This window comes from Streptacidiphilus sp. PAMC 29251 (assembly GCF_054208735.2).
On the sequence record NZ_CM135725.2, the window covers coordinates 5265691 to 5376563 of the forward strand.

Annotated in this window: 112 protein-coding genes, 1 tRNA gene and 5 pseudogenes (2 of these 118 only partly in view); 49 read left to right on the plus strand and 69 right to left on the minus strand. The window is 70.8% G+C overall.

Features of this window, described 5'->3' with window-relative positions; translation table 11 throughout:
- The 5 genes from ACXKR8_RS24800 to ACXKR8_RS24820 form a co-directional block, all read right to left on the minus strand.
- Positions 1-1110: the 5' portion of an MmgE/PrpD family protein gene (locus ACXKR8_RS24800; protein ID WP_458266776.1), read on the minus strand. Its footprint begins 276 nt before the window's first position; only the first 1110 of its 1386 coding nucleotides appear in the window; the start codon lies at positions 1108-1110; its stop codon lies off the left edge, out of view.
- A gap of 2 nt (positions 1111-1112) precedes the next feature.
- Positions 1113-2165 (minus strand): TauD/TfdA family dioxygenase, encoded by a 1053-nt coding sequence (locus ACXKR8_RS24805; RefSeq protein WP_458266777.1) that lies wholly within the window; start codon positions 2163-2165, stop codon positions 1113-1115.
- Positions 2166-2274: 109 nt separating this feature from the next.
- Positions 2275-2607: a DUF4387 domain-containing protein gene (locus tag ACXKR8_RS24810; protein ID WP_458266778.1), complete on the minus strand. Its 333-nt coding sequence runs from the start codon at positions 2605-2607 to the stop codon at positions 2275-2277.
- Entirely contained in the window at positions 2604-4046 is a 1443-nt protein-coding gene (locus tag ACXKR8_RS24815) for an acyclic terpene utilization AtuA family protein (RefSeq protein WP_458266779.1), read from the minus strand. The genes ACXKR8_RS24810 and ACXKR8_RS24815 overlap by 4 nt, the downstream gene beginning before the upstream one ends.
- Positions 4043-4756 carry a GntR family transcriptional regulator gene (locus tag ACXKR8_RS24820; RefSeq protein WP_458266780.1) on the minus strand — a complete coding sequence of 238 codons (714 nt, stop codon included), beginning with the start codon at positions 4754-4756 and terminating at the stop codon, positions 4043-4045. The genes ACXKR8_RS24815 and ACXKR8_RS24820 overlap by 4 nt, the downstream gene beginning before the upstream one ends.
- 645 nt (positions 4757-5401) lie before the next feature.
- On the opposite strand from ACXKR8_RS24820, the gene ACXKR8_RS24825 reads away from it, so the two are divergent.
- Entirely contained in the window at positions 5402-6196 is a 795-nt protein-coding gene (locus tag ACXKR8_RS24825) for a hypothetical protein (RefSeq protein ID WP_458266781.1), read from the plus strand.
- Between the two features lie 221 nt (positions 6197-6417).
- Here ACXKR8_RS24825 and ACXKR8_RS24830 read toward each other — a convergent pair.
- Positions 6418-6488 (minus strand) — tRNA-Gly (locus ACXKR8_RS24830).
- 333 nt (positions 6489-6821) lie between these two features.
- On the opposite strand from ACXKR8_RS24830, the gene ACXKR8_RS24835 reads away from it, so the two are divergent.
- Both ACXKR8_RS24835 and dcd read left to right on the plus strand, forming a co-directional pair.
- Complete coding sequence (locus ACXKR8_RS24835; protein ID WP_458266782.1) at positions 6822-7040, plus strand: hypothetical protein; 219 nt, start codon at positions 6822-6824, stop codon at positions 7038-7040.
- Positions 7041-7195: 155 nt separating this feature from the next.
- The gene (gene dcd / locus ACXKR8_RS24840; RefSeq protein ID WP_458266783.1) at positions 7196-7777 is read left to right on the plus strand and encodes a dCTP deaminase; all 582 of its coding nucleotides are present in this window, start codon (positions 7196-7198) and stop codon (positions 7775-7777) included.
- 24 nt (positions 7778-7801) lie between these two features.
- Here dcd and ACXKR8_RS24845 read toward each other — a convergent pair whose 3' ends face one another.
- From ACXKR8_RS24845 to ACXKR8_RS24860, 4 genes are all read right to left on the minus strand, one after another.
- Positions 7802-8662 (minus strand): alanyl-tRNA editing protein, encoded by an 861-nt coding sequence (locus tag ACXKR8_RS24845; protein ID WP_458266784.1) that lies wholly within the window; start codon positions 8660-8662, stop codon positions 7802-7804.
- 95 nt (positions 8663-8757) lie between these two features.
- The gene (locus tag ACXKR8_RS24850) at positions 8758-9381 is read right to left on the minus strand and encodes a Yip1 family protein (RefSeq protein WP_462099839.1); all 624 of its coding nucleotides are present in this window, start codon (positions 9379-9381) and stop codon (positions 8758-8760) included.
- A gap of 321 nt (positions 9382-9702) precedes the next feature.
- Positions 9703-10851, minus strand: a complete 1149-nt coding sequence (locus tag ACXKR8_RS24855; RefSeq protein WP_458266786.1) for a LamG domain-containing protein — start codon at positions 10849-10851, stop codon at positions 9703-9705.
- A 296-nt stretch (positions 10852-11147) separates the two neighbouring features.
- Entirely contained in the window at positions 11148-13385 is a 2238-nt protein-coding gene (locus tag ACXKR8_RS24860) for a (Fe-S)-binding protein (protein WP_458266787.1), read from the minus strand.
- 260 nt (positions 13386-13645) lie between these two features.
- On the opposite strand from ACXKR8_RS24860, the gene dnaK reads away from it, so the two are divergent.
- The 9 genes from dnaK to ACXKR8_RS24905 all read left to right on the plus strand — a co-directional run bounded on the left by dnaK (position 13646) and on the right by ACXKR8_RS24905 (position 23951).
- Complete coding sequence (gene dnaK / locus ACXKR8_RS24865) at positions 13646-15514, plus strand: molecular chaperone DnaK (RefSeq protein WP_458266788.1); 1869 nt, start codon at positions 13646-13648, stop codon at positions 15512-15514.
- A complete protein-coding gene (grpE, locus tag ACXKR8_RS24870) occupies positions 15511-16143 on the plus strand; it encodes a nucleotide exchange factor GrpE (RefSeq protein WP_458266789.1) in 633 nt (210 codons plus the stop codon). Before dnaK ends, grpE begins: the two co-directional genes overlap by 4 nt.
- Positions 16144-16242: 99 nt before the next feature.
- Positions 16243-17409 carry a molecular chaperone DnaJ gene (gene dnaJ / locus ACXKR8_RS24875; protein ID WP_458266790.1) on the plus strand — a complete coding sequence of 389 codons (1167 nt, stop codon included), beginning with the start codon at positions 16243-16245 and terminating at the stop codon, positions 17407-17409.
- Positions 17410-17413: 4 nt separating this feature from the next.
- Positions 17414-17944, plus strand: coding sequence for a heat shock protein transcriptional repressor HspR (locus ACXKR8_RS24880; protein WP_462099840.1), 531 nt, complete (start codon positions 17414-17416; stop codon positions 17942-17944).
- A gap of 350 nt (positions 17945-18294) precedes the next feature.
- Complete coding sequence (locus ACXKR8_RS24885; RefSeq protein WP_462099841.1) at positions 18295-19410, plus strand: hypothetical protein; 1116 nt, start codon at positions 18295-18297, stop codon at positions 19408-19410.
- Positions 19411-20517, plus strand: a complete 1107-nt coding sequence (locus ACXKR8_RS24890; protein WP_458266793.1) for a hypothetical protein — start codon at positions 19411-19413, stop codon at positions 20515-20517.
- 2 nt (positions 20518-20519) lie between these two features.
- Positions 20520-21620: a hypothetical protein gene (locus ACXKR8_RS24895; protein WP_458266794.1), complete on the plus strand. Its 1101-nt coding sequence runs from the start codon at positions 20520-20522 to the stop codon at positions 21618-21620.
- 545 nt (positions 21621-22165) lie between these two features.
- Positions 22166-23182, plus strand: coding sequence for a helix-turn-helix transcriptional regulator (locus ACXKR8_RS24900; protein WP_458266795.1), 1017 nt, complete (start codon positions 22166-22168; stop codon positions 23180-23182).
- 190 nt (positions 23183-23372) lie between these two features.
- Positions 23373-23951 (plus strand): hypothetical protein, encoded by a 579-nt coding sequence (locus ACXKR8_RS24905; protein WP_458266796.1) that lies wholly within the window; start codon positions 23373-23375, stop codon positions 23949-23951.
- Between the two features lie 48 nt (positions 23952-23999).
- On the opposite strand, the gene ACXKR8_RS24910 is transcribed toward ACXKR8_RS24905, so the two are convergent.
- Positions 24000-25091: an SLAC1 family transporter gene (locus tag ACXKR8_RS24910; protein ID WP_458266797.1), complete on the minus strand. Its 1092-nt coding sequence runs from the start codon at positions 25089-25091 to the stop codon at positions 24000-24002.
- Between the two features lie 95 nt (positions 25092-25186).
- Between ACXKR8_RS24910 and ACXKR8_RS24915 the strand changes: the two genes are divergently transcribed.
- Entirely contained in the window at positions 25187-26122 is a 936-nt protein-coding gene (locus ACXKR8_RS24915) for a LysR family transcriptional regulator (protein ID WP_458266798.1), read from the plus strand.
- A gap of 18 nt (positions 26123-26140) precedes the next feature.
- Here ACXKR8_RS24915 and ACXKR8_RS24920 read toward each other — a convergent pair whose 3' ends face one another.
- Positions 26141-26941: a carbon-nitrogen family hydrolase gene (locus ACXKR8_RS24920; protein WP_458266799.1), complete on the minus strand. Its 801-nt coding sequence runs from the start codon at positions 26939-26941 to the stop codon at positions 26141-26143.
- A 178-nt stretch (positions 26942-27119) separates the two neighbouring features.
- On the opposite strand from ACXKR8_RS24920, the gene ACXKR8_RS24925 reads away from it, so the two are divergent.
- Entirely contained in the window at positions 27120-27950 is an 831-nt protein-coding gene (locus ACXKR8_RS24925; RefSeq protein ID WP_458266800.1) for a maleylpyruvate isomerase family mycothiol-dependent enzyme, read from the plus strand.
- Between the two features lie 46 nt (positions 27951-27996).
- Here ACXKR8_RS24925 and ACXKR8_RS24930 read toward each other — a convergent pair whose 3' ends face one another.
- The 6 genes from ACXKR8_RS24930 to pdhA all read right to left on the minus strand — a co-directional run bounded on the left by ACXKR8_RS24930 (position 27997) and on the right by pdhA (position 35419).
- The gene (locus tag ACXKR8_RS24930) at positions 27997-29421 is read right to left on the minus strand and encodes an MFS transporter (RefSeq protein WP_458266801.1); all 1425 of its coding nucleotides are present in this window, start codon (positions 29419-29421) and stop codon (positions 27997-27999) included.
- A gap of 65 nt (positions 29422-29486) precedes the next feature.
- Positions 29487-30527 (minus strand): trypsin-like serine peptidase, encoded by a 1041-nt coding sequence (locus ACXKR8_RS24935; RefSeq protein WP_458266802.1) that lies wholly within the window; start codon positions 30525-30527, stop codon positions 29487-29489.
- Between the two features lie 78 nt (positions 30528-30605).
- Positions 30606-31721 carry a M64 family metallopeptidase gene (locus ACXKR8_RS24940; RefSeq protein WP_458266803.1) on the minus strand — a complete coding sequence of 372 codons (1116 nt, stop codon included), beginning with the start codon at positions 31719-31721 and terminating at the stop codon, positions 30606-30608.
- Between the two features lie 140 nt (positions 31722-31861).
- Positions 31862-33295, minus strand: a complete 1434-nt coding sequence (locus ACXKR8_RS24945) for a dihydrolipoamide acetyltransferase family protein (RefSeq protein WP_458266804.1) — start codon at positions 33293-33295, stop codon at positions 31862-31864.
- Between the two features lie 16 nt (positions 33296-33311).
- Positions 33312-34295, minus strand: a complete 984-nt coding sequence (locus tag ACXKR8_RS24950; protein WP_458266805.1) for an alpha-ketoacid dehydrogenase subunit beta — start codon at positions 34293-34295, stop codon at positions 33312-33314.
- Positions 34295-35419 (minus strand): pyruvate dehydrogenase (acetyl-transferring) E1 component subunit alpha, encoded by a 1125-nt coding sequence (pdhA, locus tag ACXKR8_RS24955; protein ID WP_458266806.1) that lies wholly within the window; start codon positions 35417-35419, stop codon positions 34295-34297. Before pdhA ends, ACXKR8_RS24950 begins: the two co-directional genes overlap by 1 nt.
- 274 nt (positions 35420-35693) lie before the next feature.
- On the opposite strand from pdhA, the gene ACXKR8_RS24960 reads away from it, so the two are divergent.
- Together ACXKR8_RS24960 and ACXKR8_RS24965 are read left to right on the plus strand one after the other, a co-directional pair.
- A complete protein-coding gene (locus tag ACXKR8_RS24960) occupies positions 35694-36350 on the plus strand; it encodes a response regulator (RefSeq protein WP_458266807.1) in 657 nt (218 codons plus the stop codon).
- Positions 36351-36425: 75 nt separating this feature from the next.
- Complete coding sequence (locus ACXKR8_RS24965) at positions 36426-37475, plus strand: phosphotransferase enzyme family protein (protein ID WP_462099842.1); 1050 nt, start codon at positions 36426-36428, stop codon at positions 37473-37475.
- Positions 37476-37564: 89 nt separating this feature from the next.
- On the opposite strand, the gene ACXKR8_RS24970 is transcribed toward ACXKR8_RS24965, so the two are convergent.
- The 5 genes from ACXKR8_RS24970 to ACXKR8_RS24990 all read right to left on the minus strand — a co-directional run bounded on the left by ACXKR8_RS24970 (position 37565) and on the right by ACXKR8_RS24990 (position 43583).
- Entirely contained in the window at positions 37565-39184 is a 1620-nt protein-coding gene (locus ACXKR8_RS24970) for a protein kinase domain-containing protein (protein ID WP_458266809.1), read from the minus strand.
- Positions 39185-39376: 192 nt separating this feature from the next.
- Positions 39377-41020: a protein kinase domain-containing protein gene (locus ACXKR8_RS24975; protein ID WP_458266810.1), complete on the minus strand. Its 1644-nt coding sequence runs from the start codon at positions 41018-41020 to the stop codon at positions 39377-39379.
- 183 nt (positions 41021-41203) lie between these two features.
- Entirely contained in the window at positions 41204-41779 is a 576-nt protein-coding gene (locus tag ACXKR8_RS24980; RefSeq protein WP_458266811.1) for a bacterial proteasome activator family protein, read from the minus strand.
- A 106-nt stretch (positions 41780-41885) separates the two neighbouring features.
- Positions 41886-42773 carry a hypothetical protein gene (locus ACXKR8_RS24985; RefSeq protein ID WP_458266812.1) on the minus strand — a complete coding sequence of 296 codons (888 nt, stop codon included), beginning with the start codon at positions 42771-42773 and terminating at the stop codon, positions 41886-41888.
- Positions 42774-42944: 171 nt separating this feature from the next.
- Positions 42945-43583 carry a TetR/AcrR family transcriptional regulator C-terminal domain-containing protein gene (locus ACXKR8_RS24990; protein WP_458266813.1) on the minus strand — a complete coding sequence of 213 codons (639 nt, stop codon included), beginning with the start codon at positions 43581-43583 and terminating at the stop codon, positions 42945-42947.
- A 127-nt stretch (positions 43584-43710) separates the two neighbouring features.
- On the opposite strand from ACXKR8_RS24990, the gene ACXKR8_RS24995 reads away from it, so the two are divergent.
- Entirely contained in the window at positions 43711-44040 is a 330-nt protein-coding gene (locus ACXKR8_RS24995) for a YjbQ family protein (RefSeq protein ID WP_458266814.1), read from the plus strand.
- Here ACXKR8_RS24995 and ACXKR8_RS25000 read toward each other — a convergent pair.
- The 4 genes from ACXKR8_RS25000 to ACXKR8_RS25015 all read right to left on the minus strand — a co-directional run bounded on the left by ACXKR8_RS25000 (position 44030) and on the right by ACXKR8_RS25015 (position 47390).
- Positions 44030-45520: an MFS transporter gene (locus ACXKR8_RS25000; protein ID WP_458266815.1), complete on the minus strand. Its 1491-nt coding sequence runs from the start codon at positions 45518-45520 to the stop codon at positions 44030-44032. The genes ACXKR8_RS24995 and ACXKR8_RS25000 overlap by 11 nt on opposite strands.
- A complete protein-coding gene (locus ACXKR8_RS25005; protein ID WP_458266816.1) occupies positions 45510-46118 on the minus strand; it encodes a TetR/AcrR family transcriptional regulator in 609 nt (202 codons plus the stop codon). The genes ACXKR8_RS25000 and ACXKR8_RS25005 overlap by 11 nt, the downstream gene beginning before the upstream one ends.
- 78 nt (positions 46119-46196) lie before the next feature.
- Entirely contained in the window at positions 46197-46670 is a 474-nt protein-coding gene (locus ACXKR8_RS25010; RefSeq protein ID WP_458266817.1) for a hypothetical protein, read from the minus strand.
- Between the two features lie 189 nt (positions 46671-46859).
- Positions 46860-47390 carry a hypothetical protein gene (locus ACXKR8_RS25015; protein ID WP_458266818.1) on the minus strand — a complete coding sequence of 177 codons (531 nt, stop codon included), beginning with the start codon at positions 47388-47390 and terminating at the stop codon, positions 46860-46862.
- 195 nt (positions 47391-47585) lie between these two features.
- Between ACXKR8_RS25015 and ACXKR8_RS25020 the strand changes: the two genes are divergently transcribed.
- Positions 47586-47816, plus strand: a complete 231-nt coding sequence (locus ACXKR8_RS25020) for a hypothetical protein (RefSeq protein WP_458266819.1) — start codon at positions 47586-47588, stop codon at positions 47814-47816.
- 181 nt (positions 47817-47997) lie between these two features.
- Complete coding sequence (locus ACXKR8_RS25025) at positions 47998-48642, plus strand: uridine kinase family protein (RefSeq protein WP_458266820.1); 645 nt, start codon at positions 47998-48000, stop codon at positions 48640-48642.
- Between the two features lie 173 nt (positions 48643-48815).
- Here ACXKR8_RS25025 and ACXKR8_RS25030 read toward each other — a convergent pair whose 3' ends face one another.
- The 8 genes and pseudogenes from ACXKR8_RS25030 to ACXKR8_RS25065 all read right to left on the minus strand — a co-directional run bounded on the left by ACXKR8_RS25030 (position 48816) and on the right by ACXKR8_RS25065 (position 54031).
- Entirely contained in the window at positions 48816-49004 is a 189-nt protein-coding gene (locus ACXKR8_RS25030) for a hypothetical protein (RefSeq protein WP_458266821.1), read from the minus strand.
- Positions 49005-49030: 26 nt separating this feature from the next.
- Entirely contained in the window at positions 49031-49786 is a 756-nt protein-coding gene (locus ACXKR8_RS25035) for an ATP-binding protein (RefSeq protein ID WP_458266822.1), read from the minus strand.
- Between the two features lie 100 nt (positions 49787-49886).
- Positions 49887-50156 (minus strand): hypothetical protein, encoded by a 270-nt coding sequence (locus ACXKR8_RS25040; protein WP_462099843.1) that lies wholly within the window; start codon positions 50154-50156, stop codon positions 49887-49889.
- A 514-nt stretch (positions 50157-50670) separates the two neighbouring features.
- Positions 50671-51270, minus strand: a pseudogene (locus tag ACXKR8_RS25045) (zinc-binding dehydrogenase); the annotation flags it as partial.
- Positions 51271-51319: 49 nt separating this feature from the next.
- Positions 51320-51715, minus strand: a complete 396-nt coding sequence (locus tag ACXKR8_RS25050; protein ID WP_458266824.1) for a PIN domain-containing protein — start codon at positions 51713-51715, stop codon at positions 51320-51322.
- Positions 51715-51990, minus strand: coding sequence for a hypothetical protein (locus tag ACXKR8_RS25055; protein WP_458266825.1), 276 nt, complete (start codon positions 51988-51990; stop codon positions 51715-51717). The genes ACXKR8_RS25050 and ACXKR8_RS25055 overlap by 1 nt, the downstream gene beginning before the upstream one ends.
- Before the next feature lie 51 nt (positions 51991-52041).
- Positions 52042-52377: pseudogene (locus ACXKR8_RS25060) on the minus strand (zinc-binding dehydrogenase); the annotation flags it as partial.
- Positions 52378-52522: 145 nt separating this feature from the next.
- Complete coding sequence (locus tag ACXKR8_RS25065) at positions 52523-54031, minus strand: GMC family oxidoreductase (RefSeq protein ID WP_458266826.1); 1509 nt, start codon at positions 54029-54031, stop codon at positions 52523-52525.
- 235 nt (positions 54032-54266) lie between these two features.
- Between ACXKR8_RS25065 and ACXKR8_RS25070 the strand changes: the two genes are divergently transcribed.
- Genes ACXKR8_RS25070 through ACXKR8_RS25095 form a run of 6 tightly spaced genes read left to right on the plus strand, consistent with a single transcriptional unit; the run spans position 54267 to position 57836 of the window.
- On the plus strand, positions 54267-55412 hold the full coding sequence (locus ACXKR8_RS25070) for a sedoheptulose 7-phosphate cyclase (protein ID WP_458266827.1): 1146 nt from the start codon (positions 54267-54269) through the stop codon (positions 55410-55412).
- Complete coding sequence (locus ACXKR8_RS25075) at positions 55397-55819, plus strand: cupin domain-containing protein (RefSeq protein ID WP_458266828.1); 423 nt, start codon at positions 55397-55399, stop codon at positions 55817-55819. The genes ACXKR8_RS25070 and ACXKR8_RS25075 overlap by 16 nt, the downstream gene beginning before the upstream one ends.
- The gene (locus tag ACXKR8_RS25080) at positions 55816-56157 is read left to right on the plus strand and encodes a hypothetical protein (protein WP_458266829.1); all 342 of its coding nucleotides are present in this window, start codon (positions 55816-55818) and stop codon (positions 56155-56157) included. The genes ACXKR8_RS25075 and ACXKR8_RS25080 overlap by 4 nt, the downstream gene beginning before the upstream one ends.
- On the plus strand, positions 56154-56537 hold the full coding sequence (locus ACXKR8_RS25085; RefSeq protein WP_458266830.1) for a hypothetical protein: 384 nt from the start codon (positions 56154-56156) through the stop codon (positions 56535-56537). The genes ACXKR8_RS25080 and ACXKR8_RS25085 overlap by 4 nt, the downstream gene beginning before the upstream one ends.
- Positions 56534-57184 (plus strand): VOC family protein, encoded by a 651-nt coding sequence (locus ACXKR8_RS25090; protein ID WP_458266831.1) that lies wholly within the window; start codon positions 56534-56536, stop codon positions 57182-57184. Before ACXKR8_RS25085 ends, ACXKR8_RS25090 begins: the two co-directional genes overlap by 4 nt.
- Positions 57177-57836, plus strand: a complete 660-nt coding sequence (locus ACXKR8_RS25095) for an O-methyltransferase (RefSeq protein ID WP_458266832.1) — start codon at positions 57177-57179, stop codon at positions 57834-57836. Before ACXKR8_RS25090 ends, ACXKR8_RS25095 begins: the two co-directional genes overlap by 8 nt.
- Positions 57837-57855: 19 nt before the next feature.
- On the opposite strand, the pseudogene ACXKR8_RS25100 reads toward ACXKR8_RS25095, so the two are convergent.
- Positions 57856-58404, minus strand: a pseudogene (locus ACXKR8_RS25100) (zinc-binding dehydrogenase); the annotation flags it as partial.
- A 74-nt stretch (positions 58405-58478) separates the two neighbouring features.
- Here ACXKR8_RS25100 and ACXKR8_RS25105 point away from each other — a divergent pair.
- Both ACXKR8_RS25105 and ACXKR8_RS25110 read left to right on the plus strand, forming a co-directional pair.
- Positions 58479-58712 (plus strand): hypothetical protein, encoded by a 234-nt coding sequence (locus tag ACXKR8_RS25105; protein WP_458266833.1) that lies wholly within the window; start codon positions 58479-58481, stop codon positions 58710-58712.
- Entirely contained in the window at positions 58702-59019 is a 318-nt protein-coding gene (locus tag ACXKR8_RS25110; RefSeq protein WP_458266834.1) for a type II toxin-antitoxin system PemK/MazF family toxin, read from the plus strand. Before ACXKR8_RS25105 ends, ACXKR8_RS25110 begins: the two co-directional genes overlap by 11 nt.
- Positions 59020-59036: 17 nt before the next feature.
- Here the strand turns inward: ACXKR8_RS25110 and ACXKR8_RS25115 are convergent, their stop codons facing one another.
- Complete coding sequence (locus ACXKR8_RS25115) at positions 59037-60002, minus strand: NAD(P)H-quinone oxidoreductase (RefSeq protein ID WP_458266835.1); 966 nt, start codon at positions 60000-60002, stop codon at positions 59037-59039.
- A 139-nt stretch (positions 60003-60141) separates the two neighbouring features.
- Here ACXKR8_RS25115 and ACXKR8_RS25120 point away from each other — a divergent pair, with 139 nt between their 5' ends.
- Positions 60142-60507, plus strand: coding sequence for a hypothetical protein (locus ACXKR8_RS25120; RefSeq protein WP_458266836.1), 366 nt, complete (start codon positions 60142-60144; stop codon positions 60505-60507).
- Between the two features lie 25 nt (positions 60508-60532).
- On the opposite strand, the gene ACXKR8_RS25125 is transcribed toward ACXKR8_RS25120, so the two are convergent.
- The 4 genes and pseudogenes from ACXKR8_RS25125 to ACXKR8_RS25140 all read right to left on the minus strand — a co-directional run bounded on the left by ACXKR8_RS25125 (position 60533) and on the right by ACXKR8_RS25140 (position 65377).
- On the minus strand, positions 60533-61657 hold the full coding sequence (locus ACXKR8_RS25125; protein WP_458266837.1) for a potassium channel family protein: 1125 nt from the start codon (positions 61655-61657) through the stop codon (positions 60533-60535).
- A gap of 20 nt (positions 61658-61677) precedes the next feature.
- Positions 61678-62886 (minus strand): molybdopterin molybdotransferase MoeA, encoded by a 1209-nt coding sequence (locus tag ACXKR8_RS25130; RefSeq protein WP_458275079.1) that lies wholly within the window; start codon positions 62884-62886, stop codon positions 61678-61680.
- Between the two features lie 335 nt (positions 62887-63221).
- A pseudogene (locus ACXKR8_RS25135) lies at positions 63222-64174 on the minus strand (NTP transferase domain-containing protein); the annotation flags it as partial.
- 42 nt (positions 64175-64216) lie between these two features.
- On the minus strand, positions 64217-65377 hold the full coding sequence (locus ACXKR8_RS25140) for an acyl-CoA dehydrogenase family protein (RefSeq protein ID WP_458266838.1): 1161 nt from the start codon (positions 65375-65377) through the stop codon (positions 64217-64219).
- A 209-nt stretch (positions 65378-65586) separates the two neighbouring features.
- On the opposite strand from ACXKR8_RS25140, the gene ACXKR8_RS25145 reads away from it, so the two are divergent.
- The 3 genes from ACXKR8_RS25145 (at position 65587) to ACXKR8_RS25155 (ending at position 68567) form a co-directional block, all read left to right on the plus strand.
- Complete coding sequence (locus tag ACXKR8_RS25145; RefSeq protein ID WP_458266839.1) at positions 65587-66396, plus strand: DUF5819 family protein; 810 nt, start codon at positions 65587-65589, stop codon at positions 66394-66396.
- Positions 66393-67664 carry an HTTM domain-containing protein gene (locus ACXKR8_RS25150; RefSeq protein ID WP_458266840.1) on the plus strand — a complete coding sequence of 424 codons (1272 nt, stop codon included), beginning with the start codon at positions 66393-66395 and terminating at the stop codon, positions 67662-67664. Before ACXKR8_RS25145 ends, ACXKR8_RS25150 begins: the two co-directional genes overlap by 4 nt.
- 72 nt (positions 67665-67736) lie before the next feature.
- The gene (locus ACXKR8_RS25155) at positions 67737-68567 is read left to right on the plus strand and encodes a BRO-N domain-containing protein (protein ID WP_458266841.1); all 831 of its coding nucleotides are present in this window, start codon (positions 67737-67739) and stop codon (positions 68565-68567) included.
- Here ACXKR8_RS25155 and ACXKR8_RS25160 read toward each other — a convergent pair.
- The 9 genes from ACXKR8_RS25160 to ACXKR8_RS25200 all read right to left on the minus strand — a co-directional run bounded on the left by ACXKR8_RS25160 (position 68538) and on the right by ACXKR8_RS25200 (position 79270).
- On the minus strand, positions 68538-69371 hold the full coding sequence (locus ACXKR8_RS25160; RefSeq protein ID WP_458266842.1) for a TrmH family RNA methyltransferase: 834 nt from the start codon (positions 69369-69371) through the stop codon (positions 68538-68540). The genes ACXKR8_RS25155 and ACXKR8_RS25160 overlap by 30 nt on opposite strands.
- A gap of 64 nt (positions 69372-69435) precedes the next feature.
- On the minus strand, positions 69436-70287 hold the full coding sequence (locus ACXKR8_RS25165) for an ABC transporter permease (protein ID WP_458266843.1): 852 nt from the start codon (positions 70285-70287) through the stop codon (positions 69436-69438).
- Positions 70287-71210 (minus strand): ABC transporter permease, encoded by a 924-nt coding sequence (locus tag ACXKR8_RS25170; protein WP_458266844.1) that lies wholly within the window; start codon positions 71208-71210, stop codon positions 70287-70289. Before ACXKR8_RS25170 ends, ACXKR8_RS25165 begins: the two co-directional genes overlap by 1 nt.
- Positions 71207-72358 (minus strand): ABC transporter ATP-binding protein, encoded by a 1152-nt coding sequence (locus ACXKR8_RS25175; protein WP_458266845.1) that lies wholly within the window; start codon positions 72356-72358, stop codon positions 71207-71209. The genes ACXKR8_RS25170 and ACXKR8_RS25175 overlap by 4 nt, the downstream gene beginning before the upstream one ends.
- A 47-nt stretch (positions 72359-72405) precedes the next feature.
- Entirely contained in the window at positions 72406-73650 is a 1245-nt protein-coding gene (locus tag ACXKR8_RS25180; protein WP_458266846.1) for an ABC transporter substrate-binding protein, read from the minus strand.
- A gap of 297 nt (positions 73651-73947) precedes the next feature.
- Positions 73948-75510, minus strand: a complete 1563-nt coding sequence (locus ACXKR8_RS25185) for an APC family permease (protein ID WP_458266847.1) — start codon at positions 75508-75510, stop codon at positions 73948-73950.
- Positions 75511-75667: 157 nt separating this feature from the next.
- Positions 75668-77332, minus strand: coding sequence for a phenylacetic acid degradation protein PaaN (gene paaN, locus ACXKR8_RS25190; RefSeq protein WP_458266848.1), 1665 nt, complete (start codon positions 77330-77332; stop codon positions 75668-75670).
- Between the two features lie 85 nt (positions 77333-77417).
- Positions 77418-77879 (minus strand): MarR family winged helix-turn-helix transcriptional regulator, encoded by a 462-nt coding sequence (locus tag ACXKR8_RS25195; protein ID WP_458266849.1) that lies wholly within the window; start codon positions 77877-77879, stop codon positions 77418-77420.
- Positions 77876-79270: an MFS transporter gene (locus ACXKR8_RS25200; RefSeq protein ID WP_458275080.1), complete on the minus strand. Its 1395-nt coding sequence runs from the start codon at positions 79268-79270 to the stop codon at positions 77876-77878. The genes ACXKR8_RS25195 and ACXKR8_RS25200 overlap by 4 nt, the downstream gene beginning before the upstream one ends.
- Positions 79271-79444: 174 nt before the next feature.
- On the opposite strand from ACXKR8_RS25200, the gene ACXKR8_RS25205 reads away from it, so the two are divergent.
- On the plus strand, positions 79445-80059 hold the full coding sequence (locus tag ACXKR8_RS25205; protein WP_458266850.1) for a TetR/AcrR family transcriptional regulator: 615 nt from the start codon (positions 79445-79447) through the stop codon (positions 80057-80059).
- A gap of 35 nt (positions 80060-80094) precedes the next feature.
- Here the strand turns inward: ACXKR8_RS25205 and ACXKR8_RS25210 are convergent, their stop codons facing one another.
- Entirely contained in the window at positions 80095-80742 is a 648-nt protein-coding gene (locus ACXKR8_RS25210) for an Lrp/AsnC family transcriptional regulator (protein ID WP_458266851.1), read from the minus strand.
- Between the two features lie 181 nt (positions 80743-80923).
- Between ACXKR8_RS25210 and ACXKR8_RS25215 the strand changes: the two genes are divergently transcribed.
- The 3 genes from ACXKR8_RS25215 to ACXKR8_RS25225 are packed head-to-tail and all read left to right on the plus strand — an operon-like array spanning position 80924 to position 84404.
- A complete protein-coding gene (locus ACXKR8_RS25215; protein WP_458266852.1) occupies positions 80924-82078 on the plus strand; it encodes a thiamine pyrophosphate-dependent dehydrogenase E1 component subunit alpha in 1155 nt (384 codons plus the stop codon).
- Positions 82078-83094 carry an alpha-ketoacid dehydrogenase subunit beta gene (locus ACXKR8_RS25220; protein WP_458266853.1) on the plus strand — a complete coding sequence of 339 codons (1017 nt, stop codon included), beginning with the start codon at positions 82078-82080 and terminating at the stop codon, positions 83092-83094. Before ACXKR8_RS25215 ends, ACXKR8_RS25220 begins: the two co-directional genes overlap by 1 nt.
- A 5-nt stretch (positions 83095-83099) precedes the next feature.
- Positions 83100-84404 carry a dihydrolipoamide acetyltransferase family protein gene (locus tag ACXKR8_RS25225; RefSeq protein ID WP_458275081.1) on the plus strand — a complete coding sequence of 435 codons (1305 nt, stop codon included), beginning with the start codon at positions 83100-83102 and terminating at the stop codon, positions 84402-84404.
- 3 nt (positions 84405-84407) lie between these two features.
- On the opposite strand, the gene ACXKR8_RS25230 is transcribed toward ACXKR8_RS25225, so the two are convergent.
- From ACXKR8_RS25230 to ACXKR8_RS25240, 3 genes are all read right to left on the minus strand, one after another.
- On the minus strand, positions 84408-84860 hold the full coding sequence (locus ACXKR8_RS25230; RefSeq protein ID WP_458266854.1) for a GNAT family N-acetyltransferase: 453 nt from the start codon (positions 84858-84860) through the stop codon (positions 84408-84410).
- Positions 84861-85040: 180 nt separating this feature from the next.
- A complete protein-coding gene (locus tag ACXKR8_RS25235) occupies positions 85041-85370 on the minus strand; it encodes a rhodanese-like domain-containing protein (protein ID WP_458266855.1) in 330 nt (109 codons plus the stop codon).
- A 56-nt stretch (positions 85371-85426) separates the two neighbouring features.
- The gene (locus tag ACXKR8_RS25240) at positions 85427-85723 is read right to left on the minus strand and encodes a hypothetical protein (protein ID WP_462099844.1); all 297 of its coding nucleotides are present in this window, start codon (positions 85721-85723) and stop codon (positions 85427-85429) included.
- 922 nt (positions 85724-86645) lie between these two features.
- On the opposite strand from ACXKR8_RS25240, the gene ACXKR8_RS25245 reads away from it, so the two are divergent.
- The 5 genes from ACXKR8_RS25245 (at position 86646) to ACXKR8_RS25265 (ending at position 93220) form a co-directional block, all read left to right on the plus strand.
- Positions 86646-89381: an ATP-binding SpoIIE family protein phosphatase gene (locus ACXKR8_RS25245; protein WP_462099845.1), complete on the plus strand. Its 2736-nt coding sequence runs from the start codon at positions 86646-86648 to the stop codon at positions 89379-89381.
- 61 nt (positions 89382-89442) lie between these two features.
- Positions 89443-89874, plus strand: coding sequence for a MarR family winged helix-turn-helix transcriptional regulator (locus ACXKR8_RS25250; RefSeq protein WP_458266858.1), 432 nt, complete (start codon positions 89443-89445; stop codon positions 89872-89874).
- 91 nt (positions 89875-89965) lie between these two features.
- Entirely contained in the window at positions 89966-92098 is a 2133-nt protein-coding gene (locus ACXKR8_RS25255) for an MMPL family transporter (protein WP_458266859.1), read from the plus strand.
- An 84-nt stretch (positions 92099-92182) separates the two neighbouring features.
- Complete coding sequence (locus ACXKR8_RS25260; RefSeq protein WP_458266860.1) at positions 92183-92368, plus strand: 2-hydroxymuconate tautomerase; 186 nt, start codon at positions 92183-92185, stop codon at positions 92366-92368.
- A gap of 192 nt (positions 92369-92560) precedes the next feature.
- Positions 92561-93220 carry a zinc ribbon domain-containing protein gene (locus ACXKR8_RS25265; protein WP_458266861.1) on the plus strand — a complete coding sequence of 220 codons (660 nt, stop codon included), beginning with the start codon at positions 92561-92563 and terminating at the stop codon, positions 93218-93220.
- Between the two features lie 62 nt (positions 93221-93282).
- Here ACXKR8_RS25265 and ACXKR8_RS25270 read toward each other — a convergent pair whose 3' ends face one another.
- From ACXKR8_RS25270 to ACXKR8_RS25280, 3 genes are all read right to left on the minus strand, one after another.
- A complete protein-coding gene (locus ACXKR8_RS25270) occupies positions 93283-94122 on the minus strand; it encodes a helix-turn-helix transcriptional regulator (RefSeq protein WP_458266862.1) in 840 nt (279 codons plus the stop codon).
- 99 nt (positions 94123-94221) lie between these two features.
- The gene (locus ACXKR8_RS25275) at positions 94222-95169 is read right to left on the minus strand and encodes an SDR family oxidoreductase (protein ID WP_458266863.1); all 948 of its coding nucleotides are present in this window, start codon (positions 95167-95169) and stop codon (positions 94222-94224) included.
- A gap of 49 nt (positions 95170-95218) precedes the next feature.
- Positions 95219-95983 (minus strand): SDR family NAD(P)-dependent oxidoreductase, encoded by a 765-nt coding sequence (locus ACXKR8_RS25280; RefSeq protein WP_458266864.1) that lies wholly within the window; start codon positions 95981-95983, stop codon positions 95219-95221.
- Between the two features lie 266 nt (positions 95984-96249).
- On the opposite strand from ACXKR8_RS25280, the gene ACXKR8_RS25285 reads away from it, so the two are divergent.
- Together ACXKR8_RS25285 and ACXKR8_RS25290 are read left to right on the plus strand one after the other, a co-directional pair.
- Positions 96250-97455, plus strand: a complete 1206-nt coding sequence (locus tag ACXKR8_RS25285) for an FG-GAP-like repeat-containing protein (protein ID WP_458266865.1) — start codon at positions 96250-96252, stop codon at positions 97453-97455.
- A 166-nt stretch (positions 97456-97621) separates the two neighbouring features.
- Positions 97622-98284: a class I SAM-dependent DNA methyltransferase gene (locus tag ACXKR8_RS25290; protein ID WP_458266866.1), complete on the plus strand. Its 663-nt coding sequence runs from the start codon at positions 97622-97624 to the stop codon at positions 98282-98284.
- A gap of 168 nt (positions 98285-98452) precedes the next feature.
- Here ACXKR8_RS25290 and ACXKR8_RS25295 read toward each other — a convergent pair.
- The 3 genes and pseudogenes from ACXKR8_RS25295 to ACXKR8_RS25305 all read right to left on the minus strand — a co-directional run.
- A pseudogene (locus tag ACXKR8_RS25295) lies at positions 98453-98800 on the minus strand (DUF6000 family protein); the annotation flags it as partial.
- 42 nt (positions 98801-98842) lie between these two features.
- Positions 98843-99517: a DUF1877 domain-containing protein gene (locus tag ACXKR8_RS25300; protein WP_462099846.1), complete on the minus strand. Its 675-nt coding sequence runs from the start codon at positions 99515-99517 to the stop codon at positions 98843-98845.
- A 42-nt stretch (positions 99518-99559) separates the two neighbouring features.
- Entirely contained in the window at positions 99560-100213 is a 654-nt protein-coding gene (locus ACXKR8_RS25305) for a hypothetical protein (RefSeq protein WP_458266868.1), read from the minus strand.
- A 140-nt stretch (positions 100214-100353) separates the two neighbouring features.
- Between ACXKR8_RS25305 and ACXKR8_RS25310 the strand changes: the two genes are divergently transcribed.
- Entirely contained in the window at positions 100354-100833 is a 480-nt protein-coding gene (locus ACXKR8_RS25310; RefSeq protein ID WP_458266869.1) for a DUF4259 domain-containing protein, read from the plus strand.
- A 400-nt stretch (positions 100834-101233) separates the two neighbouring features.
- The gene (locus tag ACXKR8_RS25315; RefSeq protein ID WP_462099847.1) at positions 101234-101671 is read left to right on the plus strand and encodes a hypothetical protein; all 438 of its coding nucleotides are present in this window, start codon (positions 101234-101236) and stop codon (positions 101669-101671) included.
- 62 nt (positions 101672-101733) lie between these two features.
- On the opposite strand, the gene ACXKR8_RS25320 is transcribed toward ACXKR8_RS25315, so the two are convergent.
- Positions 101734-102138 (minus strand): SMI1/KNR4 family protein, encoded by a 405-nt coding sequence (locus tag ACXKR8_RS25320; RefSeq protein ID WP_462099848.1) that lies wholly within the window; start codon positions 102136-102138, stop codon positions 101734-101736.
- 130 nt (positions 102139-102268) lie between these two features.
- The gene (locus tag ACXKR8_RS25325; RefSeq protein WP_458266872.1) at positions 102269-102433 is read right to left on the minus strand and encodes a hypothetical protein; all 165 of its coding nucleotides are present in this window, start codon (positions 102431-102433) and stop codon (positions 102269-102271) included.
- Between the two features lie 199 nt (positions 102434-102632).
- On the opposite strand from ACXKR8_RS25325, the gene ACXKR8_RS25330 reads away from it, so the two are divergent.
- Entirely contained in the window at positions 102633-103070 is a 438-nt protein-coding gene (locus ACXKR8_RS25330; RefSeq protein ID WP_458266873.1) for a hypothetical protein, read from the plus strand.
- A 21-nt stretch (positions 103071-103091) separates the two neighbouring features.
- Positions 103092-103661, plus strand: coding sequence for an SRPBCC family protein (locus ACXKR8_RS25335; protein WP_458266874.1), 570 nt, complete (start codon positions 103092-103094; stop codon positions 103659-103661).
- Here the strand turns inward: ACXKR8_RS25335 and ACXKR8_RS25340 are convergent.
- The 4 genes from ACXKR8_RS25340 to ACXKR8_RS25355 all read right to left on the minus strand — a co-directional run bounded on the left by ACXKR8_RS25340 (position 103624) and on the right by ACXKR8_RS25355 (position 105973).
- Entirely contained in the window at positions 103624-104145 is a 522-nt protein-coding gene (locus ACXKR8_RS25340) for a LuxR C-terminal-related transcriptional regulator (RefSeq protein WP_458266875.1), read from the minus strand. The genes ACXKR8_RS25335 and ACXKR8_RS25340 overlap by 38 nt on opposite strands.
- A gap of 51 nt (positions 104146-104196) precedes the next feature.
- Positions 104197-105129, minus strand: a complete 933-nt coding sequence (locus ACXKR8_RS25345; protein WP_458266876.1) for an IS3 family transposase — start codon at positions 105127-105129, stop codon at positions 104197-104199.
- Positions 105105-105395, minus strand: a complete 291-nt coding sequence (locus tag ACXKR8_RS25350) for a transposase (protein WP_458266877.1) — start codon at positions 105393-105395, stop codon at positions 105105-105107. The genes ACXKR8_RS25345 and ACXKR8_RS25350 overlap by 25 nt, the downstream gene beginning before the upstream one ends.
- Before the next feature lie 62 nt (positions 105396-105457).
- A complete protein-coding gene (locus ACXKR8_RS25355) occupies positions 105458-105973 on the minus strand; it encodes a hypothetical protein (protein ID WP_458266878.1) in 516 nt (171 codons plus the stop codon).
- Between the two features lie 406 nt (positions 105974-106379).
- On the opposite strand from ACXKR8_RS25355, the gene ACXKR8_RS25360 reads away from it, so the two are divergent.
- The gene (locus ACXKR8_RS25360; protein ID WP_462099849.1) at positions 106380-107597 is read left to right on the plus strand and encodes an LAETG motif-containing sortase-dependent surface protein; all 1218 of its coding nucleotides are present in this window, start codon (positions 106380-106382) and stop codon (positions 107595-107597) included.
- A gap of 290 nt (positions 107598-107887) precedes the next feature.
- On the plus strand, positions 107888-108187 hold the full coding sequence (locus tag ACXKR8_RS25365) for a hypothetical protein (RefSeq protein WP_458266880.1): 300 nt from the start codon (positions 107888-107890) through the stop codon (positions 108185-108187).
- 63 nt (positions 108188-108250) lie between these two features.
- On the opposite strand, the gene ACXKR8_RS25370 is transcribed toward ACXKR8_RS25365, so the two are convergent.
- Together ACXKR8_RS25370 and ACXKR8_RS25375 are read right to left on the minus strand one after the other, a co-directional pair.
- A complete protein-coding gene (locus ACXKR8_RS25370; RefSeq protein ID WP_458266881.1) occupies positions 108251-108436 on the minus strand; it encodes a response regulator transcription factor in 186 nt (61 codons plus the stop codon).
- Positions 108433-109083, minus strand: a complete 651-nt coding sequence (locus ACXKR8_RS25375; RefSeq protein WP_458266882.1) for a hypothetical protein — start codon at positions 109081-109083, stop codon at positions 108433-108435. The genes ACXKR8_RS25370 and ACXKR8_RS25375 overlap by 4 nt, the downstream gene beginning before the upstream one ends.
- Before the next feature lie 596 nt (positions 109084-109679).
- On the opposite strand from ACXKR8_RS25375, the gene ACXKR8_RS25380 reads away from it, so the two are divergent.
- On the plus strand, positions 109680-110714 hold the full coding sequence (locus ACXKR8_RS25380; RefSeq protein ID WP_458266883.1) for a TolB-like translocation protein: 1035 nt from the start codon (positions 109680-109682) through the stop codon (positions 110712-110714).
- 64 nt (positions 110715-110778) lie between these two features.
- Here the strand turns inward: ACXKR8_RS25380 and ACXKR8_RS25385 are convergent, their stop codons facing one another.
- A protein-coding gene (locus ACXKR8_RS25385) for an ATP-grasp domain-containing protein (protein WP_458266884.1) crosses the window boundary here: on the minus strand, positions 110779-110873 show its final stretch. It continues 667 nt past the right edge of the window; 95 of the gene's 762 nt are visible here — the last part of the coding sequence; its start codon lies off the right edge, out of view; it ends in the stop codon at positions 110779-110781.

Below are 110873 nucleotides of genomic sequence, written 5' to 3' on the forward strand. Positions count from 1 at the left end.
GCTGTCCGGTGCGGGCAGCGCAGTGGTGCGCGCCAGCAGCGCCACCGCATCGGGGTCGCGGTAGGCGACGCCCTCGAAGTCGCCCAGCCGCACCGCTCCTTCCAGCAGGGCGCGCACGACGGCGTACTGGATGCTGAACTTCGCTGCCAGCGCGGATGCCGGTGCCGGGTTGTCGGTGTGTCCCAGCCGCCGGTGGTGCGTGCGGATTTCCACCCGTGCGATGTCGTCTGCGGTCAGTGGCGTGCGGGAGACGATGTCCAGGGCGGCCAGGATGGCGGGGTGGGTGCTGCCGCAGCAGGGGAACTGCTTGAGGCCGAACAGCTCGCCCTCGATCTCCCACCGGTCGGTGGGCTCTACCAGGCGCTGGGGGCGCGTGTTGTCCAGGCCGTCGTAGGCGGCCAGGAAGCCTTGGGGCTTCTCCAGGGCGAACAGGTCGGCGGTGTATCCGCGTTCGGCGAGCAGGGCGGCGAGAAGTCCGGCGCGGGCGGCGTTGCCGGCGTGCAGGGGTTTGGTCATGGTGCCGAAGTTGGCCTTGACGCCTGAGGCACTGGAGGCGCTGATGGCAAGGGCGGTGGCGGTGCGCTCTACGTCCAGGCCCAGCAGTCGGGCGGCTGCGGCTGCGGCGCCGAACACGCCCAGGGTCGAGGTGGGGTGCCAGCCGGTCTCGTAGTGGTGCGGGTGCACCACTTTGCCCAGCCGGCTCTCGGCCTCGAAGCCGACGATGTAGGCCTCCACCACGTCCGCGCCGCTGGCGTGCAGCGACTCTCCCAGAGCCAGGACGACGGGGATCACCGGGACCGAGGGGTGGCCTCCCATGGCGGCGGCCATGTCGTCGAAGTCCAGCGCGTGGCCTGCGGTCCCGTTGACCTGCGCAGCGTCCAGGACGTCGGCGCGCAGGGCGGTTCCGAGCAGGAGCGCGGGCCCGGGGCGGGTGGGCAGCGTCTGGCGCAGTAGGGCGGCGGCGGGTTCCACCGATCCGGCAAGGGCGACGCAGACGGTGTCGGTGAACGCCGCGAGGGCCATCTGCCGGCCCCGCGGGGAGATCGAGCCCAAGTCGATGCGGGCGAGCAGCGCGGCCAGCTCTTGGGCGAGTGAGAGGGTCTCGGCCATGGTCAGTCCTTGGCCGGGACGGTCTCGAAGCTGTGGCGGCCGCTGAGCGAGGGGAAGCCGCCGCGCACCGCTCCGGCGCTCTGGTCGCGGTAGATCGCGGACATTCCCGGGCTCAGGGCGCGGCTGTTGGGCACCGACAGCCACATGCGCAGCAGGTGGCGCTTGCGGTCCGGTTCGGCGAAATCCTCGAACTCGGTGCGCGAGTGTGCGGTGATGTGGTTGTTGAGGAACTGGATGTCGCCGGGTTCGAACATCATGCTGAAGTGGAAGTGCGGGTCCACCGCCAGGTGGTCGACCGCCGACATGGCCTCGATCTGCAGATCGGTCAGCGGCGGCAGCTCGGGGAAGTCCTGGTGCGCGGACAGGATGTGGGTCTTGATGTAGCGCGAGGCGAATTTCCCCTCGAACTCGGTGTACAGCGGCTGCTGGTAGTACGGCAGTTCACCCGGCGCCTGCTGGCCCTTCCAGCTCCAGTAGAACGGCTGGTACAGGGCTTGAAGGTAGTCCGGTCGGGTGGCGGCGATCTCGTTGCGGATCGCCACCGAGCTGGCGATCATGCTCAGCCCCCCGCTCTTAGCCGGGCGCAGCACCATCAGCGACACGACGTCGCTGGTGTCGGTGTGGAAGCCAAGGTGCTGGTTGGACATGTAGCCGCGTCCGCTGGAGGAATTGACGTCGCTGCCGAAGTTGGTGACATCTCCCAGCAGGTCGCCCTTGCTGCTCTGGGAGACCGCGGTGCCGAAGTACAGCCCAAGGCCCCAGTAGATCAGGCGCAGGTCGTCCTTGGGGTACTGCAGGGCGGCCAGGCCGCGCAGCACGACCACGCCGCGCCCGTTCTCCAGCCGGTCCTGGGTCTCGGCGACCAGCTGCTCGAAGCCGGGCAGCGGGAAGGACTCGCGGTCCAGGGTCTCCAAGTTCGCCCCGTTCTTGCGGGCGGTGCGCAGGGCTGCGTCGATGGTGGCGATCTGCTCGTCGGTGAACTGGATGGCCCACTCGCGGGTGTCCGCCATGTCGGCGGCCAGCCAGTTCGCTCGGCCGGAATAGGTGTCGGTCATGATCGGCTCTCTTTCACGGTGCACAGGGTGGGCGTGCCTGGCACAAAGGCAAGGGGTGCCGCGCAAGCGGCTAGTACTGGGGGCGTCTGCAGTGGCGCATGAGCGCCGGCTAGTCGCGGGCGGTTGCCTCCGGGATGGCCAGGTCTAGGAGAGGGACGTACTGCTGTCCGGCGTGCATGTCGCGGTCTTGCGGTGATCCCTGGGTGACGGGGCGGGGGAAGGAGATCTTTACGGCGTTCAGGTGCGGCAGCAGGAACACCCGCACCGAGGCGTGCGGGACCGCGTAGAGGGCCGCGATGACTTCGGGGTCGGTCACGTGGGAGGCGGCGACCCGCTGGTAGTCCTCGGCGTCGCGCAGGAAGACGTCGAACGTGATCCAGAACGGGCCGGCATTCTTGGACCGCACCTGCTCGGCCACATCGGCCAAGGTGGTCGTGGTCATGCGGTCACCTGCCCGGCGAGAGTGGGGGAACCGAGGGAGGCGGTGACGGTGCGGAAGAGCTGGTCGGGGGTGTCCACGTCGACGGCGTGCTGGAGCACGAACTCGTACGACTGGCCGCACTCGATCTCGGCCGGGGAGGTCAGGAACGCATAGCTGGGCAGTGCTTCCTCCTGCGGCAGGGGGGCGTGCAGCAGCAGGGGGTTGGCGAACTTCGCCACCTCGGTCGCGGTCTGCTGGTCGCCGGCGGTGGCCAGGAACACCACCGCCGCCTCACGCGGCGGCTGATCGCGCTCGGGCTCGGCCGCCCCCAGGACACCGTCGTGGCCGTAGCGCCGCAACTGCACCTCCCACGTTCCCGCGGGCAGGCCCAGGGTGGTGGGGATGTGCTCGCGCAGGTAGCCCAGGACCTGGTCGCACCAATCGTCCAGCCGCGCCAGCACCGCCGGGCTGCGGATACCCACCAGGATCATGGTGCGCCACCCCGCCGGGGCGGAACCCTCCAACTTCACAGTGTGCTGCTCGGCCGCCTCGAACCGCGAGCCCTCCACCCGCACCCGGCGCCCGTCCAGCGCCCGGTACCGCGCCTGGCTGGTATCCAACGTGCCCGCGGGCTCCCGCATCCGGTACGGGTCGGCGTTCTCGTACATCATGTGCGCCGCCACACTGCGCGGCGTACACGCCGCCTCCTGCGCCAGGGGTTCGATGGTGAACCCCTCGCCGTCCACAGTGATCAGCACGCCGCCACTGCGCGGAGACGTGGTGCACAGGCCCCCGCACTCGGCTGTCTTCGCCGCATGCCACGCAGGCCCGGGCGCGCATCCGCGCATCAACGGCAGCGCCGCCAGCAGCGCCGTGTCCGTGGCCCGACCGGCCAGCACCACGTCCGCACCGCCCAGCAGCGCCGCAGCGATCGGCTCATGCCCCATCAACCCCACCACATGGCTGCACCGCGCCAAAGCCTCCGCTTCCAACGGACCGGCAGGCTCAAGGGGACGCACAAGACCCTGATGCAGCAGTGCCGACAGGTCCAGCGGGCGCTGCTCGCTGTAGATACGGGCGACCGACAGGGCCAACTGCTCCTGCTCGGCGATCTCGGCCAGGATCTGGTACATCCAGTCCACGCCCGCATCAGTACCCGACGTACCGCACGAGCCCACCACAACAGGAATGCCCGCCGCCCGCGCCGCGACCACGAGGACCCGCAGGTCCCTGGCGACCGCGCGGCGGGCTGTCTTGGCGGTGGCCGTGCCCAGGTAGTGCGGCCCCGAATCGGTGGAACCGCCGTCGACGGCGATGATGTCGGCGCCCATCGCGATCCCACGGTCCACGGTCTCGGCCGGGAAGCCGCCGCCGAGCATCCCCACCGGAACCAGTACCCGCACACCGCCGGCGACGCCGGAAGCTTCTGCGCCAATGATGAGCGCGTCTGCCGTTGTCATGAGGTTTCCCCGTCTGTCGAGAGCAGCAGCTCCAGCGAGGAAAGCAGGTGCTTGCGCACGATCTGTTCAGTGCGCTCTTCGTCCTGGGCGCGCAGGGCTTCCACCGTGTCTCGGTGCGCCTGCAGGTGGCGGGCGCCTACGTCACGCGCGGACGTCTGCATCGCGGTCACCGCCCGCACCCGTCGGGCATGGCCCAGCACGCCCGCCATCTCGACCAGCCCAGCCACCGCTCGATTGGCCGCCACCTGCGCCAGCCGGGCATCGAACCGCGTGGCGATCTCGAGCACTTCTTCCGCTGAACCGGTGTCCGCGCGCACCGCCAACTCCTCCACGATCGCCTCCAAGGCGGCGATGTCGGCGTCTGTCACCTTCTGCGCGGCAAATCGCGCCGAGGCCGCCCGCAACACCACCTCCGTGTACAGCAGCTCTCGCAGGACCGTCTCCGAATGGGCGGTCACCATCAGCGAACGCGGGGTGGGACGCTCGACCAGCCCCTCCTGCTCCAGCCGCCGCAACGCCTCACGCACCGGCGTTGGGCTGACCCCCAGTAGCACCGCCAACGCCCGCTCCGTCAGCTTCTGCCCCGGCTCCAGCGCACCGGCCGCGATCTTCTCCCGCAATGCTGCATAGGCCCGGTCAGACAACGACTCCGGCCGATCCAGCGGCTCGATCATCCCCAGTTGCGGATCACTCATCACGACGTCCTTCACGAGGCACTGCTGACCTGTCGCGCCAATCGATCTAAGGCTTCAGCCAGGACCGACAAGCATCAACACTTGCTATTAGCAATACGCTATAGCAAAGGTTCGATGTCGACAAGACTGCACGCCCAAGGACCGCCGAGTACTTTCTGGCCCCAGCGACCGAGTGTTTTGACCCCAGGCGTCGATCTTGGTCGGCTCGTGATGTCGCTGGGTTCTGGCCCCGTCCGGGCCGTCCTCGTCGCCGATGATGGCTGACGCTCCCCGCACCTCCAGGTCGTTCGCCCTCGCTGCGCTCGGGGCGTTCCACCTGAACCTGCGGCTCGCCGCCGGCACGGGCGGCCACTACGAGGACACCCCGAATCCGCTCGGCCATGTCGACCACGGAGAAGTGGGGCCGGAACACCCGGACACGGCTTCCTTGATCAGTTCGCTGGCGCCGCTGAACCCGTTTCCCTGGCTCCGGAGGACTCGTGTACGGCCAAACCTACCTGACGCGAGGTCAGTACAACTGAATTACTTTGCCTTTGGTGCGCGCTGGGTCCACCCTCAAGGCAGACCCGCATATTTCGCGAAAGGCGCATCATGACCAGCTCATTGAACCTGCCAGGTGGAAATATCTTCTGGCTGGACGAGGCCCCGAAGAGTCTTCGAATGCAGCCAGTGCTCGGCGGCGCCCGCATCGAGCTGACGGCGCGCAACTGGACAAACCAGAACACCGAACAGCTCCACCTGCAGCTGTCGGCCACGCTGCTCGTCGGGAAGTCGCCCAACGTGAACCTGGAGGAACTGGCCCTGGTCTCCGTGCAGCGGTCGGTGGCCACGAACGTCTCCCCCGGCCAGGCGACGTTCGTCGGCCACGTCAGCGGCCAGGCGCTGCAGGCCGTGGAGGAACTGCGCGCGGGCGGGTCGCTGTGGCTCGTTCTGCGCGGCATCCGGGGCACCACCGTGACGGGCGACCCGGCCGGCCCGGTCGAGTGCACCTCCGCCAGCGACCTCCAGGTCGAGATTCTCTCGCAAGAGTGGAGCATCCAACTGGAGAAGGCAACCCAGGCGTCCTACATCGACATCCTGGTGCCCATCACAGACGATCCCGAGCTGGCGAAGGCCACAGGACGGCTGCGGACCGCGCGGGCCTACATCCGCGACGGCGTCTTCAACGCGGTGGCCGGCGAGCTGCGACAGGCGCTGGACGCCGTCCGCGTCGCCTACGACACGAAGAAGCTCATCCCGGCCGTCCGCGACAAGAAGGCCCGGGACCGGAGCGTGCCCGAACGCTGGATGCTGGAAGTTGAGGACACCTATTCCCACCTGAGTGCCTTCATCCACGACGACGAAGAGGCCATCGCCGGAGCTGTCCTGAACCGTCCCCAGGCTGTCGAGCTCCTGGCGAACGTCGCCGGAAAGGTCCATCGGCTGGCCGCGGACCGCCGGGCCCAGCTGATCTGAGCCTCCCCCTGGCCGTCATCCGCGCGGTAGGGCGCCCTACGCGGACGCCGGCGCGGGGGCCGCGTGCATCGCCGAGCGGGAAGGGTAGTCAATCAGGGGTTGTCGGCAGCACTGGGGGTCATCCCAGGTCCATGACAGAACACAGCGGTGCGAGACCAGCGCCCCATGCCCGCAGGTCAAAAGCTCAGAGCTCGCCCATGCCTCTGACCTGCGGTTTTGTGAGCGGGTGACGAGAATCGAACTCGCGTCGTAAGCTTGGGAAGCTCATGTTCTACCATTAAACTACACCCGCGTGATCAACCGTCAGGTATGGCCGACGGCTTTACTCTACCTCATCGGCGTGGGCGGCTGCAGCGACCTCCGGTGGGGTTTTCGGTCGGGGTGGAACTGCTGGACAGCGGTGGTGGCCGGTGGGCGTGCGGGCATAGTGTGGCTGGCGGTTCCCGAGGTGGTCGTGGTCGGCGCGTCATTGGGCGCGATGTCCGGAACATCCCCTAATGTGACAACGCCGTACCCCCAGGGTGGGCAGTCGGCCGGTACCCCGAGACCTCAGTGAGTCGGTCCAGGTCAGCCGCTGTCCGTGCGGGATCTTGGTGCGGCGAGTCGTCCGATGGGGAAGGAAGCAATGGAGCGCACTGTCGTCCGTTGTGCCGAGGGGCACCTGTTCAGCACCGCCACGTTCCCACTTCAGAATCTCGGGCCCGGACGGATCGGCCCCGGGCGGCTCATCCGGTGCCCCCTGTGCGCGCGGCTGCGGAGCTCCGTGCCGGCCGATCTGGGCACCCTCACCGGTGAGCAGATCCAGCAGGCGCTGCGGCGGGAGGCCGTGGAGTTCTTGGCCTGAGGGCGAGTGACCCTGAGTCCGTGGTGCCCGTGGCCCCGAGCACCTGGCGCCAGCCCCCTGAGCACGTGGTGCCATGGGCGCTGAGCACGTCGTACGGACGGGCGGCCCCCGGCCAGGATTGGGCGGGGGCCCGTCCGTGCACGTAACCTCGTGGCGTGCTGCTCTCAGACAAGGACATCAGAAGCGAGATCGAGTCCGGTCGTGTGGTCCTCGAACCCTTCGACCCGGAGATGATCCAGCCGTCGAGTATCGACGTACGGCTCGACCGGTTCTTCCGGGTCTTCGAGAACCACAAGTACCCCATCATCGATCCCTCGGTCGAACAACCCGACCTGACCCGGCTGGTCGAACCGGAGGGCGACGACGCCTTCATCCTGCATCCCGGCGAGTTCGTGCTGGCCTCCACCTACGAGGTCATCACCCTCCCCGACAATGTGGCCTCCCGGCTGGAGGGGAAGAGCTCGCTCGGCCGACTGGGGCTGGTCACGCACTCCACCGCGGGGTTCATCGACCCCGGCTTCAGCGGGCACGTGACACTGGAGCTGTCGAACGTCGCCACCCTGCCGATCAAGCTGTTCCCGGGGATGAAGATCGGCCAGCTGTGCCTGTTCCAGCTGAGCTCCCCCGCCGAGTACCCGTACGGCTCGGCCAAGTACGGCTCGCGCTACCAGGGGCAGCGCGGCCCGACACCGTCCCGCTCGTTCCTCAACTTCCATCAGTCGAAGATCGAGGGATGATCAAGGACTGAGGCGCCGTCCCCGTCAGCGCAGTTTGGGGGCGGTGACGGCGGTGAGTTCGCTGCCGTCGTCGCTGAGGCGCAGCTCAGTACGCAGCTCGGCCAGCTCGCCGAGGTGGTGCAGATGGGTGCCGCCGCAGGCGATGGACGCGGGGCCCTCCGGCAGATCGCAGGCCCAGCGGCGGCGGGCGGTGAGTTCCGGCCCCGGGGCCTCGACCCTGACCGGCGCGTCGGCGGCGACCCAGGCGGCCAGCCGGGTGTTGACAGCGGCGGTGAGCGCGGGCAGCTCGGCGGCGAGGTCGTCGGCGGTGAAGCCCTTCTTCCGCAGCGACTTGCCGATCCGGTAGACGTCGGTGCTGGCGGTGGTGTCCATCCGGGAGGAGTCCATCGCCAGGCTGTCGAAGTCGGGGTGGCCGAGCGCGTCGCTGCGGCCCGGGTCCTTGCGCCAGCGCGGGGCGAGGGCCTCGTTGAGGGCCAGTGCGAGCAGGTGGCAGCCGGTGTGGGCGGCGCTGAGCGCGGCCCGGCGGTCGGCGTCCACCCGGAGCTCGACCTCGGCGCCGACGGCCACCGGCTGGTCCATGACGTGGACCACCAGCCAGGCCCAGCCCTCCTCGCCGCGACGGACCGGGATGTCCGCGCCCAGCAGCAGCGGGCCGCCCTCGGGGGCGATCGCGCCGGTCACGCAGTCATGTACGGGCGCCCCGCCGAGGGTGCCGGTGTCGGCGGGCTGGTCCGGCCAGCTGTGGTCCAGCGGGTGGAACGGCGTCGTCCCGGTGACCACCGCCCAGCCCCCGCCGGGAAGCGGTTCGGCGGCGAGGACGGTGGAGCGGCCCTCGACGGTCCCTGCCGGGAAGCTCACCTGGGTGGACGTGGTGGGGAGGGGCATCGTGGATCTCCTGAGGGGTGGGACGAATGAGTCCATCCTCCCCCTTTCCCTCCCGGCGGTCAGCTCAGGGTGGGGGCTTGATCAGCTCAGGGTGGTCAGCTCAGGGTAGGGAGCTTGATCAGGATCAGCAGGGCGATCAGCTGCAGCGCCGCCGCGCCCGCGGCCTTGCCCCAGGGCAGGTCGTGCAGCTGCCGGACCATCGAGGTCAGCAGCCCCGCGCAGAGCAGCCAGGAGGCCCAGCCCAGCAGTTGGACGAACGCGTTGTCCGACGGCAGGAAGAGGGAGAACAGCAGCCGCGGCGCGTCCGTGGTCCAGGTGATCAGCATGGCGAAGCCGATGGTCGGCGCCCAGGCGCCGTCACCGCCGAGCCTGCGTGCCAGCACATGGGTGACGCCACCGAACATCAGTCCGGCGAGGATGATCCCGACGGCACTGGAGAGGATGATCGTCAGGGCGATCGAGAAGGTCGCGTTCACGACCTCGCTGCGGGCGTCGCCGAAGCTGAACACCGCGACCGCCCCGAACACGGCCGAGACGATCAGCGCGGGGGCCCACACCTGGTGCCCGCGCATCTGGGCGAAGGTCAGCACCGGGTGCCGGACGAGCCCCGCCAGCAGGGGACGCCAGGCCAGGCGGGCGCTGCTGACCGGGGGATGCGACTGGCCGGCCCGGTAGGTCGTCACATGCTCGGTCGACCAGCCGCCCAGGTCGGTGTCCACGATGGTCGGCTCGGTCCGCTGCTCCGCTCCGGTCCGTCCCGCCTGCGCTGCCTGTCCTGCCTGCGCTGCCTGTCCTGCGCGCTCGGCGGAGCCGGCCGTGCTGCCCCGCCGAGTCCGAATCGTCTCGTGCTCACAGTCCGACGTTACCCGCCGACCGCCCCTCGCCACCCTGGAACGGTGCGGCGTTCGGGATCTGGGGCGGGACCGTGACACAGTTTCAGCGGACCGGGGTCGGTGGGACGGCGCCCGGTGGGGCGGCGCTCGGCATGACCTGGGTCGGCATGACCGGGCTCAGCGGGACGGCGCCCGGCCTGCCGCAGCTCAGTTCGTCACCAGCCAGGAGTCCGCGGACCGCTCGCCCGACTTGTCGTGCAGCTGCCCCGCCGCCTGGGTCGCGGTGAGCGCCCGGTCCCAGACCTCGACGTGCGCGATGATCCCGTCCCAGGAGTCGGACCACTGCCCCTGGTAGCGGTTCCGCCCCAACTGCAGCGCCCCGGTCGTGCTCCAGATGCCGGAGGCCTTGCTCTTCCCGGCCGATACACCGTTCACATAGAGCGCGATGGTGTGGGCCGACGCGTCGTACACCCCGGTCAGCTGGACCCAGGTGTCGAGCTTCATGGCGGCCGCTGAGTAGACCGCGTAGGTCGTGTTGTCCTGGCCTCCGCCGGCGGTCTGCACCTTGAAGACCCACTCGTGGTGCTTGGGCCAGTCGTCCTGGCCCAGGGAGAACGAGAAGTAGGAGCCGTTGCCCTGGCTGACCGCCGCGCGACCGCCGGTGGCTGCCTTGTTCAGCACCCAGGCCGAGACGGTGAAGCTGCCGTTGGTGTCCACCACGGGCGCGGCGGCAGCGGCGTAGCCGTCGGGGGTGCCCTTGAGCACCAGCGTCCTGCTGCCGTTGCCCGGCTGGACCTGGGCCCCGGCTCCCGGGCTCAGCGGGCTCTGGCCGCTGATGTCGGCTATCCGCCCGTCCGCGAGCACGGCTGCCGGTGCGGAGCCGGCTCCGGAGGACGGCTTGGTCGTGGTCCTGGCCCGGGGAGCGGACGCCGAGGGGCCCGCACCCGCGGACTGGGACGCGGTGGCGGACACGCTGGAGGAGGCGGTCGCGGAGGCCGACCCCGACGCCGACTCGGGAAAGCCCGGAAGGGATCCGTTGTCCGTGCCGGAGGAGCCGGACGGGCGGGCGGGACCGGCGGTCGCCGACTTCGACCCGCCACCGGAGTTGACCGCGACGACGCCGGCCACGGTGCCCAGCAGCAGGACGGTGCAGACCGCACCGATCGTCAGCCAGCTGCGGCGCCGCCGCTGCCGGCTCTCCTGTTCGTGCTGGTCCGCGAGCGCTCCCCAGTCGGGCCCCGACGGCTGGTGGTAGGGAGGCATGCCAGGTGCCTGCACCGGCTCGGTGAAGACGGTCGGCTGTTGGGACGGGTGGTATTGGTCCCCACCTTGGGAGGTCGGCTCGCCCTGAGTCATGGGCCGCGATGATACAGGCTGACGAACTGTACGGGTACGGAGGGGCACTGGTGCCGGGCCGGACACCGCGACACCGCGACGGGCGCGGAAGCCCACACAGGGGTCTTCCGCGCCCGCCTGAGCCGTCGCCCGCAGCGGCCTCAACAGCTACCGCTACCAGCTGCGACCCCAGCCACCTTCAGCCTCAGCCACGTAAGACCCCAGCCACCTCCAGCCTCAGCCACCTCCAGCCTCAGCCACGTAAGACCCCAGCCACCTCCAGCCTCAGCCACCTCCAGCCTCAGCCGCGTACGGCCTCAGCCGACCGCCGGCTCCGGTTCCGCGTCCTCCGAGGTGCCCGCCTCCGGGATCGCCTTCACCGAGTCCAGCAGCAGCTGCGCCACGTCGACCACCCGCAGCGACTCCTTGGCCGCGCCCTCGCTCTTCTTGCCGTTGGCGCTGTCGGACAGCATCACCAGGCAGAACGGGCAGGCGGTGGAGATGATGTCGGGGTTGAGCGACAGCGCCTCGTCCACCCGCTCGGTGTTGATCCGCTTGCCGATCCGCTCCTCCATCCACATCCGGGCACCGCCGGCGCCGCAGCAGAAACCGCGCTCCTTGTGCCGGTGCATCTCCTCGCTGCGGAGGCCCGGAACAGCGGCGATGATCTCGCGGGGCGGGGTGTAGACCTTGTTGTGCCGGCCCAGGTAGCAGGGGTCGTGATAGGTGATCAGACCCTCCACCGGGTTGACCGGCACCAGCTTGCCCTCGTCGATCAGGTGCTGCAGCAGCTGGGTGTGGTGGATCACCTCGAAGTGGCCGCCCAGCTGCGGGTACTCATTGGCGATGGTGTTGAAGCAGTGCGGGCAGGTGGCGACGATCCGCTTGACCGGCGCGTCCTCCAGCACCGTGTTCAGCGTCTCCACGTTCTGCGCGCCGAGCATCTGGAACAGGAACTCGTTGCCCAGCCGTCGCGCCGAGTCACCGGTGCAGGACTCCTCCTTGCCGAGGATCGCGAAGGAGACTCCCGCGGTGTGCAGCAGTTCGGCGAAGGCCTTGGTGGTCTTCTTCGCCCGGTCCTCCAACGCCCCCGCGCAGCCGACCCAGTAGAGGTACTCGACCTCGGCCGGATCGATGTCCTCGCCGATGACGGGGACCTCGATGCCGGTCTCCTTCTTCAGCTCCTTCACCCAGTCGAGCCGCGCCTTGGTGGCCATGCCCCACGGGTTGCCCTTGTTCTCCAGGTTCTTGAGCATCGTGCCGGCCTCGGTCGGGAAGGACGACTCGATCATCACCTGGTAGCGGCGCATGTCGACGATGTGGTCGATGTGCTCGATGTCCACCGGGCACTGCTCGACACAGGCTCCGCAGGTGGTGCAGGACCACAGCACATCGGGGTCGATGACCCCGTTCTCCTCGGCGGTGCCGATCAGCGGGCGCTCGGCCTCGGCCAGCGCCGCCGCCGGGACGTTCGCCAGCTGCTCCGCCGTGGCGATCTCGTTGCCCTCGGCGTCCTTGCCGCCGCCCGCCAGCAGATAAGGAGCCTTGGCGTAGGCGTGCTCCCGCAGGTTCATGATCAGCAGCTTGGGCGACAGCGGCTTTCCGGTGTTCCAGGCCGGGCACTGCGACTGGCAGCGGCCGCACTCGGTGCAGGTGGAGAAGTCCAGCAGGCCCTTCCAGGAGAACTGCTCGACCTGGGAGACGCCGAACACCGCGTCGTCGGCCGGGTCCTCGAAGTCGATCGGCACGCCACCGGAGGTCATCGGCAGCAGCTCGCCGAGGGCGACCTCGCCGCCCTCCTGGCGCTTGAAGTAGATGTTGAAGAAGGCCAGGAAGCGGTGCCAGGCCACGCCCATCGAGGGGTTGATGCCGATGGTGATCGCCCAGGTGAAGGAGATCGTGATCTTCAGCATCGCGACCAGGTAGATCAGGTTCTCCAGCGTGGACCCGCTGAGCCCCTTGAACGCCAGCACCAGCGGGTAGCTGACCGCGTACGCCGCCTGGTAGTGGTCCGCACCCGAGAGCGCGCCCTCCAGGCCGCGCAGCACCAGGATGCAGAGGCCGATGCCGAGGATCACGTACTCGACGAAGAAGGCCTGCCAGGCGATCGACCCGGCGAAGCGGCTCTTGCGGCCGGCCCGGCCCGGCAGCGACAGCAGCCGGATCACGATCAGGGTGAGGATGCCGAGCGTGGTGAAGAGGCCGACGACCTCCTCGAACAGCTCGTACGGCCACCAGTCGCCGATGATCGGCAGCGCCCAGTCGGCCTGGAACAGCTGGCCGAAGGCCGTCACCAGGGTGAGGATCAGGCAGAAGAAGCCGGTGGCGACGAACCAGTGCGCCACCCCGACGACGCCCCAGGTGGTCATCCTGGTGTGCCCGAGGAACTCCTTGGCCACCGTCTTCACCCGCTGCACCGGGTTCCCGGTCCTGGCGCCCGCCGGGACGTCCGCGCCGAGCTTGACGAAGGTGTAGATGTACAGGGCGGCGCGCGCGGCCAGCGCGGTACCGACCAGTGTCGTGACCAGTGAGATCACGATCGCGGCGAGCTGCATCGCTCCGTCTCCTAAGGCTGGCGGCATAGCGTTCCACGATGGTACCGGCCGGTAACTTAAGCCGTCCCTGCGGGGTGCCGATCAGGCGGACCATACCCTCCCCAACCACCCTCCGCGCACTATGCCGCCGGTCACATCTCCCCATTCGGCGTAGGGGCTGCATAAAGTTGAGCCCCTACCACTCACCTCTGTTGACGCAATCGAATCGGCCAGGCATGCTTGAGCCTGTTCAGCTCAACTTCTCTTTGGAGGGTTCCACGATGGCTCGTGCGGTCGGAATCGACCTCGGTACGACGAACTCTGTCGTCAGCGTCCTCGAAGGCGGTGAGCCCACCGTCATCACCAACGCAGAGGGCGCCCGGACCACACCGTCCGTCGTCGCCTTCGCCAAGAACGGCGAGGTCCTCGTCGGCGAGGTGGCCAAGCGCCAGGCAGTGACCAACGTCGACCGGACCATCAGGTCCGTGAAGCGTCACATGGGCACCGACTGGAAGGTCGCCATCGACGGCAAGGACTTCACGCCGCAGCAGATGAGCGCCTTCATCCTGCAGAAGCTGAAGCGCGACGCCGAGGCGTACCTGGGCGAGAAGGTCGAGGACGCGGTCATCACCGTCCCGGCCTACTTCAACGACTCGGAGCGCCAGGCGACCAAGGAGGCCGGTGAGATCGCGGGCCTCAAGGTCCTGCGCATCGTCAACGAGCCGACCGCCGCCGCGCTGGCGTACGGCCTCGACAAGGAGGACCAGACGATCCTGGTCTTCGACCTCGGCGGTGGCACCTTCGACGTGTCGCTGCTGGAGATCGGCGACGGCGTCGTCGAGGTCAAGGCGACCAACGGCGACAACCACCTCGGTGGCGACGACTGGGACCAGCGGGTCATGGACCACCTGGTCAAGCAGTTCCAGAACGGCCACGGCGTCGACCTGTCCAAGGACAAGATGGCGCTGCAGCGCCTGCGCGAGGCGGCCGAGAAGGCCAAGATCGAGCTCTCGTCCTCGACCGAGACCACGATCAACCTGCCCTACATCACGGCCTCCGCCGAGGGCCCGCTGCACCTGGACGAGAAGCTCACCCGCTCCCAGTTCCAGCAGCTGACCGCGGACCTGCTGGACCGCTGCAAGACCCCGTTCCACAACGTGATCAAGGACGCCGGCATCGCGCTGGCCGAGATCGACCACGTGGTCATGGTCGGCGGCTCCACCCGGATGCCCGCCGTCGCGGACCTGGTCCGTGAGCTGACCGGCGGCAAGGACCCCAACAAGGGCGTCAACCCGGACGAGGTCGTCGCCATCGGCGCGACCCTCCAGGCCGGCGTGCTCAAGGGCGAGGTCAAGGACGTCCTGCTGCTCGACGTCACCCCGCTGTCCCTCGGTATCGAGACCAAGGGCGGCATCATGACCAAGCTGATCGAGCGCAACACGACCATCCCGACCAAGCGCTCCGAGATCTTCACCACGGCCGAGGACAACCAGCCGTCGGTGCAGATCCAGGTCTACCAGGGCGAGCGCGAGATCGCGGCGTACAACAAGAAGCTCGGGATGTTCGAGCTGACCGGCCTGCCGCCGGCCCCCCGCGGCCTGCCGCAGATCGAGGTCACCTTCGACATCGACGCCAACGGCATCATGCACGTCTCCGCCAAGGACCTCGGTACCGGCAAGGAGCAGCGGATGGCCGTCACCGGCGGCTCCGCCCTCCCCAAGGAGGACATCGCGCGGATGATGCGCGAGGCCGAGGAGTTCGCGGACGACGACCACAAGCGCCGTGAGGCCGCGGAGACCCGCAACACCGCCGAGCAGCTCGTCTACACGACCGAGAAGTTCGTCAAGGACAACGAGGACAAGGTCCCCGGCGACGTCAAGGACGAGGTCGCGGCCGCGGTGGCCGAGCTCAAGGAGACCCTGAAGAAGGGCGAGACCAGCGAGAACTCGGCCGAGATCCGGGAGGCCACCGAGAAGCTCTCGGCCACCTCGCAGAAGCTCGGCCAGGCTCTCTACGCGCAGGCCGGAGAGGGCGCGGCCGCGGCCGGCGGCCCGTCCGACGACGCCCCGCAGGACGCTGCCGCCGGTGACGACGACGTCGTGGACGCCGAGATCGTCGACGACGAGAAGCGCGAGGGCGGTGCTCAGTGACCGAGGAGAAGACGCAGGGCGACGCCAAGGAGCCCGGCGCCGACTCCGCCGCCGAGGCTGAGGGGGCCGCCGAGGCCCCCGAGGCCGCGGCGTCCGGTGCCGAGAGTGCTACCGCCCAGGCCAAGGAGCTGGTCGAGGCCCGCAAGGGGCTCGCCGAGCGCACCGCCGACCTGCAGCGGCTGCAGGCCGAGTACCAGAACTACCGCAAGCGGGTCGAGCGGGACCGGGTGACGGTGCGTGAGATCGCCGTCGCCGCGCTCCTGGAGAACCTGCTCCCGGTGCTGGACGACATCGGCCGGGCGCGCGAGCACGAGGAGCTGACGGGCGGGTTCAAGTCCGTCGGCGAGTCGCTGGAGACCGTGGCCTCCAAGCTCGGGCTCCAGCAGTTCGGGAAGCAGGGCGAGCCCTTCGACCCGACGCTGCACGAGGCGCTGATGCACAGCTACTCGTCGGACGTCACCGAGACCACGTGCGTGCAGATCCTGCAGCCGGGGTACAAGATCGGCGATCGGATCATCCGTCCGGCGCGGGTCGCCGTGGCGGAGCCGGAGCCGGGCGCGTCCTCGGACGCGGCCGAGGGCTCCAACGACGACGCCGACGCCAAGGGCGACGGTGGCGACGAGGACTGACCCGATGGCGACTGTGGGGCCGTGCACCGGTGACACCGGAGCACGGTCCCACCGTCCCATCACCGTGACGGACACCAGTGCGGGAAGGAGGCGATTCCGTTGAGCAGCAAGGACTTCGTGGAGAAGGACTACTACAAGGTCCTCGGTGTGCCCAAGGACGCCTCACTCGCGGAGATCAAGAAGGCGTACCGCAAGCTCGCCCGGGAGTTCCACCCCGACGCCAACCGGGGCGACCGCAAGGCCGAGGAGCGCTTCAAGGAGATCTCCGAGGCCAACGACGTGCTCTCGGACGCCAAACGGCGCAAGGAGTACGACGAGGCCAGGGCGCTCTTCGCCAACGGCGGCGGCTTCCGCACCGGCGGCGGCACCGGCGGCTTCGACTTCGGCGACCTCTTCAACGGCGGCGGCCAGCAGGGCGGCACCTTCGGGGGCGGCGGCGGGATCGGCGACGTCTTCGGCGGCATCTTCAACCGCGGCGGCGGCACCACCCGTACCGCCCAGCCGCGGCGCGGCGCGGACGTCGAGTCCGACGTCACGCTGAGCTTCATGGAGGCGGTCGAGGGCACCACCGTGCCGCTGCGGATGACCAGTCAGGCCGCCTGCAAGACCTGCGCCGGCACCGGCGCCAAGGCCGGAACGACCCCCCGGGTCTGCCCGACCTGCGTCGGCACCGGCCACGTCCAGCGCGGCCAGGGCAACTTCGCCCTGTCCGACCCCTGCCGCGACTGCAAGGGCCGCGGGCTGATCGTCGACGACCCGTGCGAGGTCTGCCACGGCAGCGGACGCGCCACCTCGGCGCGGACGATGCAGGTGCGGATCCCGGCCGGGGTCTCCGACAACCAGCGGATCCGACTGAAGGCCAAGGGCGCCCAGGGCGAGCGCGGCGGCCAGCCGGGCGACCTGTACGTCACCGTGCACGTCCAGGACCACCCGGTGTTCGGCCGCAAGGGCGACAACCTGACCATCACCGTGCCGGTGACCTTCCCCGAGGCGGCGCTGGGCGGGACCATCAGGGTGCCCACCCTGGGCGGCCCCCCGGTCACCCTGAAGCTGCCCCCGGGCAGCGCCAACGGCCGCACCATGCGGGCCCGCGGCAAGGGCGCGGTCCGCAAGGACGGCACCCGCGGCGACCTGCTGGTGACGGTGGAGGTCTCGGTCCCCGAGGAGACCGAGGGCGAGGCGCTGTCGGCGCTGGAGAAGTACCGCGAGGCGACGACCGCGGAGAACCCGCGGGCCGCACTGTTCAAGGCTGCTGAGGAGGCCTGAGGTGATGGACGCCAGAGGAGACGGACCGGGCGGACCCGTGATCGGTGTCGGGATAGGCACCGGCCTCCCCGGCGGCGGCGGTCGCGCCGCCTCCGGCGGCCGGGCGGCCTACCAGCTGACCGAGCACACCCCGGTCTATGTCATCTCGGTCGCCGCCCAGCTCAGCGGGCTGCACCCGCAGACGCTCCGGCAGTACGACCGGCTCGGCCTGGTCTCCCCGGACCGCACGGCCGGGCGCGGCCGGCGCTACTCCGCCCGGGACATCGACCAGCTCCGCGAGGTGCAGCGGCTGTCCCAGGAGGACGGCATCAACCTGGCCGGCATCAAGCGGATCATCGAGCTGGAGAACCAGGTGCTGGCGCTGCAGGCGCGGGTGGCCGAGCTCCAGGGCGAGGTCGCCAGCGCCGGCGCGGCGGCGGCGACCCAGCGCGAGGCCGCGGTGCACGCCAGCTACCGCCGCGACCTGGTCCCGTACCAGCAGGTGCAGCAGAGCAGCGCGCTCGTGGTCTGGCGGCCCCGGCGGCGCGGGGAGTAGTTCCCCGGCGGTCACTGGTTACCAACTGAAAGACCCCGGCAGGAGGAATTCCTGCCGGGGTCTCTCACGTCCGCCGACGTTTTTCGCAGCGAAATGGCTGCCGCTTTTCCCAATGCCTCCGGCGTCGAATGCGCGGACTCTTTCTCCCGCCGGCGCACGCCCTGCGTCGCTGGTGCAGGGCGGCGCACATGCTTCAAACCCCCAGATGGGCATGGCCATGACGGGGCACGTTCATGCACCGACATCTCGGATCACTTGCTGAGTTACCACTGTTTATGCACACACCGTGACCGGCAAGTGCCTACTGTGTTCCTGTTCCTGAACGTTCATGAAGGGGAAGGTAATTCGCGGTGAACATATCGGACGAGAGCGTGCCAATACGGGCACCGCAATCCCTGCTGACCCGGGAGGAGATCGACCTGTACCGCCGCCTGGCGGATCTGCAGACCCTCGACACCACCTGGCGCGTCATGGACCCCGCCGCCCGCCAGGCCTCCGGGTTCGAGCCGCCGGAACAGCTCGACCTCGCCGAGGACGACCCCGCCCTGCTGCGGCTGCTCGCCCTCGGCGCCCTGGCCGAGGACCCCTCCGTGCCCGGCGGCTACCGGCTGATCGAACCGCTCACGCTGGAGCACGAACTGGTCAACGAGGCCAAGGAGCGGGCCCTGGCCAAGCAGGAGCAGGCTTTCGCGGATCTGGCGGCGGTGGAGCAGCGGGCCGGGATCCTGGCCGAACTGCAGGCGGCCTACGCGTACGGCCGGCGCAGCAACAGCGAGGCGACGCACGAGTACGTCACCGGGATCGAGGCGATCAACACCGTGCTGACCCGGCTCGTCTCCCGCGCCAGTCGCGAACTGCTCACCGCCCAGCCCAGCCCGCGGAAGGTCTCAGCGATCAAACTGGCGGAGAACCGTGATCTGGAGGCACTGGAGCGGGGCGTGGCCATGCGCACGCTCTACGCACCGGCGGCCATCGGCGACCCCCGGTGGCTCCGCGAGTACGTCGAGCCCGCCATGAGCCGGGGCGCCCAGGTCCGGGTCGTCGACACGCCGGTGCCGTTCCTGCGGCTGATCTGCGTCGACCGCACCTGGCTGGTGACCGAGGTGCTGGACCCGGAACAGGCCGAACACGACCCGCGCACCCGCATCGCCCAGGCCCTGGTCACCCGGGATCCGGCCACCGTGGCCGCGTTCATCCACAACTTCGAACGGGACTGGGCCCAGGCCCGACCGCTCTCGCTGCTGCCGCCCACCGAGCAGCGCAACCCGATCCAGCAGGCCATCATCACCGCCCTGAAGACCGGCGCCGACCACGAGGCCATCGCCAAGCAGCTCAACATCACCTCCCGCACCGTGACCAAGCACGCCACCGCCCACCGCACCACCCTGGGCGCGACTCCCGGCTTCCAGCACGGCTATCTGACGGCGCACCAGGAGATCACGGATCAGCAGCCGGAAGCCGGCTGAATGTCCACGAACCAGGAAAGCGAACCGGGAAGACAACAGCCGCTGCTGACCCAGGACGAGATCGACCTGTACCGGCGCCTGGCGGATCTGCAGACCCTCGACACGGCGTGGCGCAGCGTGGGTGCGGTGCAGCGGCAGGCGTTCGGGTTCATCACCCCCGAAACGCCGGACCTGCCGGCGGACGACCCCAAGGTGCTGCGCCTGCTCGCGCTCGGGCTGTTGGCCGCGGACCCCTCCCAGCCCGGCGGCTACCGGCTGATCGAACCGGTCGCGCTGGAGCCGACGCTGGTCCATGACGCCAGGGAACAGGCGCTGGTCAGGCAGGTGCAGGCAGTCACCGAGCTGGCGGACGCGCAGCGGCAGGCCGACGTCCTGGCGGAGCTCCAGACGGCCTTCGCCCGCGGTCGACGCGGGAGCGGCGAGGGGGCCAGCGAGTACCTGACCGGGATCGAGGTGATCAACGACCTGCTGGAGCGGCTGGTCTCGCAGGCGAGCTGGGAGATGCTGACGGCGCAGCCCGGCCGACGGAGGGCTTCGGCGCTCAAGATGGCAATCCCCAGTGACCTGGAGGCGCTTGATCGCGGAGTGGCCCTGCGCACGCTGTACATGCAGGCATCCGTCAGCGAGCCGGAGGGCCTTCGGGAGTACGTGGAAGCCGTGACCAGCCGGGGCGCCCAGATCCGGGTCGTCGACAGCCCGATCCCGTTCCTGCGGATGATCTGCGTCGACCGCACCTGGCTGGTGACCGAGGTACGGGATCCGGAACAGGCCGAGCACGACCCGCGCACCGGACCCGCACAGGCCCTGGTCACCCGGGATCCGGCGACCGTGGCCGCGTTCGTCCACAACTTCGAACGGGACTGGGCCCAGGCCCGACCGCTCGCCCTGCTCCCGCCCACCGAGCAGCGCAACCCGGTCCAGCAGGCCGTCATCGCGGCCCTGAAGACCGGCGCCGACCACGAGACCATCGCCAAACAGCTCAACGTCACCTCCCGCACCGTGACCAAGCACGCCACCGCGCACCGGGCGACCCTCGGCGCGGCCCCCGGCTTCCAGCACGGCTACCTGACGGCCTACCAGGAACTCACGAACGGAGCAGGTGACTGAGAGTGGCAGCAGCACCACGGCCTTTCCTGGCACCGGACGAGATCGACCTGTACCGACGCCTGGCGGATCTGCAGACCCTGGACACGGCGTGGCGCAGCATTGGTCCGGCGCAGCGTCAGATGCTCGGGTACCGGCCCCCCGAACCCCCGGACCTGTCGGCGGACGACCCCGCGGTCATGCGCCTGCGCGCCCTCGGGCTGCTGGCGGAGGATCCGTCACAACCGGCCGGCTACCGCTTGGTCGAGCCGCTCACACTGGAGCCCAGGTTCGTGGGCGACGCCAGGGAGCGGGCGGTGGCGAAGCACCAGGAGGCGTTCGCCGATCTGGCGGCAGTACAGCAGCAGGCCGGTGTGCTGGCCGAGCTGCAGGCGGCCTACGTCCACGGCCGACGTGGGGGCGGCAAGGGGAGCCACGAGTACGTCACCGGGATCGAGGCGATCAACGACGTGCTTGAACGGCTGGTCTCCCTGGCGAGCCGGGAACTGCTGACCGCTCAACCAGGCCCTCGCAAAGCCGCCGTGCTCAGACTGGTCGGGCCCGACGGCCGTGACATCGCGGCGATGGAACGGGGGGTGACCATACGCGCCATGTATATGAAGGCATCCGTCAGCGATCGGGAGACCGTGCGGGAGTACGCGGAGGCGGTGACCAGCAGAGGCGGCCAGATCCGTATCGTGGACACGCCGTTGCCGCTGCTGCGGATGATCTGCATCGACCGCACCTGGCTGGTGACCGAGGCCCGGGACCCGGAACAGGCCGAGCACGACCCGCGCACCCACGTCGCCCAGGCCCTGGTCACCCGGGACCCAGCGACCGTGGCCGCGTTCGTCCACAACTTCGAACGGGACTGGGCCCAGGCTCAGCCGTTCGCCCTGCTCCAGCCCGCCGAGCAGAGGATTCCGATCCAGGAGGCCGTCATCACCGCCCTGAAGGCCGGCTCCGACTACGAGGCGATCGCCAAGCAGCTCGACATCAGCTCCCGCACCGTGACCAAGCACGCCACCGCCCACCGCGCGACCCTCGGCGCGGCCCCAGGCTTCCAGCACGGCTACCTGACCGCCTGGAGCGAACTGGCTCAGCGGGCGGAGGACGGCATGCCGTAAGCAGGGCCCTCAAGCCCCTGGACTGTCCAGGCTGGATCATTCGGGGATACTCTGCGCCCGGTGGCCTACAGCAGGTGCGGGCAGAGCAGCAGGTGCGCGGTCGTCTGGAGAGGCAAGTGGCGGGGAAGGAAGGTTCGGGCTCCAACAGGTGCTCAATCACGTTCCGAGGGCCGTTCCCTGGGGGCGCGGCCGTACAGCAGTCGCTCGCGGTCGCTGACTTACTTGCGGACGGCGTCCCAGACCAGGTCCGCAGAGGCGGCCCCCGCGCTGACGAAGAGCATCGCAGCACAGAGGAAAACCGTAAGAGCGACAGCACGAATGAATCTACGTGTAGAGCGCATGACCACGCCTTCCCGGGTGGGGATCACACCTCGGTAGGTGATCCTCTGGTGGGCTCGAACCTCAGCTTGACTGCCTCCCCCAAGACAGCTAAGCCTCACAATGACTTAAAGCATGATAATCAGCTTAGTATCCGACGGTGGCAGCTTGTTACGGTTCCGGATATGGCCACAGGGCAATCTCCAGCAAAAGGGGGCAAAGCGACAATGGTGGATGTACCTCCTCCTCCAAACCTCAGCCCTGGCGCCATCGCCATCTACCTCAGGGCCCTCGCCGACGGAGGTTTCAGCTGGGACAGCGCAGCGGCGGTGACCGGCATGACCCTGGAGGACGTCACCAAGTGCCGTGACGAGCTGCTCGCCAGCCGACTGCTCCAGCCTGTGACCGGCCAGAGCGATCGCCTTGTACCTGTCAATCCGGAGCGGGCGGCGGCACAACTTGCGGAACCCCTGGAAGAGGCCATTCTCTCCTTCCGCGAGGCGGTGGACAATACCCGCGAGCGGTTGATGCATCTGATGCCCGCCTACAGCAGCCGAACCGTGTCCGGCACCGTCAACGGTGGTCTGGAGATCGTCTCCGACCCTGCCGAGGTCCAGTGGCTGGTGAACCAGGCCGCCGAGAAGTGCAGCAAGGAGATGCTCACCGTGCAGCCGGGGGGACAGCGCGATCCCGTGGCGCTCCAGGCCAGCCTGCCCACCGAACTCGCCACGCTGGGCCGGGGAGTTCGCTTCCGGGTCCTCTACCAGCACACCACCCGGACCCAGCTCAGCATGCGCTCCTACGTGTCCGCCATCGTGAAGGCCGGAGCGCAGGTCCGCACCGCCGATCAGCTCGCGGAGCGGTTGTTCATCTTCGACCGCGAGCTGGCCTTCATCCCTAAGCGCAGCCGTCCTGACCAGGCTCCGGGGGCTGTCGTGGTGCGGGAACCGGTGCTGATCTCCTTCCTCTGCGCTCTCTTCGACCAGTTCTGGGTCAGCGCCGTCCCCTTCATCACCGAGGGTCCCGGCTACCAGAACGTCTCGGACGACCTGCGCCGCGCCATCCTCGGACTACTGGGCCAGGGGCTGAAGGACGAGGTGGTCGCCCGCCGTCTCGGCATGTCCGTCCGTACCTGCCGTCGCCACATCGCGACGCTGATGCACGAACTGGGCGTGGAGAGCCGGTTCGAGGCCGGGGTGCGAGCAGCCCAGCTCGGCCTGATCGAGCAGGCCGCGCAGGAGTAGCGCGTACGGAGATGCCACCGACTGGTAACTAGATGACACAGGGGCTCCATGGACGCACAGCTGTGCGTTCCTGGACGATCGAGACATCCCCCCGAAGGGCCGCCGGCGCCGGTTGCTCGACCATCACACAGGTCCATTGAACGCTAGTGGACTTGATGTTCAGAGGTCAACTATCTCGATGGAGCCCATCATGAACGAGCTGCATGACGTCGGCCTGAGCGTGGACCCCGCCACGGCCGCCGCCGCCCACGCCGAGCTCGCTGCTGACGCCCGCCGCAGCCTTCGGGTATTCCTCGCCGCCCCCTCCCTCCGGCTCACCGGCCCCGCCGACGGGGTGTTCACGCTGGCTCTCCGCGGGCGGGTCACCGCCCTGAGAGAAGCCCTGCTGGACGCCGGTGTCACTGTGTACAGCCAGCACCACGACGACTGCTGGACCACCCGCGGTCTCGGCACCGGCTACCGGGTGCCCTCCGCCTTCCGCGGCATGCAGTCGGCCGACCTGGCCTTCGCCTACATCGGTTCCCCGCTCTCGGCCGGCGTCGGCATGGAGCTGGGCTGGGCCACCGCGCTGCGCAAGCCGGTGGTGCTGCTGGTGGACGAGGCGGTGGCGCACAGCCCGATGATCTCGACCCTCGAAGAGGTCTCCCCGGTGCTGCCGATCCACTTCGACACCGGCTGGAGCGCCCAGGCCCTGCGCCACGCCGTGATCACCGCGCTGGACTGGGCCGACACCTCGGTGATGTACCCGGAGACCGCCGAGTCCGCCTGACTCGGGTCGTGGCCCCGGACCCCCCGCCGCGGGCCCCGACCCGTCCCCTCACCGTGCGGTGAGCTCTCCGCTCGCCAACCCTCGCACGGTGCGGAGGCCGACCACGGCCCAGGCCGTGAGCAGCAGCGCGAACAGCGCCAGCGCCAGCCCGGCGAAGAGGTCGAGCCCGGTCAGCCGGTCCAGCCCGGCCGCCCCGGTGACACAGGTCCCGACCGGGAAGGTGAACGCCCACCAGGTCATCGCGAACGGCATCCCGCCGCGCAGCGCCCGTACCGCGGCCGCCCCCGCCACGGCCAGCCAGAGCAGCGCGAAGCCGAGCACCGCGACCCCGTAGACCAGCGCGAAGCCGCGCAGCGCCGGGGAGACCGCCGCGAACTGGGTGACCGCCGTCACCGACTGGCCCAGCGGGCCGAGCACCAGGAACAGCGTCGGGACCAGCAGCACCGGCAGCGGTCCCTCGTGCACCAGCCGGGACCAGATGCCCGGCAGCAGCACCAGCACCGCCAGCAGGCTCGCCCCGAACAGCGCGACGCACAGCGCCAGCATGGTCTCCCTGGCCTGGCCCCCGGCCGGAAGGTGCGGGATCAGCGCCGGGCCCAGCGCCGCGGACACCATCGGCGCGACCACCGGCAGCAGCCAGGTCGGCGCACAGCCGGCCCGGTCCACCTGCCGGCGGCCGAGCAGCAGCGACAGCACCCGGACCGCGACACCCACCCCGTAGAGCGTGCCGCCGGTCCACAGCACCGCGTCCAGGGCCACCCCGGCGCTGGGGCCGACCGCCGCGGTGATCGGCGCGCCCGCGCCCAGCGCGCCGGCCCCGACCGCGAGCATCGCCATCGGCGGGCAGCCCAGGAACACCGCGGTGGACGGCGCGTCCAGGGCCCTGATCCGGTCCGGCAGCCGCCGGGCGGCCAGCCGTACCGCGGTCAGCGCGGTCAGCAGCAGCAGCGAGAGCAGCCACACCCCGGCGGCCGCGTCGGCCGACGCCGAGGACTGGAAGGCGGGCCGCAGCGCGTGCGCGCCGTTGCCGACGATGGCGGTGCCCATCACCGCGGCGTACCAGTTGGGGCCGAAGCGGCCGGCGGTCGCCGGGACCCGGGCGGCGGCGCGGGGGAGGTGCGAGGTGGTGAGGGTGGCCATGGGCTCCACACTCGTCCGGCCCGGCGGTGGCTGGTAGCGGACATCCGTCTATGAGCCCATAAGCGCCCTCTATGAGCAGGGCCTAACCTGGACCCATGAGCCCCAGCCCGAGCACCGGTCCGACGCAGACCGGCCGACTGTCCCCGCGGCTGCCCGACCTGGGCGCGCTGGAGCTGCTGCTCGCGGTGATCCGGCTGGGCAGCCTGGGCCGGGCCGCCGCCGAGCTGGGGATCACCCAGCCCGCCGCGTCCTCCCGGGTGGCCGGGATGGAGCGGCAGATCGGCGTACCGCTGCTGGAGCGCTCACCGCGCGGCTCGCGGCCCACCGAGGCCGGCTCGCTGGTCGCCGAGTGGGCGGCGCCGGTGCTCGCCGCCGCGCAGTCGCTGGACGTCGGCATCGCCGCGCTGCGCGAGCGGCGCGACACCAGGCTCCGGGTCTCGGCGAGCCTCACCGTCGCCGAGTACCTGATGCCGCGCTGGCTGATGGCGCTGCACACCGCCCTGCCCGGCACCGCGGTCACCCTGCGGGCGGCCAACTCGGCCGACGTGGCCCGGCAGGTGCTGGCCGGCGAGGCAGACCTGGGCTTCGTGGAGGGCCTGCGCACCCCGGCCGGCCTGGACGAGGTGCAGATCGCCGCCGACCGGCTGCGTCTTGTGGTCGGCCCGGACCACCCCTGGGCCCGCCGCCGCGCCCCGGTCACCGGCGCGGAGCTGGCCCGCACCCCGCTGGTGCTGCGCGAGGAGGGTTCGGGGACCAGGGAGGTGCTGGACCGCGCGCTGGCCCCGTACGGCGGCACCACCACCCCGCTGCTGGTGCTCGCCTCCACCACCGCGCTCAAGGCGGCGGCGGTGAGCGCGGGCCCGGCCGTGCTCAGCGAGCTGACCGTGGCGGACGAGCTGGCCCGGGGACGGCTGGTCTCGGTCCCACTGGCCGATCTGGACCTGAGCCGGCCGCTGCGGGCGGTCTGGCCGACCGGCACCAGGCCGGCCGGCCCGGCCCGGGAGCTGCTGGGGCTGACCCGGCAGCAGTAGTTCGCGTGGTGGTAGTGGTCAGGCCCGTTCGATCGGGGCCTGAATGCCCATCAGCCGGTCCCGCAGCACCGGGAACTCGGTGCGGGCCCGGGCCACCTCCGCCGGGTCGAACTCCACCGTCAGCACCTCCTCGCCCGGCCCCGCCTCGCCGAGGACCACGCCCCAGGGGTCCACCACCAGGCTGTGCCCGGCCTGCTCCACCCCGCCGTGGGTGCCCGCGGTGTTGCAGGCGATGACGAACGCCTGCTCCTCCACCGCGCGGGCCCGGGCGAACAGGGTCCAGTGCTCGCGGCGGCGGGCCGGCCAGGCCGCCGGGACGATGAAGACCTCGGTGCCGGCGTCCAGCAGCGCCCGGAACAGCTCGGGGAAGCGCAGGTCGTAGCAGGTGGCCAGGCCGAGCGTGGCGAGGTCGGTCGGGACGGTGACCAGCTCGGTGCCGGCGCCCATGACCACGGCCTCGCCGTGGTCGAAGCCGAAACGGTGGATCTTGCGGTAGGTGCGGACCAGCTCGCCGGTGGGGGAGTACAGCAGCGAGGTGTTGTAGATCGGCCCGTCGGGGTCGCGTTCGACGATCGAACCGCCGTGCAGCCACACCCCGGCGTCCTTCGCCGCCGCCGACATCGCCTCGGCGGTGGGCCCGTCCAGCGGCTCGGCGCCGTCCGACCAGGACTCGTAGGCGAAACCGCCGAGCGGCCACAGCTCGGGGAGTACCACCAGGTCGGAGCCCTGCTGGGCGCGGACCAGGGCCGCCGCGCGGGCCCTTCGGGCGTCCGCGGACTCGGCCGGATCGACGTCGAGTTGGATGAGCGAAACGCGCACGTTGCCAACCTCCCTGCAAGGAGCCGCTACCGGGGCCATACGATCTTTGCGGTCAACACGTGAAAGCGCTGACCCGGTGACAGGGGTGAGCGTAACGTGCCATTAGCGCATTCGGCGGGCGGCGCCGGTGCGACCGTACCGTCAGCCTGCCTGTGCATGTGGCCAAGGGGTCGAAAACGTGACCGACACGCAGATCGTCCAGGCGTACACCGATGCCTGGACCCAGTCCATCGAAGCCGTCTCCGAACTGGTGGCTCCGCTCACCGAAGGCGAGTGGAACCGTCCCACCGAATGCCCGCGGTGGTCCGTGCGCGACGTGGTCTCGCATGTCATAGCCATGGAACTGGAACTGCTCGGCGACCCCCGCCCGATCCACACGCTGCCCCGCGACCTGCACCATGTGGTCGACGAGTTCACCCGCTACTGCGAGGTGCCGGTCGACAAGCGGCGCTGCCACACCGGCCCGGAGATGACCTCCGAGCTGGAGTACACGATCATCCGCCGCTCGCGCGCGCTGCGTGACAACACCCGCTACGCGCCGATGGACGAGATCCGCTGGCCGATGGGCCCCTACAGCCGCGACATCCCGTACCACCAGCTGCTGCGGGCCCGGGTGTTCGACGTCTGGACCCATGAGCAGGACCTGCGCCGGGCCCTGCGCTCCCCCGGCGACCTGGACTCCCCCGCCGCGGTGATCACCCGCGACTACCTGCTGGAGATGCTGCCCAAGGCCGTCGCCAAACTGGCCGGCGCCCCGGCCGGATCCACCGTCGCCCTGGAGGTGCACGGCCCGCTGGAGTTCATGCGGACGGTACGGGTGGACGCCAACGGCCGCGGCAGCGTGGACCAGCAGATCCCGCTGGCCCCGGACGTCCGGCTGACCACCGACTGGGAGACCTACGCCCGGCTCGCCTGCGGCCGGGTCCCGGTGGTCACCGCGAGCGTCAAGATCGAGGGCGACGAGCTGCTGGCCCGGCGGATCCTGGCCAACTTCTCGGTGACCCCCTGAGCGAAGGCCCTCTGAGTACAGCGGCTCACGGCCTGAGCGGTACTGCTTACGGCCTGACCGCCGCGGCCCGCAGCTCCGCCTCGCGGCGGGCCGCCTTCGGCCGCAGCCGCAGGATCTGGCCGAGCCCCAGCGCCATCGGCAGATAGAGCGTGCAGAAGGCGAGTCGGAAGGCGTGCGGGGTGTAGTCCGATCCGCCGCCGGGGGTGAGCAGGTCCAGCACCAGGCCGATCCCGAACAGGGCCAGCACGGTGGCGATGAAGCCGCCCATGTTGACGATCCCCGAGGCCGTGCCGAGCCGCTGCGGCGGGTTCACCGTCCGGGCGAAGTCCAGGCCGACCAGGGACGCCGGGCCGTTGCTGCCCATCACCACGGTCAGCACCAGCAGCAGCCACATCGGCACGTGCGGGCCGGGCCAGCTCAGCACCACGCCCCACAGCGCGCCGGTGACCAGCACCACCACGAGCACCAGCGGGATCCGGGCGCCGGGGCGGCGCGACACCAGCTGGCCGACCAGCAGCGCGAAGACCATGTTGCTGACGATGATCAGGCTGAGCAGCGACCCTGCCATCCCCCGGGACAGCCCCTGACCCTCCATCAGGAACGGCATCCCCCAGAGCAGCAGGAAGGCCGAGGCCGGGAACGCCGTGGTGAAGTGCACCCACAGCCCGAGCCGGGTGCCCGGCTGCTCCCAGGCGGCCCGGATCTGGGCCCGCAGCGAGCGCAGCACCGGACCCGCGCCGGGGAGGGCGGCGGCGGCCGTCGGGCTGCGGCCGAACAGGGCCTCGCGCGGCGCGCTGTCCGGGGTGTCCCTGAGGAACACCAGCACCAGCGCCAGCACGGCGACGCCGAGCAGCGCGGTGGTGGCGAAGGTCGCGGTCCAGCCCGCGCTGTGCAGCACCTGGGACAGCAGCAGCGTGCTGACCAGGTTGCCCACCGTGCCGACCAGGCCGGTGAGCTGGGCGATGAAGGGGTTGCGCCGGGCCGGGAACCAGCGGGCGCCGAGCCGCAGCACACTGACGAAGGTCATCGCGTCGCCGCAGCCGAGGACCCCGCGGGAGATCAGCGCGGGGGTGAAGGCGGTGGAGAAGGCGAAGCCGAGCTGTCCCAGGGTGAGCAGCACCAGACCGGCGCTGAGCACCCGGCGCGGGCCGAGCCGGTCGACCAGCAGGCCGACGGGTATCTGCATGCCGGCGTAGACCAGGACCTGGAGGATCGAGAAGGTCGACAGGGCGGACGCGCCGATGCCGAAGCGGGCGGCGGCGTCGAGGCCGGCCACGCCCAGGCTGGTGCGGTGGACCACGGCCAGGACGTAGACCGTGACGCCGATGCCCCAGGCGAACCAGGCCCCGCGCCCGCCCAGGCGCAGGTCGGAGCCGGCGGCGGAAGGCAGGACGGTGACCGGGACGGCGGCCGGGGCCGGCACCGGGACGGCGGCGGGCAGGGCAGGGACGGCGACCGGGTCGGCACACATGATGCGGCCATCCTATGGTGGGATGATTTCCGCCCAGTCAGCGGCCCTGAGTCACCCGCTCGGGCTCAGTGCGCGACCGCGTAGGAGTAGAGCGCCACGGTGCTCCGGTCGAAGATCGGGCTGTAGCTGGTCCAGTCGTTGGGACCGCCGCCGCCGACCCCGCCGATCAGGCCGATCACCTTGCCGGTGTTGGTCTTGGCCTGCCAGTCGATCAGCCAGGGGCTGCCGGAGGTGCCGCCGTAGAAGCCGTTGCAGAGGTAGACCATCTGGTTGTAGCCGCTCAGCCGCTTGGTCGGGGCCCAGCAGGTGACCGGCCGGTCCGCCGGGGCCGGGCCGACCTTGGGGTAGCCGGTCACCCCGACCCGCTTGTTGACGTACGTGGGGGTCATGGTCAGCGTGTTGCCGTGGGTGACGTCCTGGATCTGGCGTCCGGCCGTGTTCTTGCCGACCTTGGCGAAGGAGTAGTCGAAGTTGGTGGCCTTGCCGGTGGCCGCGTAGCGCTTGTCGGTGTAGCCCTTGAGCACCGGCCAGATCCCGTACGGCGCGGTGGTCGTGCCGTGGATCCGGTAGCCCGGGACGAAGGCCGTCGAGGTGCCCGGGTGGCAGTGCGCCGCCATCATGATCAGGTTCTTGGTCGTGCTGTTGACCACGAAGGCGGTGCAGAAGTGCGCCTTGAGGTCCTTGCCCTTGTAGAAGACGATGCCGATCGACGGGCGGCCGTTGACATAGGCGCTCGGGATCCCCGCCTTGGTGACCGCCCTGCTCGCGACCGCCGACGTGCTCTGCGTACTCTTCGCGCTCGGCGCCGAGGCCGCCGACTTGCCGCCGACGGTGCCGCCGGTGCCGTCCTCGGAGGTCGCCGAGGCCATCCGGGCGGCCGTCCAGTACTGCTGAACACTGGTCGGCTGCGCCAGCTGCGCCACCTTGGGCTCGGCGCCCACGCCCAGCGCGGTGACCCCGGTGGCCACCGTGTCGGCCGCCCCGGGCCAGACCGTCACCGACGGCCGGGAGGCGGCGTCCGCCGGGGACAGCAGCGAGGCTGCCAGCGCGGCCGAGACGGCCACCCCGGACCCGACCGACCACAGTGCGACCCGTTTCCTGCGCACGCGTACCCCCGTTGCTGTCATACGATCAGCTGAATCTAGCAGTAGGCACACGAAGCTCACACGCCGCAGGTCCACCTCTTACCCACGCACGGTCCAGCTGACCGTCCCGGTCATCCTGAGTCGGCGGAACGCCTCGTCCCTGACCCAGGGCGTGGTGTCGGTGACGGTGGCGCTGACCTCGGCCCAATCGCCCGGCGCCAGGCCGAGAGCGGCGGTGTCGAGGCGGTTGCCGCGGACCGCTCCGGCTGGCGCGGCCTGCCCGTCGACCCGCCAGCTGACCTGCAACTGCCGGGCGCCCGCCAGCGGGATCGGGACGACCTGGAGCCAGGGGCGTCCCCGCACCGCGCCCGGGGCCGGTGAGGTGCGGTCGATCAGCCAGACCTGACGGTAGATCGACTCGATGATCGCCTCGCGCGAGGGCAGGTTGTAGACCCCGCCGAGGGTCCGCATGATGGAGTCCCTGGTCGGCCGGTACAGGCCGTTGGCGCTGCGGTACGCGCCCACCGTCCCCCCGGTCGGGTCGGCCGCCCCGAGCCAGCGCCACCACTTCTGCCGGGTCGCCCGCATCGCCGCCGCACCGGTGGCGGAGAGGTTGGGGTAGCCCGCGTCCCCGGGCGCGGCGTCGTACTCGTCGCCCAGGGCGCCGACGGTGTGGCCCATCTCGTGCTGGACGATCTGCGCCGCGTCCGGCGAGCCGGCCGCCAGCGTGGTCGTCCCGTCCCCGCCCTCGCCGCCGTACGCGGCGGAGTCGGCCAGCGCGATCGGGTACTGCGGGCCGCCGGAGCCGCCCGCGAGCCGGGCCACCGCACCGTCGTCGGCACAGAGCAACCGGGCCATGCCCTCGCAGCCGAAGTGCATCCCGAGCGGGGAGCCGGGCTTGAGGCCCGGCCTGGGCGAGACCACGTCCACCCGGCGGACGTCGAAGAAGTGCTGGTAGGTGCGGAACGGCTCCACCGCGGTCAGCGCCTTCCAGACCGACGCCGCCTGGGCCCGGAAGGCGGGCAGCTGGGCGGCGGTGTAGCCGTCGCCCATCAGCACCAGGGTGATCCGCTTCGCCGGATCGCCGTTGTCCACCAGGACGGTGCCGCCGGACGCCGCCGGGGCGGGCCGGGGCGGAGCGGCCGCCCGGGCCTGGCCGAAACCGGTGACCAGGGACAGCAGCAGCAGTAGGGACAGCAGCAGCCTGCCTCGCAAGGCGTACTCCTCCGCGGATCGAGTTCTCGGTCCGCGGAGGAGTACCCACCCCGTCAGGAGGGCCACTCGTCACCTGTCCGGCTTCACCCGAACGGTTGGCCCGGTTGCACGGGGGTGCGCCGGGGGCGCGCCGGGCGGTTTCAGCCCCAGCTGATCAGGCGTTTGGGCTGTTCCAGGATCGCCGCGGTGTCGGCCAGCAGCCGGGAACCCAGCTCGCCGTCGATCATGCGGTGGTCGAAGGACAGCGCCAGGGTGGTGACCTGACGCGGCACCACCTTGCCCTTGTGCACCCAGGGCAGCGCCCTGACCTGGCCGAAGGCCAGGATGGCGGCCTCGCCCGGATTCAGGATCGGGGTTCCCGCGTCGACGCCGAAGACGCCGACATTGGTGATGGTGACCGTCCCGCCGGACATGTCCGCCGGGGAGGTCCTGCCCTCACGGGCGGTGGCGATCAGCGCGGACAGCGACACCGACAGCTCGGACAGCGACTGCGCGCCGGCGTCCTTGATGTTGGGGACGATCAGTCCGCGCGGGGTGGCCGCGGCGATGCCGAGATTGACCCGGCGCTTGACCACGATCTCCTGGGCTTCCTCGTCCCAGGCCGCGTTGACCTCCGGATGCCGGTGGATCGCGGTCAGCAGGGCCTTGGCCACCAGCAGCAGCGGGCTGACCCGCACCCCCTCGCCCAGCTCGCCGCTCTCCTTGAGCCGGGCGACCAGCTTCATGGTGCGGGTGACGTCGACCTGGACCCACTCGGTGACATGCGGGGCGGTGAACGCGGAGGCCACCATGGCCTGCGCGATCATCTTGCGGACGCCCTTGACCGGGATCCGCAGGTCGCCGTCGGCGGACTCGACCGCGGCGGGGGCGGCCGGCGCGGGGGCGGCGCCCGGGACCTCCGCCAGGGCGGCGGGCGCGGTCACTGCGGGCGCGGCGACGCTGGCGTGCAGGTCCTCACGGGTGACGGTGCCGTGCGGTCCGGTCGGCACCACGGTGCCCAGGTCGATGCCCAGGTCCTTGGCCAGCTTCCGCACCGGCGGCTTCGCCAGCGGTCGGCCTGCGGCCGGAGCAGCGGCCGCAGCAGGCGCGGCAGCCGGAGCAACCGGGGCGGCGACCGGAGCCGGAGCAGGCGCAACGGCCGGTGCCGCAGCCCGGGCCGGCGCCGCCGCGGCAGCAGCCGGCGGAGCCACCTTGCGGGCACGGCGCTTGCTGGCGCCCGACCGCGGCCCGTAGCCGACCAGCACCTCGCGCCGCTCCGGTTCGGCCTCGTCGGCCACCGCTGCGACCTCGGCCTCGGCCTCCGCCGGGGCGGAACCCCCGGCCACCGCCACGCTGATGATCACCTGGCCGACGTCCACCGTCGTCCCGGCCTCGAAGAACAGCTCCCGGACCACCCCGTCGAAGGGGATCGGCAGCTCCACGGCCGCCTTGGCGGTCTCCACCTCGCAGACCACCTGGCCGTCCTCGACCGTGTCGCCCGGCTGGACGTACCAGGTCAGGATCTCGGCCTCGGTCAGGCCCTCGCCCACGTCGGGCATCTTGAACTGACGCACAGTCTCCACTGCGGTACTCATGACGTCTCTCAACCCCTCAGAAGGCCATGGCGCGGTCGACGGCGTCGAGCACCCGGTCCAGGTCCGGCAGGAACGCGTCCTCCACCCGCGACGGCGGGTAGGGGGCGAAGTAGCCGCCGACGCGCAGCACCGGGGCCTCCAACGAGTAGAAGCAGCGCTCGGTGATCCGCGCCGCGAGCTCCGCGCCCATGCCGAGGAACACCGGCGCCTCGTGCACCACCACGGCGCGCCCGGTCCTGGTGACCGAGGCGGCGAGGGTGTCGAAGTCCACCGGGGACAGCGAGCGCAGGTCCACGACCTCCAGGTTCAGCCCGTCCGCGGCGGCGGCCTCGGCCGCCTCCAGGCAGACCTTGACCATCGGACCGTACGCGATCAGCGTCAGGTCCTGGCCCGGACGGGCGACCCGGGCCCGGTGCAGGCCGAGCGCGGGGGCGAGGTTCGGGTCGACCAGGCCCTTGTCCCAGTAGCGCCGCTTGGGCTCCAGGAAGATCACCGGGTCGTCGGAGGCGATGGCCTGCCGCAGCATCCAGTGCGCGTCCTCCGGGTTGGAGGGCGCGACCACCTTCAGCCCGGCGGTGTGCGCGAAGTAGGCCTCGTGCGACTCGCTGTGGTGCTCGACCGCGCCGATCCCGCCGGCGAAGGGGATCCGGATGGTGACCGGCAGCTTGAGGTGCCCCAGCGCCCGGGCGTGCATCTTGGCCAACTGGGTGACGATCTGGTCGAACGCCGGGTAGACGAAGCCGTCGAACTGGATCTCGACCACCGGCCGGTAGCCGCGCAGGGCCAGACCGATCGCGGTGCCGACGATGCCGGACTCGGCCAGCGGGGTGTCGATCACCCGCTCCTCGCCGAAGTCCTTGTGCAGCCCGTCGGTGACCCGGAACACGCCGCCGAGCCGGCCGACGTCCTCGCCCATGATCAGGGTCTTGGGGTTCTCCTCCAGGGAGCGGCGCAGCGCCTCGTTGAGCGCCTTGACCATGGTCCACTTCTCGGCGGCCATCAGCCCTCCTCCCCGTCCTGGTCGGTCCCGCCCTGGAACGAGGCGGCATAGGCGAGGTATTCCGCCCGCTCCTCGGTCACCAGGGCGTGGTCCTCGGCGTAGACATGGTCGAAGATCGAGCTCGGGTCTGGGTCGGGCATGGTCCGCACGCCCTCGCGCACCCGGCGCGCCAGCTGCTCGCTCTCCGCCTCCAGCGCCTCGAAGAAGGCGTGGTCGGCCCAGCCCTCACGGACCAGGTAGGCCTTCAGCCGCTCGATCGGGTCCTTGAGCTTCCAGGACTCCAGTTCCTCCGCGATGCGGTAGCGGGAGGGGTCGTCCGAGGTGGTGTGCGCGCCCATCCGGTAGGTGAAGGCCTCGATCAGCACCGGGCCCTCGCCGTTGCGGGCCCGGTCCAGGGCCCAGCGGGTGACGGCCAGGCAGGCCAGCACGTCGTTGCCGTCCACCCGGACCCCGGGGAAGCCGTAGCCGGAGGCGCGCTGGTAGAGCGGCACCCTGGTCTGCTTCTCGGTCGGCTCGGAGATGGCCCACTGGTTGTTCTGGCAGAAGAACACCACCGGGGCCTGGTAGACCGAGGCGAAGGTGAAGGCCTCCGCCACGTCGCCCTGGCTGGAGGCGCCGTCGCCGAAGTAGGCGATCACCGCGTCGTCGCTGCCGTCCTTGGTGATGCCCATGGCGTAGCCGGTGGCGTGCAGCGTCTGCGAGCCGATCACGATCGTGTAGAGGTGGAAGTTCTTCTCGTACGGGTCCCAGCCGCCGTGGTTCACCCCCCGGAACATGCCCAGCAGGTTCAGCGGGTCCACGCCCTTGCACCAGGCCACACCGTGCTCACGGTAGGTGGGGAAGGCGTAGTCGCCCGGCCGCATCGCCCGCCCGGAGCCGACCTGCGCCGCCTCCTGGCCCAGCAGCGAGGCCCACAGGCCCAGCTCGCCCTGGCGCTGCAGCGAGGTGGCCTCCGCGTCGAAGCGGCGGACCAGGACCAGGTCCCGGTAGATGGAGCGCAGCTCCTCCGGAGTGGTCTCCAGCGAGTAGTCCGGATGCTCGACCCGCTCCCCCTCAGGGGTGAGCAGTTGCACCAGCTGCGGGGTCACTGCGGGTTGTACCCCAGCCGTGCTTGTGACGGTCACTTTCACTCCTCGGTCTCTCCGGCCTCCGCCTGTAACTCTGGGTAAGAGCCAGTGCCGGCCACCGGTCCGGTCGCCAATCCGTACTCTTCGCGCGGGGTGTGCGCGGAATGCGGATCGGTGGTGGATGTGCCCTGATCCTGCAGGAGAACGTTACCCAGCGGAAGGGCTTACCGCTTCTGTCGTAGGACGTCCACGTACCCCGAACTGGTGCAAAGAGGGGCATTGACGGTCAATCCACCGGGTCGCAGCCCGGCTGGTGTGCCAATCTTGGCTTATGACGCAAAGCGGGCAAATCAGGGTTTTCCTTCTCGACGACCACGAGGTCGTCCGCCGCGGCGTCCATGAGCTGCTCTCCCTGGAGGACGACATCGAGGTGGTCGGCGAGGCCGGGACCGCCGCCCAGGCGCTGACCCGGATCCCGGCCACCCGCCCCGACGTGGCGGTGCTGGACGTCCGGCTGCCGGACGGCAGCGGGGTGGAGGTCTGCCGGGAGATCCGCTCGCAGCAGCCGGACATCCGCTGCCTGATGCTCACCTCCTTCTCCGACGACGAGGCGCTGTTCGACGCGATCATGGCCGGCGCCTCCGGCTATGTGCTCAAGGCCATCCGGGGCACCGACCTGGTCTCCGCCGTCCGCGACGTGGCGGCCGGCAAGTCGCTGCTCGACCCGACCGCCACCAGCCGGGTGCTGGCCCGGCTGCGCGACGGCGGCGGCAAGGAGGACGAGCGGCTGTCCGGGCTCACCGGGCAGGAGCGCAAGATCCTCGACCTGATCGGCGAGGGGATGACCAACCGGCAGATCGGCAACGAGCTGCACCTCGCCGAGAAGACCGTGAAGAACTACGTCTCCAGCCTGCTCGGCAAGCTCGGCATGGAGCGCAGGACCCAGGCCGCGGCCTATGTGGCGAAGCTGCACGCCGAGGAGCGCTGAGCCCGGCCGAGTGACCCCGACCGCCGTTGTCAAGCCGGCCGAGTTGACTCCCGAATCACCAGTACCATCAGCAACATGACGCAGAGTCAGGTAAGGGTCGAGCGGCTGGACCGGATGCGCGGGATCCCGGTCGCCGGAGTGCTGGAGCGCTACGCCCTGGCCGATCCCTTCGACGCGCTCACCGTCCGACCGATCAGCCAGGGGCTGCTCAACCGCGGACTGCGGCTGACCGGCCCGCACGGCGGCTGGTTCCTCAAGCAGTACCTGGACGACGCCGGCCACGCCTCCGGAGCCGCCATCGCCGCCCAGCACCGGGCGATAGCGGCACTGCGCGAGCACGGCCTGCCCACCGCGCCGCCGCTGGCCGCCCGCGACGGCCGGACCTCGGTGCTGCTGCGGGGACGGCGCTACGCCCTGTTCCCCTGGGTCGAGGGGGCCCACCGCACCGGCCGCTCCCTGGACCACGCCCAGTGCGCCGCCCTGGGCACCCTGCTGGGCCGGATCCACCGCACCCTGGCCGTGCTGCACCCGCCGGTCGAACAGCCCGCCGCGGTGCCCAGCGCCGACCCGGACGACACCCGGCGCACCATCTCCGACCTGCTGGAACGCTCGCTGCGGCACGATCCGCAGCAGCCCTTCGACGCCCTCGCCCGGCACCGGCTGCGGGAGCGGCGGGAGCTGCTGGCCGCCAACCGGCACCGGCGCCCGGGACCGGACGCCGCCCCGCCCACCGGCTGGGTGCACGGCGACTTCCACCCGCTGAACCTGCTCTACCGGGACGCGGACCCGGTGGCCGTCCTGGACTGGGACCGGCTCGGGCTCAAGCCGCGCACCGAGGAGGCGGTCCGGGCGGCGACGCTGTTCTTCCACCACCCGGAGACCGGGGTGCTGGACCTGCCCCGGCTGCGGCACTACGCCCGCGGCTACCGGGAGGCCTCCGGCAGCAGCCCGGAGGAGGTGGCCGCCGGGGTGCACCGGGTCTGGTGGGAGCGGCTGAACGACTTCTGGATGCTCCGCTGGCGCTACCAGCGCCGGGACCAGCGGCGGACCCGCTGTTCCCGGCGGCCGCGGCGCAGACCGTCTGGTGGTGCGAGGAGTACGAGCAGGTGCTGGACGCCTGCGTGAACTGAGCCCGGCCCGGGTCGACGCGGCCCGGGCCGGGCGCGCCGCGGCCGGGCGCGGCGGGCCGGACTCGCTCAGGCGGGCCGACCTGCTCAGGCGGGCGGCTTCTGGCCCGTGCCGCCGACGGCCCCGGCGGTGCCGCCCGCGTTCCCGGACGGGGTGGCCGTGGACGAGGGGGTCGTCGAGGGGGTCGGGCTCGCGGTCGCCGACTTGGTGGCCGTGGCCGTGTTGGTCGGCGTGGGCTTGACCGTCTTGCTGTGGGTCGGCGACGGGGTCGGGCTGTAGCTCTGGGTCGGGCTCTCGGTCGGGGTGGGCGACTCGGTCACCGTGGGCGTGTCCGTGGTCGGCTCGGTGGTCGGCTCGGCCGGGGTGGAAACGCTGCTGGAGGTGACCGGACCGGGCGTGCCGGGGCTGCTCCCGCGCATGGCCAGGGCCACCCCCACCGAGATCGCCGCGATGGCGACCAGCACCGCGATCACCGCGAAGAGCCCGCGCCGGCTCCGGTGGCCGTCGTCGCCCCGGTCGTCCCGGTCGTCGTACCTGGGCGGGACCGCGCTGCCGGGGTTCGGCGGCATCGCCTGGGTGCTGCCCATCGGCGGGGTGAGCGCCCGGGTGGCCATGGTCGGCGCGCTCATCGCCGCCGCGGCGGCGGCCCCGGCCGCGGCGCTGGGCAGCAGCTCGGTCGGTCCGGTCGCGTGGTGCATGGTGCGCAGCGCGTGCTGCAGGTGCGCCCGGAACTCGTCGGCGCTCTGGAACCGGTCGTCCGGGTCCTTGGCCAGCGAGCGCAGCACCAGCGGGTCCAGCGAGGCCGGCACCCGCGAGTTGGCCTGCGAGGGCGGCACCGGGGCGTCCTGGACGTGCTGGTAGACCACCGAGAGCGGGGTGTCCCCGGTGAACGGGGGCCGCAGCGTCAGCAGCTCGTAGAGCATGCAGCCGGTGGCGTAGAGGTCGGAGCGGTGGTCCACGGCCTTGCCGAGGGCCTGCTCCGGGGAGAGGTACTGCGGGGTGCCCATGACCATGCCGGTCTGGGTCATGGTGCTGGTGGCGCCGGTCAGCGCGCGGGCGATGCCGAAGTCCATCACCTTGACCGCGCCGGTGTTGGTGATGATGACGTTCGCGGGCTTGATGTCGCGGTGCACGATGCCGTGGCGGTGGCTGTAGGCCAGCGCCTCCAGGATCCCGGCGGTGATGATCAGCGCCTGGTCGACCGGCGGCGGCTCGTCGCCCTGCAGCAGTTCGCGGACGGTGTGGCCCTCGACCAGCTCCATCACGATGTAGGGGACGGTCTCCCCGCCGTGCGCCTCCTCGCCGGTGTCGTAGACGGCGACGACGGCGTGGTGGTTCAGCGAGGCGACCGAGTGGGCCTCGCGGGTGAAGCGGATCCGCGCGGTGGCGTCCTCGGCCAGCTCGGACCGCAGCACCTTGATCGCGACGGTGCGGCCGAGCCGGACGTCACGGGCCGCGAAGACCTCGGCCATGCCGCCCCGGCCGAGCCGGCCGGTCAGCTGGTAGCGGCCCTCGCCGAAGACGGCCAGTCCGCTGGTGGAGAGCACAGCCGGTTCGAACGGTGGTTCCGGCGCAGGCGGATACCCGGGCTGGTAGCCGGACTGGTATCCCGGTTGGTAGCCCTGCTGGTTCCGGTCAGCGGGGGTGCCGGACTCCGCACCGGACTCCATGCCGTTCCCGCCGTCGGCATGCTCGTTGTCTGCCATTACTCTCCGCCGTCGGTCTTTCGCCTGTGCGCCGCTCCCGCGTGCTGCCGGGGTCCGGACGTGTACCCGTAATTCCACCCGGTCGCTACACGCCCCGCGTGCGGACCGCTGCGGCCCCGCATGTGCACGCTACCGGTTTCGCGGCTCGTGTGTGGTGGACGATCATCCCCGCGGACCCCCGCGAGGGCCCGCTCAGCCCAGTCCGGCCGCGACCGGACCGGTGCTCGCCGACCCGTTGTAACCGGTGTCGTCGCTGCTGGGCTTGTTGTTCTCGACCACCAGCGTCAGTACCAGGACGATCAGCACGATCACCCCTACGATCACGCCGATGATCACCATCGCGGTTCCACACCCCTTGTTTCCGCTCTGCGGTCCCGGCCTGGCACCGCCCTGCGGCACCGGCCCGGCGTAGGGGCGCGGGGCCGCCTGCGGCATCTGCCCGGTGGCCCGGACCTGCGGCTGCGGGGTCGGCGCGGCCATCGGCCCCGGCCGGGGGGTGGGCCGGGGGGTCGGCCGTCCCTGCTGCTGCGGGTACGGGGGCGGCGGCGGGGTCGGCACCCCGGGCCGCTGCTGCGGGTACGGCCCGGGCGGCGGCGTCCGCTGCGGCGCGGGCATCCCCGGCCGCAGCGGCTGGTACGGCCGGGGCGCGCCCTGCGGGCCGGGCGGCGGCGTGCCCTGCGGGGCGTAGGGCTGCGGCGTGCGCATTCCCTGCTGGGGCAATCCCTGCTGGGGGTAGGGCTGCTGACCGGGCCGGCCCGGTTGGCCCTGCTGATATCCCGGCTGACCCGGTCGGCCCGGCTGGCCCTGCTGCGGGTACGGCTGCTGCGGCGGCATCGTGCCCAACTGGCCCTGCGCCGCCGGGAACACCGCGTTGGCCCCGGAACCTCCGACGCCGCCCACCCGCGGCCCGCCGCCGATGATCAGCGGGGTGTTGGCGCCGGTGCCGGACGCGCCGGCCAGCCGCTCGCACTCCTCGCGCATCGCGTCCGCGTCCGGGAAGCGGTGCGCCGGATCCTTCCGCAGCGCCCGCGCCACCAGCGCGTCCACGGCCGGAGGGACGGCCGCGTTGAGCGTGGACGGGGCCGGCGGCGTCTCCTGGACGTGCTGGTAGGCCATGCCGAGCGCGGAGTCGGACTCGAACGGCAGCCGCCCGGTGAGCAGCTCGAACAGCAGGCAGCCGACCGAGTAGAGGTCGGAGCGGGCGTCCACCGCCTTGCCCAGCGCCTGCTCGGGGGAGAGGTACTGGGGGGTGCCGACCACCATGCCGGTCTGCGTCATCGAGGTGACCCCGGACTGCATCGCCCTGGCGATCCCGAAGTCCATCACCTTGACCACGCCGCGCCTGGTCAGCATCACATTCGCGGGCTTGATGTCGCGGTGCACCAGGCCCTGCTCGTGCGAGGCGGCCAGCGCGGCCAGCACGTCGGCGGTGATCTTCAGCGCCTTGTCGGTGGGCATCGCGCCGTGGGCGGCGATGTCGTCGCGGAGCACCGAGCTGAGCGAGCCGCCCTCGACGTACTCCATCACTATGAAGGGGACGTGCACGCCGTCGTCGTTGACGTCCTCGCCGCTGTCGTACACGGCGACGATATTGGTGTGGTTGAGCCGGGCCACGGCCTGCGCCTCGCGGCGGAAGCGCTCGCGGAAGGAGGGCTCCCGGCTCATGTCGCCGAGCATGCTCTTGATCGCGACCGGACGGTCGAGCACGGTGTCGTCGGCGAGGTGGACCGTGGCCATGCCGCCCTGTCCGAGCAGGTCGCGCAGCAGGTAGCGGCCGTGTCCGACCGTCTGCCCGGTTCCCCCGTCGCCCTGCCCGGTCGCGCCCTGCTCAGTCATCAGTTCTCTTCTCCCCCACCGCACACGGAAGTGCACACCGGGGCCGCCAGTCGGTGAGCCGTTCGGTGAGCCGTCACTGGCTAGGCTAGCGGGCCGCACCGACCGGCGTCCCCGCACACCTGTTCCGAAGCCGCTCCGTGACCGGCCGGGCGGCGGCCCCGGCCGGTGTTCCCCCCTGGCGCCCTAGAGGTACGGGCCCGAGCGGATGCCGTGCTCGTCGTCGGGCTCGTCCAGGCCCGCGCCGTTCGCGCCGGGGGGCAGCGCCCGCCGCATCTGCTCCAGTTGGGCCCTGGCCGCCATCTGCTGGGCGAACAGCGCGGTCTGGATGCCGTGGAACAGGCCCTCCAGCCAGCCCACCAACTGGGCCTGGGCGATCCGCAGTTCGGCCTCGCTGGGGATGGCCTCCTCGGTGAACGGGAGGGAGAGCCGGTCCAGCTCCTCCACCAGCTCGGGGGCGAGCCCGGCCTCCAGCTCCTTCACCGAGCTGGCGTGGATCTCCTTCAGCCGGACCCGGCTGGCCTCGTCCAGCGGGGCCTGGCGCACCTCTTCGAGCAGCTGCTTGATCATGCTGCCGATCCGCATCACCTTGGCGGGCTGCTCGACCATCTCCGTGATCGGGAGCTCGCGGGGCGCACCCTCGTCCCCCTCGCCCTGGGGGGACCGGCGTCCACCACCGGGGAGTCCTCCGACGGGCATCCCGTCGGGACCGACGATCAGGACCTGGGGGCCGTCTTCGGGCCGCGCGTTCGGGCTGTTCATGGGCGTCATTCTGCCTCAAGGCAGAAGATTCGGGGGTGTCGCCCCACAGAACAGGTGTACGCCGTCCGGATTACCGCAGGCCGCCGGACGGATCATCAGGGTGGTTCTAGGGACGTCGCAGCCGCCAGCCGAACAGGGCAGCGCCGCTGCCGATCAGAGCGAGCCCGACGCCCAGCGGCAGCAGCCGCTGGTTCCGCTCCCAGCGCGCCGCCCGCGAGCCGGCCGACTGCCCGGCCCCGATCGCGGCCACCGCCGGGGGCACCGGGCCCAGCCCCGCCTGCGTCCCGGCCAGCGCCTGCGGTCCGAGCGGGGGCGGCCCCTGGCCGAGCGGCTGCCAGTTCTGCTGCCCACCCCGGTGCCAGTCCTGCGGCCAGTCCCGGTGCTGGGCCTGGTGACCGGCCTGGTCACCGGAGTACTCGGCCGGGGCGGCCGAGGCCGAGGGGACGACCGGACGCGGCCGGCCGGACGCGGCGGAGGACGGTCCGCGGGTGCTGGACGGGGAAGGGCCGGCCGTCGCCCCGGCCGAGGCCGCAGCCGTCGCGGGCGTCCCCGCCGACCGGCCCGGCTTCGGATACAGCGGCCCGAGCACCGGGACCGGCAGCTCCGGCAGGGTCACCGAGCCGGGGTTGTCGACGGTCGGCTCCGGGCCGGGGCTGCTGCTCGTACCCGCGCTGGTGCCGGTGCCGGTGCTTGGCGCGGTGGTCGGGCTTGGTGCCGCCGACGACCCGCTCACCCTCGGACGGATCAGCCGCAGCTGCCCGCCGCCCGGCAGCGACACCACCAACCCGCCGTGCCCGTACGGATCCCGCCCCTGCACCGGCCGGCCCTGCAGCGGCCGCTCCTGGGCCAGTGCGGCGGCCTGCGCCTGAGGGGTCGTCGCCCAGACCGGTCCGGCCGAGGCCAGTCCGACCCCGCCCCCGACCCCGACCCCGAGCAGCAGTGCCAGGCCGAGCAGGACCGTTTCCATCCGTACGCCGCGAGGAGTCCTGGCCACGCCGGGTGCCCTCCAGACCGCTGCGGACGCCGCCCCGCGGGGGAGGGTCGACCGGACAGCTCTCGACAACAGCTACCCAAGTGACCTTTCCATATGACTTTAATTCCGGCATTTCGGACTCTGCTTCATGCCGCCGGACGGCTGCTCACATCGCCTCACATCGCCGTGCGGCTAGGCCGGTTCGACGTCAGCGCCGTACCCGGCGATGAGCAGGTCCACGGTGCGGGTGAAGCGGACGTCGAAGTCCAGCCCGGCGCCGGTGGCGAAGGCCTCGGCCAGCACCGGGAACCCGCTGGTGTCGGGCGGCTCGGGGTCGGCGTCCTCATGGCCCGGGGTGCGGCCGGCCTCGGCGAGGGTGTGGCCGATGGTGAACATGGTGACCGCGTTGAGCAGATCCATGGCGACGGCCAGCGGCACGCCCTGCCCGCGCAGCAGCACCAGACCGGCCTCCAGGATCCGCAGCGCCTGCGGCGAGGCGGCCGGACGGGTCGCCAGCACCCCGAGCAGCGCCGGATGCGCCAGCAGTGCCGCCCGCAGCTGCCGGGCGACCCGCCGGACCGCCTCCGGCCAGGGCGTCCCCTCGGCGGGCAGCAGGTCAGCCCCCTCCAGCAGCCGTTCGACCATGCCGTCCAGCAGCGCCGCCTTGCTCGGGACGTAGTGGTAGAGGGTCATCCCCTCCACCCCCAGTGCCGCGCCCAGTTTGCGGGTGGAGAGCGCGTCGAGCCCGTGCTCGTCGACGTAGGCGATGGCCGCGTCGAGGATCTTCTCGCGGCTCAGTCCGGCTCGGGGGCGGGATCGTCGGTCGGCCATCCGCTGACCACTCCTCAGTTCGGGCATCGGTGCCCCTTGACGATTCTTACACCGCAAGGTTAGCTTCTCTTGCACCGCAAGAATAGCGGGCGCAGCCCAGCCGCACACCGGACCCGAGGAGCACGCCATGAGGATGATCGCCTGCATGTCCCGCCGCCTGAACGACGGTGTCGACTACGCCACCTTCCGCAAGAACTGGATCCCGGACGAGACCATCGCCGACGACCCGCGCACCCAGGTCCTCAGCGCCCTCAACATGGAGGACCCGCAGGAGCTCTTCACCGTCGCGATCATCGAGGACGCCGACCCCGCCGACATCCCGATGTGGATGGAGCGGATGGCGCCGATCGAGGAGCGCCGGCACGAAAGGATCAAGCACCTGGTCGGTGGGCCCACCCTGAACGCGGTCTACCAGGTGGTCGCCGTGGACGACCTGTCCAAGCCGATCACCGCGTGACCCCGCGCGCGACCCCGCGTGTGAAGTTGCGGCGCGGCAGGGCCAGCAGCGCCGCGAGGAGGCCGGCCGCCGCGGCCGCGAGGAAGGCGTCCTGGTAGCCGTGGTGCAGGGCGGCGGCATGACCGAGCGCACCGGGGCCGGCCACGAGATGGGCCGCGCGTCCGGCCGCGAGCGCGGTGAACGCGGCCGGCAGGGCGGAGCTGCCGGTCTGCTGGGCGGTGTACTGCAGCGCGGACACCACCCCGCGTTCGCCGGGGTCCGCCCCGGCGGTGGCGGAGAGCATATTGACCAGGTTGGCCACGGTCGCGCCGCAGCCGATCAGCAGATCGGGGCCGAGGCGGCTGCCGACGAAGCTGGTGGAAGGCGTCGTCGCGAACCACAGCAGCCCGGCCGCCAGCACCAGCGGCGCGACGATCGCCATGGCACGCAGGCCGAACCGGGCGACCAGCCCGGGACCGATCCGGCCCATCGGCAGGATCATCAGCGCGGCCGGCAGCAGGCTAAGACCGGCCCGGGTCGGGGACTGGCCGCGTACCTGCTCGTTGTCGAGGGCGACGAAGACCAGCGCGCAGAGGAAGGCCCCGGACACCAGCGCCGCCCGCAGATTGGCCGTGTGGACCACCGGGTTGCGCGGGATCCGCAACGGCAGCAGCGGATCGGGACTGCGCTGCTCGTTCCCACCGAAGAGCAGGAAAAGCGCGAGGGCGCCCGCGATCCCGCCCAGGGTGGACGCGCTCAGCCAACCAGCCGCCGCGGTCCTGGACAGGGTGTAAATCAGCAGGGCCAGCGCCGCGGTCACCGTGGCCGCACCCACCACGTCGAACCGGCGTCCGCCGCGCGGCTGGTGCTCGACCTGGGGCAGGAAGCGCGGAGCGAGGGCCAGGATGACCAGGCCCACCGGGATGTTGACCAGGAACAGCCAGCGCCAGCCCAGGCTGTCGGTGATCACACCACCGAGGACCAGGCCGAAGCCGGCGCCGGAGCCGATCACCGCCTGGAAGGTGCCCATGGCCCGCCGCCGCTTCGCCCCCTCGGGGAAGAGGTCGAGGATGAGCGCGAGGGTGCACGGGGTGGTGATCGCGGCGCCCAACCCCTGCACCGCGCGGGCGCCGATGAGCACGCCCGCGTCGGGCGCGGCGGCGGCGGCGATCGAGGCGAGGGTGAACAGGGCGATGCCGGCCACGAAGGAGCGGCGGCGTCCGAACAGGTCGACCAGGCGTCCGCCGAACATCATCGCGCCTGCGTAGGTCAGCGTGAACGCGGTGGTGATCCAGGACAGCGAGGCCGGGGAGAAGCGCAGTCCGCGGCTGATGGCGCTCATCGCCACACTGACGATGGTCATGTCGACGGCGATCATGAAGTAGCCGACGACGGCCAGGGCGAAGGCGATCCTGGGGTGGCCGGCGGCGGGGGGCGCCGCTTCTACCGTTGCGGCGGTGGTCGTTAACGGGGTCTCGGCGACGGCCTGCTCACCGCTCATCGGGCACTCCCGGACTGCTCGCGGCGGCGTCCCACGGGTCCCCTGGGGTGCCGAGCAGGGCCAGGACGCCGGAAACGGCCCGGTCGAACCTGCTCGGGTCGTTCGAGGCCCGGGCCAGGACGTAACCGCCCTGCATCACCGCCACGATGGCCGTGGCCGTGGCCAGCGGGTCCAGCGCGGCGCTCAGCTCCCCGTGCCGCTGGCCCTCGGCGATCACCTCGGCCAGCCGGCCCTGGAGCCAGTCCAGGGTCTGCTCCAGCGGGTGCCGGAGTTCCGGGTCGGCCACGATCTCCGGGTCCTGGGCCAGCCCGCCGACGGGGCAGCCCTTGAGGACGTCGCGCTCGCGCCGCAGATAGGCGGTGATCCGCTGCCGGGCGCTGCCGGGGCCGCTGAGCTGCTGGTCGACCCCGTCGCGCAGCTCCTGCGCGGTGCGGTCGATGGCGGCCAGCGCGAGGTCGGCCTTGCCGTGGAAGTGGTGGTACATGCTGCCCTGGCCGGCCCCGGCGCGCTTCAGGATGTCCTTGGGGCTGGTGCCGTCGTACCCGCGGTCCCACAGCAGCGCGCGGGTGCTCTCGATCAGACGTTCCCGAGTGTCCATGCCCTGAATGTACATACTAGTAGGTACTGAGGTCAAGGCATCATCACCACCGGCGAAGCCCACCTGGTGGGGTCGGTCCTATACGACGGCCATGAGCGCTGTGCTGCGCGGCTCGACCGGCCGGCCCGGCATCGCCCAGGCAAAGCTGTATTCAAGGGCCCCGGGAGAACTCCGTCCCAGTGTGAGGACCTGCCGGAAACCGGAATCATCGTCGCCGAATGCGAAGGAAACCGAAAGCAGCGATCCGGTGTCGGAGAAAACCGCGTCACTGCCCTGGTGGACGGCAAGGCCAGGGATATTGGAGCAGGCCTGCGCGAGACAGAGCCCCCCACCTGCGAGGTCCTGGCAGATCAGGGAGACCTCGGTGTGGAACACCTGCCCCGCCGCACCCGTCGCCGTGAACTCAAGGCACAGCGAGCGCCCTTCGGCGATCTCCCTCACGTCGGCGACGGCGTCGAAGGACTCACCTTCATGATTGGTGCCGCCCCCTCGATACGCCCCGACCCAGGCAGCAAGGTGCTGTGGCGTCAGTTCACGTACTGAATCAACCATGGAGCCCACATCCCCGTCGCTCGCTGCCCCGTATCAACGCCCCGGGACACTATCCGATCGCCCGCCCCGGGGGCGGCAACTCGGGCGAGGACAGAGACGTCACCAAGAAGCTCACCGCCCAGGCGGTGGTCCTGCTGCGCACCCACCGGCACCACGGTCACAACGACGCCATCAGCGATGGCAACTCCCTCAAAAAAGGTCCCGGACGAAACTCGGGAACTCGTTCCGCCACAGATCGGTGCCGCTGAACGGATTGCGCTGAAGCCGCCCCTGGAATGTGCGCACCAGGAACTCCACGACGCCGCACTCGTAGCGGGACCAGGCCGGCTCGCCAGGACCGTGGTGTCTGCGGAAGATGACGACCGGCCACTCGTCCGGCTCACCGACGGTGCTCCAGAAGGCGCTGTCGCCGTCGGGGTTGAGGCCCCACACGAACAGGCCGCCGTGCACCAAGTACTCCGGCTCGATGCCTTCGACGCCTTCTTCCAGCTCAGCCGCGCCCGGACAGACTCCGGAGACTTTTCCGATCTCGGAGGCGCTGACCGGGGGCAGGATTCTCACATAGTCCGAAACATCCCCCGGACCGTACGTCTCCATCAGCCAGAGAAAGTCTGCGGGCAATGCCGTTCCGTACCCGCGAACGATCTCCTCCGGACTGGGGAGGACCCACTTCTCAGCGGGCGGCTCCAGCAGCCGCAAGAGCGCATCCCGTGATGACACCACTGCCCTCCTCGAGATCTTCCCACCGGAAATTAGCGATACCCAGGCCCCTGGCACAAGAACTTACGTGTACGAGAGCGCCGACGGAGGGAGGTCCCCCCTCGGGAGCAGCAAAGGAGGTGATGATTCCGTTCCGTGCTTGCTACGCTCCGCCTGCTTCGAGGCCGATCTTCAACACAGGGGGGTTCCGCGACGATGGCGGAGACGAACGTTCCCACACCTGCGGGCAGCACCCTGAATTCGAACCGGGCCGCCGCCGCGCACGCCGCCGCCCATGACACCGGAACCGGGACCGGGACCGACACCTGCTCCGGGGCGATCACCCCGGACACGGTCCACCCCTGCGCCGAGCCGACCGGCACCGAGACCTACACCGTCAGCCTGACCGACGGCTTGGACGTCGGCCATCACGTTCACCGGACCTGACGAGGAGTTGTACAGGTCCACCTTGCCGTTCACCACCGGCAGCACCACCAGGTTGGAGACGGTCTGACCGGCGGTGCAGTTCAGGTCGGAGACGCCCGGGCGGATCTTCCCGTCCTAGTAGGCCACCAGGTCACCGGCCCATCCGCGCGGACCCCGACCCTTCGAACGAAAGCTGGACAGCATGAGCGACAAGACCGTCTGCGACCTCGACGAGCTCGCACTCCGGATCAGCCGGACCGCCGGGGCGCTGGGCCGGGCCGTTCTGGTCGGCATCGACGGACCGGGGGCGTCCGGCAAGAGCACGCTGGCCGACCTGCTGGCCGAGCGCCTCCTGGATGCCCGGGTGGTGCATGTCGACGACTTCTACCGGCCATCCGCGGAGCGCCCGCTGAACAGCGAGGCGATCGCCGCCGCCTTCGACCTGGACCGGCTCGACGCCGAGGTGCTGAAGCCCGCCGCGGTCGGCGACGACGTGCGCTACCAGCGCTACGACTGGGACCAGGACCGCCTCGCCGAGTGGACCGGGATCCCGGCCGGCACGCCCCTCATCGTGGAGGGTGTGCACAGCCTCCACAGCCACCTGCGATCCGCCTACACCTTCGGCATCTTCTGCGACGCCGAACGGGGTGTCCGGCTGAGCCGCGGGCTCGCACGCGACGGTGAGGAGTCCCGCGGCCTCTGGGAGGACGAGTGGATGCCCGCCGAGGACTGCTACCTCGCGGCGGAGCAGCCGCAGCGCCATGCCGACCTGGTGCTGAGCGGCTCCGGCGGGCATGCCGCCGGCGCCCCGGCCTACACCGTGCTGAGCCGGCGCCCGTCGGCTTGACCGGCGGATTCCTGACCGCCCCCGACACAGCCCCCGCCGCCCAGGCGGCTACCGGGTTTCGGCCCCGCGCTTATCGCCGCCGTCGCCTACCTGGACCCGGGAGACTTCGCCACGACCTTCACCGCCGGCTCCTGCGGGGCACCCGCAGGTGAGCACGGACCAGTCGGCTCCGATCACACCTGGAGCAGGATCTTGCCGATGTGGGTGCTGGACTCCATCAGGCGGTGGGCCTCGGCGACGTCGGCGAGCTTCTCGTCCAGGGGGCGGGCGCGCAGGCCGGTGGCGATGATCGCGGCGCGCTTGGCCATCAGCTTGCCGAGGTCCAGGTCCGCCGTGACACCGCCCTGCATCCCGATCACCACCGGGGCCCTCCGGGTCGCACGCCGACTCAGGAGGCAGTCGAGTAAAGGTCGCCGAGGCCGATGAGCTCGACCTCACCACGCTCCGCGCATGCGTGCAGTTCAGCCGTGAAGCCCATGCCGGAGAAGCAGGTCAGGCGGGTCTGTGTGGTGTCGAACTTCTCGTTGGCCCTCAGTAGTTCACGGATGCGGCGGAGTCGCTCCAGATGCCCCAGGCCCATCACGTCGTTCCATTTGGCCTCGCCGATGGCCAGGAGCGGGGGCCGTCCGCCGTCAGCGTGCCCGAGGACCGCGACGTCCACCTCGCAGGTGGTTCTGTTCGAGGCGTCGTTGACTGTTCCTGATGCGACCTGGGAGGGCCAGTCGCCGAAGCGGTCGCCCGCGAAGTAGAGGGTCCACTCCCGGCAGATCCGTTCGAAGTGCGGGCCGAGGATGTTCCCCGCGAAGCGTCGCTGGCTGCGTTCCCAGATCCGGTCCGCATCGGATCCGCGCAGGAGTTGGGGCCAGTACGGGCGCATGATGGCGTGATAGAAGGCAAGCAGGGGTTCGTTGATCCGGAAGTCGGTGCGGTTGGCCCGGAACGCGTCGTTCTCGCGCACCACGAGTCCCGCGTCCTCCAGGACGGTCAGTGGATGGGCGAGTTCGTTGCTCTTGCGTCCGACATGCCCGGCGATGCCTCCGCGTCCGATGTTCCCCTCCGCGATCGCAGCCAGTACCGAGTGGTACAGAGCCCCGTCCCGCAGGTCTGGCTCCTCCGCCAGGAGATAGCGCGCCTCCAGGAACATCGGGCTTGAGAGAAATATACTTCTGATAACTGTAGTTCTCTCATCAGGTATCCGCCGTGCGCGCAAGCCCGGTCCCTTCACAAGCAGGCTGCCATCACGCTCAGGCGTCGCCGGAGACGGCCAGCGAACCGTGGTGGAGGTCCAGGCTGCGGTCGGCGAGCACGAGCGGGCCCTCGTCTTCGAGCGCGCCGGTGCGGAGCCGGCAAGCCGTGTGGCCGTCGCAGACGAAGCGGCGGAGCCGCCAGCCCGTCGTCCCCGACAGCGGGGGGACGGCCAACTGCGCTGCCGTCCGTGTGGCATCCCAGGGGGCCGCGACCAGCACCGCCCGGTCGGGTCCGTCGTCTCGTCCTCGGAACAGGAGGCTGCTCAACTGCCGGAACCAGGTCAGCGCGATGGGCGAACGTCTGCAGCGTGTCGGCGATCCAGGTTCTCAGCGCGGGACCGCCCCGCTCTGCCCACCTGTGGACCAGACCTGTCGTCCTCCGGGCGCCGGGCCGCTGCCGACGCGCCATCCCTGGACGATCAGTTGGCCGAGTTCAGGCGGGTGCCGGAGCCGCTCGTCGCGCCGCTGTGGTCAAACGCGCGGGCGGCTGCCCGACTGCTCCACTGCGCCATGCTGGAGCTGCGCGCGGCCCGCTACCTCGGCGACCCGGGCGGGATATCCGCGGTGGAGCTGAGCCGAGCCTTCGCAGCGAGCGGTCCAACAGCGCGGCCAGCGCTCCGGACAGGTCCTCAGACATGGGCGGTCCCCCTCTCCGTCACAGCAGCGGGAGGAACTCTACGGTGCGTCAGCGGACTCGGATCCGCTGCGGCCCGACCGTGATGGGCCTCGATGAGCGTCATGGACGTGGTCACCACCCGGATTCCGGAGCGATCCACGTGCCTCAGACCTGGAGCAGGATCTTGCCGATGTGGGTGCTGGACTCCATCAGCCGGTGGGCCTCGGCGACGTCGGCGAGGGGGAGGACGCGGTCGATGACCGGACGGACCCGGTTGTTCTCCACCAGCGGCCAGACGTGTTCGCGCACGGCGGCGACGATCGCGGCCTTCTCGTCCAGGGGGCGGGCACGCAGGCCGGTGGCGATGATCGCGGCGCGCTTGGCCATCAGCTTGCCGAGGTTCAGATCGGCCGTGACACCGCCCTGCATCCCGATCACGACCAGCCGGCCGTTCACCGCCAGGGCGTCCAGGTTGCGGTCCAGGTACTTGGCGCCGATCACGTCCAGGATCACGTCCGCGCCGCCAGCACCAACCGCGCCGTCCGCGCGCAGGGCCTCCACGAAGTCCTGGTCGCGGTAGTTGATCAGCACGTCCGCACCCAGGCCACGACAGGCCTCCAGCTTCGCCGCGCTGCCGGCCGTCACCGCCACCTTGGCGCCGATCGCCTTGCCCAACTGGATCGCCATCGTGCCGATCCCGCTGCTGCCGCCGTGCACCAGCAGCGTCTCGCCGGGGCGCAGGTGACAGGCCTGGAAGACGTTGGACCTCGGGCAAGTACCCCCACGGCTCGCTCTGGCCGCTCCGCCAGCACGTTCAGATCCGTTGGACGACGATCCGATCGCCGCAGAGCAGCCTCATGTCCTCCTCGTCGGACGTGAAGACGATGACATCACCACGCTGACGCAGCGCCACGGCTGCGAGAGCGGCGTCGATGGCGTACTTGTGCCCGTGCAGGCCTGCAGTCTCAAGCAGTTCGATCGCCTCCCCCGCAACCTCTCGGGTAACCGGCTCCACGACGATCTTCGACAGCGTCCAGGCCCAAGCCCTCTTCTTGACCCGCCCGTGATAAGCCTCGATGAGCGTCATCGAGGTGGTCATCACCCGGATCCCGGAGCGGTCCGCGTCCTTGAGCCGAGCACCCATCGCGCGGTTGCCGAGGACGGCCTGGGACAGGCCCTCGCTGTCGAGCAGGTAGACCAGCTCGGACATCAGCCCGCCCTGCGGTCCGACACGGAACGGGCCTTGCGGTCCGCATGTCGGCGCTGCAGCGCGAGCCGCTCCGCGGTCGCAAGCGCCAGTTCCGCATCGGTGACGTCCCCGTGCTCGCCCTCCCACCAGCCGACGAACTCGTGCAGGTGATCGCGCTCGCGCTGACGCTCTATGGCCTGCGCAACGTACCGGCTGAACCCGCCGGAGCCCACCTCGGCGCGGATCTCCTCCGCCAGTTCCTCGGGCAGCGTCACGGTGTACTTCTTTGTTGCCATACCATTCACCATACCGACCGCCCGGGCGGTCGGCATCACCCTCCGGACATCTCAGACCTGGAGCAGGATCTTGCCGATGTGGGTGCTGGTCTCCATCAGCCGGTGGGCCTCGGCGGCCCCGGCCAGGGGCAGGACGCGGTCGACGACCGGGCGGACGCGGCCGTTCTCCAGGAGCGGCCAGACGTGTTCGCGGACGGAGGCGACGATGGCGGCCTTCTCGTTCAGGGGGCGGGCGCGGAGGCTGGTGGCGATGATCGCGGCACGCTTGGCCATCAGCTTGCCCAGGTTCAGCTCGGCCTTGGCCCCGCCCTGCATCCCGATGACCACCAGCCGGCCGTTCACCGCCAGCGCGTCCAGGTTGCGGTCCAGGTACCTGGCACCGACCACGTACCAGCTGGATCGCCATCGTCCCGATGCCGCTGGAACCCCCGTGCACCAACAACTAAGCAGTGCGCCCTGGGTGAACTTCTCGGTGAACCGATTGCGCAGGGTGCGGGCCGGGCGGCCGAGCCGAGGAGTCGGCGGTGTCCTGTCAGGGTCGGCTGAAGTGGTCGGCGATGAGCTCGGCCGCCATGATCACGGTCAGATTGGTGGCCACGGACGGGGCGTCGGGGAGGATCGAGGCATCGGCCACCCGCAGGCCGGGGACGCCGTGCACCCGGCCGAGCGGGTCGACGACGGCGTGCGGATCGGTGGCCGGGCCCATCGGGGCGGTACCACACAGGTGGGGGTAGGGCTTGACGTGGGTGCGCAGGTACGCGGTGAGGTCCTTCGTGGAGGTCGCCGCAGGGCCTGGTGCGGTCTCGGTGAGGCCCAGCGGCCGCATGGCGGCCGTGGCGGCCAGCGCCCGGCCGAGCGCGATGCCCTCGATCAGCTTGAGCTGGTCCCTGGGGTGGGCCAGCAGCCCGAGGTCGAGCCGGGGCGGCGCCAGGGGGTCTGTGCTGGTCAGCGTCAGGGTTCCGTGCGCGTCGGGCTCGGTGCGGGTGACCGAGAGCAGGAAGCCGAGTCCGTGGCCATGCCGGAACGCGCTGGAGCGGATCAAGTGGCTGGGGGCGATGTGCAGGTCGAGCTCGCCGGGGGCCGCCAATGAACTCCGTGTCCACAGCAGGGTCGACACCGGTGGGTCGGTCCGGCCTAGGGCCTCCGGACCGGCGGCGAACAGCAGGTAGGCACAGGGGTGTTCACGCAGCCGTCGGCCGACGGGGAGGTCCGCCACAGGATCGACGCCCAAGGCTCGCAGATCGTCGGCCGGACCGATGCCGGAGCGCAGTAGCAGCGCCGCGCTGCCGACCGCGCCGGCGGACAGCACCGTCTCCGTCCCGCGGAACTCCGCGCCGTCGGCAGTGCGGACCCCGACGGCACACCGGTCCGGGCCGAAGAGCACCTGGGTGACGGTGATCCCTTGCAGGATGCGGAGGTTGGGCCGGGCGCGGGCCTGCTCGTCCAGGTAGACCAGGCCGGTGCTCTGCCGGATCCCGTCAGCGATGCCCAACGGATAGCGCCCCACACCCCCGGTGTGATGGGAGTTGAGGTCGTCGACGGCATCCAGACCCAGTTCGACGCAGGCTCGGGTGAAGGCGTCGTGGGACGGGGAGAGACCGACCCTGGGCACCCGATTGATCCGTACCGGTCCCCGAGTCCCGTGCAGGAGGCGGCCGTTGCCGCCACCGCTGTCGTGGAGGTCGGTCTCAAGTCGCCGATAGTAGGGGAGTACGTCCTGGTAGCCCCAGCCACGCAGGCCGTTCCTGGCCCATCGTTCGAAGTCGGAGGGATGGGCCCGCATGGCCACCCCGGCATTGATCGCCGAGCCGCCCCCGAGCACCTTGGCCCGTACCGCCACCGCCGCGTGGCCGGTCAGTTGCGAGTCGGGCGGGGGCTGCTCCCACAGCGGGACAGCGCCGCCCCCGTACACCGCGGCGTCCAGGGCGGCCCTGGCGGTGCCCGCTTCGATCAGCAGCACACTGCGGTCCCGGCGTTCGCTCAGCCGGGCGGCCAGGACCGCTCCGGCGGAGCCGCCGCCGACGATGACGACGTCATACACACAGTCTCCCGGGGCAGGGCGAACCAGCAGGCATCACGGATTGTCGCATAGTGATCGCTCCCTGTTATCCTCCCGATGCCTGTCCGAAGTGTCAGCGCTTGTCACCTTTGCCTTGTTCGGTTCCTTTGCTCCGGGACGCACCCGTCCCACCCAGAGAAAGACCGCCCCCATGCCCCAAGCCCGTCCCCTGGGTGTGCCGTCCACGGCAGCGCCGAGCAGGGAGGCGTACTGGGAAGTGCGTTCCCAGCAGGCTGTCGAATACGAGGTCAGCCTGATCCGCGGGCTGCTGGACCCGGCCGACGACACCCTCGCCCTGGCCGGCCGCCCAGCCGGGCAGAGCGGTCCCACCAGGTGCTGTGTGGTCACCGAGAGCACCGTCGAGGCCCTCCACGGCGACCGGCTGCGCGCCTACTTCACCGCCCACGCGATCGATGTGCAGTGGGTGGTGCTGGAACCCGGCGAGGAGAACAAGAGCATCGAGTCGATGCTCCGCGTCGTGGACGCCTTCGACTCCCACCGGCTGCTGCGGCGCCAGGAACCCGTCGTCGCGGTGGGCGGCGGCGTGCTGACCGACACCGTCGGCTTCGCCTGCAGCCTCTACCGCCGGGGCCTGCCCCACATCAAAGTTCCCACCACCCTGATCGGCCAGGTCGACGCCTCCGTCGGAGTGAAGACCGGCGTCAATCACGGCCGCCACAAGAACCGTCTCGGCAGCTACTTCCCGCCCGCGCTCACCCTGATCGACCCGGAGTTCCTGGCGACCCTGCCCGACCGGCAGATCTGCAACGGGCTCGCCGAGATCCTCAAGATCGGCCTGGTGCTGGACCGGCCCCTGTTCGAGGCGCTGGAGACATACGGCCCGCTGCTGCGCGTCGAACGGTTCCAGGGCACCACCGCGGCCGGCGAGGCAGCCGCCGACGACGTGCTGCGCCGGGCCATCGGCGGGATGCTCGCCGAACTGGAGCCCAACCTGTGGGAGGCCCGGCTCGAACGCGCGGTCGACTACGGGCACACCTTCAGCCCCACCCTGGAGATGCACGCGCTGCCCGCCCTGCTCCACGGCGAGGCCGTGGCCATCGACATGGCGCTGACCACCGTCCTCGCCTGGCAGCGCGGGCTGCTCACGGCAGAGGACCGGGACCGGGTGATGGCCGTGACGGACGGGCTGGGACTGCCGTCCACCCATGAGGTGTGCCGGCCCGAACTGCTGCACGAAGCACTGGCCGACACCGTGAGGCACCGCGACGGACGGCTGCGGATGCCGCTGCCTACCGGCATCGGCACCGTCAGGTTCTTCGACGACGTCGGCGGCGCGGAAGTGCTGACCGCCGCGGAGTTCCTACAAGAGAGAGGAAACGTCACATCATGTCTGACGAGTTGATGGTCGCCGACGTGGACGGCGCCTCCGCCGTGCACGCGATGCACGGCGGGGCGGACGTCGCCCGCTGGAAGTGCCTGGCCCGCAGGCTCGGCCTGGCCGGGACCTGGGAAGCCATCGAATGGGCTTCGCTGCCGGCCGGCGCGGTCTGCGGTGAGCATCGCCACACCCGCACCGAGGAGTTGTACTTCGTCATCTCCGGGGAGGGCGAGATCCTCCTCAACGACGTGCCGCACCGGATCCGCCCCGGCCATCTGGTCGTCAACGGGCTCGGCACCCGGCACCAGTTCCGCAACCTCGGCGACCAGGACCTCAACTGGCTGGTCGTCGAGGTCTTCGGCCCCGACACCGCCCGGGCGCTGGTCGGCGCCGGCACCGCAACCGCCACCACCTCAGAGGGGACGTCATGACCACAGCCACAGCCACAGCCACCGTGACCGCCACCATCATCGACCTGGCCGAACAGGGCGAGGTCGACCTGTCGACCCTGCTGACCGGCCCGCTGCGCACCGCCCGCGTGGTCACCCTGACCGCCGCGCAGGAGGAAACGCTGTCGGCCGCCGACCGCGAGCACACCCTGTTCGTCCTGGACGGCATCGGCACCGCCCGGGCCGGCACCACCGTGGTGGACCTCGCCCCCGGCACCTCGGTGACCCTGCCGCTGGGCGGCTCGCTCACCGTCAGCGCCGGCGCTGCCGGACTGCGCTACTTCCACGCCAGCCTGATGGTTCCGGCGGTCTCCGCATGATCGTCACCACCGTCGAGGAGACCGTCCGCACGCTCAAGGACGGGACCCCGGAAAAGAGCAGCCGCTCGCTGGCCAGGCGTGGCTTCTTCTTCTCCGAGACCGAGGCCGTAGACCATGTTCTGCTGGCCCCGGACGCCGAGATCGGCGACCGGGGACGGGCCGGGACCGAGGAGATCTGGTTCGTCGTCAACGGCGGCGGCCAACTGCTGCGCCAGGACGGCACGACCGCCGCACTCACCCGCGACGCCCTCGCCGCCTGCACCCTCAACAGCGGCACCAGGCTCCGTGCGGGCGCGGACGGCATGGAGCTCGTCCTGGTCGCCGTCGCTCCCCCGCACCTCACCTCCGGCATGCCACGCCGCCTTCCGGTGGCTTCATGACGGAGGGTCATTCCGGGGCAGACCCTCGCCCCACGACGGATCCGCTCGGGCGCCCGGCGATGCTGCCGGGCGCCACCAATGTGGACCACATCGCCTACACGGTCCCCGACCTCGACCAGGCGGTGGCCTTCTTCACCAGGGTCCTCGGCGCCGAACTCCTCTACCGGGAGGGTCCGATCCAGGACCGCCACGGCGAGTCGATGCAGCTCCAGCTCGGCGTGCACCCCAGGGCCGTCGCCCATATCGCCATGCTGCGGCTCGGTCCTGTCACCAACTTGGAGCTCTTCGGCTACGACGCCCCGGACCAGCGGCAGTCCCTCCCCGCCAACAGCGACTGGGGCGGCCACCACCTGGCGATCCATGTCACCGACATCGACGAGGCCGCCGACCACTTGGCCCGCCAGCCCGGCGTCGAACTGCTCGGCGCGCCCCGGACCATCACCGAGGGACCCATCGCGGGCAATCGGTGGCTCTACTTCCGCACCCCCTGGGGCATGCAGATGGAACTGGTCCAGGCTGCGCAGGCGCTGCCCTACGAGACCGGGACCACCGCCCGCCGCTACGGCCCGGCACCGGCCTGGCACCCCGAACAGCCCGTCACCAACACCAGCACCGTCCCGTCCATGGCAGGGAGCCAGCATGCGTGACCAGATCGACTTCACCCCGGAACTCCTCGACTACGTGCGGGAGTTCTCGCTCCGAGAGGGCCAGGTCCTGGCCGGGCTGCGCGAGGAGACCGCCGCCCTGCCCGACTGCATCATGCAGATCCTCCCCGAAGAGGCCCAGTTCCTGGCCCTGCTGATCGGGCTCACCCAGGCCCGCACGGTCCTGGAGATCGGCACCTTCACCGGCTACAGCGCCCTACGCATGGCTCAGGCACTGCCCGCCGACGGGCAACTGGTCACCTGCGACATCAGCGAGGAGTGGACCGCCATCGCCCGCCGCGCCTGGGAGCTCGCCGGCGTGACGGACCGGATCGACCTACGCCTGGGTGACGCGGTGGCCACCCTGGACCAGTTGCTCGCCGAACGCGGCCTAGAGTCCTTCGACCTCGTCTTCATCGACGCGGACAAGGCTCACTACCCGGAGTACTACGAGCGCTCACTCGACCTGACCAGGCCCGGTGGCCTGATCGTCCTCGACAACACCCTCTGGTCGGGCCGGGTGGTCGACCCCGCCGTCCAGGACGCCGACACCCTGGGCGTCCGCAAGGTCAACCTGACCCTGCTGACGGACCAGCGCGTCGACCTCTCCATGCTCCCCATGGCCGACGGGGTCACCCTGGCCCGCAAGCGCTGACCGGGAGCCCGCCGCCCGATCACACCTGGAGCAGGATCTTGCCGATGTGGGTGCTGGTCTCCATCAGCCGGTGGGCCTCGGCGGCCCCGGCCAGGGGCAGGACGCGGTCGACGACCGGGCGGACGCGGCCGTTCTCCAGGAGCGGCCAGACATGTTCGCGGACCGAGACAACGATCGCGGCCTTCTCCTCCAGGGGACGGGCGCGCAGACCGGTGGCGAGGTTCAGATCGGCCGTGACACCGCCCTGCATGCCGATGACCACCAGACGGCCGTTCACCGCCAGCGCGTCCAGGTTGCGGTCCAGGTACTTTGCGCCGACCACGTCCAGAATCACATCCGCGCCATTCGCTCCGAGCACCTCGACGAAGTCCTGCTCGCGGTAGTTGACCAGCACGTCCGCACCCAGCGCGCGGCAGGCCTCCAGCTTCTCCGCCCCGCCCGCCGTGACCGCGACCCTCGCGCCGACCGCCCTGCCGAGCTGGATCGCCATCGTCCCGATACCGCTCGATCCCCCGTGCACCAGCAACGTCTCACCCGGCCGCAGATGGCACACCTGGACCACGTTGGACCTTGTGAAGACTCCCCCACGCACAGCCACCCATCGAGGTGGGCATCAGCGAAATATTGACGTACTCTTTCCGTATGGCAGATCCGATTACATTCCGTCCAACAAGTGAGGACGCCGCCAACCTGGCTCTTCTCACTGCTGACGGTTCAAGCCCGACACACGCCATTCGACATGCGCTGGAACTCGCTGCTCGCGAGCGGCGCCAAGCAGATCTGCGGGCCGACGCGGCTCGCCTCATGAGCAACCCGGAGTACCTTGCCGAGGTTGAGACGGTACGCGCGGAAATGGACGAGCTCAGTGCGTGGTGACATCTACCGGCTCAAGGCTCCCCGAGACGCCCAGGGGCACGAGCAGCGTGGTCCACGCTACGCCGTGGTGCTGCAGGCAAGCGCCTACGAGCATCTCTCCACCTGGATCGTGGCACCAACGACGACCAAGTCCTTCGACTCCCTGATCCACCCCACGATCGAACTGCTCGGTCAGGAGGTCAGAGTCCTGGTGGAGCAGGCGACGGCGGTCGACCCGCAACGCCTGGGTGACTTCGCCGGCCGTCTCGGCACCGGCGAGTTGATGAAGGTCAACGAGGCGCTGCGGGCTGTTCTGGACCTGGAATAGTCCGACGCGTACACGGCTCAGACCTGGAGCAGGATCTTGCCGATGTGGGTGCTGGACTCCATCAGCCGGTGGGCCTCGGCGGCCTCAGCCAGGGGCAGGACGCGGTCGACGACCGGGCGGACCCGGCCTGTCTCCAGCAGCGGCCAGACGTGCTCCCGCACGGCCGCGACGATCGCGGCCTTCTCGTCCAGCGGACGGGCGCGGAGGCTGGTGGCGATGACCGCGGCGCGCTTGGCCATCAGCTTGCCGAGGTTCAGATCGGCGGTGACGCCGCCCTGCATGCCGATGACGACCAGGCGGCCGTTGACCGCCAGTGCGTCCAGGTTGCGGTCCAGGTACTTGGCGCCGACCACGTCCAGGATCACGTCCGCGCCGTTCGGACCCAGAGCCTCGACGAAGTCCTGGTCTCGGTAGTTGACCAGCACGTCCGCGCCCAGCGCCCGGCACGCCTCCAGCTTCTCGGCACTGCCCGCGGTCACCGCGACCCGCGCACCGATCGCCTTGCCGAGCTGGATCGCCATCGTGCCGATGCCGCTGCTGCCACCGTGCACCAGCAGCGTCTCGCCCGGCCGGATGTTCGCCACCTGGAACACGTTCGACCAGACGGTGCAGGTGACCTCCGGCAGCGCCGCGGCGTCGACCAGGTCGACCCCCTTGGGCACCGGCAGCAGCTGTCCGACCGGGACGGCCACCTTCTCGGCGTAGCCGCCGCCCGACAGCAGCGCGCACACCTCGTCGCCGACGGCCCAGCCGCCCACGCCCGCGCCCAGGGCGGCGATCCGCCCGGAGCACTCCAGGCCGGGGTAGGCGGACGCACCGGGCGGCGGGTTGTAGAAGCCCTGCCGCTGGAGCACGTCAGCCCGGTTCACGGCCGAGGCCACCACCTCGACCAGGACCTCGCCCTCCCCCGGTACCGGGTCGGGAACTTCGGCCAGGGTGAGGACGTCGGGACCGCCGGGCTCTTTGATCGTGATAGCTCGCATGCCGCCGACGCTACCCGCCGGGAGCCGCCGCGCGAAGGACGACCCGGCGGAGGGAGTGCGATCGGGCCTCGACCGGGAACCGGCTCACATGGGCGGACGGTCTGTACTCTGAGGGTGTCTCGGGAACGGGAGGGCGCACATGGGCGGTTGGATCTGGCTGGCCATTCCCGCTGTGCTGATCGGCGGGGGCCGGTTGAGCGAACTGGTTCAGAACGCGCTGAAGACCCGCCATGCGCGCAAGTTGGCCCTGCTGAAGGCCACCGAGCGACGGCAGCGGGCGCTGGACGCGGCGAACCGGCCGCCGGAGCCGGTCTGCGGCTGCACACACCACCTGGCGAAGCACGACCGGACCGGCCGATGCCACGAGGTGGTCGAGGCCCCGACCGCATGGGACTCGGAACGCAAGCCGACCCAGTACGAGGCGCGGCCCTGCAACTGCCAGCAGTACATCGGCCCCGAGCCGCTGGGGACGATCTTCGCCCAGGACATCGTCGATCCGGGCTGAAGGCGACCCCTCAACGCCCTGAACCCTAGGCCTCCTGGGGTTCGGCGCGGCGGATGGCGATGATCCGGTCGGTCGGCCGCAGCACCGCGGCCTCCGGGTCGTTGTAGGGGAGGCGGCGGCTGCCCCGGACCACACTGACCACCAGGTCGCCGCAGTCGCGCGGGCTGCGCCCGGCCTCGGCGGCGGTGACCGGACGGTCGATCACATCCAGACCGTTGCCGACCGTGAGCAGGTCGTCCAGCACCGCACCCGAGTGGGGGCTGAGCGAGGACATGCCCAGCAGCCGGCCGGCCGATCCCGAGCTGGTGACCACCACGCTGGCACCGCTCTGCCGCAGCAGCGGGGCGTTCTCGTCCTCCCGCACCGCGACCACGATGGTGGCGTGCTTGTTGAGTTGACGGGCCGTCAGCGTCACCAGCACGGCGGTGTCGTCGCGCTGCGCGCCGATGATGATCTGTGCGGCGCGCTCGATCTCGGCCCGGCGCAGCACCTCGGTCCTGGTGGCGTCGCCGAGGACGCCGACCAGGCCGTCCTCGTTCGCGGCCCTGATGGACTTCGGCAGCGGGTCGACCACCACGATCAGGTCCTTGCGGATGCCCTTGAGCAGCAAGGTCGCCACCGCGTGGCGTCCCTTGGTGCCGTAGCCGACGACCACCACGTGTCCGTCCAAGTCGGCCCTCCAGTGCTTGATCCGCCACAGCTGGCGGGTGCGGGTGGTCAGCACCTCGAGGGTGGTGCCGACCAGGATGATCAGGAACAGCACCCGGAGCGGGGTGATCAGCAGGATGTTGACCAGCCGGGCGCTGTCGCTGAACGGGGTGATGTCCCCGTAACCGGTGGTGGAGAGGGTGACCGTGGCGTAGTAGGCGGAGCCGAGCAGGTCCAGGTGGTCGTGGGCGTTGTCGTGGTAGCCGTCGCGGCCGAGGTAGACCACGGCGATGGTGGCGGCCATGACCAGCAGGGCCAGCACCACCCGGCGGCCGACCTGCCGCAGCGGGGCGGCGCTGGAGGCGGGCAGCAGGATCTGGTGCAGCGCGGCCTCGTCGGGCAGCCGCTCCTGCCTGCGCCTGCTCGCCCGGCCCCCGCTCGCCCGGCCCCTGCCGTCCCAGCCCCTGCCCTCCCGGCTCCTCTTCTCCCGGCCGGGCCTCATCCGCCTCATCCGTCCGGGCCTCATCCGGTGGGGACCTCCAGGACCTCCACCCGGGCCCCGGCCGGCAGGCCGCCGGGCGGAACGACGGCCAGGCCCTCGGCCAGCGCCAGGCCGCGCAGCATCGCCGGGCCGTCGAAGGCCAGCGGCAGCACCCCGCGCTCGGGCAGGACCACCGGGAGCAGCCGGGTGTCCTGTGGATGCCCCGGCAGCGCCACCGCGGCCTCGACCAGGTACGGCGCAGCCGCGGAGCTGCCGGACAGGGCCCGCAGCAGCGGTTCGGCGAGGGTGACCGCACCGGCCACCGCGGCCAGCGGATTGCCGGGCAGGCCGACCACGTGGCGTGGACGCTGCCCCGGCGCGGCCGGCAGCCGAGCCAGCAGCATCGGGTGGCCCGGACGCACCCGGACGCCGTCCACCAGCAGCTTCGCGCCGGTCTCGGCCAGCGCCAGGTGCAGGAAGTCGACCGGTCCCGCCGCGGTGCCGCCGGTGGTCACGATGACGTCGGCGGGGCTGCGCAGCAGCGCGTCCCGGAGCAGGCCGAGGTCGTCGCCGACCCGGCGCACCGGGCCGACCTGCCCGCCGTACGCCCGCAGCCAGGACGGCAGCAGCGGGCCGAGGGCGTCCCTGGTCCGGCCGTCCCCCGGCAGCCCGGCGTCCAGCAACTCGTCGCCGAGGACCAGCAGTTCGACGGTGGGGCGGCGGTGCACGGCGAGCAGGTCGCAGCCGGCCGCGGCGGCCAGGCCGAGCACGGCGGGGGTGACCGTGGTGCCGGGCGGCAGCAGCGGTTCGCCGGTCCGGCACTCCTGGCCGCGCGGGCGGATGTCCCGGCCCTGGTCCAGCGGGGTCGCGCCGTGGTCGTGCAGCAGTTCGCCGCCGGGGCTGTGGCTGACCCGGCCGTCCTCGCTGCGGAGGACGGCGGTGGCGCCGGGCGGGAGCTGAGCGCCGGTGGCGATCCGGACCGCGGTGCCGTCGGCGAGGGACGCGGCGGCGTCCTGCCCGGTCCCGGCCAGGATCCCGGCGGCAGGTCGGCCCGCGCCCAGCCGCCAGGGGCCGGGCCCGGAGACGGCCCAGCCGTCCATGGCCGAGGTGTCGAAGGCCGGCAGGTCGGTGAGCGCCTCCAGCGGGGCGGCCAGGACGCAGCCGAGGGCGTCCGCGAGCGGCAGCAGCACCGGCGGCAGTGGTGCACCCCCGGCGCGAGCGGCCCGCACACGCGCCTGCGCCCAGGACATGGGAGCGGCGCGCGGTCCGCTCTGCACACCGTCGGTGCGCGCCTCCGCGGCGGCGTAGTCGTACGGGCCGCTGCCGCCCTGCGCCTGCTGCGGGCAGGGGGTTTCCAGCGGGGACGGGGGCGGGGGTTCCGGCGCGGCGTAGTCGAACGGTCCGTCAGCGGCCGCCTCCATCGGGCGCACCGGGGCCTCACTGGTCACCGTCGCGGACCGGAGCAGATACGGGTAAGCACCCAGCAGGTCACCGTCGCCGGCCCGGTCACCGGCCCGGTCACCAGCCCGGTCACCAGCCCGGTCACGGGCCTGGCCGCCGCCGTCGGACGCGCCGGCGCTCACCCCGGCTCCTCGGCGGTCCAGCGCGCCGCCAGCGCCTCGACCTTGCGGTTGCCCTCGGCCACGGCCTCCGCACCGCCACCCGAAAGACCGGCCGCATAGCCGACCAGAAAGGCCGTCAGCGGAGCAGCCGGACGGGCCACCCCGTGGGCGACCTCCTTGGTCATGTCGAGCAGGCCGGGCACATCGACGTCCAGGTCGATACCCAGCTCGGACTTCGCAGCGGTGATCCAGTCTTCCAGCACGGGTCCATCGTCCCCGATCCGCGCGCCGAGAGCGCGCAAGGTGCGGTTTCGGCCTCGTGTCCCTCCGCTCACTCACCCGGTCCGGTGGTGTGCGCCTCGGCGCGAGCGCGGGCGCGGGCCTCGGCCAGATCGTCCCAGGTGTCGCAGTCCAGCGCGGCTCCGGTCAGGTCCGGCAGCCGGCGGGTGGCGAGGCCGCCGACGAGCCGGCGCAGCGGCAGTCCGGCCGGGTCGCCGCCGCGGTCGGCCACCAGCGCGGCCAGCGCGGCGCGCAGCGGCGCAGTGCGGTAGGCGGCGGCCAGCGGCTGGTCCCGTCCGGCGGCGTCGACCAGGACGGCCGCGTCCACGCCAGGATCCTCGGCCAGTGCGGCGACCAGCGCCTCCGCCACCACCGCCGAGAAGAACGGCAGGTCGGCCGCGAGCAGCAGCACCGTCCCTGCGGTGACCTGCGGCAATGCCGCCGCCACGGCCGCCACCGGACCGCCGCCCGGCGGCTGTTCGCGGACCAGCCGGACCGCCCGGACCGCGCGGTCCGGCTGCGTCGTCGCCCGCGCCGGGCCGACCACGACCACCTCGCGCGCCCCCGCGCAGCCGGCCAGCACCCGGTCCAGCAGCGACCGGCCGCCGACGGTCAGCGCGGGCTTGTCCGTCCCCGCGCCGAACCGCCGGGCCGCGCCCCCGGCCAGCACCACCGCGTCATACCCCTGGTCCTCCATACGGGCCAGTACAACAGAAACGGCTCGGACCGACCGGAAGGGTCAGAGCTGGTGCTCGGCCAGGATGTCGCCGATCTCCTGCTCATAGGCCGGGGCCGGGCCGAGGAACAGCTCCAGGTGCTTGGCCCAGGCGTGGTAGCGGTGCAACGGGTAGTCGAGGTCCGCGCCCATGCCGCCGTGCAGGTGCTGCGCGGTGGCGGCGACGCTGCGCACGCCCTCCGCCGACCAGACCTTGGCGGTGGCCAGGTCGGCCGCCAGTGGGATCCGCCCCGGCTCCTCGCCCGTTCCCGCCTCGGCGAGCCCGAGCCGCCAGGCGGCCTGCCAGAGCGTCACCTCCATCGCCCGCAGGTCCACATAGCGGTCGGCGGCCTGCATCGCCACGGCCTGGAAGGTCGCGACCGGGTGGCCGAACTGCTCGCGCTTGCCGGTGTAGTCGGCGGTCAGCCGCAGGATCTGCTCACCGAGGCCGAGGCACAACGCGGCATTGCCGACGATCAGCAGCCCGCGCAGATGCAGCCAGTTGGCGCCGTCCGCCGCGGGCTCGCCGAGCGCGGCGGCGGCGTCCACCCGGGCGCCGTCGAAGACCATCTCGGCGGCGGGCTCGCCTTGCGCGCTGACCTGGCGGCGCAGCTCGACGCCGGGGCCGTGCGGGTCGACCAGCAGCAGCAGGGTGCCGCGGTCGCTGCGGGCCGGGACCACGATCCGGTCCAGCACCTGGGCGTAGGGCACCGCGGTCTGCGACCCGTGCAGCGACCAGCCGCCATCGGCCTCGGCCTCGGCGCGTACGGCCTGGTCGGCGGGCTCGTGCCCGGTCCGGCCGTGCGGGGCGACGCCGAGCAGCAGCCGCCCGGCGGCGACCTCCGGCAGCAGCCGGCGGCGCTGCTCCGCGCTGCCGTAGCGCTGGACCGCCAGGGCGGCGGCGCCGGTCTCCAGCAGCGGCACCCGGGCCAGCACCCGGGCCGCCTCGCGCAGCACCAGGCACCAGGCGACCGGGTCAAGACCCGAGCCGCCGTACTCCTCGGCCAGGGCGAGGCCGGGCAGATCGGACTTGGCGAGGCGCTGCCACAGCTCGCGGTCGATGTCCTCGGCGACGGGCTCGATGCTGACGGCGGGGCTGCGCACGCCGTCCACCGCCACGTCGGCGAGGGCCGCGCGAGCGGCCTCGGCTGCGGCCTGCTGCTCCTCGGTGAAGGTGAAGTCCACGGCTTGCCCTTCCTCAGACCTGATGTGACGAGACGTCAGATTAGAACGGGTTCTAGTAGATGGGAAGGGGCAGGCCGCCCGGCTGGTATTCCGACAAAGCGGCGATATCGGGCAATGGTCGACTCCCGCTGTCACAAGCCCCAGGAGGTCAGTACCGTTCGGGGCGGACCGGGACAACAGCAGCGCGACAGCGAGCGAGCGGGTAAGGCGTGTCAGAACAACCTCCTCAGCCGGAGACCTCCATACCCGGCCCCGCCCTGCCCTGGCCGCCCCCGGACCCGGCCCCGGCCCCGGAGGGCTACGAGGCCCAACCCACCGAGGTCCCCCAGCCCGAGGCCCCGTACATCGAGGCCTTCCAGCCCGAGGCTCCGGACCCGGACGGCGCCCCGCGCCGCTGGTCGCTCCCGTCCCGGCTGCTGCTCGCCCTCGCCGCCGCGGCCCTGCTCTGCGCCACCGGCTGGCACCTGGGCACCGTGTTCCTCTCCATCGCGCCCGGCAATCCCGCGTCCCAGCGCTACAGCACCCAGATCAACGCCCATGTCTACCCGGAGTTCGAGCAGAACTGGCAGCTGTTCGCGCCGAACCCGCTGCAGAACAACATCGCGGTCCAGGCCCGGGTGCAGACCCTCACCGCAGACGGCGGCCGCCCCCAGTCCGGCTGGACCGACCTCACCGCGCAGGACGTCGCCCACGTCCGCGGCGACCTGGCGCCCAGCCATGTGGACCAGAACCTGCTGCGCCGGGCCTGGGACTACTACTCCTCCTGGCACAGCCTGCCCAGCGAGGACTCCCAGGGCAGCGGCGGCCCGCTGTCCAAGGAGTACCTGAAGCGGATCGCGCTGCAGCGGCTCGGCCGCGACTGGCACGGCAGCCCGATCAACCAGATCCAGTTCCGGATCGCGACCACCCCGGTCGCCGGACCGCCCTGGACCGGGGCCACCCGGAACCCCAGGACCACCTACCAGACCCTCACCTGGTGGGTGGTCGAGGACGACGACTACACAGGACTGCGGTCATGAGCACACCCACCGCCACCGACCCGGCCACCCCCGGCCCCGCCACCGACGCTGGCCCCAGCCCTGCCCCCGGCCTCCGCGAGCGCCTCACCACCGCCGCCGTCCGCGGCTGGACCGCCGCCACCGCCGCGCCCCTCGCCCCGTACCAGGCCGCGGTGGTCCGGATCGGCTTCGCCGGCTGCTTCGCCGGCTTCCTGCTGCGCGAGTGGCCGCACCGCCGGGTGCTGTACGGGGACCGCTCGCCCTGGAGCCTGGACCTGGCCCGGCAGATGCTGGCGAGCAACCACGCCTTCACCGTGCTGGCCTGGTCCGGCGACCGCTGGTGGTTCGAGCTGGTCTACGCGCTGGCGATCCTGGTGAGCGTGCTGCTGCTGCTGGGCTGGCGCACCCGGACCATGTCCGTGCTGTTCCTGGTCGTTGTGCTGTCCATCCAGAACCGCAGCGTGCTGGTCGGCGACGGCGGCGACAATGTGATCCACCTGATGGCGATCTACCTGGCCTTCACCCGCTGCGGCACGGTCTGGTCGCTGGACGCCCGCCGCCGCCGCAACTCGACACCACCGGAAGCGATCGACCGGACCGGGGTCACCCTCTGGGCCCTGCTCGGCGCCCTGCTCGCCTATGCGCAGTTCTCCAGCCTGAACACCCTCGGCATGCTCGACCCGGGGGTGTACTCCTGGAGCACCGTCTTCTGGGCGTTCTGGCTGCTCAGCGGCCTCTGGTGGTACCTCGGCCAACGCGACCCGGACGGTGAACCGCGGGCACTGCTGGACACCCTCGGCGACATGCTGCACAACTGCGCGATGCTGGTGGTGGCGGTGGAGGTCTGCTTCATCTACGCCACGGCCGGCTGGTACAAGATCCAGGGCTCGCTCTGGCAGGGCGGCACCGCCCTCTACTACCCGCTGCACCTGGCCTACTTCAACCCCTGGCCCGCCCTCTCACAGCAGCTCTCGGCGCACCCGCTGCTGGTCTTCGCGCTCAGTTACGGCACGGTGATCGTGCAGGTCGCTTTTCCGTTCCTGGCCTTCAACCGGCGGATCAAGAATGTGCTGCTGGTGCTGATGATCATCGAGCACGCCGCCATCGCGATCACCCTCGGCCTGCCGTTCTTCTCGCTGGCGATGATCTCCGCCGACGCGGTGTTCCTGCCGACCACGTTCCTGCAGTGGCTAGGTAGGGGGGTGGCGCAATTCGCCACCCGCACGCGCGACTCGCTCACGCGCCGTACACAAACTTCGCGCTCCCCCAACCGGGTGACCTCAGTCTGACTATCGCGTTGGGCATGACGTCAGCACCACTCACCCGAGAGGCACGTCATGTTCCGCACCGAACAACCGACCTTGACCCACTCCACCTTCCCGGTCACCGGGCAGCCGATCCGCGTCATCGTGATCGACGGCGACCCGTGGTTCGCCACGGCCGACGTCTGCCGGATCCTGGGCCGGACCAACCCGAGCGAGGCCACTCAGCTCGTCGAGCCCCATGAGGCCCGCACCGTGGATCTCCGCGACGTAACCCTCAGCTCAACGGAGGGTTACGACAAAAGCGCAGGTCAGAAAAGCTACGGGCGCGGGAATCCGCTGCTCGGCCTGGTCAGCGAGAGCGGGCTGTACACGCTGATCATGCGGTCCAGGAAGGCGGCCGCGAAGCCCTTCCAGCAGTGGGTCACCTCCGACCTGCTCCCCTCCCTCCGCCGGGGCGACATCGACATCGAGTCCGAGCGCCTTCGCATGGCCGAGGTTCTCGCCGGGGCGATCGAAAACCAGCCGGTCGACCTCGTCGCCCGGATCGACGGGATCCAGGACGGCGACTTCCGCGTCCTGACCGACGGCTCGGTTCACTGCCTGCACGGACGTACGGATGTCTGCGTGCCCAAGCGGGAGGAGGACAGCGGGCCCCCCTTCGGGCCCTACTTCCGCTGCCCGGAGCTCCGCCGGGTCGGCATCAGGGGCAGCAAGGGCATCCGCCCCTGCGGCACCATCCGCTTCGTGGACGTCGTCCGGCGCCTCGCCGCTCCGCGTGAGCCCGAGACCCCCGCCGCCGCGGCGACGGCGATGCCGCCCAACGGCGCACCAGGGCTGATGTCGCTGAACATCGGCAAGGCCCGGGTGCACGGCACCGCCCAGGAGATCGCCGGGCTGCTACGGGAGCTGGGCATCGCCGTGGCGTGAACCCTTACGTGCACCGTCACGTGCGCGTGAACCCTCACGTGCGCCTTGGCAGGAACCCCAGTGGAACAGGCCCATCCCGACGCTGGTCGCCAGGTTGAAACTGGACACCTGCGGCCGCATCGGGATGGCCACCAGCCTGGTCGCCCGAGCGCGCAACTCGGGCGACAGGCCGTGCCGTTCGGAGCCGAAGGCGAGCACAGCGGCGTCCGGGAAGTCGACCCGCCGGATGTCCTCGCCCTCCGGGTCGAGCGCGTACAGCGGTCCGCCGCACGGTAGTTGATCGATCGTCAACTGCTCCACCACAGTGGCGAAGTGAAGGCCGGCCCCGGCCCTGACCACGGTCGGGTGCCAGGGGTCGGCGTCACCGGTGGTGACCACCCCGGTCGCGCCGAAGCCGGCCGCGAGCCGCACCACCGCGCCGATGTTGCCGAGGTTGCGCGGGTTGTCCAGGACCACGACCGGGGCGCGGCGGGGCTGCGCCGCCAGCGCGGCCAGGTTGGCGTCCCGGTCCGGCCTGACTGCCAGGGCGGCGATGCCGGTGGGGTGGATCCGCGGCACGAGTTCCTTCAGCGCCGCCGCCGGGACCTCGACCGCCAGCGCGTCGATCCGGTCGGCGACATCCGGGGCGAGGTCCTTGGCCAGCCCGGCCACCGCCGCCCGGTCACTGGTCAGCACCACCGTCACCGCCGCGCCGAAGCGCAGCGCGTGTTTCAGCGCGTGGAAGCCGTCGAGCAGCACACTGCCCGGCGCCGCCCCGCGCCACCGCTCCACTGCCACCGCGTTCTCGTCCACCCTCCGAACCATACGCGCGGCGGCCTGCGCCCCCGGGGAGCAGGGAAGCAGACCGCCGCGCCGTCGGAAAAAGGAGCTACCTCCGGGTTGCCCGCATCCGGCCGAGCACCGTGGAGACCGCGATGATCAGCATGGTGACGATCAGCATCATCGAGCCGATCACATTGATCTGCGCCGGGTAGGCGCGCTGCACCGAGCCGAAGATGAACATCGGGAAGGTCTCCCGCTGTCCGGCGGTGAACGCGGTGATGATGTAGTCGTCCACCGACAGCGCGAAGGAGAGCAGCGCCGCGGCGGCGATGCCGGGTGCGACCAGCGGCAGGGTGACCTTCCGGAAGGTCTGGGTGGGGGTGGCGTAGAGGTCCTGCGCCGCCCGTTCCAGGGTCGGGTCCATGCCGGCCAGCCGGGATTTGACGGTCACCACCACATAGCTGAGGCAGAACATCACATGCGCGATGGTGATGGTCCAGAAGCCCAGCGAGCCGGGGCCGATGGTGTTGAAGAAGAGCGCGGTCAGGGTCGCGCCCATGACCACCTCGGGGGCGGCCATCGGCAGGAACAGCAGCGCGTTGATGCCGGAGCGGGCCTTGAAGCGGTGCCGCACCATGGCGAAGGCGATCATCGTGCCGAGGATGGTGGCGACCACGGTGGCGATGGCGCCGATCCGCAGCGACAGGCCCATGCTGGTACAGAGTTCCTGGGTGGCGCAGGGGTGGGCCCAGGCATGCAGCGAGAACTTGTTCCAGACGTAGTCGTACTTGCCGATCGGCTGGTTGAACGACATCACCAGGATGACGGCGTTCGGCAGCAGCATGAAGAGGAAGATCAGCACGGTGAGGAAGCCGAGCAGGTGGTCGCTGATCCAGGCGATCGGACCGCGGCGGCGGATCACCGGCGCCACCGGCCAGGATGCGGATTGAGTAGCCATCAGATCAGGTCCTCCGTACCGGCCTTGCGGATGTAGGACATCACCAGCACCAGCGTGCCGACCATCATCAGGACCGACATCGCCGAGCCGACCGGGTAGCCGTCGGTCTGGCGCAGGAAGAGGTTCTCGATGCTCTGGCCGACCACGCTGGTGTTGGGGTTGCCGAGCAGCTGCGCGTTGATGTAGTCGCCGATCGCCGGGATGAAGGTCAGCAGCGTGCCGCCGATCACGCCGGGCATGGACAGCGGGAGGGTGATCCGGCGCCAGGTCTGGAAGGTGCTGCAGTAGAGGTCGTTGCCGGCCTCGTGCAGCCGCGGGTCGATCTTCTCCAGCGAGGTGTAGAGCGGCAGGATCATGAACGGCAGGAAGTTGTAGATCATGCCGAACACCACCGCGCCGGGGCTGGCCAGCACCCGGTGCTCCACGGTGATACCCAGGTGGCTGGTCACCCACAGCACGCCCGTGTGGTTCAGCACGCTGACCACGAAGCCGTTGTCGGCGAGGACCGTCTTCCAGGCGATGGTGCGGATCAGGAAGCTGGTGAAGGAGGGCACGATCACCAGTGCCATCAGCAGCGACTTCCACTTCCCGCCCTTGAAGGCGATGAAGTAGGCCACCGGGTAGCCGAGCCCCAGGCAGAAGACCGTGGTGGCGACGGAGTAGATCCCGGAGTGCAGGTACTGGTGCCAGAACGGGTGCAGTGCCTGCCGGTAGTTGGCCCAGTGCCAGGTGAGCTTGAAGCCGTCGTCGAAGTTGCCCTGCTGCACCGAGGCCGAGACCGAGGTGAGGATCGGCACCAGGAAGAACAGCACCAGCCAGAGCAGTCCGGGCAGCAGCAGCATCCACGGGGTGAGGTTGCGGCGCGGCCTGCGGTCGGCCGGGGCCTCCGCCACCGGGGGCTTGTCGAGCAGTGAGGCGGTCACGCGGCGCCCTCCTCGTCCAGGACCGCGCCCGCGTCGATGTCCTGGGTGCCGTCCAGGCCGAAGCCCTGGCTGGGGTCCCAGTGGACGACGACCTCGGTGCCGGGGCGCTGGATCGCGCGGCCGGTGTTCTGCTCGAAGACCGAGATCTCCTCGCCGGAGGGCAGCTTGACCAGGTACTGGGTGGAGACGCCGATGAACGAGGTGTCGGAGACGGTGCCGTTGAGCGCGTTGTAGCCGCTGGGCACGTCGGCCTCGGTGGCCACCAACTGCACCTTCTCCGGGCGGACGCCGAGGATCACCTCGCCGGACAGCGAGCGGCAGCGCTTGGCGTCCAGGGTGAGCTTGCGGCCCTGTGCGGAGACGGTGACCACGTCGCCGGTGACCGACTCGACCGTGCCCGGGATCAGGTTGGACTGGCCCAGGAAGTTGGCGACGAAGGTGGTCAGCGGGTTCTCGTAGAGCTCGGCGGGGGAGCCCATCTGCTCGATCCGGCCCTGGTTCATCACCGCGATGGTGTCGGCCATGGTCATGGCCTCCTCCTGGTCGTGGGTGACGTGCACGAAGGTCAGTCCGACCTCGGTCTGGATCCGCTTGAGCTCGATCTGCATCTGCCGTCGCAGCTTGAGGTCCAGCGCACCCAGCGGCTCGTCCAGCAGCAGCACCTGGGGCTCGTTGATCAGGGCCCGGGCCAGCGCGATCCGCTGCTGCTGGCCGCCGGAGAGCTGGCTGGGCTTGCGCTTGGCCAGGTGGCCCAGCTCGACCAGCTCCAGCATCGCCTCGACCTGCGGCTTGACGCTCTTGAAGCCGCGGCGGCGGAGGCCGAAGGCGACGTTCTCGAAGATGTCCAGGTGCGGGAACAGCGCGTAGTTCTGGAAGACGGTGTTGACCGGGCGCCGGTACGGCTTGGTGTCGGTGACGTCCGCGTCGCCGAGGAAGATCTGACCCGCCGTCGGGTCCTCGAGCCCGGAGACCATCCGCAGGGTCGTCGTCTTGCCGCAGCCGGACGCGCCGAGCAGGGCGAAGAAGGAGCCCTGCGGGATGGTCAGGTCCAGGTTGTCGACGGCCGTGAACGCGCCGAAGCGCTTGGTGAGGCCGGCCAGGCGCAGATCGCCGCCCCCGGTCCTGCCGAGTACGTCAGTGGAGCTCATCGAGAATCTTCTTTCGCGTCGGTGAGGTGTCCGTCGGACGGGGCGGGCTACTGGCCGATGGTCTGCTGGAACCGGCTGGTGTAGTCGTTGAGCTGGGCGATGGTGAGCGCCATGAAGCCGTGCGACTTCGCTTCCATCTCCTTGGTGGGGACGATCAGCGGCGAGGAGGCGGTGTCCGGGTCGAGCTTCTGCAGGGCGGCGATCGCACCGTCCACCGAGGGGACGTAGTCGATGTAGTCGGCGAGTTCCGCCGCCACCTCGGGCTGCAGGTAGTAGTTGAGCAGCTTCTCGGCGTTGGTCTTGTGCCGGGCGAAGTTGGGGATCACGCAGTTGTCGGACCAGGCCAGCAGGCCCTCCTTGGGGAGGTCCACGGTGACCAGGTGCGGGACGCCCAGCTGGGCCACGTCACCGGAGTAGGCCATGGTCACGGCGGTGTTGCCGGCCTGGAAGTCGCTCAGGTAGTCGTTGCCGGTGAAGGCGCGGATCTGCCCGGCGCTCTTGGCCTTGCGGATGTACTCCAGCGCCTCGTTGAACTGGGCGTCGGTGAACTTCTCCGGGTCGTGGCCGAGGGCCAGCAGGGCCAGCGCCGCGGTGTCCTCCATCTCGCTGAACAGCGAGACCTTGCCGTGCAGGTCGGGCCGGGTGAACAGCTCGACGATCGAGGTGATCGGCTCCTTCACCAGCTTGCTGTTGTACGCGATGGTGGTGAAGCCGTAGGCCCAGGGGACGGAGTAGCGGCGGCCCGGGTCGGTCGGGTCCTTCAGGACGCTCGGCAGCATCTTGTCGTGGTTCGGGATGTTGGCGAGGTCCAGCTCCTGCAGGTAGTCGTACGTCCGGTACTTGGCGACCATGTAGTCGCTGACGACCATCAGGTCGTAGCCGGTGTCGATGCCCTTGACCAGGTACGGGTCGACCTTGGTGTAGAAGTCGTTGTTGTCGTTGATGATCTCCAGGTAGTCGACCTGGATGCCGCTCTCCTTGACGAAGGCGTCGAGGGTGGGCCGCTTGTCCGGGTGCTTCTCGTCGATGTCGATATAGGCGGGCCAGGTCGCCCAGACCACCTTCTTCTCGGTGTCCGAGTAGTCCTTGCCAGGCTGTCCGGTCGCCTTGGCGCCGGCCGGGACGACATGGCCCTGGACCCCGCAGGCCGACAGCAGTCCGGTTCCGGCAACGGCCAGACCTCCTGCTGTGGCACCGCGGAGCAGGGAGCGGCGGCTCATCGCGGCAGCCGTCGAGCGGGCACGGGTGCGGTTGGCGAACCGTGCGAGGTCTTCGAAGCTGGGGCCGGTCATGGGGGAGTCGTGGCCTTTCTGCAGCGAGCCAGTGAGGCGATGGGGTCAGAGATTAGGGCGAAAACCTGCGCTTTCCAGGTCCAGAACGGGGTTCGACAGCGGAATCATTATCGTTGGGCGGTTTTCGCAACGTGATCCGCATCACCCCTCACCCTGCGTCACGGGTCGTCCCGAGGGACAGATACAGCCTGTAAAAGACGCAACAGAAGGCTTGCAGGTGTGACAGCGGTGGCCTGCGGCCGCCGCGCGGGACAATGCCCTTCTCGCGATCGACCGGGCCCTGGAGCGACCCGTCCCTCAGGCCCGGACCAGCGCGTCGCCGCTCTGCTCCCCGGAGGCCCCGCCGGCGTCCGCGGCAGCGGCTGCCGCCTCGGCGTCGTCGCGGCCGATCGCCGCGGCCAGCCAGGTCTCGTAGCCGGGGCTGCCCGGGCTGCGGTCCAGCGAGGGATCACGCCGGGCCTTGCTCGCGCGCCAGCGCTCCAGCGGGAAGTAGAGCAGGGTCGAGCCGGCCACGATCACCAGGCAGTAGGTGACCGCCTGGGTGCCGCTCTCCACGTACTGCTGCCAGGCCGCCCAGGCGCACACGCTGAGCAGCGAGAGCACGATGCCGGCGATGGAGAGCCAGCCGCCGGGGATCCGGTAGGGCCGCGGCATGTCGGGTTCCCTGATCCGCAGCGCGATCAGCGCGGCGACCTCCAGCAGGATGCCGATATTGGTGAGGAAGACGTCGAAGACGACCAGGTTGGCGAAGCTGCTGAGGCAGAACATCGCGTAGATGACCGAGGAGCCGATGATCGAGACGATCGGCATCCGGTAGCGCTTGCTCTCCTTGGCCACCCAGGTGGGGAAGTAGCCGTCCTGGGCCAGCACGAACGGCAGCCGGGTGTTGGAGGCCAGCAGCGCCGAGAACATGGCCGCCGCCGCGAACATCCCGCCGACAGTGACGGTGATCTGCAGCCAGGGCCCGGCCAGGGTCTTGGCGACGTCGGAGAAGGAGCCGTCGTCCCAGTTCAGCCAGCCGCTGTCGCCCTTGGAGCCGACCGCGAGCGAGCCGATGGTGGGCAGCAGGTAGCCGATCATGATCAGGCCGACCGACATCGCCAGCGCCTTGGGCAGGTGCTTGCGCGGGTTCTCCATCTCTCCGGCGACATTGGACACGCTGTCCCAGCCGGAGTAGTTCCACATCACGATGAACAGACCGGCGCCGAAGGCGTTCCAGGTGGACTGGTCCGGCGTGGCGGTCATCGGGGTGACCGGGTCGATGCCGTGGCTGATCAGGTGGTAGAGGCCGATCGCGCTGAGCAGCAGCATCGGGGTCAGGCAGATCACCGCGAAGACCACCGAGGAGTCGCCGACCCAGCCCGCGCCGAGCAGGTTGACCAGGGTGAACACCAGGATGACGGCGACGCAGATGAACCAGTTGAGGTCGAAGTCCAGATGTCCGACCGTGAACAGCACGTGCTTGCCGGGGGCGACCACGGCGACCAGGCTCTGCAGGTAGGCGACGAACATGACCGGGTAGGCCGCCATGTCCACGAAGCTGCAGATCCACTGGAGCACGCCCTGCTGGAAGCCGAAGAACTTCCCCAGGCCCTTCTTCACCCAGTGGTAGTAGCCGCCCTCGACCGGGAGCGCGGTGCCGAGCTCGGCGCAGACCAGGGCGTGCGGAATGCTGTAGATCAGCGGGGTGACCACGATCAGCAGGATGGCCATACCGGGACCCGAGGTGGAGAACAGCCCCTCGATCCCGTAGGCGCCGCCGGAGACGCTGAAGAAGATCAGCGCCACCAGCGGCATCAGACGGACCCGCTTGGGCGATGCGATGCGCGGCACCGGCTGGTTCACGACCGTGGCGGCCATTCTCACCCCTGTCAGGTAAGCGGAAGGTAGGGCTCTGTTTGCCTAGAGTCTCAGCCCTCGCGCCACCCGGATCACCAGGCACCCCGTCAACCGTCCGTATGCCTCCTTGACACGTTGTCGACGCATTCTTAACGCCGGGCGTGCCTTGGGTCACACCTCAGACGTGCCTGCGGACCTCGATCGCCCGGAACCGGGAGGCGACGAAGGCCGCGTCGCAGTACGCCGCGTTGGCGGCCGGGTTGGCCCCGGTCCCGTGCAGGTCGGAGAAGGCGGCGGTCTGGTTGACGTACACCTGGCCGGTGAGGTTCAGCGACAGCGAGACCCCGGCGTCCAGGGCCGCGGCGACCACGGCCTGCTCCAGCTCCGGCGAGGTGGTGTACGCCGAGGCGGTCATCGCGCCGCGCTCGCGCACGGTCCGGCGCAACAGCTCGACGCCGTCGGCGGCCGAGTCCACCGCGACCACGAAGGCCACCGGGCCGAAGCACTCCCCCGGCAGTTCGCCCTCGGCGCTGTCCAGCACCACCAGCGCGGGGGTGCGGACCACGGCGTCCGGCCACTCCGGGACGGCGACCGCGCGCGGCGCCAGCGCGAGCTCGCCGAACTCGCCCTTCTCCGCCTGCTCGATCCGGCCCAGCACGCCCGGGTTCACGATCGCGCCCAGCAGCGCCGCCGCACGGGCGTCGTCCCCGAGCAGCCGGTCCAGCGCCGCGCCCAGGTCGCCGACCACCTCGCGGAACGAGCGGTGGCCCTGGTCGGTGTCGATGCCCTCGCGCGGGACCAGCAGGTTCTGCGGGGTGGTGCACATCTGGCCGCTGTAGAGCGCGAACGAGAAGGCGAGGTTGGCGAGCGCCCCGGCGTAGTCGTCGGTGGAGTCCAGCAGGACGGTGTTGACCCCGGCCTTCTCGGTGTAGACCTGCGCCTGCCGGGCGTTGTCCTCCAGCCAGTCGCCGAACTCGGTGGAGCCGGTGTAGTCGATCACCCGGACCTCCGGGTGCAGGGCCAGCGTCTTCGCCAGGCCCTCGCCCGGCTGCTCGGCCGCGAGCAGCACGGTGTCCGGGCTGAATCCGGCCTCGGCCAGCACCTCGCGGGCGATCGCGACAGTGAGCGCCAGCGGCAGCACCGCCCGCGGGTGCGGCTTGACCAGCACCGGGTTGCCGGTGGCCAGCGAGGCGAACAGGCCGGGGTAGCTGTTCCAGGTGGGGAAGGTGTTGCAGCCGATCAGCAGCGCGAGACCGCGCGGTACCGGGGTGAACTCCTTGACCATCCGCAGCGGGTCGCGCTTGCCCTGCGGCTTGGTCCACTCGGCGCTGGCGGGCAGCCGGGTCTGCTCGGCGTAGGCACTGGCCACCGCCTCGAGACCGCGGTCCTGGGCGTGCGGGCCGCCGGCCTGGAAGGCCATCCCGGCGGCCTGCCCGGTGGTGTGCATCACCGCGGTGCCGAACTCGTTGGAGCGGGCGTTGATCCGGGCCAGGATCTCGATACAGACCGCCGCCCGCAGCAGCGGTCCGGCCGTCGCCCAGGCCGGCCGGGCCGCGCGGGCGGCGGCGACCAGCGCCTCCGGATCGCCCGCGTGCGGGTAGGCCACGCCCAGCTCGGGCCCGTACGGGGACCGCTCACCGCCCTCGGCGGCGGACGGGCCGACCCGGCCGTCCGTGCCGGGCTGGTCGAGCAGCAGCTCCTGGCCCTGCAGGGCGTCCAGGGCCACCGGCTCGCCGTAGCCGCGGGGCGACTCCGGGTAGGGGGACCAGTAGTCCCGGGCGGCCAGGGCAGCGAGGGCGCTGTCCAGGGTGGCCTGGTGACGGTCGATCAGCTCGTGGGGCATGGGCACTCCTCGGTCGGTCCTGGCGACTCTGCCAGCACCAGACTAACCGAATGTTCGGTCGGTACAAGAGAAGAACCCGGTCACTCTAAAGCTTGGCCACCAGCCGGTCCAGCGTCGCCAGCTCCTCGGGATCCAGGGCCAGCATCGACTCCGGCGGCCGGGCCAGGATCGCCTCCGCCTGCGCGGCGACGACCAGCCCGGCCTCGGTGGCGGTGACGATCTTGCAGCGCCGGTCCTCCGGGTGGACGCTGCGCAGCACCAGGCCGCGCCGCTCCAGGTCGTCCACGATCAGCGTGGTGTACGGCTTGTCGGTGGCCAGCCTGGCGGTCAGCTCGCTCATCTGCATCGGCCCGGCGGCCGCCAGCCGCCGCAGCGCCTTGCTGCGGCCGAAGCTCATCCCCAGCTTCTCGGCGACCTCGGTGCGCCGGTCGTCCTGCTCCAGGACCACGTGGCGCATGGCCTCGAAGATCCGGGCGGCGGTCTCGGCGGCGGCGCCGCTGGCCTCGGCAGTCTCGGTGGGGGCGCTGGCGTCGGTGGGAGCGTTCATGCGGCGACCGGTGTCCTGACGTCCTCGGGGGCGAGCTTGGCGGCGTTGCGGGCAGCCGTGCCCTTGGCCCAGGCCCCCGTGGTGAGGATACCGAGCGCCAGTACCACCAGTCCGCAGGCCACGTTGATCCACCAGCCGATGTGGCTGGCCTCGGTGAAGGCGGCCGGGGTGCTCGGCCCGTGCACCGAGGAGGTGACCACGGAGACGATCACCGCGACCCCCAGCGACTGCCCCACCTGGCGGCTGGTCGAGGCGACGGCGGCGGCCACCCCGGCCTGGCTGCGCGGCATCCCGGAGACGGCGGTGTTGGTGATCGGCGCGTTGAGCATCCCGAAGCCGATGCCGAACATCACGTACGCCGCCATCAGCTGCCAGGTCGGGGTGACCAGGCTGAGCCCGGTCAGGGTCAGCCCGCTCAGCGACATCGCGATCCCGGCCACGATCAGCGGGATCCGCGGCCCGCGCGAGCCGACGATCCGTCCGGACAGCGGCGCGAAGACCACGGTCATCGCGGCCATCGGCAGGGTGAAGAGACCTGCCTTGAGCGCGCTGTAGCCGAGCGCGTTCTGCAGGTAGAGGGTGTTCAGGAAGAGGAACCCGGCCAGTGAGGCGAAGCCGGAGACGGCGATCACGGTCGCCCCCGAGAACGGCACGCTGCGGAAGAAGCGCAGGTCGATCAGGGGTTCGCGGCGGCGGGACTCGTAGAGCACGAAGGCGGCCACGGCGGCCAGCCCGAAGCCGAAGCAGCCCAGGGTCTGCGCGGAGCCCCAGCCCGCGGCCGGGGCCTCGATGATGGCGTAGGTGATCGAGGCGAGCAGGGTGATCACCAGCAGCTGGCCGACCGGGTCGATCCGGCGCGCCTTGGCGGCCTTGGACTCCGGGATGAAGCGTCCGGCCAGGACCAGTGCGGCGATGCCGATCGGGATGTTGATCCAGAAGATCGACTGCCAGCCCACCGAGCCCACCAGCAGGCCGCCGACGACCGGGCCGAGCGCCATGCTGAAGCCGACCGTGGCGCCCCAGACGCCGATGGCGCGGGCCCGCTCGCGCGGGTCGGTGAAGGTGTTGGTGATGATCGACATCGCCACCGGGTTGAGCATCGAGCCGCCGACCGCCTGGATCATGCGGGCGACGATCAGCCAGCTCAGGCTGGGGGAGAGGCTGCAGAGCAGCGAGCCCAGGGTGAACAGCACCAGGCCGTACTGGAAGGTGCGGCGGCGGCCGATCCGGTCGCCGGTGGAGCCGGACAGCATCAGCAGGCTGGCCAGAACCAGGGTGTAGGCGTCGATGACCCACTGCAGACCGGAGACCGAGGAGTGCAGGTCGTGCTGGATCGAGGGCAGCGCGACGTTCACGATCGTGTTGTCGAGCCCGACGATGAACAGGCTCATACAGCAGATGCCGAGGACGAGGAAGCGCCTGCGGACGCTGAGGGCGGCTGAGCTGCTGTCGGGCACAGGGATCGCTCCAGGCATTTCGGTAGTTTGACTTCTATAACTGTTATGACAATACAACTGTCATGGTGGACTGCCAAGCCGGGCGGTCGAGACCGTAGGCTTCCGGTCATGGTCGACAACTCGCGGACACAGCGGCGTGACAGCTACACCGTGGACACGCTGCTCGCCGTGACCGTCCGGGTGTTCAACGAACGCGGCTACGACGGCACCTCGATGGAGGATCTCTCCCGGGCCGCCGGGATCAGCAAGTCCTCGATCTACCACCATGTCCGGGGCAAGGAGGAACTGCTCCAGCTGGCCGTCGGCCGCGCCCTGGACCACCTCTTCGCCATCCTGGACGAGCCCGCCGCCGCGACCGGACGGGCCGTCGACCGGCTGGAGCACGTGGTGCGGCGGACCACCGAGGTGCTGCTCACCGAGCTGCCGTACGTCACCCTGCTGCTGCGGGTGCGCGGCAACACCGGCACCGAGCTGTGGGCGCTGCAGCGGCGCCGCGAGTTCGACCAGCGGGTCTCGGACCTGCTGGCCGAGGCGGTCAGGGCCGGGGAGCTGCGCGCCGACGTGGAGCCGCGGCTGGCCACCCGGCTGCTCTTCGGCATGATCAACTCGCTGGTGGAGTGGTACCGGGCGGACCCGGACACCAGCGTCATGGACTCCGCCGTCCAGCACATCACCGACGCGGTGACCACGCTGGCCTTCAGCGGGCTGCGCGCCAAGGACTGAGCCTGCCTGGACGACTGGCCGGCCCGGCGCCGGGGTCAGTCCGGCAGCACCGGGGTGCGGTCGGTCTCGTCGAAGACCAGCAGGGTGTGCGTGCCGAGCACCTCGGGGATGCTCTGGATCCGGTTCAGCACCAGCTCCCGCAGCGCCCGGTTGTCCACCGTGTGGACCAGCAGCAGCACATCGAAATCCCCGCTGACCAGCGCCATGTGCTCCACCCCCGGCAGCTCCAGCAGCTGGCCGCGGACCCGGCGCCAGGAGTTCTGCACGATCTTCAGGGTGATGTACGCGGACGCCGCCTGCCCGGCCCGCTCATGGTCCACCCGCGCGGTGAAGCCCCTGATCACCCCGTCGTCCACCATCCGCGCGATCCGCGCGTAGGCATTGGCGCGGGAGACGTGCACCCGCTCGGCGACCGAGCGGATCGAGGCCCGGCCGTCCTGCTGGAGCAGCCGCAGGATGGCCCGGTCGATCCGGTCCAGCTGACGCTGTTCGACCATCGACTCGTCGGACGGCTTGGGCGGTTCCCCTGCCGCCCGGCCGGCGATCGGCACCCGGGCGGAGGAGGCCCGCTGCCGGGTCCGCTCGGCCACCCACTCGGCCGCGGGCCCGGTGCGCAGGGCCGGCAGCGGCACCCGGCGCCCCGCACGCGGCTCACCCGGTCCGGCCATCTGTTCAGCAGGCATGGTCCCCCGTCCTTCCCTGATGGACATCCGGATTCCAGCAGAGCGCGATCGCAGCCGTTTGTCCACCACTAGGGCGGGAGAGTAGCCGATTCGATCAAACAACCGAACAATCGGTAGGGAGCACCACGTTTTCTGAGCCCCGCCAGCACCTCTCTCACCCACCGACACCAGGAGGTGCCCCGTGACCGTCATCGACCACTCCACCGTGTCGACACCGCTCGCGTCCGTGTGGCCGCCCGAGGCACACGGCCCGCGCCGCGACCCGGCGCCGCTGCTCCCCGAGGCCGAGCCGGTCCGGATTCTCGGCACCCCTGCCTTCGCCGACCTCGCCGCCCGTCCCGAGGGGCCCGAGCTGCTGCGCGACCTCTACCGCCGCCTGGTCGCCGGACGCCGCTACAACCAGCAGGCCACCACCCTCACCAAGCAGGGCCGGCTCGCCGTCTACCCGGCCTCCACCGGTCAGGAGGCCTGCCAGATCGCCGCCGCCACCGCGCTGCGGCCCACCGACTGGCTGTTCCCCAGCTACCGCGACACCCTGGCCGTGGTCTCCCGGGGGGTGGACCCGCTGGAGGCGCTCACCCTGCTCCGCGGCAACGCGCACAGCGGCTACGACCCCTTCGAGCACCGGGTCGCCCCGCTGTCCACCCCGCTGGCCACCCAGGCCCCGCACGCGGTCGGGCTGGCCCACGCCGCCCGGCTGCGCGGCGACTCCACCGTGGCCCTGGCGCTGGTCGGCGACGGCGGCACCAGCGAGGGCGACTTCCACGAGGCGCTGAACTTCGCCGGGGTGCTGAACGCCCCAGTGGTCTTCCTGGTGCAGAACAACGGCTATGCGATCTCGGTCCCGCTGTCCAAGCAGTCGGCCGCGCCGACGCTGGCCCACAAGGCGGTCGGCTACGGCATCCACGGCCGGCTGGTCGACGGCAATGACGCCGCCGCCATGCACACCGTGCTCAGCGAGGCGGTGGAGCACGCCCGCGCGGGGCTGGGCCCGGTGCTGGTCGAGGCGGTCACCTACCGGATCGAGGCCCACACCAACGCCGACGACGCCGGGCGCTACCGCAGCAGCGAGGAGGTCGCCGAGTGGCAGCAGCGCGACCCGCTGGCGCTGCTGGAACGCGAGCTGCGGACCGCCGGACTGATCGGCGACGGTGAGGTCGCGGACGCCGCCAACGCCGCCGAGGCGCTGGCCGATCGGATGCGCACGGTGTTTCACGTGAAACCGGAATTGGACCCCATGTCGCTGTTCAGCCATGTCTACGCCGAGCCCACCCCGCAACTGCGGGAGCAGGCGGCCCAGCTGGCCGCCGAGCTGGCAGCGGAGGCCGAGGCGTGATGACCACCGTGACCGCACCCCCCGTCGCCGCACCGCCCCGCACCACCCTCGCCGCCGCGCTCAACGCCGGCCTGCGTGACGCCATGCGGGACGACCCGTCCGTCCATGTGCTGGGCGAGGACGTCGGCACCCTGGGCGGGGTGTTCCGGGTCACCGACGGGCTGGCCGCCGAGTTCGGCGCCGACCGCTGCCTGGACACCCCGCTCGCCGAAGCGGGCATCCTCGGCACCGCCGTCGGCATGGCCATGTACGGGCTGCGGCCGGTGGTGGAGATGCAGTTCGACGCCTTCGCCTACCCGGCGTTCGAGCAGCTGGTCAGCCATGTCGCCAAGATGCGCAACCGCACCGCGGGCGCGGTGCCGCTGCCGATCACCATCCGCATCCCCTACGGCGGCGGCATCGGCGGGGTGGAGCACCACAGCGACTCCTCCGAGGCCTACTACGCGCACACCCCGGGCCTGCACGTGGTCACCCCCGCCACCGTCGCCGACGCCTACGGGCTGCTGCGGTCGGCCATCGCCTCGGACGACCCGGTGGTCTTCCTGGAACCCAAGCGGCTCTACTGGTCCAAGGACGAATGGTCCCCGGACGACCCCGCACCGATCGAGCCGATCGGCCGGGCCGTGGTCCGCCGCACCGGCCACTCGGCGACCCTGCTCAGCTACGGGCCCTCGCTGCCGGTCTGTCTGGAGGCCGCCGAGGCGGCCAGGGCCGAGGGCTGGGACCTCGCGGTGGTGGACCTGCGCAGCCTGGTGCCCTTCGACGACGAGACCGTCTGCGCCGCGGTCCGGGCCACCGGACGGGCGGTGGTGGTGCACGAGGCAGCCGGATTCGCCGGCATCGGCGCCGAGATCGCCGCTCGCGTCAGTGAGCGGTGCTTCCATCACCTGGCCGCGCCCGTGCTCCGGGTCACCGGCTTCGACATCCCCTACCCGCCGCCGATGCTGGAGCAGCACCACCTCCCCGGGGTGGACCGCATCCTGGACGCGGTGGCGCGACTCCAATGGGAGCAGTGAACGCGATGCCCTCCGTACGCGAGTTTCTGCTGCCCGACCTGGGTGAGGGCCTGACCTCGGCCGAGATCGTCCGCTGGCTGGTCGAGGTGGGCGACGTGATCGTGGTGGACCAGCCGATCGCCGAGGTCGAGACGGCCAAGGCCGTGGTCGAGGTGCCGTGCCCGTACCCGGGCGTGATCACCTCCCGCGCGGGCGAGGCCGGCGCGGAGGTGCCGGTGGGCTCGCCGCTGGTCACCGTGGCAGTGGGCCCGGAGGGTGGCTTCGCCGCCGAGGGTTCCGATGCTCAGGGCTCGGGCGCTGAGGGCTCGGGCAATGTGCTGGTCGGCTACGGCACCACCGAGAGCACCGGCAGCCGCCGCAGGCGGCTCGCGCCGAGCGGGGGGCGGGCTCCGGCCCCGGCCTCCTCGCTGGCTCCTGCCCCGGCCGCTGCCCCGACTCGCGCCGCCGCCGCACCCGCCCCCACCACCGCGTTCGCCGTGATCTCGCCGCTGGTGCGACGCCTCGCGCGGGAGCACGGGATCGACCTCGCCGTGCTCACCGGCAGCGGCCCCGACGGCCTGATCATGCGCGCCGACGTCACCGCCGCCGTGGACAGCCCGATCCCCGCGCCAGTTCCCCAGCTTCAGGACGAGGACGTCACCCCGCTGCGCGGAGTCGCCCGTCTCGCCGCTGAGACCTTCAGCCGGAGCCGCCGGGAGATCCCCGACGCCACCTGCTGGGTCGACGCCGACGCCACCGAACTGCTCACCGCCCGCCGCGGCCTGGACCTCAGCCTGCTCGCGCTCCTCGCAAGGATCTGCACCGCGGGACTGGCCCAGCACCCGGAGCTCAACTCCAGCGTGGTCACCGGTCCCGACGGCGCCGCCACCGGCATCCGCCGGCACCGCGCCGTGCACCTGGGCTTCGCCGCGCAGACCCCGCGCGGCCTCGCCGTCCCGGTCGTCCACGACGCCCACCTGCTGAGCACCGCGGGCCTCGCCGCCGAACTCGCCCGGCTCACCGGCGCCGCCCGCGAGGGCCGCCTCGCCCCGGCCGAGCTCACCGGTGGGACCTTCACCCTCAACAACTACGGGGTCTTCGGCGTCGACGGCTCCACCCCGATCATCAACCACCCGGAGGCGGCGATGCTGGGGGTGGGCCGGATCGCGCCTAAGCCCTGGGTGCACCAGGGCGAGTTGGCGGTACGTCAGGTGGTGCAGCTGTCCTTCAGCTTCGACCACCGGGTGTGCGACGGAGCCGTCGCCGGGGCCTTCCTCCGCTTCGTCGCCGACGCGGTCGAGTCCCCCACGACGCTGCTGCGATACCTCTGACCGTCAGCTCAGCACGAACCGCGGCAGCCCGTCCTCGTTGGCCCCGTCCCGGAGGAAACCGGACCGGTGGAGCACCGCCTGCGAGGCCGTGTTGCCCGGTTCGGTGTGCGCCAGCACCAGGGCGACCTCGGGGTCGGCCAGCGCGTACGCGGTGAGCAGACCCACCGCCTCGGTGGCGAAGCCATGGCCGCGCGCGGAGGCGGCGAGGTCGTAGCCGATCTCGACGCTGCCCAGGCTCGGCGGTCCATGGAACCCGGCTCCGCCGAGCGCCGCGCCGTCCTCGAGCCTGATGATCGCGAACGCGCCCCAGGCCGGGTCGTAGATCCCGGCTCCGGCCGCCTTGACGATCATCCCGCAGGCGTCCCTGGTCCCCTCGTAGGGGCCGCCGGGGGCCCAGCTGAACCCTCCGTAGCCGGTCCCCCCGGCCAGTTCGGCCGCCGCGGCGGGGGTGATCACTCGCAGTTCTATCCGGTCAGTACGCGGTAGCAAGGGCGTGCCGGAAGCCATTTGACCCCTCTGGGCAGGTTATGTACTACTGACCGGCCCATCATGGCGGATCATCCGGCCCCGGCACACCCACTTTCCACAGATCGTTCGCCCACGGGCGACAAGCAGTGGCCCTGGCGGCAGCCGCAGCTACAGCACGAACGCCTCGCGGCCGTCCATCCCGGTCATCGGCCGGCCCGCCGCCTCCCAGGCGTACATCCCGCCGTCCACGTTCACGGCGTCCCGGCCCTGGGCGACCAGGTACTGCACCACCTGGGCCGAGCGGCCGCCGACCCGGCAGAGCACATAGAGCTTCTGCTCCGGCAGCTCCTCGATCCGGGCCAGCACCTGGCCCATCGGGATGTGCAGCGCGCCGTCGACATGACCGGCGTCCCACTCGTCCTGCTCACGGACGTCGAGCAGCGCGGCCTCGGCCGGTACGGAAGCGGCGTCCACGGTGGGAACAGCGGGGTGGGGCATAGGTCTCTCCAGACTCAAGGGATGTGTTGCTCGGTGGTCTCGTGGATGGACGGCGGTCAGAACGCTCCGACCAGCCGGTCCAGCTCCGCCTGGCGGGTGGCGACCGACTCCAGCAGCTGCTCGGCCAGCACCTCCAGCAGGGCGTCCGGGTCGTCCGGGAGCAGCATCAGCAGCTGTCCCATCGGGCTGTCGGCGAGCTCGGCCCGGGTCAGCTCGATCCGGTGCAGCCGCGCGGTCAGCCAGTCCAGGCGCTGCCGCAGCCAGGCCGTCCGTTCCGGGGTGCCGCTCGGGGGTGCGCCGTTGTCGCCGGTCTCGCCGGCCCACTCCTCGGCCAGCGCGGCCAGCGCGAGCACGTCGCCGCGGGAGTAGGCCTCGTTGACCCGGGCGATGAAGGCGCCGCGGAGCTGCTGCTCGGCCGGGTCCTGGGCCAGGTCCGGGTGGGCCCGGCGGGCCAGGTCGCGGTAGAGGCGCTGGGCCTCCTTGTCGGGGCCGGATCCGCTGCGGGGCCTGCGGCATCAGCGGCGGCTCCGAGTCGGCGCCGCCCTGGCCGGAACCCTGGCCCGGAACCGAGCCCGCCTCCCCGGCCGCTTCGGCCGCGGCGGCGTCGTTGGCGGCCTCCGTGGCGGCGAAGAAGGCCTCCAGGTCCGGCATCGGCTCGACGATGTTGCGGGCCTCGAAGGCCCGCCTGATGTCGTCCGGGTTGCCGGTCCGCGCAGCCGTGGCCTCGGCGATCAGCGCGTCCAGCTCGTCCAGGCGCACATACATGGGACCGAGCCGCTGGTGGTGCACCAGGGCGAAGTTGTCGAGCTCCACCCGCAGGGTCTCGACCTCCACCTCGGCGTCGACCCACTGCGCCTCGGTGAGCGCGATCTGTTCCTCGAGCTGCTGCTCCTCGGGGTCGATCCACCGGACCGGGGTGTCGGCAGCCATCTCAACCTCAATGCTTGTTGTTTTTACCGCGTGTCCGCCAAGTCACCCTACTGTCCCTACGACGGCGATCGAGGGCGCACACTAGGGCGTGCGAGCCCGCGCGCGCTACTGGACACCTCAATTGTTCTCCGATGTCAGGCAACAGAGGCAGGTTTCATGCTTGCCTGGGGGTATTCCATAAGAGGTGCAGCGCAGAACGATCAGCAGTGGGAGCTGAGAGAGGTGAATATGGCGGAAGAGTCCTTCGCGGCTTCCGGGCGAGGGCGGCATGACGCTGCCCTGAACAGGGCCCCCCGTGCTTCCGCCGCCGCGGCGGCCTCCCCGCTCTCGGCACCGTCCGGCGTGGTGGCCGTGCTGCGCCTGGCCGTGCTGATGGTGGACTCCGACGGGCGGCTGTGCCACTGGAACCGCACCGCCGAGGAGGTCTTCGGCCACCGCCGCGACGACGTCTTCGACCGCCCCGCCTCCGGACTGCTCCCGCTGGCCCGCGGCGGCGCCCCGCACCCGGCCGGCGCCGCGACCGCACCGGTCCCGCCGACCGCCCCGGCCGAGGGCCGGCTCGGCGACGCCCTGGACCACCTGGACGACCTCACCACCGGCGACTCCTCCTGGACCGGGGAGCTGCTGGTGACCGACCGGGACGGGCGCACGGTCGAGCTGCTGTGCTGGACCTACCGGCTGATCGAGCCGGTCGGGCGCAGCCTGCTGGTGCTCGCCGCCGACGCCAGGCCGCTGCGCGAGGCCGGCCCGCGGATCGCGCTGGGCGACCAGTTCCTCCCCTACGCGGCCACCACCGCCTCCGGGCAGTCCGCGATGCGGATCGCCCCGGTCCAGACCGCCCCGACCGGGGCCGCCGACGCCCAGCGCACCGCCCAGCGGCTGTCGGTGATGCTGCCCAGGACCGCCGAGGACCGGCGCACCCGGCTGATCGGCCAGCTGCTGGCCGCGGGCGCCCCGGCGCTGCTGGTGAACGGCACGATCCGGCTCCCGGTGCTGCCGCACGAACTCCCGGACGGCTCGCCGCTGCCCGGCTCGGCCGGCCTGCCCACGCTGACCGGGGCCGGGGGCGGTGCCGCGACCGACGAGCACGACCGCCAGGACGACTCCGCCGACTCCGCGAAGAACCGGCCGGACGCCTCCTCCACCGGCTGGCTCACCAGCCCGGAGACCGGGCCGGAGACCGGGCCGAGCACGGTCGTGCCGGTCCCCCGCACCGGACAACCGCAGGCCGCCGCCCTCCCGACCACGCCGACCGCCCCGGCCACGCCGACCGCGCGGCTCCGTCCCGGCTTCGAGGGCGGCCCGTTCAGCGGGCCGCCGACGGTCCCCACGCTGACCCTTCCGCCGGGCCTGCTGACCGGGGCCGGCTTCGCCGCGGCGACCGCCGTGCCGCTGCCGCTCGCGCTGCCGGCCAATGAGCAGCTGCGGCTGCTCAGCCATGCCGGCGCCCGGATCGGCACCACCCTGGACCTGGATGTGACGGTCCATGAGCTGTGCCAGGTGGTGGTCCCCGGGATCGCCGACTTCGCCTGCGTGGACCTGCGGGACCGGCTGATCGTCGACACCGAGCTGCCGCGCGACCGCCCCGACGACGAGACCCAGCTGCGCCGGGTGGCCCGGGCCTTCAGCGAGTCGCTGGCCGGCTGGGAGCACCAGGTGCACGAGGGCAGCCTGTTCCAGCTGTCCGGCAACACCCCGTCAGGTCTGGCGCTGCAGACCAACCAGCCGGTGCTGGTGCCGGTGGTGGACCCGGTGGTGGCGGAGCAGTGCGCGGCCGGCCGGGGCGGCCCGGCGCTGGCCCCGCTGTTCGACGGACGGTCGATGCTGACGCTGCCGCTGGCGGCGCGGGGCACCGTGCTGGGCATCCTGACCCTGCTGCGCAACGCCGACCGGCCGCCCTTCGACGAGACGGACGCGGCGTACCTGCGCGAGCTGGCGGCCCGCGCCGCGCTGTCGATCGACAACGCCCGGCTGCACCGGATGGAGGCGAAGACCGCGCTGACGCTGCAGCGCAGCATGCTGCCGACCCGTCCGCCGAAGATCCCCGGGGTGCTGATCGCGCACCGCTACATCCCCGGCGACCGCCGGGCCGAGGTCGGCGGCGACTGGTTCGACGCGATCCAACTGCCCGGCAGCCGGGTCGCCCTGGTGGTCGGCGACGTGATGGGCCACGGCCTGCACTCGGCGGTGGCGATGGGCCGGTTCCGCACCGCGATGCAGACCCTGGCCGCGCTGGACCTGCCGCCGGGCCAGATCCTGCGGCACCTGGACAACCTCTCCCAGCGCCTCGGCGACGACCACCTGGCCACCTGCCTCTACGCGGTCTACGACCCGATCGCCCGCACCTGCACCCTGGCCAGCGCGGGCCACGTACCGCCGGTGCTGGTCCATCCGGACGGGCGCGGCGAGCTGCTGGAGATCCCGTCCGGCGCGCCGATCGGCGTGGGCGGGGTGCCGTTCGCCTCCCGCGAGATCAAGGTCTCCGACGGCAGCATGCTGGTGCTCTGCACCGACGGCCTGGTGGAGATGCGCGGCGGTGACATAGGGGACGGCCTGGCCGCGCTCTGCGGCGACATCGTGGATCCCCGGCGCAGCCCGGACGAGGTCTGCGACACCGTGCTGGAGCGGCTGCACACCGACGACCGCAACGACGACCTGGCGCTGCTGATCGCCCGCTTCGACGGCATCCCGCCGCAGGACGTGATCTCCTGGTCGCTGCAGCTGGACCCGACCGAGGTGCACCGGGCCCGGCGGCTGGCCCGCGAGCAGCTGGTCCAGTGGGGCCTGGGGGAGTTGGCGGAGACCACCGAGCTGCTGGTCAGCGAGCTGGTGACGAATGCGCTGCGGGTGGCGCGGGACCGGGTCGAGCTGCAGCTGATGCGGGTCGGCAAGCTGCTGGTCGAGGTCAGCGACGACGACCACAACCTGCCGTCGCTGGAGCCGTCCGAGGCGCTGGACGAGGACGGCCGCGGGCTGAGCCTGGTCAGCAGCCTGTCGGCGCGCTGGGGGACCAGCCGCAAGGCGGTCGGCAAAGTGGTCTGGTTCGAACTTCCGCTGCCGCACACGCCGCACAGATCCTGAGCGTTTCGGACGGGACATTTTCCGGCTTTGGTTGTACTGTGCAACCAAAAAGGAGCCTGCCTTGTCCGCCGCACCCACCCGCTCCGCGTCCATCGACGCCATCCAGCGCGAGCTGACCGCCGTCGCCCGGCGCGCCCGCGCGCTGGCCTTCCGGATCCATCCCAGCCTGACCCTGGTCACCTACACCCTGCTCGACCACCTGTACGAGCGCGGCGGCTGTCGCGGCACTGACCTGGCCGCGCACTTCATGCTGGACAAGTCCACGGTCAGCCGTCAGATCGCCGCCCTGGAGAAGCTCGGCCTGATCGAGCGCAGCGCCGACCCGGAGGACCTGCGCGGCCAGATCATCCGCGCCTCCCCGGCCGGCGAGCAGCTGCTGAGCGACGTCCGCGAGCAGCGCCACGCCGCTTTCCTGGAGCGCCTGGCCGACTGGCCGGACGAGGACCTGGAGCGGTTCTCCACCTATCTCGGCCTCTACAACGCCCGTACCTGAGCTGACCTGCGCTGCTTGACACCACCCCGGCGTACGTCACATCGTATTCCCAACGATCGCGATGTATCGCGTTACTTGGGGGATACACACAATGAATCTCGCCCGGCGGCTCGCCGCCCTGCCCTGCGGACGACGAAGCAAGTGGGTCGTCCTCGCTGCCTGGATCATCCTGCTGCTCGTCCTCGCCCCGCTCGCCGGGAAGCTCACCAACGCCGAGAACAACGAGGCGTCGAGCTGGCTGCCGGGCAGCGCCGAGTCCACCAAGGTCCTGAACCTCCAGGGCCAGTTCGCCGCGACCCAGAGCGCCCCGACCGTGGTGCTCTACGTCCGCGACAGCGGCATCACCGCCGCCGACCGGGCCAAGGCCACCGCCGACATCGCGGCCTTCGCCTCCGCGCCCAACGTCAAGGGCGCCATCACCGGGCCGGCGTCGGCCAAGGACGGCAAGGCGCTGCAGGTCATCGTGCCGGTCGACATGACCAAGGGCGGCTGGAACAACCTCACCCCGGCCGTGGACAGCATCCGCGCCACCGCGAGCAAGGGTGATCCCGGCCTCACCGTCCACATCACCGGGGTCGGCGGCATCGGCGCCGATCAGAGCAAGGCGTTCGCCGGGATCGACGGCACCCTGCTCTACGCCACCGTCGGCATCGTGATCGTGCTGCTGCTGCTCACCTACCGCAGCCCGACCCTCTGGCTGCTGCCGCTGCTGTCCTCGGGCCTGGCCCTGACCGCCGCCGAAGCCGTCATCTACCTGCTGGTCAAACACGCCGGACTGACCGTCAACGCGCAGAGCGCGGGCATCCTGCTGGTGCTGGTGATCGGCGCGGGCACGGACTACGCGCTGCTGCTGGTCGCCCGCTACCGCGAGGAGCTGCGCCGGCACGAGGACCGGCACGAGGCCATGGCGGAGGCCCTGCACCGGGCCGGCCCCGCCATCCTGGCCAGCGCCGCCACCGTCGCGATCAGCATGCTCTGCCTGCTGTTCGCGCAGATGAACTCCACCCGCGGCCTCGGCCCGGTCTGCGCCATCGGCATCGTGATCGCCCTGGCGGCCATGCTCACCCTGCTGCCGGCCCTGCTGGTGATCACCGGACGCTGGGTGTTCTGGCCGGTCAAGCCGTCCTTCGGCACCGCCGAGCCCACCGAGAGCGGCGTCTGGGCCCGGGTCGGCGGCGGCATCTCCCGCCGTCCCCGGCTGGTCTGGATCGGCACCACCCTCGCCCTCGGCGCGCTGGCGCTGGGCATGTTCAGCCTCAAGGCCGACGGACTGTCAACCGCGGGCTCCTTCACCGGGAAGCCGGACTCGGTGGTCGGCCAGGCCGTCCTGGCCGAGCACTTCCCGGCCGGGGCGGGGTCCCCGGTGATCGTGATCACCAACGCCTCCGCGGCGGACCCGGCCCTGCAGGCGCTGAAGAGCGTCACCGGCATCGCCTCGACCACCCCGCCGCTGGTCAAGGGCGACCACGCCTATCTGACCGGCACCCTCTCCTCCGCCCCGGACAGCAAGGCGGCGCACGACACCGTGGACCGGGTCAGGGCCGCCGAGCACGCCGTGCCCGGCGCGCAGGCCCAGGTCGGCGGTGACACGGCGGTGCAGCTGGACACCCAGCGGGCGTCCCGGCACGACTCCTTCGTGATCATCCCGATCGTGCTGCTGGTGGTGCTGCTGATCCTGGCCCTGCTGCTGCGGGCCGTGGTCGCGCCGCTGCTGCTGATCGCGACCGTGGTGCTCTCCTACGCCGCGGCCCTGGGCATCAGCTCGCTGGCCTTCACCCATCTGTTCCACTTCCAGGGCGAGGACAGCTCGTTCCCGCTGTTCGTCTTCGTCTTCCTGGTCGCCCTGGGGATCGACTACAACATCTTCCTGATGACCAGGGTCAGGGAGGAGTCCGCCATCCGGGGCACCCGCGGCGGCGCGCTGGCCGGGCTCGCCGCGACCGGCGGCGTGATCACCTCCGCCGGACTGATCCTGGCCAGCACCTTCGGGGTGCTGGGCACGCTGCCGGTGGTGGGCTTCGCCGAGATCGGCTTCGCGGTCTGCCTGGGCGTCCTGCTGGACACCCTGGTGGTCCGCTCGATCCTGGTCACCGCGCTGACCATGGACCTGGACCGGCGGCTGTGGTGGCCCAGCGCGCTGAGCAAGGTCACCGCCCCGCCGTCCGCGCCCGCGGCGCGCGGCGGGCTGCTGACCGAGGACCAGGAGTCGGGCAGCAGGGCCTGACCGGGTACTGAGATACGGCCCGCCGCCTTCCTGGCGGCGGGCCGTAGGCTTTGCGGGACGATCACGTCCCGATCAAGGAGCACCATGCCGATCATCCAGGTCAAGCAGATCGCCGGCCGCAGCGAGGAGCAGAAGCGCGCCCTCGCCCGGGAACTCACCGACGCCTACGTCCGGGTCACCGGCATCAAGCCGGAGTCGGTCTGGGTCACCATCGACGAGCTTCCGGCCGAGAACTGGGCCATCGGCGGCACCCTGATCGCCGACCGCTGACGCCGACCGCTGAAGTGACTGCTGAAGTGACTGCTGAAGCGCCGCTGAAGTCGGCCGGTGAACCGGCGAACGCGGGCATAACGGTTGCGAACGGATCATGCGTCAGTCCTTATCGCGCGCCGTTCCGCTGTGCCACTCTTTGCCTAGGGCCGTCATGGAAACGGCATGGGATTGTGTGGGGGCAGCGGCACCATGAGCAACGAGATCTACTTCAGCAACAACTACCGTGACCTGTGCGAGCAGCGCGGGACGGGGGCCGGCTTCCAGTTCGAGTTCTCCTGCTCACGCTGTGCGGACACCTGGCGTTCGGCCTTCAAGCCGTACACCAGCGGCCGGGCGGCCGGCTGGGCGGACCGGGTGGTCGGCAGCGCCTGGGGGGCGTTCGGACGCACCGGCAGCGAGGCCAGCAGCGCCCTGGGCGGACTGGTCGGCGCCAACTGGGGCCCGACCAAGGACAATGCCTTCCAGCAGGCCATCACCGACGCCCAGGCGCACTTCAACCGCTGCGCCCGCTGCACCAGTTACGTCTGCGGCCGGTGCTGGAACCCGGCCCAGGGCCTGTGCCTGGGCTGCGCGCCGGACACCGCCGCCGAGGTGGCCGCCGCGCAGCAGCGCGGACTCAACGACGTGGCCTCGCAGCGTGCCTACGACGTCGGCGGCGCCCAGGGCGAGGCCTACAACGTGGACCAGAGCCACCAGTTGGTCTGCCCCCAGTGCAGCACCGAGACCCATGGCGCACGCTTCTGCCCGGGCTGCGGCCACAGGCTGGGGTCCCAGGACCAGTGCACCTCGTGCCAGGCGGTCCTGCCCCAGGGGTCGGTCTTCTGCCCGGACTGCGGCATCCGCCGCTGACCCTCCGGCCCGCGCGGTCCTTCAGGCCGCGGTGTTGTCGCGGTGCTTCAGGCCGCGGTGTTTCAGGTGTGGGGCCCGCGATCCCCGGTGACCGAGAGCAGCCTGAGCTTCTCGTGGCTCTCCGTCCCGGGGGTGGCGGTGTAGACCAGGAGCGCCTGGGCCTGGTCGGCGTCGAACAGGACCTGGCAGTGCAGTTCGAGGACGCCCAGGTCGGGATGCTGGATCCGCTTCGGCCCGCTGTGGCCGAGGCCGATCTCGTGGGCGCCCCAGAGCTCGGTGAACTCCTCGCTCCGGTCCAGCAGGGCGTCGACGATCCGGCCGGCCCGGGAGTCCGGCCCCTGGCGGGCGTAGACGGCCCGCAGTTGTGAGGTGAAGATCCGCCCGTGCAGCGGGTGGTCCTCCTCGGGGTAGATCCGGCGGGCAGCGGGGGCGGTGAACCAGCGGTACACCAGGCTGCGGTCGTGGCCGGTGTAGTCGGTGTCATTGCCGAGCAGGGCCACCGCCGGCCGGGTCTGCACCAGGGTTTCGGCCAGGCTGCTGATCACCAGGGCCGGGGTGTCGCCGAGCCGGTCCAGGATCCGCAGGATCCCCGGGTTGACGTGGTCGGTGCGGGCGCTGCGGCCCGGGGTGCTGTACCCGGCCATCCGGAACAGGTGGTCGCGTTCGTCCAGGGACAGGTGCAGCCCGCGGGCGATGCCGCCGAGCATCGGCTCGGAGGGCTGCGGCCCGCGCTGCTGCTCGATCCGGCTGTAGTAGTCGGTGGACATCCCGCTCAGCGCCGCCACCTCCTCCCGGCGCAGCCCCCGGGTACGGCGGCGCGGGCCGCGCGGCAGCCCGACGTCCTCCGGCTGGAGGGCCTCGCGGCGGCTGCGCAGGAAGTCGGCCAGTTGTGCTCGGTCCATCTGCTCAGTCTCCCCTGCTGGTCCTGCTGTGGCCTGCTTCCCACCGCCGTGGGGTCACGCGCCGGGGGGTCACGCGCCGGGGGGTCACGCGCCGTGGGGTCACGCGCTGGGGAAGCCGACCCCGGCCAGTTCCTCGGAAGTACGCCAGATCCGCCCGGCCACCGCGGCGTCCCGGGCCGATCTGAACAGCTCCCGCGCGACCGGAGGGCCGGTCAGCTGCCCCGGGCCGCTCGGACCGTAGAAGCCGCCCGGCTCCGCGTCCGGGCTGGTGGCCGCGTACAGCGCGGGCAGCAGGCCGTCGTCCACGGTCTGGACCAGCAGCCCCAGCCGGGACAGCCGCTTGAAGGCGCGGTCCATCCATCTGGTCTCCTTCTCCCGGCCCAGGTTCCGCCCCGAGGACTGCAGATTGGTGGACGTCAGCCCCGGATGCGCGAGGGTGCTGGTGATCCCCCAGCCCCCGGCGGTGCTGCGCCGCTGGAGTTCCAGGCCGAACAGCATGATCGCGAGCTTGGACTGGTTGTAGGCGGTCATCGGCTGGTACTTCTGCTCGCTCTGCAGGTCCTGCCAGGCGAACGCCCCTTGTCGGGCGCCGATGCTGGACTGCGTGGTCACCCGGGCCCCGGCCGCGCGCAGCAGCGGCAGCAGGTGGGCGGTGAGCGCGAAGTGCCCGAGGTGGTTGGTGGCGAACTGCAACTCCAGGCCGTCGCCGGTGGTGTGGCGGGTGGCCGGGGTCATCACGGCCGCGTTGTTGATCAGGATGTCGATGGGACGGCCCTCGGCGTTCAGCACCCGGCCGAGCTCGGCCACCGAGTCCAGCGAGGACAGGTCCAGTTCGCGGGTGGAGACCCGCGCGCCGGGCACGGCGCGGCGGATCCGCTCGACCGCGGCAGCGCCCTTGGCCGGGCTGCGCACCGGCAGCAGAACCTCCGCGCCGGCCTCGGCCAGCCGCTGGGCCAGCCCGCGTCCGATCCCGTCACTCGCGCCGGTCACCAGCGCGAGCCTGCCGGTCAGATCGGGGACGGTGGTATCAAGCCTGGCACGGGACATGTGCTGCTCCTTCTGGAAGCGGGAGGACCATGGACCTTCTGACCAACCGTCAGATATAAGTTCCGCCGGAGGCCTCGATCCGCTGGGCGGTGATCCATCCGGTGTGCTCGGACAGCAGCGAGGCGATGACGCCGCCGATGTCCTCCGGCTCGCCGACCCGGCCCAGCGCGGTCTGCCCGCCGAGCAGCGCACGCAGTTGCTCGTTGTCGCGGACGCCGCCGCCGCCGAAGTCGGTGGCCACCGGGCCCGGCGCGACCGTGTTCGCGGTGATGCCGCGCGGGCCCAGCTCCTTGGCCAGGTAGCGGGTGAAGACCTCGACGGCGCCCTTCACCGACGCGTACGCCGAGGTGCCCTGGGCGGTGAACCTGGTGAGCCCGGTGGACAGGTTGACGATCCTGCCCCCGTCCTCCAGCAGCGGCAGCAGCGTCTGGGTCAGGAAGTACACGCCCCGGAAGTGGACCTTGACCAGTTCGTCGAAGCCGTCCACCGTCATCTCACCGAACGGGGCCATGACGGCCGCGCCGGCGTTGTTGACCAGGAAGTCGAAGCCCTCCCGGTCCCAGCCCTCCTTCAGCACCCGGCGGACCTCGCCGGCGAACTCCTCGAAGGACTCGACCTCCCCGGTGTCGAGCCGCAGCGCGAACGCCGTCCGCCCCAGCGCGGACACGGCGTCCACCACCGCGGCGGCCTCCTCCGGATGGGAGCGGTAGGTGACGACGAGGTCGGTGCCGTCCTCGGCGAGGCGCAGCGCCGTGGCGCGCCCCAGTCCGCGGTTGGCACCCGTGATCAAGGCGATCCTGCTGCGCACGGTCATGGCCGGCTCCCTGCCTGGCGCCGTGGCCGCCGCGTACTGACCACGCGACTCGGACGAACCACCCGCCACCACCCAGCCTGGACAATCCCCATCCCCGGATGAAGGCCCCACCTGTCCAGGGACAATCCGTCCCTGCCTCCGGCTGCGGCCCCAAGCCAGGCCGACAACGGGCAGGCGGGCAGGCGGGCAGGCGGGCAGGCGGGCAGGCGGGCAGGCGGGCAGGCGCTACTCTTCCGCTTGTCTGATCGCTGAATGTGGGGGGAACCATGAAACGACGCAGTCTCGGCAAGCTGGCCGCGGTGACGGCCCTGGCGCTCGCGGGGGCCCTGGCCCCGGCCGTGCAGGCCCAGGCCGCAACGGGTTTCTACCGCTGTCCGAAGGGCTACTTCTGCGCCTGGGACCACACCAACGCCCAAGGCGCGATGTACAAGACGAAGGCCAGCGCCCCGACGCTCGGTTCATGGAACAACCGGATGCGCTCGTACAGCAACCGCACCACCAGCAATGTGTGCATATACGCCGATCCGAACTACGGCTCCTCAGGCACGGTCTGGGACGAACTGCCCAACCAGAGCGGCAGCGGCAACGGTTACAACCTCTCCATGGACCGGAAGGTAAGCTCGCTCAAGCTGGTCCGAACCGACCGCGAGTGCTTGGGAACCGCCTACGCGGACTGGACGTCCGCGGCGCACCAGCCCAAGGCCAGTGGATTCGGCGACCTCAACAACGACGGCTACGCCGACCTGCTCAGCCGTGACGAGGCCGGCCGGCTGTGGTCGACCTCCGGCGTGAACGGCCGCGGCCGGGACATCGGCCCCGGCTGGGGCGCGATGACCGCGATCACCCGGCACGGCGACGTCACCGGCGACGGCAAGGAGGACGTCATCGCCCGCGATGCCCGCGGACGGCTCTGGGTCTACCCCGGTGACGGAAAGGGCGGCGTGACCGCCCACCGCCTCCTGGGCCAGGGATGGAACAGCATGACCCGGATCGCCGCCGTCGGCGATTTCAACGGCGATGGACACGGCGACCTGCTCGCCGTCTCCTCCAATGGAGGGCTCTACCTCTACCTGGGAACCGGACACGGCACCATCGGCTCGCACAAGAGGATCGGTGAAGGCTGGAAGGGCATCACCGCCCTGGTCGGCGTCGGGGACATCAACGGGGACGGGCACGCCGACTTCCTCTTCCGCACCGCGAAGGGCACGCTCATGGCCGCCTACGGCAATGGCAAGGGCGGCATCCGCTCGAGCGCGAACCGTGGAAAGGGGTGGAACGACGTCGTGAACTTCGTCGCGAACGGCGACGCCACCGGTGACGGCCGCAACGATTTCGTCACCCTCGCGAACATCCCCGACGGCAGTGGTACCGATATGGGCATCGGCCGGGTGTCGGCCGGCACCGGCAAGGGGACCTTCGCCGCCCCTCAGGCTGTGAGCCCCGGGTGGTGGGAACTGAACGGGATCTACTGACCCCGTCGAAGAAGTGGCCTTACGACTCCCGCTCGACACCGAACCCGACAGCTCCGCGGCGCGGGGGGCTCCGCCCTCCGCCCGCCGCCCTCCGCAAGTGCGGTACTCGGCAGGAGGATCGCGATTCCCACGGCTCGTCCCAGCACCAGGGACTAGCGTCGCGGCCATGGTCGACCACGATGCCCTCACTGTCACCCGCGAGGCCTACGACGCCGCGGCCCCGCTGTATGCGCAGCAGTTCCGCGACGAACTGCGGGACAGGCCCTTGGACCGCGCGATGCTGAGCGCCTTCGCCGAGGTCGCCCGCGCGGGCGGGGACGGCCGGGTCGCGGACCTGGGCTGCGGACCCGGCCATATCACCGCCCACCTGGACGAGTTGGGGCTGGCGGCGTTCGGCGTTGACGCCTCTTCAGCGATGGTTGAGCTGGCCCGACAGGCCCATCCCGGACTGCGCTTCGACGTGGGCTCGATGGCCGCATTGGACATCGCCGACGGCACGCTGGACGGCGTGCTCGCCCGTTGGTCCATCATCCACACGCCACCGCGGGAACTCCCGGTCATCCTGGCCGAGTTCCACCGGGTGCTGGCGCCTGGCGGCCATCTTCTGGTCGGCTTCTCGGCCGGCGACGGTCCGTCCCACCCGACGCAGGTCTTCGATCACGCGGTGGCGCCGGCCTATCGGTGGTCGCCCGACCACCTCGCCGCACTGCTGCGGAAGGCCGGCTTGGCCGAGGTGGCCCGGATGGTCCGCGAGCCCCGACCCACCGACCGACGGCAGTTCCAGGAGATCCACCTGCTCGCGCGCAAATCCGAGGCCGCGGCCGTCTGAGGGAACACCCGCCCTCATCACAGCAACGGCGGGTGCCGCCAGCCACGCCAGCCCTTCGGAAGTGCCCCGGCCCGAATGAGCCACGGCCGCAGATCGGGGCACCCTCCCCTGGCCAGTGCCAACTCCTGGACGAGGAAGCGCCGACGCTCGGCCAGGTCCACGTTCACGTTCACCTCGGTCGAGCCGGTCCGCGGCAAGGCGCTCCCGCAGTTCTGTGCGGCAGCCGGCTGCGATCAGCCAACAGGCCGTCATCCGCTCGCGCCAACCCGCGTCCAGCAGCAGTTCGAGTTCACGCGACGTCACCCGCCGGGCGTCGCGACGCAGCCGTCGTTGGAACCGGCGGAGCCGCAGCGAAGGCAGCACCATCGCGGCACCGCTGTGCAGATACACATACCGTAGGCCCGGCTTCACATACAGCAGCCGCAACCGGGCCAGCGCGACGTCGTCAGGAGCGCGGCTCGGATCACTGACCGAGTCCCGCAGCAAGTAGTACCAACGACCGATGGTGTTGAGCACCCGGCCATCGTGCCACCCGGGCCGTTCCCTTCGCCGGAGGGTTCAGTCCCACCAGGACACGACAAACAGGCCCCGGTCTGCGGCTCCTTGATAGAAGTCGCAAAGCGCCATGAAGTACCTGGCCAGGTAGTGCTTGGCACCGGTGAGCCCCTCGACCGCCGGTCCGAGCACTCCGGCGATCTGCCGGTCCTCGTCGGGCAGGGTCGCCAGCACCGACGTGAAGTCGACGCTCTGCAGAGCCGCGGCTGTGCGGGTCACCTCTGGCGGGGCGAGCGCAGTCGGAGCAGGTCCGAAGTCGCCGACCGCTGCTGGGTGGTCGAGATAGGCGATGTCCACGACGGGGTCGCCGCTTGTGGCACATCGGACGGCATCCAGCAGTCGCGGGTCGATCTGCGCATGCCCGCAGGCACGTTCCAGCAGAGCGGGCGCCCAGTCCAGGTCGCAGATGTCATCAAGGGGCGGGTCCCACCCCGGATCGTCGTCCGGAGACACGACCGCTCTGCTGCGGCAGTCGTCGAGATACTGGGCGGGCACCCGAGCGAGTTGCTGCGTCACGGCCACGCGACCGAGTATCCAGCATGCCTTTTGATCCGCCATCGCCCATGCCAAGGAATCGTTGCACTCGGGCCCCGCCGCAAATGGGGCGACGCCAACCAACCCTCCGATTTTGCTGAGCAATTGTGCGCGGCGGTCGTGGACCGGCTCACCTTTGAGCAAGCGGCCAGCTGATGAAGGCGTGCGGCTGCCCCCAGTTGGAAGCTATTGCGGATACCCGATCTGGGCCATGTCCTCGACGAGGTCCTCAAGCCGAACAGCCGGGTTCAATGCTGAGACGACCTCCTGGGTCAACGGCTTGAGGTCATAAACGTGCTGGACGGCTTCGAGGGCCGGTGCCATCTCGAAGTACTCGTCGGCGAAGACCACATAGGCTTCGGCGTTGCCCTCGAGCAGGAGACCGAAAAGCCATTCGGCACCGTCGGCGTCATCCTCATCCTTGTCCGGAATCTGTACGTCACCGCACTTCCACGCGGAGTCCGCGCCCTCGCGCCACAGGCAGACAGTGGCGCGCTGCACACCGTTGTGGTCGCCGAAAGCCGGCTCCCGCTCGAACCGTCGGAAGACATCCGGAAGGGAGTCGAAGAGGCCGGGCCACGGTGCCGGCGGAGAAGAGTGATAGGCACTGATCGGCGACTCGTGGTTCGTCGCCTGGGCATAGACCCCGGCCGAGCTGAAGACGACGGCGTAGTCATTGCCACATCCATCCCTCATCGAGGCCAGTTCCTCGGAGGGCCCCCACCTCGCGTCATAGGAGTAGTAGCGCATCTCCCATACCGGGCTGAGGACAGCATCCAACATCGCCATGGCCTTGGAACGGGACCGCACGGTCTCCGGGTCCGGCAGTTGAGTGATCACACCGTAGACAGTCACAGGGCAATACAAGCGGGTGCCACTGACACCACACCCACCACCCTGCCGCTACGGACCTCGCGGTCACCGGCACCATTCCCGGCGACGATGGGTCCGGCTTTTCCTCTCCACCGGTGATGTCAGTGATGGATGCAATGATCCACCGGACGAGGACAGGCAGGGAGGGCACCGTGGGAACGTGGGACTTCGGCCCCTTCGACAACGACCAGGCCGCGGACCTCGCCTTCACCTTGGACGAAGCCAACCTGGAGGACCGCGAGGACCTGGTCCGCAAGGTCCTTGAGCGGGCTGCCAATGCCACCGGTTACCTCGACGCATGGAAGGCGCAGGAGGCGGTAGCCGCAGCTGCCCTGATCGCCGCACAGTGCCCAGGCGGTGAACCCTGCTCGATCTACGGCCCCCTGGAAAAGACGCTGGACTTTCCTGCTTACTTCAGGATGCTGGCCGTCGACGCTCTGGACCATGTGGTTACTGGATCATCCGAACTCGCTGAGCTATGGGCTGAAGCCATAAATCACCAGGAATGGCGTCAAGCGATCGTCCAGCTCCGTGACGTCCTGTGTCCTCCAGTCCCGCCGCAGACAGAGACCCTCTTTGAGGTCTAGTGAGTGTTGACGGCCACCAGGCACGCTGGCCACGGCCACGGGCCACAGGCCACGGCCATCGCTCCACCACTCGCCGCCTGCCACGTGGCGGGTGGAGTCGCTTCTCCGCTCTGTGCAGATCGGGCATTCCCCGGCCGTCGGTGCAGGTGGGTGGGTGTCGGTGGGCTGCCGTAGGGTCCGGAGCCGTGACGACGACGCTGATGATGTACGCGGGGCCGGGCGATCCCGAAGCGCTGGTGACACGCACCGGGGGACGCCGCTGGCACCGGTCGGGACGTCCTGGCCCACGTGTGCGACCTGCGCGGGGCCGATGCAGTTCCTGGCTCAGATCGTGCTGGACGATCTGCCCCGCCCGATGGATCGGAGTGCCGCGCAAGACGGATTGACCATGGCCATATTCATGTGCCAGAACGATCCCGGGATGTGCGACGAATGGAGCCCGACGGCCGGCGGCAACCGGGCCCTGCTGTTCCCCGTCGCCGAGCTGCGACCGATGGCCGACCCTGGCGAGGACGAGGGCCGTCTCCATCTCGGTGCCGTCAACGCCGTGAACCTGGTGTCCCTGCCCGCCTCCGACTACGGCAGTGCCCGCGAGGAGTGGGGCAGCCGCAGCGGAGACGACCTACGAAGTGTCCTGGGACAGCTCGGCGGGCAGCCCGACTGGCTGCAGGGGGACGAGACACCGGGGTGCCCACGCTGCACCCGCCCGATGGACCTGGTCGCACAGTTCGAGGAGGGTCCGGACCACACCACCGCCATGAACTTCGGCGGCCCTGGAACAGCTTTCGCCTTCACCTGCGAACCCTGCGCCGAGGCCGCCTTCCTGTGGCAGTGCTGAGTTCCGCGAGAAGCGCGTCGTGGCCATGAGTCGGCGCTGGGCCTACAGGGTGATCCGGCCGGTCAGCCACCAGTCGAGGTACTTGCCAGTGCGGGTGCCACCCACGTTCGACCGTCGTTCTCGTGGTCCCAGGCGAACACATCGGTGCGGCCGGTGTGCGGGACAACCGCGAACTGATCGCCATTGCCGGCGTCACCGAAGAACAGAAGCGCATCGAATGGCATATACAGGCGCGCGAAGGCGACGTCCGTACGGAAGGCCCGGTTGTCGGCAGCTATCCGTTCGACCGGCCAGACCAGACCGAGTCCGTCCTCGCCCTGCAGGCCGTTGCTCTCCCGCAGGAACGAGACGAGTTCCTCAGGCAGCGGATGGCCCAACTCCTGCTGGCAGGCTTGGATCGATGCTTCCGACGCCGCCGGCATCACAACCGTTTCCCCTGGCAGCGCGCCGATCAGTTCTGTCCACATCACCCGATCATCTCGTATGCGGCGGTGCCGACCCCTCCGACTTGGTGCAAGGACGACATCACCGTGGCCACGTCCCCCACGTCGGCCACGATCGATCGGCTATCTCACCCCTGGCCACAGTTTCCTGCACCTACAGGCCACCGAACCGGGTGACGCGGAACGGGCCGCCGACGATCTGCACGAACTCGTTCAGACCTACGGTCTGCTGTTCGCCCGGCAACACGCGAGCAAAGATGCGCTGTTGATCGCCCTTCGAGCAGGCGGCAACGTGCTCACAGCAACTGACACCGACCATCCCTCACGTTGTCACTGGTCGGTGCCGACGGGTGATCCCAGTGAGGTGGCAACCAGATAGCCGGTCATTGGCGTCCGATAATCGGAAGGGCTGTGACGGGCGACGTCCTGCCACGGCCTCCCGCCGGGCGGGGCGGGAATTCCCGCCCCGCGCCTCCGGCAGTACCAGCGCAGCCGACACCACACCCCGGGTGATGCGAATGACCACGATGAAGCCGGCCCCCGGCCCAGCTCTCAGCCCAGCTCTCGGCCACTGGGCGGCGACCCTCGCCGCCGGCCTCGCAGCGGGCGCCCTGTCCGCGGCGATCGCCGTCGTCGGGGACGGCGACGGGCGCACCGTCGACGCCGCCCACCGGATCGCCTCCGGATACCTTCCCTATGTGGTGATCGTGGTCCTGGTCGGCGCGACCGCGCCCGGAGCCGTCCACGCGGCGGTCCGCGCCGCCCTCTCCCAGCTCATCATGGTCTGGGGCTACTACACCTGGCGTCCCACCGGCACCTTCGCCACGACCTACCGGACGGCCCTGAACTACGCCCTGTCCTGGTCCGCGCTCGCCGTCACCGCGGTACCGCTGGTCGCCCTCGGCGCCTTCGCGATCCGCTGCGGACTGCTGGCCGCGCTGCGCCGAAGGCCGTGACCGCCTAGCGCCGCACCGGCCTTGCGCCGCACCCGCCTTGTGCCGCACCCGGATGACGGCACCGGAGGCGTCGAGAGCGAGAATGGGCAGGTGATCGGAGACCGATGGGGCGTCCGCGACGACGAGGTCGTGCGGGAGTACCCGTGCGACCGCTTCGTGGACAGGCCCGCGCTGCGCGCGTGGCGAGGGGTGACGATCGGTGCGCCCGTTGAGCAGGTGTGGCCGTGGGTCACGCAGATCAGGGCTGCCCCGTACTCCTACGACTGGATCGACAACGGGTTCCGGCGGTCGCCCCGGAAACTGCTGGATCTGCCGGAGCCGCAGGTCGGCGAGGCGTTCACGACGTCCGCCGGCCGGAAGCTGGGCAGGATCGTGGCAGTCGATCCGGGAGTGCAGCTGACGGGACGGATCATGGGCAGCCACATGTCCTACGTTCTGGTCCCGGAGTCACCGGAAAGGACGCGGCTGCTGCTCAAGGTCGTCATGCAGACCAACCGGCTGCTGGCCACCGGGCTGTCGCTGGGCGACCTGATCATGGCCCGCCGCCAGCTACTCACTCTGAAGCAACTCGCCGAAGCGTCCGGCAAGTGACCGCGCGGCACCCGGCCCCGGGCCGGGTCCGGTCCGTGCTGCGGAGCACGGACAGGAGGTTCACGACTGCGGCACCCGCCGCCGAGCTCCGAGCTACAGCCAGCCCCGCTGCGGCCTTGATGCCGGCCTCGAAGCGGCTGGAGGCATTGAGGCGTTCCATGACGGACGCCATGTGGCGGCGGACCGTCCTGGTGGACAGCCCCAGGCGCTGACCGGCGGTGTCGTCGGTCAGCCCGCCGCCCAGCAGGCGCAGCAGCTCGCGCTCGGTGTCGGTCAGGCCGGTTTCGGGGTCCTGGGAGCGGGCGGCGCCGAGGGGGACAGCCGTACTCCAGGCTTGTTCGAACAGAGTGACCAGAGCCGCGACGATGCCGGGTTCGGTGACATGGAGGGCACCATTGCGGCCTTCGCTGGGGTCGATGGGGACCAGGGCGCTGGTGCGGTCGAGGATGACCAGGCGTTGGGGCAGGATCGGGGCGGTGCGCACTTCGCCGCCGCGGCTGAGGAGTGGAGGCCGACCGATTTCGAAGACAGTCTTTTATGCTGCTAGTGCTGCGCTTAGTGTGGACCCACTCTCGTATTCATAGGGAGATAGGTAGCCGAGCTCACGTTGAATCCTGTGTCGATTGTAGTAAGACTCGGTGTATTCAAATATTGCACTCCCGACCTGCTTTATTGTTGTCCACACGTGCAGGTGGATCAATTCCTTTTTCAGGGTTGCGTTGAACGACTCTGCTGCGGCGTTGTCGAAGCAGATCCCCGTCTTTCCTACCGAAGGCAGGATTCCGCTGTCAAGACATTGGTCGCGAAATTTACTACCGGTGTACTGACTGCCACGGTCTGTATGCATGACGACTTCACCCTGTGCCGGCTGGCGATTTCGGATCGCCATGTCTAGCGCCTGGATCACCATGTCTTCGCGCATGTGGTCAGCGACCGACCAGCCGATGAGCTTCCGCGAATACCCGTCGATGACTGTCGCCATATAGGCCCAGCCTTCTGCGGTGTGAATGTAAGTGATGTCACCGTACCATATCTGGTCTTTCTTTTCCGGGACGAAATTCCGCTCGACGAGGTCCACCAGGCCGCGCCTGTTCGCCGGATCCTGGACGGTGGTGGCCTTGTAGGGCCGTGGATGGATGCACGCCAGCCCAGCGGCCCTGGCCAGGCGTCGGACGCGCTTGGGTGACACGCGCTCGCCCTGGCGGGCCAGCTGCGCGTGTATCCGGTCGATCCCGTAGCGACCCCTGTTGACTTTGTCGATAGCGATGATGAGTCGGGTAAGTTCGACATCGCGTCGTGCGTGTGCGGACTCCTCACGGCGGATCCACGAGTAGAATCCGGTACGCGATACGTCCAGCATCTTGCACATGAAGTTGATGGGATATATGAAGCGGCGTGGCTTGCCGACCTGCTCGTCGTGGACTTGCAGGATGAAGGCGAACTTTATTGGTTCTGGCTCGCAAACCACGCCGCTGCTTTTTTTAGGAAGTCCCGCTCCATGCGGAGCTTCCGTACTTCGTCTTCGAGTTCCTTCATATGGACGCGCTCGTCGATGGTCAGCGGCTTGTCTTTGATGCTTCCGCTCCTCTTCGCGGCATTTACCCAGTTTCCTAGGGTTCCCTCGTTCAGACCGAGGTCCCGGGCAATCTCAGCCACGGGCCGGCCGGAGCTCACCACTAGCTCTACGGCCTCTGCCTTGTACTCCTGGGTGTACTTCTTCCGCTTTGAAACCATCGTGCACTTCCCACTTGACACTTGAGTGAACTACTTCCAGTGTCCACGAAAGTGGTCGGGGTTCAGAGCCAGTGGGCGTGGGCGGTAGTGGCAGGATCGTTGCGGGTGGTGTCCTGGTAGAGGGTCTTGATGGTGACGCCGCGGGTCAGGGCTTCGTCGTTGGCGGTGCGGGCGGCGGCGAGGTCTTCGGGGCGCTGGGCGGGGCCGGGGTGGACGCCGAGGACCTCGGTGGTGGTGGCGCGGCCCAGTTGGGCCAGTCGGTCCTGGATGGCGTCCATGCCCAGCAGTCGTTCGCCGTGGTGGGTGCGGGTCTGGGCGCGTTCGGCGACCAGGCGGGTGACGGCGGCGCGGGAGGCGGCGAGTTGGGCCTGCCGCGCGGCCATGTCGGCCTCCTCGCGGGCCAGCATGTCAGCCAGGCCGATCTCGGGGGAGACCGCACGCAACTGCCCCGGGTGCTCACTGGACGCCCGCACCAGCATCAGCTGCGTCAACTCATCGAAGCAGACGCCGATCTGCGCCGCCGGCAGCCCGCAGGCCTCAGCCAGCCCGTCCACGCCGAGCCCCGGCGCATCAAGCATCGCCTGATACACCGCGGCAGCCCCGGTACTCAGTCCCAGCGTTTAGCGAAGCTATGGCCATCGCCACCGGGCAGCACCGGAGACCCCGGAAAAGCCCCCCAAGCGCCACGTGCTCGGTCCCTCCAGCGACCGGACCGGGCGCGTGGTCCCCCACAGACGCCCACCGCCCCCGTCCCATCTGCCCTACCTATCCCTCCTGTCCCACCCGCTACGCCTGCCACTCCCGCTGCTCCCGCTGTTGCACCGCTGTGACAGCGGCCCTACAGATCCATGATCTTGGGCTGACAGGCTTCACCCATCGCACAGAGCAGCAACCGAACGGCCGGATCGGACCACGATCGACCACGGCGGCGCGGCTCCCGCGAACCCCCTTCGAACCACCCCTTCACCTTGGAAAGGCACCGCCATGTCCGCTCGCCGCCGCACCCTCGCCGCCGCCACCGTCGTCCTCGCCGCCTCCACCGCCGTCCTGACCGCCGGAACCGCCAACGCCGCTCCGGCAGGCACGAGTTCGAACGTGACCATCACGGTCGGCACCCCGACCCCGGCCGGCGCCCTGACCCTCGGCGGCTCGGCCGAGACCTTCACCGTCACCGCCACCAACCACACCGCGACAGCGCAGAAGTTCACCGCCCAGGCCGGCGGGTCGACCGCCGGGGCGATCCCGCTGGAGGCCGCCGACGTCGCCTTCCAGGCCACCGCACTCGGCGCGACCCCGGCCACCGGCGGCTCCCTGAACGCGGAGGACGGCGAACTGCTCGGCGCGTTCTACCCGGCCGGCGGCGCGTTCGGCGACTCCTTCACCATCCCGGCCCACGCCACCTACAGCTGGAAGCTCTCCCTCGCCGCCACCAAGGCCTGGCCCCGCAACGACGGTGACTTCACGTTCTACGTCGAGGCCAACGCCGCCGCCGTCGGCCCGGTCTTCACCACCTTCAAGGTCGGCGACGGAAAGACCGGCGGCCCGGTCAGCCAGATCATCAAGGGCGACGACATCGTCGCCCCCGGCCAGCCCGCCTACGAGACCCTCAGCCTCACCAACAACACCGGCGCCACCCTCGGCAAGGACTGGCGCGACCTCCTCACCTTCGCCCCGCGCGACCCGAAGGGCGTCCAGACCTTCTTCAACCAGGTCACCCTGCAGGCCAATGTCTGGAACGGCACCACGTACGTGCCCGTCGAGGCCGGTGACTCCCTCCCGGCCCTGTCCAAGGACCTCGCCCCCGGAGCCACCGCCGTCTACCGCATCCGCGTGGACCTGGTGAAGTACACCGCCACCACCGCCGCGGGACAGCTCGTCCTGAACGTCGATGACATGTCGGGCAGCACGGCCGGCGCCGCCGGCAAGGTCCTGACCATCCGCCGCGACCCGCAGACCTCGGCCTCGGCCACGCCCTCCGCCTCTGCCTCTGCCGCGCCCTCCACCGCGCCCTCCGCCGCGGCAACCGCCCCCGCCGCCGCGACCACGCCCGCCACCCCGGCTGCGGCCCCTGCCGCCGCGGCCACCCTCGCCGAGACCGGTGGCGGCAGCAGCACCGGCCTGCTCGCCGGCATCGCCCTCGCGCTGCTCGCCGCCGGCTCCACCGTCATGGTCGCCCTCAAGCGCCGCACCGGCCGCCGCTGACCAACCCGCAGGGCCCGCAACACAGGAAGGTGCCTTCGGCAGGGACTCCGCTCCCCGCCGAAGGCACCTTCCTCCGTCGTCCACTTTCTTCCCCGCTTTTGTCATGCTCCCGACATAATGTCAGCAAGCGGCCATGCCGGTTGGTGCCGCCGAAAGCCATTCCCCCGGCCCTGAGCAGCGGCAAAGCTTGAACCACCGCCACCGCCACCGCCACCGCCGATCCGGAGAGAGAGACACACCGCCATGCATCGCCCAGCCCGCGCACCCATCGCCCTGTCGCGGTAGCCCGGATGGACATCATCTACACCAGCCTGGAGCGCCGTGATCCAGCCGCCCCGGACCCGGTGAACGAAGTGGCCGAAGTGCTCGACGCCCTCTGGGCCCACGCCACCGCCGAGGACGGCCTCGAATACGCCGGCGGCAACGCCGGACCCGGCCGCCTGGATCTCCTGCTGTTCCTGCTGACGCCGCCCCCGGACCGTCCACCCGCCACCGCCGCGATCCACCGCGCCGCACAACTGCTCAACCGCTGCCACCGCGCCTCACCCATGGTGCGGCACCGCTACCTGCCGCCTGCCGCCCAGCCGTGACAACAGACCGACAGTTCCATGACCAGGAGCTCCCGCTCCCCGCCGACGGCGCCTTCCGCCGTCTCAGAGCCAGCCGCGCTGCGCCGCCTTGATCCCGGCCTCGAACCGACTGGCCGCGTTCAACCGCTCCATGATCGACGCCATATGACGACGGACCGTACGGGTCGAAAGCCCCAGGCGCAGGCCGGCGGTGTCATCGGTCAGCCCACTGCCCAGCAGCCGCAGCAGCTCCCGCTCGGTGTCGGTCAATCCGGTGGCCGGGTCCTCGGTCCGGACCGCCCCCAGGGGGACGGCCGTCGCCCAGGTCTCCTCGAAGAGTTGGACCAGAGCCGTGACGAGGCCGGCTCGGTGACATGGAGAGCCCCCTTGCGGCCGTCGCTCGGATCAATGGGAACCAGGGCCTGGGCGCGATCGATGATGACCATGCGCTGGGGCAGGACCGGGGCAGTACGCACTTCGCCGCCGCGGCTGAGCAGCCAGTGGGCGTAGGCAGTGGCAGCAGGGTCGTTGCGGATGGCGTCCCGGTAGAGGGTGTTCATGGTGACGCCGCGGGTCAGGACGTCGTCGTCGGCGACTCGGGAGGCCACATAGTCCTCGGGGCGCTGGGCCCCGGGGTTGACGCCGAGGACCTCGGTGGTGGTGGCGCGGCCGAGCCGGGCCAGACGGTCCTGGACGGCGTCCATGCCCAGGAGGCGTTCGCCGTGGGTGGCGCGGGTCTGGGCACAATCGGCGACCATCCGCGTGACCGCGGCCCTGGAGACGGCCAACTGCGCCTGGCGGTCGGCCAGATCGGCCTCCTGCCGGGCCAGCAGGTCCGCCAGACCGACCTCGGGGCTCACCGCACGCATCTGCCCCGCATGCTCGTTGGAGGCCCGCACCAGCATCAACTGCGTCAACTCGCCGAATTATTCGAGTACTTGCCCTGGCATCAGCCCGCATACGGCGGCGAGTCCGTCCACACCGAGCCCCGGAGCATCGAGCATCGCCTGGTACACGGCAGCGGCCTCAGTACTCAGCCCCAGCGTTTGCAGCATTCGGCCATCCCCCGGCGATCAGACAGTCAGACCGCCATGATCGCATCAGCCCCGCACCCCATCAAGGCTCCCCAGATATGTATTCATCCAGGTCAGCGGCCAGATCAAAACATGTCATGGGCCGAACAATACGTCAGGGAGCGGCCATGCCGGTTGGTGCCACCCGAAAGCCATTCCGCCGGCCCTGAGCAGCGGCGAAGCTATAGCCATCGCCAGCGGGAACGCCGACCGCAACACCCGCCCCACCCCTCGCCCAGCACCACCGACCGCCGTCTGTTGCCCAGCCGTGACAGCAGGCCGACGATCTTGTCACCAGCGGCTGACAGTCTTCTCTCATCGCAGGGAGCAGCAACCACAGAGCCGGACGGAACACCGTCCGGACACGGCGGAGCGGCTCCCGCGGTTCCTCGTGGACCACCCCCGTGAACCACCCCACCAACACCCCGAAGGGCACAGCCATGTCTGCTCGCACCCGCCGCTCCGCCGCCATCTCCCTCACCACCGCCATCACCGCCGCCGGCGCCCTGCTGCTCACCGGCTGCGGTGCCAAGACCCCCGCCGCGTCGTCGGCCCACCAGGCCGCCCCGAGCAGCTCCGCCTCGGCCAGCAGCGCCCCCTCCTCCACCCCCTCCTCGGCGCCGTCCTCCGCTCCGGCCCCGGGCAAGGTCCTCAGCAGCACCTCCGGCGGCGGGCTGACCATCAGCAACGGAACCCGCTACGTGGTCGTCGACGGCGCCACCCGCGACTTCGGCACCGTCGTCCGTGACCTGTCCTGGTCCCCCGACGGCAGCAAGGCCGCGTTCATCGACGGCTCCGGCAACCTGGACGTCGCCAACCCCGACGGCAGCGGCCGGGTCGTGGTCGCCGTCGCCGGCAGCGGCCAGAACTGGTCCCACCCGACCTGGCAGGTCGCCAAGGCCGCCCCGAGCGACAAGGTCGCCGCCAAGGACAACATCGTCTTCGCCCAGGCGGGACGCCTCCCGTCCGCGCTGATGACGGTCTCCGCCACCGCCGACCACGGCACGCCCACGCCGCTGCCCCTGGGGCACTACTCGGGCAACGGGGTCACCAACAACCCCACCACCTTCAACGCCTGGGCCGACGCCGCCGGCGGCCACGGCAGCGCGGTCTACGAGAACACCGGCAACGGCGGCATCTACATCCGCGACGACTACATCCGCCAGCAGGGCGGCCGGATCGCCACCGGCTCCGAGCCGGCCCTGTTCGGCGACGACAGCACCGAGGCTGTCGTCTTCGTCCGCTCGGTCAACGGCCACGACCACATCTTCGAGCAGAGCCTCCAGACCCCGAAGGCCCAGGCCCACGACCTCACCCCGAACCTGACCACCGACGCCACCGCGCCCGCGTGGTCCGCCGACGGCAAGACCGTCGCCTTCCGGACCCCGACCGGCGTCGACACCGTCCGCGTCGACGGCAGTGCCGCCCCGGTCCAGGTCTCCACCAGCACCGGCCTCCCCGCCTACCGCGGCTGACCCCGCCCCGCCCGCCCCGCGCTCCGGCCCCTCATCAACCGGCACCGGCCCGAGCGCGTGGCAGTCACTCCTCAATGGCCCTGGGGGCGCGGAGGAACGGGTGGTCACGGGGTGTGATGACGCTGTTCGGCCCAGCGGCCCGGAGTACGACGTCCAGGG

Bases quoted from the DNA above. Each gene is read 5' to 3' on its own strand.
- ACXKR8_RS24965 (WP_462099842.1), top strand. From the start codon at position 36,426: ATGACGCAGAGTCAGGTAAGGGTCGAGCGGCTGGACCGGATGCGCGGG.
- ACXKR8_RS24810 (WP_458266778.1), bottom strand. From the start codon at position 2,607: ATGACCACGACCACCTTGGCCGATGTGGCCGAGCAGGTGCGGTCCAAG.
- ACXKR8_RS24970 (WP_458266809.1), bottom strand. From the start codon at position 39,184: ATGGCAGACAACGAGCATGCCGACGGCGGGAACGGCATGGAGTCCGGT.
- ACXKR8_RS24960 (WP_458266807.1), top strand. From the start codon at position 35,694: ATGACGCAAAGCGGGCAAATCAGGGTTTTCCTTCTCGACGACCACGAG.
- paaN (WP_458266848.1), bottom strand. From the start codon at position 77,332: ATGCCCCACGAGCTGATCGACCGTCACCAGGCCACCCTGGACAGCGCC.
- ACXKR8_RS25165 (WP_458266843.1), bottom strand. From the start codon at position 70,287: ATGGCTACTCAATCCGCATCCTGGCCGGTGGCGCCGGTGATCCGCCGC.
- ACXKR8_RS25355 (WP_458266878.1), bottom strand. From the start codon at position 105,973: ATGCTTGATGCGCCGGGGCTCGGCGTGGACGGGCTGGCTGAGGCCTGC.
- ACXKR8_RS25115 (WP_458266835.1), bottom strand. From the start codon at position 60,002: ATGCGAGCTATCACGATCAAAGAGCCCGGCGGTCCCGACGTCCTCACC.
- ACXKR8_RS25120 (WP_458266836.1), top strand. From the start codon at position 60,142: ATGGGCGGTTGGATCTGGCTGGCCATTCCCGCTGTGCTGATCGGCGGG.
- ACXKR8_RS25125 (WP_458266837.1), bottom strand. From the start codon at position 61,657: ATGAGGCCCGGCCGGGAGAAGAGGAGCCGGGAGGGCAGGGGCTGGGAC.
- ACXKR8_RS24845 (WP_458266784.1), bottom strand. From the start codon at position 8,662: ATGCCCCTCCCCACCACGTCCACCCAGGTGAGCTTCCCGGCAGGGACC.
- ACXKR8_RS25050 (WP_458266824.1), bottom strand. From the start codon at position 51,715: ATGTCCGAGCTGGTCTACCTGCTCGACAGCGAGGGCCTGTCCCAGGCC.
- ACXKR8_RS25235 (WP_458266855.1), bottom strand. From the start codon at position 85,370: ATGCCCCACCCCGCTGTTCCCACCGTGGACGCCGCTTCCGTACCGGCC.
- ACXKR8_RS24835 (WP_458266782.1), top strand. From the start codon at position 6,822: ATGGAGCGCACTGTCGTCCGTTGTGCCGAGGGGCACCTGTTCAGCACC.
- ACXKR8_RS25180 (WP_458266846.1), bottom strand. From the start codon at position 73,650: ATGACCGGCCCCAGCTTCGAAGACCTCGCACGGTTCGCCAACCGCACC.
- ACXKR8_RS25105 (WP_458266833.1), top strand. From the start codon at position 58,479: ATGGCAGATCCGATTACATTCCGTCCAACAAGTGAGGACGCCGCCAAC.
- ACXKR8_RS25310 (WP_458266869.1), top strand. From the start codon at position 100,354: ATGGATGCAATGATCCACCGGACGAGGACAGGCAGGGAGGGCACCGTG.
- ACXKR8_RS25260 (WP_458266860.1), top strand. From the start codon at position 92,183: ATGCCGATCATCCAGGTCAAGCAGATCGCCGGCCGCAGCGAGGAGCAG.
- ACXKR8_RS24860 (WP_458266787.1), bottom strand. From the start codon at position 13,385: ATGCAGCTCGCCGCGATCGTGATCTCACTGGTCACGACACTGGTCGGT.
- ACXKR8_RS25315 (WP_462099847.1), top strand. From the start codon at position 101,234: ATGTGCCAGAACGATCCCGGGATGTGCGACGAATGGAGCCCGACGGCC.
- ACXKR8_RS25210 (WP_458266851.1), bottom strand. From the start codon at position 80,742: ATGCCTGCTGAACAGATGGCCGGACCGGGTGAGCCGCGTGCGGGGCGC.
- ACXKR8_RS24950 (WP_458266805.1), bottom strand. From the start codon at position 34,295: ATGGCCGCCGAGAAGTGGACCATGGTCAAGGCGCTCAACGAGGCGCTG.
- ACXKR8_RS25035 (WP_458266822.1), bottom strand. From the start codon at position 49,786: ATGTTCCTGGAGGCGCGCTATCTCCTGGCGGAGGAGCCAGACCTGCGG.
- ACXKR8_RS25220 (WP_458266853.1), top strand. From the start codon at position 82,078: ATGACCACCGTGACCGCACCCCCCGTCGCCGCACCGCCCCGCACCACC.
- ACXKR8_RS25330 (WP_458266873.1), top strand. From the start codon at position 102,633: ATGACCACGATGAAGCCGGCCCCCGGCCCAGCTCTCAGCCCAGCTCTC.
- ACXKR8_RS25265 (WP_458266861.1), top strand. From the start codon at position 92,561: ATGAGCAACGAGATCTACTTCAGCAACAACTACCGTGACCTGTGCGAG.
- ACXKR8_RS24910 (WP_458266797.1), bottom strand. From the start codon at position 25,091: ATGGCCACCCTCACCACCTCGCACCTCCCCCGCGCCGCCGCCCGGGTC.
- ACXKR8_RS24880 (WP_462099840.1), top strand. From the start codon at position 17,414: ATGGACGCCAGAGGAGACGGACCGGGCGGACCCGTGATCGGTGTCGGG.
- ACXKR8_RS25380 (WP_458266883.1), top strand. From the start codon at position 109,680: ATGTCTGCTCGCACCCGCCGCTCCGCCGCCATCTCCCTCACCACCGCC.
- ACXKR8_RS25360 (WP_462099849.1), top strand. From the start codon at position 106,380: ATGTCCGCTCGCCGCCGCACCCTCGCCGCCGCCACCGTCGTCCTCGCC.
- ACXKR8_RS25290 (WP_458266866.1), top strand. From the start codon at position 97,622: ATGGTCGACCACGATGCCCTCACTGTCACCCGCGAGGCCTACGACGCC.
- ACXKR8_RS24930 (WP_458266801.1), bottom strand. From the start codon at position 29,421: ATGTGTGCCGACCCGGTCGCCGTCCCTGCCCTGCCCGCCGCCGTCCCG.
- ACXKR8_RS24980 (WP_458266811.1), bottom strand. From the start codon at position 41,779: ATGAACAGCCCGAACGCGCGGCCCGAAGACGGCCCCCAGGTCCTGATC.
- ACXKR8_RS25200 (WP_458275080.1), bottom strand. From the start codon at position 79,270: ATGAGCCTGTTCATCGTCGGGCTCGACAACACGATCGTGAACGTCGCG.
- ACXKR8_RS25280 (WP_458266864.1), bottom strand. From the start codon at position 95,983: ATGACCGTGCGCAGCAGGATCGCCTTGATCACGGGTGCCAACCGCGGA.
- ACXKR8_RS25010 (WP_458266817.1), bottom strand. From the start codon at position 46,670: ATGGTTGATTCAGTACGTGAACTGACGCCACAGCACCTTGCTGCCTGG.
- ACXKR8_RS25085 (WP_458266830.1), top strand. From the start codon at position 56,154: ATGATCGTCACCACCGTCGAGGAGACCGTCCGCACGCTCAAGGACGGG.
- ACXKR8_RS24900 (WP_458266795.1), top strand. From the start codon at position 22,166: ATGGTGGATGTACCTCCTCCTCCAAACCTCAGCCCTGGCGCCATCGCC.
- ACXKR8_RS25005 (WP_458266816.1), bottom strand. From the start codon at position 46,118: ATGGACACTCGGGAACGTCTGATCGAGAGCACCCGCGCGCTGCTGTGG.
- ACXKR8_RS25185 (WP_458266847.1), bottom strand. From the start codon at position 75,510: ATGGCCGCCACGGTCGTGAACCAGCCGGTGCCGCGCATCGCATCGCCC.
- ACXKR8_RS25130 (WP_458275079.1), bottom strand. From the start codon at position 62,886: ATGTCCTGGGCGCAGGCGCGTGTGCGGGCCGCTCGCGCCGGGGGTGCA.
- ACXKR8_RS25150 (WP_458266840.1), top strand. From the start codon at position 66,393: ATGAGCACACCCACCGCCACCGACCCGGCCACCCCCGGCCCCGCCACC.
- ACXKR8_RS25000 (WP_458266815.1), bottom strand. From the start codon at position 45,520: ATGAGCGGTGAGCAGGCCGTCGCCGAGACCCCGTTAACGACCACCGCC.
- ACXKR8_RS24905 (WP_458266796.1), top strand. From the start codon at position 23,373: ATGAACGAGCTGCATGACGTCGGCCTGAGCGTGGACCCCGCCACGGCC.
- ACXKR8_RS25090 (WP_458266831.1), top strand. From the start codon at position 56,534: ATGACGGAGGGTCATTCCGGGGCAGACCCTCGCCCCACGACGGATCCG.
- ACXKR8_RS25175 (WP_458266845.1), bottom strand. From the start codon at position 72,358: ATGAGCTCCACTGACGTACTCGGCAGGACCGGGGGCGGCGATCTGCGC.
- ACXKR8_RS25055 (WP_458266825.1), bottom strand. From the start codon at position 51,990: ATGGCAACAAAGAAGTACACCGTGACGCTGCCCGAGGAACTGGCGGAG.
- dnaK (WP_458266788.1), top strand. From the start codon at position 13,646: ATGGCTCGTGCGGTCGGAATCGACCTCGGTACGACGAACTCTGTCGTC.
- ACXKR8_RS25255 (WP_458266859.1), top strand. From the start codon at position 89,966: ATGAATCTCGCCCGGCGGCTCGCCGCCCTGCCCTGCGGACGACGAAGC.
- ACXKR8_RS25270 (WP_458266862.1), bottom strand. From the start codon at position 94,122: ATGGACCGAGCACAACTGGCCGACTTCCTGCGCAGCCGCCGCGAGGCC.
- ACXKR8_RS24990 (WP_458266813.1), bottom strand. From the start codon at position 43,583: ATGGCCGACCGACGATCCCGCCCCCGAGCCGGACTGAGCCGCGAGAAG.
- ACXKR8_RS24945 (WP_458266804.1), bottom strand. From the start codon at position 33,295: ATGAGTACCGCAGTGGAGACTGTGCGTCAGTTCAAGATGCCCGACGTG.
- ACXKR8_RS25285 (WP_458266865.1), top strand. From the start codon at position 96,250: ATGAAACGACGCAGTCTCGGCAAGCTGGCCGCGGTGACGGCCCTGGCG.
- ACXKR8_RS24915 (WP_458266798.1), top strand. From the start codon at position 25,187: ATGAGCCCCAGCCCGAGCACCGGTCCGACGCAGACCGGCCGACTGTCC.
- ACXKR8_RS24805 (WP_458266777.1), bottom strand. From the start codon at position 2,165: ATGACCGACACCTATTCCGGCCGAGCGAACTGGCTGGCCGCCGACATG.
- ACXKR8_RS25205 (WP_458266850.1), top strand. From the start codon at position 79,445: ATGGTCGACAACTCGCGGACACAGCGGCGTGACAGCTACACCGTGGAC.
- ACXKR8_RS25275 (WP_458266863.1), bottom strand. From the start codon at position 95,169: ATGTCCCGTGCCAGGCTTGATACCACCGTCCCCGATCTGACCGGCAGG.
- ACXKR8_RS25365 (WP_458266880.1), top strand. From the start codon at position 107,888: ATGGACATCATCTACACCAGCCTGGAGCGCCGTGATCCAGCCGCCCCG.
- ACXKR8_RS25350 (WP_458266877.1), bottom strand. From the start codon at position 105,395: ATGGTTTCAAAGCGGAAGAAGTACACCCAGGAGTACAAGGCAGAGGCC.
- ACXKR8_RS25320 (WP_462099848.1), bottom strand. From the start codon at position 102,138: ATGTGGACAGAACTGATCGGCGCGCTGCCAGGGGAAACGGTTGTGATG.
- ACXKR8_RS24855 (WP_458266786.1), bottom strand. From the start codon at position 10,851: ATGACTCAGGGCGAGCCGACCTCCCAAGGTGGGGACCAATACCACCCG.
- ACXKR8_RS24825 (WP_458266781.1), top strand. From the start codon at position 5,402: ATGCAGCCAGTGCTCGGCGGCGCCCGCATCGAGCTGACGGCGCGCAAC.
- ACXKR8_RS25095 (WP_458266832.1), top strand. From the start codon at position 57,177: ATGCGTGACCAGATCGACTTCACCCCGGAACTCCTCGACTACGTGCGG.
- ACXKR8_RS25160 (WP_458266842.1), bottom strand. From the start codon at position 69,371: ATGGTTCGGAGGGTGGACGAGAACGCGGTGGCAGTGGAGCGGTGGCGC.
- ACXKR8_RS25080 (WP_458266829.1), top strand. From the start codon at position 55,816: ATGACCACAGCCACAGCCACAGCCACCGTGACCGCCACCATCATCGAC.
- ACXKR8_RS25325 (WP_458266872.1), bottom strand. From the start codon at position 102,433: ATGGTCGGTGTCAGTTGCTGTGAGCACGTTGCCGCCTGCTCGAAGGGC.
- ACXKR8_RS25195 (WP_458266849.1), bottom strand. From the start codon at position 77,879: ATGAACGCTCCCACCGACGCCAGCGCCCCCACCGAGACTGCCGAGGCC.
- ACXKR8_RS25225 (WP_458275081.1), top strand. From the start codon at position 83,100: ATGCCCTCCGTACGCGAGTTTCTGCTGCCCGACCTGGGTGAGGGCCTG.
- ACXKR8_RS24975 (WP_458266810.1), bottom strand. From the start codon at position 41,020: ATGACTGAGCAGGGCGCGACCGGGCAGGGCGACGGGGGAACCGGGCAG.
- ACXKR8_RS25020 (WP_458266819.1), top strand. From the start codon at position 47,586: ATGGCGGAGACGAACGTTCCCACACCTGCGGGCAGCACCCTGAATTCG.
- ACXKR8_RS25025 (WP_458266820.1), top strand. From the start codon at position 47,998: ATGAGCGACAAGACCGTCTGCGACCTCGACGAGCTCGCACTCCGGATC.
- ACXKR8_RS25075 (WP_458266828.1), top strand. From the start codon at position 55,397: ATGTCTGACGAGTTGATGGTCGCCGACGTGGACGGCGCCTCCGCCGTG.
- ACXKR8_RS24815 (WP_458266779.1), bottom strand. From the start codon at position 4,046: ATGACAACGGCAGACGCGCTCATCATTGGCGCAGAAGCTTCCGGCGTC.
- ACXKR8_RS24890 (WP_458266793.1), top strand. From the start codon at position 19,411: ATGTCCACGAACCAGGAAAGCGAACCGGGAAGACAACAGCCGCTGCTG.
- ACXKR8_RS24995 (WP_458266814.1), top strand. From the start codon at position 43,711: ATGAGGATGATCGCCTGCATGTCCCGCCGCCTGAACGACGGTGTCGAC.